General features: G+C 44.5%; 96 protein-coding genes (2 of these 96 running past the window's edge). 54 read left to right on the top strand and 42 right to left on the bottom strand.

Annotated features, from left to right (window positions below; genetic code table 11):
- Window positions 1-69 carry the 5' end (the start) of an ASCH domain-containing protein gene (locus HOP38_RS20380; RefSeq protein ID WP_198558827.1) on the bottom strand. It extends 327 nt beyond the left edge of the window, so 69 of the gene's 396 nt are visible here — the first part of the coding sequence; it begins with the start codon at window positions 67-69; its stop codon lies beyond the left edge, outside the window.
- Between the two features lie 283 nt (window positions 70-352).
- On the opposite strand from HOP38_RS20380, the gene HOP38_RS20375 reads away from it, so the two are divergent.
- Genes HOP38_RS20375 through HOP38_RS20360 form a run of 4 tightly spaced genes read left to right on the top strand, consistent with a single transcriptional unit; the run spans window position 353 to window position 3,621 of the window.
- Complete coding sequence (locus HOP38_RS20375; protein ID WP_198558826.1) at window positions 353-1,186, top strand: phosphate ABC transporter substrate-binding protein; 834 nt, start codon at window positions 353-355, stop codon at window positions 1,184-1,186.
- Between the two features lie 2 nt (window positions 1,187-1,188).
- A complete protein-coding gene (locus HOP38_RS20370) occupies window positions 1,189-2,046 on the top strand; it encodes a PstC family ABC transporter permease (RefSeq protein WP_198558825.1) in 858 nt (285 codons plus the stop codon).
- Complete coding sequence (locus tag HOP38_RS20365; protein ID WP_198558824.1) at window positions 2,043-2,903, top strand: PstA family ABC transporter permease; 861 nt, start codon at window positions 2,043-2,045, stop codon at window positions 2,901-2,903. The genes HOP38_RS20370 and HOP38_RS20365 overlap by 4 nt, the downstream gene beginning before the upstream one ends.
- Before the next feature lies 1 nt (window position 2,904).
- Window positions 2,905-3,621, top strand: a complete 717-nt coding sequence (locus HOP38_RS20360; protein WP_198558823.1) for a phosphate ABC transporter ATP-binding protein — start codon at window positions 2,905-2,907, stop codon at window positions 3,619-3,621.
- A gap of 116 nt (window positions 3,622-3,737) precedes the next feature.
- On the opposite strand, the gene arcC is transcribed toward HOP38_RS20360, so the two are convergent.
- The 8 genes from arcC to HOP38_RS20320 all read right to left on the bottom strand — a co-directional run bounded on the left by arcC (window position 3,738) and on the right by HOP38_RS20320 (window position 15,647).
- The gene (arcC, locus tag HOP38_RS20355) at window positions 3,738-4,679 is read right to left on the bottom strand and encodes a carbamate kinase (protein WP_006073540.1); all 942 of its coding nucleotides are present in this window, start codon (window positions 4,677-4,679) and stop codon (window positions 3,738-3,740) included.
- A gap of 94 nt (window positions 4,680-4,773) precedes the next feature.
- Window positions 4,774-6,210, bottom strand: a complete 1,437-nt coding sequence (gene hydA / locus HOP38_RS20350; RefSeq protein WP_006073542.1) for a dihydropyrimidinase — start codon at window positions 6,208-6,210, stop codon at window positions 4,774-4,776.
- A 187-nt stretch (window positions 6,211-6,397) separates the two neighbouring features.
- Window positions 6,398-7,618 (bottom strand): YgeY family selenium metabolism-linked hydrolase, encoded by a 1,221-nt coding sequence (locus tag HOP38_RS20345; protein WP_198558822.1) that lies wholly within the window; start codon window positions 7,616-7,618, stop codon window positions 6,398-6,400.
- Window positions 7,619-7,718: 100 nt separating this feature from the next.
- The gene (gene dpaL / locus HOP38_RS20340) at window positions 7,719-8,921 is read right to left on the bottom strand and encodes a diaminopropionate ammonia-lyase (RefSeq protein WP_006073546.1); all 1,203 of its coding nucleotides are present in this window, start codon (window positions 8,919-8,921) and stop codon (window positions 7,719-7,721) included.
- Window positions 8,922-8,997: 76 nt separating this feature from the next.
- Window positions 8,998-10,185 (bottom strand): knotted carbamoyltransferase YgeW, encoded by a 1,188-nt coding sequence (gene ygeW / locus HOP38_RS20335; RefSeq protein WP_006073548.1) that lies wholly within the window; start codon window positions 10,183-10,185, stop codon window positions 8,998-9,000.
- 411 nt (window positions 10,186-10,596) lie between these two features.
- On the bottom strand, window positions 10,597-11,892 hold the full coding sequence (locus HOP38_RS20330) for a nucleobase:cation symporter-2 family protein (RefSeq protein ID WP_006073549.1): 1,296 nt from the start codon (window positions 11,890-11,892) through the stop codon (window positions 10,597-10,599).
- An 11-nt stretch (window positions 11,893-11,903) separates the two neighbouring features.
- Window positions 11,904-12,410 (bottom strand): (2Fe-2S)-binding protein, encoded by a 507-nt coding sequence (locus HOP38_RS20325; protein ID WP_006073551.1) that lies wholly within the window; start codon window positions 12,408-12,410, stop codon window positions 11,904-11,906.
- Window positions 12,411-12,422: 12 nt separating this feature from the next.
- Window positions 12,423-15,647, bottom strand: coding sequence for a molybdopterin cofactor-binding domain-containing protein (locus HOP38_RS20320; RefSeq protein ID WP_198558821.1), 3,225 nt, complete (start codon window positions 15,645-15,647; stop codon window positions 12,423-12,425).
- Between the two features lie 525 nt (window positions 15,648-16,172).
- Here HOP38_RS20320 and HOP38_RS20315 point away from each other — a divergent pair.
- A complete protein-coding gene (locus tag HOP38_RS20315; protein WP_006073555.1) occupies window positions 16,173-17,924 on the top strand; it encodes a sigma 54-interacting transcriptional regulator in 1,752 nt (583 codons plus the stop codon).
- 130 nt (window positions 17,925-18,054) lie between these two features.
- Window positions 18,055-19,098 (top strand): selenide, water dikinase SelD, encoded by a 1,044-nt coding sequence (selD, locus tag HOP38_RS20310; protein ID WP_006073557.1) that lies wholly within the window; start codon window positions 18,055-18,057, stop codon window positions 19,096-19,098.
- A 3-nt stretch (window positions 19,099-19,101) separates the two neighbouring features.
- Here selD and HOP38_RS20305 read toward each other — a convergent pair whose 3' ends face one another.
- The 4 genes from HOP38_RS20305 to HOP38_RS20290 form a co-directional block, all read right to left on the bottom strand.
- Complete coding sequence (locus HOP38_RS20305) at window positions 19,102-19,971, bottom strand: hypothetical protein (protein ID WP_198558820.1); 870 nt, start codon at window positions 19,969-19,971, stop codon at window positions 19,102-19,104.
- Complete coding sequence (locus HOP38_RS20300) at window positions 19,964-20,614, bottom strand: DUF1007 family protein (protein ID WP_198558819.1); 651 nt, start codon at window positions 20,612-20,614, stop codon at window positions 19,964-19,966. Before HOP38_RS20300 ends, HOP38_RS20305 begins: the two co-directional genes overlap by 8 nt.
- A complete protein-coding gene (locus HOP38_RS20295) occupies window positions 20,607-21,905 on the bottom strand; it encodes a peptidoglycan DD-metalloendopeptidase family protein (protein ID WP_198558818.1) in 1,299 nt (432 codons plus the stop codon). Before HOP38_RS20295 ends, HOP38_RS20300 begins: the two co-directional genes overlap by 8 nt.
- 184 nt (window positions 21,906-22,089) lie before the next feature.
- Window positions 22,090-23,016, bottom strand: coding sequence for an aldo/keto reductase (locus tag HOP38_RS20290; protein ID WP_124941979.1), 927 nt, complete (start codon window positions 23,014-23,016; stop codon window positions 22,090-22,092).
- Between the two features lie 96 nt (window positions 23,017-23,112).
- On the opposite strand from HOP38_RS20290, the gene HOP38_RS20285 reads away from it, so the two are divergent.
- From HOP38_RS20285 to HOP38_RS20270, 4 genes are all read left to right on the top strand, one after another.
- Window positions 23,113-23,511 (top strand): hypothetical protein, encoded by a 399-nt coding sequence (locus HOP38_RS20285; RefSeq protein ID WP_006073566.1) that lies wholly within the window; start codon window positions 23,113-23,115, stop codon window positions 23,509-23,511.
- A 344-nt stretch (window positions 23,512-23,855) separates the two neighbouring features.
- The gene (locus tag HOP38_RS20280) at window positions 23,856-25,088 is read left to right on the top strand and encodes a porin (RefSeq protein ID WP_006073567.1); all 1,233 of its coding nucleotides are present in this window, start codon (window positions 23,856-23,858) and stop codon (window positions 25,086-25,088) included.
- Window positions 25,089-25,499: 411 nt separating this feature from the next.
- Window positions 25,500-26,699 carry a porin gene (locus HOP38_RS20275; RefSeq protein WP_198558817.1) on the top strand — a complete coding sequence of 400 codons (1,200 nt, stop codon included), beginning with the start codon at window positions 25,500-25,502 and terminating at the stop codon, window positions 26,697-26,699.
- 165 nt (window positions 26,700-26,864) lie between these two features.
- On the top strand, window positions 26,865-27,761 hold the full coding sequence (locus HOP38_RS20270; RefSeq protein ID WP_171389440.1) for a hypothetical protein: 897 nt from the start codon (window positions 26,865-26,867) through the stop codon (window positions 27,759-27,761).
- Window positions 27,762-27,808: 47 nt separating this feature from the next.
- Here HOP38_RS20270 and HOP38_RS20265 read toward each other — a convergent pair whose 3' ends face one another.
- The gene (locus HOP38_RS20265; protein ID WP_006070437.1) at window positions 27,809-28,690 is read right to left on the bottom strand and encodes a LysR substrate-binding domain-containing protein; all 882 of its coding nucleotides are present in this window, start codon (window positions 28,688-28,690) and stop codon (window positions 27,809-27,811) included.
- 93 nt (window positions 28,691-28,783) lie between these two features.
- Between HOP38_RS20265 and HOP38_RS20260 the strand changes: the two genes are divergently transcribed.
- The 4 genes from HOP38_RS20260 (at window position 28,784) to HOP38_RS20245 (ending at window position 33,072) form a co-directional block, all read left to right on the top strand.
- Window positions 28,784-29,665: a DMT family transporter gene (locus HOP38_RS20260; protein WP_006070438.1), complete on the top strand. Its 882-nt coding sequence runs from the start codon at window positions 28,784-28,786 to the stop codon at window positions 29,663-29,665.
- Between the two features lie 91 nt (window positions 29,666-29,756).
- Window positions 29,757-30,767, top strand: a complete 1,011-nt coding sequence (locus HOP38_RS20255; protein WP_006070439.1) for an ABC transporter substrate-binding protein — start codon at window positions 29,757-29,759, stop codon at window positions 30,765-30,767.
- Between the two features lie 167 nt (window positions 30,768-30,934).
- A complete protein-coding gene (locus HOP38_RS20250) occupies window positions 30,935-31,828 on the top strand; it encodes an ABC transporter permease (protein WP_006070440.1) in 894 nt (297 codons plus the stop codon).
- Window positions 31,828-33,072 carry a quaternary amine ABC transporter ATP-binding protein gene (locus HOP38_RS20245; protein ID WP_062459154.1) on the top strand — a complete coding sequence of 415 codons (1,245 nt, stop codon included), beginning with the start codon at window positions 31,828-31,830 and terminating at the stop codon, window positions 33,070-33,072. The genes HOP38_RS20250 and HOP38_RS20245 overlap by 1 nt, the downstream gene beginning before the upstream one ends.
- A 1-nt stretch (window position 33,073) precedes the next feature.
- On the opposite strand, the gene HOP38_RS20240 is transcribed toward HOP38_RS20245, so the two are convergent.
- Window positions 33,074-33,454, bottom strand: a complete 381-nt coding sequence (locus HOP38_RS20240) for a nuclear transport factor 2 family protein (protein ID WP_031495514.1) — start codon at window positions 33,452-33,454, stop codon at window positions 33,074-33,076.
- A 117-nt stretch (window positions 33,455-33,571) separates the two neighbouring features.
- On the bottom strand, window positions 33,572-34,240 hold the full coding sequence (locus HOP38_RS20235; RefSeq protein ID WP_198558816.1) for a hypothetical protein: 669 nt from the start codon (window positions 34,238-34,240) through the stop codon (window positions 33,572-33,574).
- Between the two features lie 445 nt (window positions 34,241-34,685).
- On the opposite strand from HOP38_RS20235, the gene HOP38_RS20230 reads away from it, so the two are divergent.
- The 4 genes from HOP38_RS20230 (at window position 34,686) to HOP38_RS20215 (ending at window position 38,565) form a co-directional block, all read left to right on the top strand.
- On the top strand, window positions 34,686-35,303 hold the full coding sequence (locus HOP38_RS20230; protein ID WP_081411538.1) for a TfoX/Sxy family DNA transformation protein: 618 nt from the start codon (window positions 34,686-34,688) through the stop codon (window positions 35,301-35,303).
- A 376-nt stretch (window positions 35,304-35,679) separates the two neighbouring features.
- Window positions 35,680-37,305: a peptide ABC transporter substrate-binding protein gene (locus tag HOP38_RS20225; RefSeq protein WP_198558815.1), complete on the top strand. Its 1,626-nt coding sequence runs from the start codon at window positions 35,680-35,682 to the stop codon at window positions 37,303-37,305.
- Between the two features lie 231 nt (window positions 37,306-37,536).
- Complete coding sequence (locus HOP38_RS20220) at window positions 37,537-38,046, top strand: hypothetical protein (protein ID WP_198558814.1); 510 nt, start codon at window positions 37,537-37,539, stop codon at window positions 38,044-38,046.
- Window positions 38,047-38,211: 165 nt separating this feature from the next.
- Entirely contained in the window at window positions 38,212-38,565 is a 354-nt protein-coding gene (locus HOP38_RS20215; protein ID WP_006070447.1) for an SMR family transporter, read from the top strand.
- Between the two features lie 63 nt (window positions 38,566-38,628).
- Here the strand turns inward: HOP38_RS20215 and HOP38_RS20210 are convergent, their stop codons facing one another.
- Together HOP38_RS20210 and HOP38_RS20205 are read right to left on the bottom strand one after the other, a co-directional pair.
- Window positions 38,629-40,395, bottom strand: coding sequence for a DUF1501 domain-containing protein (locus HOP38_RS20210; RefSeq protein ID WP_198558813.1), 1,767 nt, complete (start codon window positions 40,393-40,395; stop codon window positions 38,629-38,631).
- A gap of 6 nt (window positions 40,396-40,401) precedes the next feature.
- Entirely contained in the window at window positions 40,402-41,901 is a 1,500-nt protein-coding gene (locus HOP38_RS20205) for a DUF1800 domain-containing protein (protein ID WP_198558812.1), read from the bottom strand.
- Window positions 41,902-42,315: 414 nt separating this feature from the next.
- On the opposite strand from HOP38_RS20205, the gene HOP38_RS20200 reads away from it, so the two are divergent.
- The gene (locus HOP38_RS20200) at window positions 42,316-43,485 is read left to right on the top strand and encodes an MFS transporter (RefSeq protein WP_006070450.1); all 1,170 of its coding nucleotides are present in this window, start codon (window positions 42,316-42,318) and stop codon (window positions 43,483-43,485) included.
- Between the two features lie 64 nt (window positions 43,486-43,549).
- Here HOP38_RS20200 and HOP38_RS20195 read toward each other — a convergent pair whose 3' ends face one another.
- Window positions 43,550-44,047 carry a hypothetical protein gene (locus HOP38_RS20195; RefSeq protein WP_124941960.1) on the bottom strand — a complete coding sequence of 166 codons (498 nt, stop codon included), beginning with the start codon at window positions 44,045-44,047 and terminating at the stop codon, window positions 43,550-43,552.
- A complete protein-coding gene (locus tag HOP38_RS20190; RefSeq protein WP_006070452.1) occupies window positions 44,048-44,197 on the bottom strand; it encodes a hypothetical protein in 150 nt (49 codons plus the stop codon). It abuts the gene before it with no gap.
- A 292-nt stretch (window positions 44,198-44,489) separates the two neighbouring features.
- Between HOP38_RS20190 and HOP38_RS20185 the strand changes: the two genes are divergently transcribed.
- The 6 genes from HOP38_RS20185 (at window position 44,490) to HOP38_RS20160 (ending at window position 52,845) form a co-directional block, all read left to right on the top strand.
- A complete protein-coding gene (locus tag HOP38_RS20185) occupies window positions 44,490-44,939 on the top strand; it encodes a hypothetical protein (RefSeq protein ID WP_124941959.1) in 450 nt (149 codons plus the stop codon).
- Window positions 44,940-44,954: 15 nt separating this feature from the next.
- On the top strand, window positions 44,955-45,260 hold the full coding sequence (locus HOP38_RS20180) for a PTS fructose transporter subunit IIB (RefSeq protein WP_031494346.1): 306 nt from the start codon (window positions 44,955-44,957) through the stop codon (window positions 45,258-45,260).
- Between the two features lie 2 nt (window positions 45,261-45,262).
- Window positions 45,263-46,375 (top strand): PTS fructose transporter subunit IIC, encoded by a 1,113-nt coding sequence (locus tag HOP38_RS20175; protein ID WP_006070455.1) that lies wholly within the window; start codon window positions 45,263-45,265, stop codon window positions 46,373-46,375.
- A gap of 96 nt (window positions 46,376-46,471) precedes the next feature.
- The gene (locus HOP38_RS20170; protein ID WP_198558811.1) at window positions 46,472-49,093 is read left to right on the top strand and encodes a glycoside hydrolase family 38 N-terminal domain-containing protein; all 2,622 of its coding nucleotides are present in this window, start codon (window positions 46,472-46,474) and stop codon (window positions 49,091-49,093) included.
- A complete protein-coding gene (gene ptsP, locus HOP38_RS20165; RefSeq protein WP_198558810.1) occupies window positions 49,086-51,581 on the top strand; it encodes a phosphoenolpyruvate--protein phosphotransferase in 2,496 nt (831 codons plus the stop codon). Before HOP38_RS20170 ends, ptsP begins: the two co-directional genes overlap by 8 nt.
- 67 nt (window positions 51,582-51,648) lie before the next feature.
- Window positions 51,649-52,845 (top strand): MFS transporter, encoded by a 1,197-nt coding sequence (locus tag HOP38_RS20160; protein WP_198558809.1) that lies wholly within the window; start codon window positions 51,649-51,651, stop codon window positions 52,843-52,845.
- 9 nt (window positions 52,846-52,854) lie between these two features.
- Here the strand turns inward: HOP38_RS20160 and amrS are convergent, their stop codons facing one another.
- Window positions 52,855-53,934 (bottom strand): AmmeMemoRadiSam system radical SAM enzyme, encoded by a 1,080-nt coding sequence (amrS, locus tag HOP38_RS20155; protein ID WP_198558808.1) that lies wholly within the window; start codon window positions 53,932-53,934, stop codon window positions 52,855-52,857.
- 69 nt (window positions 53,935-54,003) lie between these two features.
- On the opposite strand from amrS, the gene amrB reads away from it, so the two are divergent.
- Together amrB and amrA are read left to right on the top strand one after the other, a co-directional pair.
- Complete coding sequence (gene amrB, locus HOP38_RS20150) at window positions 54,004-54,807, top strand: AmmeMemoRadiSam system protein B (protein WP_198558807.1); 804 nt, start codon at window positions 54,004-54,006, stop codon at window positions 54,805-54,807.
- Window positions 54,782-55,393: an AmmeMemoRadiSam system protein A gene (gene amrA, locus HOP38_RS20145; protein WP_038226637.1), complete on the top strand. Its 612-nt coding sequence runs from the start codon at window positions 54,782-54,784 to the stop codon at window positions 55,391-55,393. Before amrB ends, amrA begins: the two co-directional genes overlap by 26 nt.
- Window positions 55,394-55,410: 17 nt before the next feature.
- Here the strand turns inward: amrA and HOP38_RS20140 are convergent, their stop codons facing one another.
- The 3 genes from HOP38_RS20140 to HOP38_RS20130 are packed head-to-tail and all read right to left on the bottom strand — an operon-like array spanning window position 55,411 to window position 59,661.
- Window positions 55,411-56,487 carry a lipocalin-like domain-containing protein gene (locus tag HOP38_RS20140; protein WP_198558806.1) on the bottom strand — a complete coding sequence of 359 codons (1,077 nt, stop codon included), beginning with the start codon at window positions 56,485-56,487 and terminating at the stop codon, window positions 55,411-55,413.
- The gene (locus HOP38_RS20135; RefSeq protein ID WP_198558805.1) at window positions 56,487-58,967 is read right to left on the bottom strand and encodes an ABC transporter permease; all 2,481 of its coding nucleotides are present in this window, start codon (window positions 58,965-58,967) and stop codon (window positions 56,487-56,489) included. The genes HOP38_RS20140 and HOP38_RS20135 overlap by 1 nt, the downstream gene beginning before the upstream one ends.
- Complete coding sequence (locus HOP38_RS20130) at window positions 58,954-59,661, bottom strand: ABC transporter ATP-binding protein (protein WP_006070464.1); 708 nt, start codon at window positions 59,659-59,661, stop codon at window positions 58,954-58,956. Before HOP38_RS20130 ends, HOP38_RS20135 begins: the two co-directional genes overlap by 14 nt.
- 246 nt (window positions 59,662-59,907) lie before the next feature.
- On the opposite strand from HOP38_RS20130, the gene HOP38_RS20125 reads away from it, so the two are divergent.
- From HOP38_RS20125 to HOP38_RS20040, 18 genes are all read left to right on the top strand, one after another.
- Window positions 59,908-60,834, top strand: a complete 927-nt coding sequence (locus HOP38_RS20125; RefSeq protein ID WP_124941950.1) for an SMP-30/gluconolactonase/LRE family protein — start codon at window positions 59,908-59,910, stop codon at window positions 60,832-60,834.
- Between the two features lie 103 nt (window positions 60,835-60,937).
- Window positions 60,938-61,726 carry an IclR family transcriptional regulator gene (locus tag HOP38_RS20120; RefSeq protein ID WP_065311644.1) on the top strand — a complete coding sequence of 263 codons (789 nt, stop codon included), beginning with the start codon at window positions 60,938-60,940 and terminating at the stop codon, window positions 61,724-61,726.
- Window positions 61,727-61,879: 153 nt separating this feature from the next.
- Window positions 61,880-62,914, top strand: coding sequence for a hypothetical protein (locus HOP38_RS20115; protein ID WP_198558804.1), 1,035 nt, complete (start codon window positions 61,880-61,882; stop codon window positions 62,912-62,914).
- Between the two features lie 198 nt (window positions 62,915-63,112).
- A complete protein-coding gene (locus tag HOP38_RS20110; protein WP_198558803.1) occupies window positions 63,113-64,432 on the top strand; it encodes an MATE family efflux transporter in 1,320 nt (439 codons plus the stop codon).
- Between the two features lie 173 nt (window positions 64,433-64,605).
- On the top strand, window positions 64,606-65,364 hold the full coding sequence (locus tag HOP38_RS20105; protein WP_198558802.1) for an ATP-binding cassette domain-containing protein: 759 nt from the start codon (window positions 64,606-64,608) through the stop codon (window positions 65,362-65,364).
- Window positions 65,361-66,188, top strand: a complete 828-nt coding sequence (locus HOP38_RS20100; protein WP_198558801.1) for an ABC transporter ATP-binding protein — start codon at window positions 65,361-65,363, stop codon at window positions 66,186-66,188. The genes HOP38_RS20105 and HOP38_RS20100 overlap by 4 nt, the downstream gene beginning before the upstream one ends.
- A gap of 23 nt (window positions 66,189-66,211) precedes the next feature.
- Window positions 66,212-67,705, top strand: coding sequence for an ABC transporter substrate-binding protein (locus HOP38_RS20095; RefSeq protein WP_006070471.1), 1,494 nt, complete (start codon window positions 66,212-66,214; stop codon window positions 67,703-67,705).
- A 4-nt stretch (window positions 67,706-67,709) separates the two neighbouring features.
- On the top strand, window positions 67,710-69,446 hold the full coding sequence (locus tag HOP38_RS20090) for an ABC transporter permease subunit (protein ID WP_198558800.1): 1,737 nt from the start codon (window positions 67,710-67,712) through the stop codon (window positions 69,444-69,446).
- Between the two features lie 302 nt (window positions 69,447-69,748).
- On the top strand, window positions 69,749-71,356 hold the full coding sequence (locus HOP38_RS20085) for a BCCT family transporter (protein WP_006070473.1): 1,608 nt from the start codon (window positions 69,749-69,751) through the stop codon (window positions 71,354-71,356).
- 313 nt (window positions 71,357-71,669) lie between these two features.
- Window positions 71,670-72,362 carry a response regulator transcription factor gene (locus tag HOP38_RS20080; RefSeq protein ID WP_198558799.1) on the top strand — a complete coding sequence of 231 codons (693 nt, stop codon included), beginning with the start codon at window positions 71,670-71,672 and terminating at the stop codon, window positions 72,360-72,362.
- Complete coding sequence (locus tag HOP38_RS20075; RefSeq protein ID WP_198558798.1) at window positions 72,355-73,635, top strand: sensor histidine kinase; 1,281 nt, start codon at window positions 72,355-72,357, stop codon at window positions 73,633-73,635. Before HOP38_RS20080 ends, HOP38_RS20075 begins: the two co-directional genes overlap by 8 nt.
- Before the next feature lie 215 nt (window positions 73,636-73,850).
- The gene (locus tag HOP38_RS20070) at window positions 73,851-75,095 is read left to right on the top strand and encodes a hypothetical protein (RefSeq protein ID WP_198558797.1); all 1,245 of its coding nucleotides are present in this window, start codon (window positions 73,851-73,853) and stop codon (window positions 75,093-75,095) included.
- A gap of 549 nt (window positions 75,096-75,644) precedes the next feature.
- Window positions 75,645-75,947 carry a helix-turn-helix transcriptional regulator gene (locus HOP38_RS20065; RefSeq protein ID WP_198558796.1) on the top strand — a complete coding sequence of 101 codons (303 nt, stop codon included), beginning with the start codon at window positions 75,645-75,647 and terminating at the stop codon, window positions 75,945-75,947.
- A gap of 407 nt (window positions 75,948-76,354) precedes the next feature.
- Window positions 76,355-77,416 carry a carbohydrate porin gene (locus HOP38_RS20060; protein ID WP_198558795.1) on the top strand — a complete coding sequence of 354 codons (1,062 nt, stop codon included), beginning with the start codon at window positions 76,355-76,357 and terminating at the stop codon, window positions 77,414-77,416.
- A 277-nt stretch (window positions 77,417-77,693) separates the two neighbouring features.
- Window positions 77,694-78,233 (top strand): TetR/AcrR family transcriptional regulator, encoded by a 540-nt coding sequence (locus HOP38_RS20055; protein WP_031495133.1) that lies wholly within the window; start codon window positions 77,694-77,696, stop codon window positions 78,231-78,233.
- Between the two features lie 129 nt (window positions 78,234-78,362).
- Window positions 78,363-78,773, top strand: a complete 411-nt coding sequence (locus HOP38_RS20050; RefSeq protein WP_031495135.1) for an RNHCP domain-containing protein — start codon at window positions 78,363-78,365, stop codon at window positions 78,771-78,773.
- Window positions 78,760-79,794, top strand: a complete 1,035-nt coding sequence (gene rsgA / locus HOP38_RS20045) for a ribosome small subunit-dependent GTPase A (RefSeq protein ID WP_198558794.1) — start codon at window positions 78,760-78,762, stop codon at window positions 79,792-79,794. Before HOP38_RS20050 ends, rsgA begins: the two co-directional genes overlap by 14 nt.
- A gap of 56 nt (window positions 79,795-79,850) precedes the next feature.
- The gene (locus tag HOP38_RS20040) at window positions 79,851-80,357 is read left to right on the top strand and encodes a GNAT family N-acetyltransferase (protein WP_198558793.1); all 507 of its coding nucleotides are present in this window, start codon (window positions 79,851-79,853) and stop codon (window positions 80,355-80,357) included.
- Between the two features lie 61 nt (window positions 80,358-80,418).
- Here the strand turns inward: HOP38_RS20040 and HOP38_RS20035 are convergent, their stop codons facing one another.
- The 10 genes from HOP38_RS20035 to HOP38_RS19990 form a co-directional block, all read right to left on the bottom strand.
- Window positions 80,419-80,640, bottom strand: coding sequence for a hypothetical protein (locus HOP38_RS20035; protein ID WP_006070483.1), 222 nt, complete (start codon window positions 80,638-80,640; stop codon window positions 80,419-80,421).
- Between the two features lie 124 nt (window positions 80,641-80,764).
- Window positions 80,765-81,550: an IclR family transcriptional regulator gene (locus HOP38_RS20030; RefSeq protein WP_124941936.1), complete on the bottom strand. Its 786-nt coding sequence runs from the start codon at window positions 81,548-81,550 to the stop codon at window positions 80,765-80,767.
- 134 nt (window positions 81,551-81,684) lie between these two features.
- Window positions 81,685-86,697, bottom strand: a complete 5,013-nt coding sequence (locus HOP38_RS20025; RefSeq protein ID WP_198558792.1) for an NPCBM/NEW2 domain-containing protein — start codon at window positions 86,695-86,697, stop codon at window positions 81,685-81,687.
- Between the two features lie 183 nt (window positions 86,698-86,880).
- Window positions 86,881-88,404 carry a CoA-acylating methylmalonate-semialdehyde dehydrogenase gene (locus HOP38_RS20020; protein WP_198558791.1) on the bottom strand — a complete coding sequence of 508 codons (1,524 nt, stop codon included), beginning with the start codon at window positions 88,402-88,404 and terminating at the stop codon, window positions 86,881-86,883.
- A gap of 50 nt (window positions 88,405-88,454) precedes the next feature.
- Window positions 88,455-89,612, bottom strand: coding sequence for an iron-containing alcohol dehydrogenase (locus HOP38_RS20015; protein ID WP_006070487.1), 1,158 nt, complete (start codon window positions 89,610-89,612; stop codon window positions 88,455-88,457).
- A gap of 149 nt (window positions 89,613-89,761) precedes the next feature.
- Window positions 89,762-91,249 (bottom strand): FGGY-family carbohydrate kinase, encoded by a 1,488-nt coding sequence (locus HOP38_RS20010; protein WP_006070488.1) that lies wholly within the window; start codon window positions 91,247-91,249, stop codon window positions 89,762-89,764.
- A 29-nt stretch (window positions 91,250-91,278) separates the two neighbouring features.
- On the bottom strand, window positions 91,279-92,124 hold the full coding sequence (locus HOP38_RS20005; protein ID WP_006070489.1) for a class I fructose-bisphosphate aldolase: 846 nt from the start codon (window positions 92,122-92,124) through the stop codon (window positions 91,279-91,281).
- Window positions 92,108-93,880, bottom strand: a complete 1,773-nt coding sequence (locus HOP38_RS20000) for a glycerol-3-phosphate dehydrogenase/oxidase (protein WP_198558790.1) — start codon at window positions 93,878-93,880, stop codon at window positions 92,108-92,110. The genes HOP38_RS20005 and HOP38_RS20000 overlap by 17 nt, the downstream gene beginning before the upstream one ends.
- Before the next feature lie 44 nt (window positions 93,881-93,924).
- Window positions 93,925-94,911: an aldo/keto reductase gene (locus HOP38_RS19995; RefSeq protein ID WP_198558789.1), complete on the bottom strand. Its 987-nt coding sequence runs from the start codon at window positions 94,909-94,911 to the stop codon at window positions 93,925-93,927.
- A gap of 9 nt (window positions 94,912-94,920) precedes the next feature.
- Window positions 94,921-95,880, bottom strand: coding sequence for a sugar-binding transcriptional regulator (locus HOP38_RS19990; protein ID WP_038226593.1), 960 nt, complete (start codon window positions 95,878-95,880; stop codon window positions 94,921-94,923).
- Window positions 95,881-96,314: 434 nt separating this feature from the next.
- Between HOP38_RS19990 and HOP38_RS19985 the strand changes: the two genes are divergently transcribed.
- From HOP38_RS19985 to idi, 6 genes are all read left to right on the top strand, one after another.
- Window positions 96,315-97,340 (top strand): sugar ABC transporter substrate-binding protein, encoded by a 1,026-nt coding sequence (locus HOP38_RS19985; protein ID WP_198558788.1) that lies wholly within the window; start codon window positions 96,315-96,317, stop codon window positions 97,338-97,340.
- A gap of 148 nt (window positions 97,341-97,488) precedes the next feature.
- Complete coding sequence (locus tag HOP38_RS19980) at window positions 97,489-98,997, top strand: sugar ABC transporter ATP-binding protein (RefSeq protein WP_062459278.1); 1,509 nt, start codon at window positions 97,489-97,491, stop codon at window positions 98,995-98,997.
- Complete coding sequence (locus HOP38_RS19975; RefSeq protein WP_088878264.1) at window positions 98,997-100,022, top strand: ABC transporter permease; 1,026 nt, start codon at window positions 98,997-98,999, stop codon at window positions 100,020-100,022. The genes HOP38_RS19980 and HOP38_RS19975 overlap by 1 nt, the downstream gene beginning before the upstream one ends.
- Before the next feature lie 14 nt (window positions 100,023-100,036).
- Window positions 100,037-101,083 carry an ABC transporter permease gene (locus HOP38_RS19970; protein WP_198558787.1) on the top strand — a complete coding sequence of 349 codons (1,047 nt, stop codon included), beginning with the start codon at window positions 100,037-100,039 and terminating at the stop codon, window positions 101,081-101,083.
- 189 nt (window positions 101,084-101,272) lie between these two features.
- On the top strand, window positions 101,273-101,914 hold the full coding sequence (locus tag HOP38_RS19965; protein WP_198558786.1) for an START domain-containing protein: 642 nt from the start codon (window positions 101,273-101,275) through the stop codon (window positions 101,912-101,914).
- Window positions 101,915-102,099: 185 nt separating this feature from the next.
- A complete protein-coding gene (gene idi / locus HOP38_RS19960) occupies window positions 102,100-102,636 on the top strand; it encodes an isopentenyl-diphosphate Delta-isomerase (protein WP_031494129.1) in 537 nt (178 codons plus the stop codon).
- Here the strand turns inward: idi and HOP38_RS19955 are convergent.
- The 5 genes from HOP38_RS19955 to HOP38_RS19935 are packed head-to-tail and all read right to left on the bottom strand — an operon-like array spanning window position 102,633 to window position 107,792.
- Window positions 102,633-103,766 carry a hypothetical protein gene (locus tag HOP38_RS19955; protein WP_242456588.1) on the bottom strand — a complete coding sequence of 378 codons (1,134 nt, stop codon included), beginning with the start codon at window positions 103,764-103,766 and terminating at the stop codon, window positions 102,633-102,635. The two genes, idi and HOP38_RS19955, sit on opposite strands and share 4 nt — an antisense overlap.
- 53 nt (window positions 103,767-103,819) lie before the next feature.
- Window positions 103,820-104,530, bottom strand: a complete 711-nt coding sequence (locus HOP38_RS19950) for an ABC transporter ATP-binding protein (RefSeq protein WP_006070500.1) — start codon at window positions 104,528-104,530, stop codon at window positions 103,820-103,822.
- A gap of 21 nt (window positions 104,531-104,551) precedes the next feature.
- Complete coding sequence (locus HOP38_RS19945) at window positions 104,552-105,787, bottom strand: ABC transporter permease (RefSeq protein ID WP_198558784.1); 1,236 nt, start codon at window positions 105,785-105,787, stop codon at window positions 104,552-104,554.
- Complete coding sequence (locus HOP38_RS19940) at window positions 105,777-107,006, bottom strand: ABC transporter permease (protein WP_006070502.1); 1,230 nt, start codon at window positions 107,004-107,006, stop codon at window positions 105,777-105,779. The genes HOP38_RS19945 and HOP38_RS19940 overlap by 11 nt, the downstream gene beginning before the upstream one ends.
- A 33-nt stretch (window positions 107,007-107,039) precedes the next feature.
- On the bottom strand, window positions 107,040-107,792 hold the full coding sequence (locus HOP38_RS19935; RefSeq protein WP_038222067.1) for an outer membrane lipoprotein-sorting protein: 753 nt from the start codon (window positions 107,790-107,792) through the stop codon (window positions 107,040-107,042).
- Between the two features lie 274 nt (window positions 107,793-108,066).
- On the opposite strand from HOP38_RS19935, the gene glgC reads away from it, so the two are divergent.
- Window positions 108,067-109,311 carry a glucose-1-phosphate adenylyltransferase gene (glgC, locus tag HOP38_RS19930; protein WP_286036758.1) on the top strand — a complete coding sequence of 415 codons (1,245 nt, stop codon included), beginning with the start codon at window positions 108,067-108,069 and terminating at the stop codon, window positions 109,309-109,311.
- Window positions 109,312-109,379: 68 nt separating this feature from the next.
- Here glgC and HOP38_RS19925 read toward each other — a convergent pair whose 3' ends face one another.
- Window positions 109,380-111,812: a chitinase C-terminal domain-containing protein gene (locus HOP38_RS19925; protein ID WP_124941923.1), complete on the bottom strand. Its 2,433-nt coding sequence runs from the start codon at window positions 111,810-111,812 to the stop codon at window positions 109,380-109,382.
- 436 nt (window positions 111,813-112,248) lie between these two features.
- Here HOP38_RS19925 and HOP38_RS19920 point away from each other — a divergent pair, with 436 nt between their 5' ends.
- Together HOP38_RS19920 and HOP38_RS19915 are read left to right on the top strand one after the other, a co-directional pair.
- The gene (locus HOP38_RS19920; protein WP_198558783.1) at window positions 112,249-112,854 is read left to right on the top strand and encodes a hypothetical protein; all 606 of its coding nucleotides are present in this window, start codon (window positions 112,249-112,251) and stop codon (window positions 112,852-112,854) included.
- Window positions 112,855-113,001: 147 nt separating this feature from the next.
- Window positions 113,002-114,144 (top strand): iron-containing alcohol dehydrogenase, encoded by a 1,143-nt coding sequence (locus HOP38_RS19915; protein ID WP_171389489.1) that lies wholly within the window; start codon window positions 113,002-113,004, stop codon window positions 114,142-114,144.
- 95 nt (window positions 114,145-114,239) lie between these two features.
- On the opposite strand, the gene HOP38_RS19910 is transcribed toward HOP38_RS19915, so the two are convergent.
- Window positions 114,240-115,244, bottom strand: coding sequence for a substrate-binding domain-containing protein (locus tag HOP38_RS19910; RefSeq protein WP_198558782.1), 1,005 nt, complete (start codon window positions 115,242-115,244; stop codon window positions 114,240-114,242).
- Between the two features lie 59 nt (window positions 115,245-115,303).
- Window positions 115,304-115,343, bottom strand: partial view of a ribokinase gene (rbsK, locus tag HOP38_RS19905; protein WP_031494699.1) — the final stretch only. 881 nt of this gene lie beyond the right edge of the window; only the last 40 of its 921 coding nucleotides appear in the window; its start codon lies beyond the right edge, outside the window; its stop codon occupies window positions 115,304-115,306.

Genomic DNA, 115,343 nt, shown 5'->3' with positions numbered 1-115,343 from the left:
TACTTTCTTAACACCAGAACGTATAGCGTCTAACGGTGATTGATAAATCTCTAATGGGTATTCAGTCATTGGGCTCTCATACTGTCTTTTGGCCTTTTAACGTTAAGATAGAAGGTGTAATTATTTAAAGCCATCCTTCCTTATCAAGACATTTCTCGAATAAAGTCCAAACCAACCTTAAATCATAAACATTTATGATTTAAATCAAACACTAATCGTCACTTCTGTCTAGCAGTCACATAGTTTTCGAAAATGATTAGGCGTAATCTAGATTGGCTAATTTGACATGATTTACACCGAATACATTCCGTGATTCGTCCCTTATGTTTTCGATTAAGACAAAGGAGTAGTTATGCGTTTTAAAACTGGTTTCATCAGACTGTTAGCCTGCAGTCTGTGCTTTATTCCAGTCATTAGTCAGGCCGCAGATACCGATACATTTGCTGGCCAATCAGGCACCATTAATATTGCGGGCGGCACCGCACATATTCCCGTAATGAAACTCGCATCGCGCGCGATTATGAAATCCAACCCTGATATTCGTATCACCATCGCTGGAGGTGGTTCTGGTGTTGGGGCACAGCAGGTTGCCAAAGGTTTAGTTGATATCGGCAACACCGGTCGCGCATTAAAACCTAGTGAAGCTGAGCAGGGTTTGGTCACATTTCCTTTTGCGATAGATGGTGTGGCTATCATCGTTAATCCAGAGAACCCCGTTAAAGATCTAACCCAACAGCAAGTTATCGACATTTATTCTGGAAAAATCACCAACTGGAAAGCGCTGGGTGGTGAAGACCGTTCTATTAACCTTTTTACCCGCGATGAAGCCAGTGGCACACGCGCGGTATTCTTTAAAAAGATGCTCAACAGTACTGCTATCGTAACGAACGCCAACGTTATCCCATCAAATGGTGCCATGAAAACCGCCATTGCCCGTGACTCTGGCGCCATTGGCTATAGCAGTGTTGGTTACATCGATGACACAGTGAAAGCCCCTGCGCTCGATGGTGTCCACCCAACCAACGAAGCTTGTGCATCTGGCGAATACAAAATCGTCCGCAAATTGTATATGAACACCAAAGGTGAACCTCAAGGTTTAGTCAGCGAGTTTGTTGACTTTATTTATAGTCCTCAAGGCGCAGAGTACATTAGCGCATCTGGTTATATCCCATTAAGCAAGCGTTAACCATGCGCCATTTGGTTGCACCAGAACGAGTAATACTTTCCCTAGTGATGGTAGTGCTCGTTTTGATGTCATTGTTGTTTGGTTTTCTGATTTGGTTTGCATTGCCTGTTGTTACTGACCCAAGCGTCGCCGTCTTTTCTCTTCAATGGCAACCCGATCAAGGACAGTATGGCATTTTCCCCATGGTATTCGGCTCTGGTGTTCTTGCTATTACAGCCAGTTTAGTTGCCTTCCCTTTTGCTCTTGGCATTGCCAGTTTCTGCCAATATAGCCGTTACCAACCTATCGCTATTTGGATTCGCCGCTTAGTCAGGCTAATGGCTGGCATTCCGACTGTGGTCTACGGTTTAGCCGCGGTTTTCTTGTTGGTTCCACTATTAAGAGAGACCTTTCGTAGTGGTTCCGGCTTTTCCTTGCTTGCTGTTATGTTGATGATGGTGCTGCTGATCTTACCCGTCATGATCATGATGTTGGACTCTCGGTTTCAAGCCTTGACGCAGCATTTACGATTAACCTCTTGTTCTCTTGGCATGACCGACAGTCAAATGATTGCCCACGTCATCGTACCAAACTCAATGCACGCCGTAGCAAGCGCCGCCTTGTTAGGGTTTAACCGAGCGATTGGAGACACTCTATTACCACTGATGTTGGCAGGCAATGCGCCACAAATCACAGGAAGTATTTTAGATTCTGTTCGCACCCTCACCGCTCATATTGGCTTGGTTCTCGCCACCGAAAATAGCAGTGCTATGTACAATTCGTTATTTGCTGCGGGCCTACTTCTACTCACTATTAGCGTTTGCGTTACTGTACTGATTCGCAAACTGACTCACTCAACTGATGGAGGAATAAACGGATGAAAGCTCGCTTATTCCATCTCTGGAGTGTGCTGTGCACGTTACTGTTACTCGCGGCTTTGAGTGTTTTTATCGGCTTTATTATTTATCGCGGTGCACCAACGATAAGTACTGAGCTGTTTTTTGGTGATGCATCACCCATTGATGCCATGTTAGGTCGGGAACCTATCTGGGATGGTATATGGCCCGCGTGCGTTGGAACACTGTCGGTCATCTTATTGGCGCTAACACTAGCCCTTTTGCCTGGACTCGCTACCGGAATTTGGCTCGCGATGAGTAAACCTTCGTTCTTAAAACGTTGCCTTGCGATTGGCATCGATATTCTTGCAGGCATTCCGTCTATTTTGATGGGGCTATTTGGTTTTACTCTGATTCTCTCTTTGAGGCATTGGTTTTTACCCTCTGCCAATGCTTGTTTGCTGTTATCCGCACTATGCATCGCCATGTTAATCATCCCTTATTTGGCCGTTGCTACACGAACGGCTTTACAAGCTCTTCCGTCATCACTCAACGTCACAGCTCTTTCTTTGGGGATGTCGCAGTGGCAGGCGTTACGAACCGTTTTGTTACCACAAGCGAAAAGCGGCATTATCGGAGGCATTATGCTCGCCATAGGCAGAGCCGCCGAAGACACAGCAGTCATTATGTTAACTGGGGCAGTTGCCAACGCTGGATTGCCCGGTGGTATTTTTGAACGCTACGAAGCGCTACCTTTCACCATTTTTTACTACAGTGCGCAATATCAAAGTGAGACTGAACTACATATGGCGTTCGGTGCAGCGTTTACCTTACTTTGTCTAACTGCCAGCTTGTTTTCGTTAGCAGGACTCACTCAGCGTAAATCGATAAGGAGAGCCTAACATGAGCTTTCAACCCTCTTCACCGCTTGCTGGTTCAGTCTCAAATTTGACCATCGCCTTTGGCTCCAATCAAGTTGTCAGCAACGCCAATATAGATTTTTATCGACACCAGACCCATGTGCTTACTGGTGCTTCTGGCTCTGGAAAAACCACTTTTTTACGCGCTCTGAATCGCCTCAATGACTGTTTTGCCGAGTGTAAAACTACAGGTGATATCAAACTTACACTAAATGATACTCAACATTGTGTTCAGAAAATGCCTGAACACCAACTTCCCCACCTTAGGCAAAAAGTCGGTATGGTATTTCAACATCCTCAACTGTTGCCGGGTTCAATTCTCGATAATCTGTTGCTTCCATTGAGAGTAGTTAACTCAGTCACTGGACAAAAGGCACATCAAATCGCCCAAACCGCACTCAAACAAGCAGCTCTTTGGGAGGAAGTCAGTGATCGCTTGAGTGATCATGCTGCTTCGCTATCGGGAGGACAGCAGCAACGGCTTTGTTTGGCGAGAACGTTGGCTTTGGAGCCAGAAATTTTATTACTTGATGAGCCTACCGCGTCATTAGATAAACACACGGCGCAGCAAATAGAGGCGTTGATTCTCGAATTAGCCAAGCGTTACACCATTATCATGGTGTCTCACTCAGCCAAACAAACGGAAAAGCTGGCTAATCGAGTTAGCCATTTTGTTTCAGGAAAAGTGTTCACACGTTAATAAGGTCGTCACGAAGTGAACTAATGTATTGAATAAAAAGAAGGTATCGAATAAAAGTAAGGAAAAAAAAACAGGCCGTAAAACAAACACGGCCTGAGTGGGTTAAGTTAAATCGTTTAAGCCGGAACCGCCTCAAAATCTAGCGATACACACGTTCCGCAATTTTCAGCCAGTACATCTAAGCTCTCATCAAGTGCACCGATATAGGCTCTGCCACCAAACTCTGCGAAGTCCACAACCGCATCCACTTTTGGTCCCATGCTACCTGCTGGGAATTGGTATTGTTTCAACTCACTTGGGCCCACACTGCGCAGTGCTTGTTGGTTCTCTTTACCCCAGTTTAGGAACACAGCTGGTGCGTCAGTTAGGATAAGTAGCTTCTCTGCCCCTAGCTGTTTCGCTAACAAGGTTGCGGCTAAGTCTTTATCAATCACGCCTTCAACACCTTTGAAGCCAGATTCGCATTTACATACTGGGATACCACCGCCGCCACAAGCGATGACAACCTGTCCAGCTTCTAGCAAGGTATCAATAGAGTGTTTGTCGATGATGTTTTTCGGAAGTGGTGAAGGCACCACTCGACGCCAGTATTCGCCATCACGCTTCATCGTCCATGCGTTCTTCTCGGCTAACGCGCGGCCTTCTGCTTCATCGTAAACTGGACCCACAAACTTAGTTGGATCGGAAATACTTGGGTCATCACAGTCGACTTCGATACGAGTTAGTAGCGTAGTGACGTCTCTTTCAGGCAATTTGTTTTGTAGCTCTTGAGCTAGCATGTAGCCGATCATGCCTTCACTTTCTGCGCCCAATACATCCAATGGATAAGGTGATACTTTGTCGTACGCTAGGTTTTGCAATGCTAACAGACCGACTTGAGGGCCGTTACCGTGAACAATCACCACGCGGTATTCTTTGGCAATTTCAGCGATCGCTTTGGCGGCAATTTTGATGTTGTCGAGTTGGTTAGCGAAACTTGGCTCATCGCCACGTCTTAATAGTGCGTTACCACCGAGGGCAACCACTACAGTGCTTTTGTTTGTTTTGCTTGCGTTCATAGGGACTCCTTGAAAGACGCCGATCATTCGCTGTGCTCGGCCTCCACATTCTGTATAAGTAATAAATCGTGTGTTATTTGAGTTGTTTCTGTCGTTATTCTGCTGAGAAAGGTTGACGGTGAATAAACTGCCCGTCCCCCGCTTCTCCGGTAAATTCACCATCGTACGCAACTAACTTACCTCGGCTGAACGTCATGAGTGGCCAACCTTGACACGCAATGGACTCGTAAGGCGTGTAGTCTGCATTGTCATGTAAGCTATCGTGTCTGATAGTTTGTTTCTTGTTCGGGTCAAACAACACCAAATCGGCATCCGCGCCACAGCCTAGATGGCCTTTTTGTGGATAGAGACCAAACAATTTGGCAGGCTCATAACTGGTTAGAGACACGAACTGATTGGGGGTAATTCGTCCGGCTATGACACCTTCTGAGAACATCAGAGGCATACGAGTTTCGACGCCAGGAATGCCGTTTGGTGTTTTGGTAAAATCTTTTGCGCCTAGCTGTTTTTGTTCTGCATACGTAAACGAGCAGTGATCAGTCGCGACAGTATCAATCGAACCGTCCGCTAAGCCTTTCCAGAGTTTTTCGCTTTCCGCTTTGTCTCTTAATGGTGGACTTAGCACGTATTTCAGCGCGTCTTCACGTTCGTAACGGTCATTGTTCAACACCAAGTATTGTGGGCAAGTTTCAACCCACACTGGCTGGTTGTTCTCTCTTGCGAGGCGGGTGTAATCCAATCCTAGACCGTTAGAGAGATGGACGATGTAGAGCGGCGCAGAATCAGCAAGCTTGGCAAGGTTGATCACTCTTGCAATCGCTTCCGCTTCGCATTCTAGCGGACGACTTAGCGCATGATATTTCGCTTCTACTTTGCCCTGCTCTATGAACTGTTTGCGTTTCAGTGACAGTGCTGCATCGTTCTCTGGGTGAACCGTTGTTAGTGCGCCAACTTTTTTCAATTGCGTTAACGCTTTAAGGACCGAACAATCATCCAACTTGTAAGAGTACGTGAGGTACAGTTTGAAGCTCGGAATACCGCGCTCATGTACCATGGCATGCATCTGCTCCAAAATCTGGTCATCAATGTGCTGAATAACGCCATGGAAACTGTAGTCAATTACCGCTTTATCAGCCGCGTAACCATGGTAAACATCCAGTTGATGGAACAAATCACAGCCTTTTGGACCAAAGCCCATATGATCGATGATCATCGTCGTGCCGCCACAAGCAGCCGCTCTGGTGCCAGTAAAAAAGTCATCACAGCTTCGAGTGATTCCTGCATCAATGTTGAAGTGGGTATGTACGTCAATACCGCCTGGCATGACGTACAACCCTGTTGCATCCACCACGCGAGTATCTTCACTCACGGGCTTTAGGTTTTCAGCGACTTGCTCAATCTTTCCATCAATGACCAAAACATCGGCTTTACGAATTTCAGCATGGTCAACCACAGTGCCATTTTGAATCAGCAATGGCGACGATGAATTATCGAGAAGGGATTCGATATTGTTGAATTGTTCAAAAGTCATAAGATCACCGGAAAGTTACATGTCGCATCAAGATAAAGGAGTCGCGATAAGCTGTGACGGAAAATCCCATCCTAGAGCGGACTCCGCCAACTTCAGGCAGACACAAGTTGGCACTCTAGGATGGAGAACGACGTGAGTCGTCACGCGCTAACTGTTACAACTCAATGTGTTAGCGCGTGGTACTACCTTATTGATTGCGTTTTTTCTCTAGATACATTTGAGGGATAACCGCGTACATTGCAGCACAAGTCACCAAATGCTCTTTCCAAGTTTTCTCGTTTGGCGCATGAGCTTCTGGCTCTTTACCTGGGCCAAAGCCGATAACTGGAATGCCGTAACGACCCATGATAGATACGCCGTTAGTAGAGAACGTCCATTTGTCGACAAGTGGTTTTTTGTCGAATAGTAGCTCGTAAGATGCTTCTAGAGTCTTAGTTGCAATGTGGTCTTCGTCGATCTTCCATGCTGGGAAGTAACACTCTGTTGGGTAAACCAAACCGGTGTAAGCAGGACGGTCATAGTTGTACATAGACACTTTCGCGCCATACTTCTGAACTGCAGGTAGGTTTTGAATCTCTTCGATTGCGCCTTCCCAAGTTTCACCCCAAGTGATACGTCTATCGATAGATACTGCACAGCTATCTGCTACCGCACAGCGGCTTGGTGAAGTAAAGAACACTTCAGACACAGTTAGCGTACCTTTACCCAAGAATGGGTCGTCGCCAAGGTTGCCAGCCAATTTCTCGATATCGTTAAGAATGTGGCCCATTTTGAAGATAGCGTTATCACCACGCTCAGGTGCAGAGCCGTGGCAGCTAATACCAGATACGTCGACACGGATTTCCATACGGCCACGTTGACCACGGTAAATTTGGCAATCTGTAGGCTCAGTAGACACAACGAATTCAGGGCGAATATCGCTTTCTTCAATGATGTACTGCCAGCATAGGCCGTCACAATCTTCTTCTTGAACCGTACCAGTCACAAGCAATGTGTACTCGTCTTCTAGGCCCAAGTCTTTGATGATCTTACCTGCATAAACCATAGACGCCATGCCGCCTTCTTGGTCTGATGCACCACGACCACCGATAACTTCATCGTCTTCCATACCTTCGTATGGGTCAAAGCTCCAGTTGTCTAGGTTACCCACACCTACTGTATCGATGTGTGCGTCCATTGCGATCAGTGTAGGACCGTTACCAATCCAACCTAATACGTTACCCATTGGGTCGATGTCGACGCGGTCAAAACCTACTTTTTCCATTTCTTCTTTGATGCGAAGAACGACTTTTTCTTCGTCGCAACTTTCGCTTGGAATCGCAATCATATCGCGAAGGAAACGAGACATATCAGCTTTGTATTCTTGCGCTTTTTCCAATACGGTTGCAAAAGGGATACTTACAGTCATTGTTACTACTCCAAATTCTGTTCCCAATGGAGCCTTGCCCCACCGGGAATGTTAATGCTTGAAATTACTAATCTTTCTTTGTCACTTTTTCTGCGTTGTTTTAGATTGTCGCGTGCTTACCTTGCCAAACGACTTCGCGATAGTGCACAGGATCTGTGTCGCCTTCGGTGTTAATAACCAAAACAACAGAATCTTTATTAAGCGCTAAATGCTCTTTTAGGCTCTCTTTTTCACGGCTGTATTCCACCGCTGCCAATAGACCCAAACCAACCGCACCGGACTCACCAGAGATAACCGCAGGGTCACCACTTAGCGGGTTACCCAATACGCGCATACCAAACGCAGCTACACGGTCTTCGCAGGAAACAAACTGAGTGGCACAGTTTTTAAGTACTTCCCATCCCAATGGGTTTGGTTCGCCACAAGCTAGACCAACCATGATGGTGGCCAGATCGCCATCTACGTTGACCATGTCGCCAGTCTCAGCAATACCTGAACGATAAATACAGTCTGCTTGGTTTGGTTCAACAACGACTGAGCGAAGCTGACCTGGGCCACAATATTCAGCCAGATAGCCCAATACACCACCAGCCATTGCGCCTACACCCGCTTGTAAGAACACGTGCGTCGGTTTATCCAGACCTAGCTCAACCATTTGTTCAACGGCTTCCACTGCCAAGGTGCTATAACCTTGCATGATCCACGTTGGGATCTCGGTATAGCCTTCCCACGCCGTGTCTTGAACCACTTTCCAACCATGCTCGTTAGCGGTTTTGATGGCTAGTCTTACGGTATCGTCGTAGTTCATATCAGTAACAATGCACTCTGCGCCAAGGGCACGAATGTTGTTAACGCGCTCATCAGCAGCGCCTTTTGGCATGTAGACAACTGCGTTTTGACCCAGTTGATTCGCCGCCCAAGCGACACCACGACCGTGGTTACCATCAGTAGCCGTTGCGAAGGTCATTTTGGTTTTGATTTGAGTTTTGAAAGTTTCGAAATTGAAACCGTCGATGTCCATCTTGTATTCATCACACAAGAGTCGTGCGATAGCGTAAACGCCGCCTAACATTTTGAATGCGTTTAGGTCAAAGCGATACGCTTCGTCTTTAACAAGAATGTTCTTCACACCAAACTCTTTTGCAAGGTGGGTTAGATTGTGAAGAGGTGTTGGTTGATAGCCATCTAATTGCAAATGAAATCGGCGCGCTTTTTCGGCTTCACTGATGGAAAACTGATCGGAGAGGCGTCCATTAAAATGCTGGTTATCGGCAATATGAATATTAAAATTCAACTTTGACATAGCGATACCTTATTTAATCCATTTACACGCTCGCCTTCGAAGGAATAAAGGCGAGGTGTAATATTACGGGAGTACTTTATTTAACTCTTTTTTCTGATTCGTTTAGTAGCTCATCAAGAACGCCTGCGACATCTTGATATTTTCTGTTCAGAATCATTGCCGCGATAATATACGGCTTCCAACTTGCTTCTTTATAAGTTGCAATGCGGTACTTCTCGAATACAGACTCTTCTACTTCACCTTCTTCACAAGACACGCCTGTGATATCTGCCGGTAGACAGTGCATGTACAACGCTTCACCGCCTTTAGTTAGCTTCATCATCTCTTCAGTACAGTGCCAGTCTTTGTGCTGTGCGTTTTGTGCCAAGCACGCTTTCTCTAGCTCTTTTAGTCCATCATGGTCATTAGCGCGTAGCAGGTCAGTACGCTCGCCCATAACTTTGTAAGGTGCCCAAGATTTTGGATAAACGATGTCTGCATCTTTGAATGCTTCTTCCATAGAAGTTACTTGAGTGAAGCTACCGCCAGACTCTTGTGCGTTTTTCTTCGCTTCTTCAACCACTTCAGGAATTAGGTCATAGCCTTCAGGGTGCGCTAGCACGACATCCATACCGAAACGGCTCATAAGACCGATGATTCCTTGTGGCACAGATAGAGGCTTACCGTAACTCGGCGAGTACGCCCAAGTCATCGCTATCTTCTTGCCTTTAAGTTGGTCTAAGCCACCGAAGTGCTCTTCCAACCATGCTAGGTCAGCCATAGACTGTGTTGGGTGGTCGATATCACACTGTAGGTTAACCAATGCTGGACGATGAGGAAGTACGCCTTCTTTAACACCATCATCTAACGCTTCACCTACTTCACGCATGTAAGCATTACCAGCGCCTAAGTACATGTCATCACGAATACCAATCGCATCAGCACAGAAAGAAATCATGTTCGCAGTTTCACGAACTGTCTCGCCGTGAGCGATTTGAGATTTACCTTCATCAAGATCTTGTTGCGCTAGGCCTAACATGTTGATAGCGGAAGCATAAGAAAAGCGAGTACGAGTCGAGTTGTCTCTAAATAAGGAAATGCCTAGGCCGTTTTTAAATACATTAGTGGCGATATTTTCACCACGCATGGTTTTTAGTACTTGTGCAGTTTTTAATACTCTTTCTAATTCTTCTGGGCTTTGCTCCCACGTTAATAGAAAGTCTTTATCGTGAAGTTTTGATTCTAGTTGAGAAATTTCTTTAATCAGTTCATTCATATTTTTCATTTGCTATCCCATTATCCATCTAGATTAACTATAAAAAATACAACTCAAGATAATATTCGCATGCTATTTATATTTAACAGGCTAACAAAGCGTATTTGCCCTCTTGTTTGTATTTGTATTTACTCCTAACTGGCCGATCGTCTGGCCTTCAGATTTCTGTCACTGGTTCTTATATTCCAAGTTCTGTGCCAATAATTCGTATCAAATAAAAAAGAATGAAATTTCTTTGAAAGCCCCGTCTTATAAGGGTTCGTCGTTTGACAATGGAAGGGATGAAAACGATGACAGTCTCAACTATCAGTCTGATTAGAGCACCGAAACCAAATTGATAGCGATAGTAAAAGGGTGAGTATCATATTGATATTGGGTGATAGACACTCTTCTCAGGGCGAGAAGAGTGTCTTAGAAGGGTTATTCTTTGCTAGCTTTTGACTTAGGAAGGATAAGGTTTAGCGTAACGGCAGCTAGGGTGCCCGTGGTGATGCCAGAGTGGAAAACAAGTTTTAAACTCTCTGGGAAATGACGCAGTAGATTAGGCTCGTAGGTAACCGCCAAACCTGATGCTAACGCCACACAAACCACGATCGCATTGCGTCGGGAATCAGTGGCTTTCATTAGCATTCGAATACCCGCGTAAGCAATCATACCGAACATAACGAAGCCAACCCCACCGAGCACAGGTTTTGGCACCGTCACCGCTAATGCTGCAAATTTAGGGAATAGACCACCAAGTACCAACAAACAGCCTGTCACTGCAACGACAAAGCGGCTAGCGACTCCACTAATGCCGACGATACCAACGTTCTGACTGAAACTTGCTACTGGCATGGCTGAGAAGAACGAACCAAAGGTACTGCCTAAACCATCGGCCAACAGTCCTTTTTTCAAGTCATTCCCTTTCAGCTCAACACGACAGTTGCTCGCCAGTGCCATAAAGTCTCCTGTTGCTTCTGCAACTACCACCAAATAGACCAAACTCATGGTAATAATAGCTGGGATGGAAAAACTCATCCCAAAGTGCAGAGGCATAGGAGCTGCCACCCAATTCGCTTCGCCAATTTGAGTAACATCGACCATACCCAGTGGAATAGCCATCATATAACCTGCAGCTAATCCAATGATGATACTCGATGCGGCGACAACGCCTTTACAGAACACTGATACGCCTATCACCACGGCTAACGATGCGGCAGCCAAGAATATTTTCGGCAACGTCGCGAACTCTGGGTGACCTTGAGGAGCATCACCAATCCAGTTCATTGCTACAGGTAAGATGGTCAAACCAATCAAGGTTACAACCACACCACTAACAATAGTAGGAAATAGCTTGCGAATATGGCTCATATAAAAGCTTGAACCTACCACCAGAAATGACCCTACAAATGCGGCTCCAAGCACTGCATCCAACCCTTCGGTTTTGCCAATGGCGATAATGCTGCCAATAAAGGCAAAACTCGAACCCATAACGACAGGTAGCCGGATTCCGATCTGCTTAAAACCAATACATTGCACAATAGTGACCAAACCCGACACAAGCAATGACGCGCTGATTAGCGTGACAATGTCTTGAGGCGGCAAGCCAATCGCGCTTCCCGCTATAAGCGGCACTGCGACAATACCTCCTATTGATGCCAACATGTGCTGTACTGCGAGAAATAAGGTAACGCCATACGGGGGTTTTTCGTCTAGTTCATAGAGGAGTTCCATACTGCTTCCTTTTATAGGCTGTGCTCTACTTGAGATTGAGGAATGTTGCAAAACTCTGTGGCGCGCCTAATTGCTTCTACAATCGGCTGATAACCAGTGCATCGACACAGGTTGCCTTCCAGAGCATCACGAATTTCTTCTTCAGTCGGGTTTGGATAGCGTTTAAGCAACGCCCAAGCACTTATGATCATGCCTGGCGTGCAGAAACCACACTGTGTTCCTCCGGTGGTCAAAAACTCATCCATAAGAACCACTCCCAGTGGATCCTTTCTTAACCCTTCAATGGTGACGATTTCACTGCCTTCGCACTGAATAGCCAGTGCCAGACAAGAACAAACCGGCTTGCCATCTTTAATCACGGTGCATGCACCGCACTCACCTACCGCACACCCTTCTTTCGTGCCAGTAAGTGACAATTGCTCTCTTAACATGTCGAGTAGCCGTGTATTACCCGTGACTTCGAGGTTATACACACCGCCATTCACCGTTAGCGATATTTGTTTTGTTTCTTTAACCATTGAAATGCACTCCTATGCTAACGACTGGTCATCTGACAGTTTGGTTTGGATTTCCGACATAAGCTCTCGGAACATGTTCAGATAAACAGGCTGTTTGTATGCAGCTGACCAACGTCCACCAATTTCTGTTTCGATAATGTCTGATAGCACGCTGATAGCACGGCCAATAGCCTGCTCGTCTAACGTGGTTTCACACAACACTTCTTCTACTTGATACAAGCGTCGTGGATAGCTAAATAGCGCGCCATCAACAAGACGACACTCTTTGACTATGCCCTGTTCGATATTCATCAAACAGCTCAAGCTCAAACGCGTGATGTTCAGTGCATTACGACGTCCTAGTTGAACGTACTCGGTTAGCTCAAATGGTTTATCTGGAATCGTAAGAATGATCTTAGTCAGTAGCTCATCTGGTTGAATGTCCGTGCGATAACCGCCTTTAAGAAGCTCAGCTATAGGTAAGCGTCTCACTTGTTTTTCAGACGCTAGCTCAATTTCTGCCTTGTAAGCGATCAACGGAGGAATTGAGTCGGCACATGGTGCTGCATTGGCTATGTTGCCGCCTAATGTTGCACGGTTTCTAATTTGTGTTGAACCTATGGTTTTGCATGCGGTTGCTAATAATGGGAAATGGTGACGTACTTCTTCGTGCTCCACGACATCAGTGATGCATGCACCACCACCAATCACTATGCTGTTACCTTCGTGAGTGATAGTTTTTAGCTCTTTGAGGCCCGTGATATCGAGTAGTGGTGCTGCGGTTTCTTGCAAGCGATGCTGAACAAGCACATCGGTACCACCCGCTAAGATAGTCATTGAACCTTGCTGCATTAACGACAACGCCTCACCCAAGGTTTCAGGTCGAGTCACATTGAGATCGCACAAGCGGTTCACTTGATGATGGTTGTCACCGCTGCATAAGAGTTCACTTTGACGCACTGGTTTTTTAAGGTTGTAGCCTAAATACACCTGCTCCAGTGTCAGTGGTAAAGTTCTGTGACGTTTTTTGGTGGCAAACGCAACAGCATTAACGATGGCAGCAGCAGCGAGCTCTGCGGCAGGTTCGCCAATACTTTTCGCGCCGTAAGGGCCTGCTGGGTCAGGATTTTCTATCGCGTGGATATTGAGGTTAGGAATATCTTTAATAGTTGGCATTAAGTAGGTATCGAAGTTATCGGATTTCACTTCGCTCTGTTCGATATTGTAGTCTTCTAAAATACCGAATCCGATACCTTGAGCGATACCACCCGCTACTTGGCCTTCAAAACCGACAGGGTTAATGACTTTACCTACATCGTGTACTGCGGTTACCCCAAGTACATCTACTTTACCTGTCGAGGTATCTACTTTTACTTCTGCAACTTGGCAGCCGTAAACCCAAGTAAAATATGGCGAGCCAGTGCCCTTCTCCTCATCCCAATGAATCGGAGGTGGATCGAACCAACCGTAGGCCGCAAGGTTAATCCCTTGCTGACGACAACGTGAAATCGCCTCTTGCAGTGGCACTTGAATATCAGACTGTAAGTTCGATTTAATCTGACCGTTGCGCCATGTGCTATCTTCAATTCGCGTGACTTTGAGGTCGGATTTTATGGTATCAAACAAACGAGCTCGGATGGTTTCTGCGCCGAGTTTCACCGCATTACCGCCCGTCATTGTGGCGCGAGATGCAACGGTAGGTCCGCCGTCAGCGATTAGGCTGGTTGGCGACTCTGAGAAACGTACCATATCCAAAGGCACACCTAACACTTCGCCCGCTATCATTGCCATGGTAGTTTGCAGGCCTTGTCCGTTTTCGCACACACCGGTTGAGATATTTAGACTGCTGTCTGCATTTAACGATAACAACGCGGTGGAGTTATCTGCACCTTCCGCTCCTAAAGAGCAGCCGCGATAACTAAGTGCTAAACCAATACCATATTTGATGGGCGAATTGACGTTGTTCTTGGCGTTCATTTCCGCCATACGCTCATAGAATTGAGATTTTTCCGCTGCGGTTTTCAATACTTCTGATGCTGAAACCGTATGCTGATCAAAACATTGTCCTGTCATGCTCAAAGAGCCTTGTTTCAGAACATTGCGTTCACGCACCGTAATTGGGTCGATATCGCATGTTAGTGCTATCTCATCCATCAAGGATTCGTGAGCGAAGATAATCTGAGGAGAACCAAAACCACGCATTGCGCCCGATACACTGTTGTTGGTGTAAACCCCTGTCACGTCTACTCGAACATGGTCAATATCGTACGGACCCGCGGCTTGAACTGAAGATCGCCAAGTTACAAACGGCGTACAAGTCGCGTAGGCACCAGCATCCGCGATAATGTTGATTTTAATCCCTTCAATTTTACCCTCACGCGATACGCCTACTTTGTAGCGCATAGTGTATGGATGACGCTTGGTACTTTCGATAAGTGACTGCTCTCTGTTATAGGAGAACTTGACTGCGCGTTTAGTAAGGTAAGTGGATAGCGCCGCACGACAAGCAAGATGATCAATGGTGTCATCTTTACCACCAAACGAACCACCAAGCACAGAACGCTTCACGTTGATTGTTGCTTGCGGAATACCAAGGAAACCGGCGACAAAGCTTCTTACTCTATGAGGGTTTTGAATTGAACCAATGATAGTCAGCTCGTTATTATTGGGGTCTAGATAAGTGGTTATTGATTCTGGCTCAATATAGCCATGTTCTTGATAGTGCGTTTGATAGGTATGTTCGATAACCACATCGGCCTTCGCAATTGCCTTATCTGCATCACCTTTAACGGTGTGGTGAGTGTTAACGACATTAGAATCTTTATCCGGATGAATCAGTCTTGCATCACTTTCTAACGCTGACTCTGGATCAGTAACGGGCTGAAATGGTTCATATTCGACTCGGATCTTTTCACTTGCTTCACAAGCAGTCTCATAACTGTCTGCAATAACGAGTGCAATAACATCACCACTAAAACGTACCCATTCCTGACATATAGGGTAAAAGTCTCGAATGATCACCCCAACTTTGGGGTCTCCTGGAATATCGTCATAAGTAATGATTCGTTCGACTCCAGGGACTTTCATTGCGTCCGAGGTATCTAAAGAAAGAATTCTACCCGCAGGTATATCTGTGTAACGGCAAACTCCGTGAAGAGAACCCGATATGTGAACATCGTCGCCGTAAACTGCCGTACCTTCTACTTTGGCTCGTCCATCTACTCGAGGCATTCTGCTGCCTAAGCCAGCTTCATTCATAATAACTCCCTCTTGGTTGAATGAGGTGTGCATCACGATTCGCGGCACGCCCACGAAATAGAGCAGTAAAGCAGGCGTGCCGGAAAGCTAGATCAAAGCATTTATCAAGCCATTAATTTCATAAAGTCAGTCGTCAGCATAAATATTCTTGTTAAAAATGAACTACCTAAAAAACTGTGATGGAGATTTTATTTATCGGATGATATAAAGGCGATATATATCTTAGCTATAAAATACTCGAATCTAAGTTAATTTATTTATAAACCTGAAAATTGCAGATTATCATTGTGAGACTATCAATTTGATAGCCTCGCAGGCTGATAGACTCATTTCGGAAAATTCTCTTTTTCTGACATCAAATGGGAATAATGCTTATTTATTCAAAAGTGCGTATTGATAAATATGTGACCCAGATACCAAAGCTCTGAAAATTGACAGGCGTGTACATTTGTCTCTGACCTAAATCAAACTCATAAGGAGTAATTAAAAATAGAATGTCATTCTCTTAATAACGATTAAAACATTATGCCTGAAACTAAGAACGCTTCCGAACTCATGGCTATACAGCCAACCATCATCCGATTCACCCAGATGCTATCTACCGTTCTAAAGGTGGATGCGGAAGTGGTTGACGCGGATTTGGTCCGTATCGCGGGAACAGGCCCCTATAGCCAATTTTTTGGAAAAAAACTCAACGCCAGCTCACGACTTTTTAGATACATCATTGAAACAAAAGAAGAAAAAACACTCATCAAGTCTCAAGCCGATCCGCTCTGTGCCGAATGCACAACTAAGGATGCGTGCCGAGAAACTGCCTTCCTAGGTGTTCCTATTCTTCTTGAAGATCGTTGTATTGGCGTAATGAGCCTTGTCGCTTTTACAGAAGAATCTCAACAGACTATTAAAGACAACGCGAAGCTTTTTTCCGACTACATTAAACATACCGCGCAACTTGTTGTGGCAAAAGTCACAGAAAACCAAACACCGAATAAAGGCCTTGAAGATGTCTTTATTAACTTAATAGACAATATGGACCAAGGAGTTTTAGTTCTTGATGAAAATAACTACGTTAAATATGGCAATCAACCAGCCCTAGCTAACCTCAATATTACTATTCAAGAACTACCAGAAAAGAAAATAAATATTAGACCTCTATCACAATGTCGTGGTAGTAATGATCACCAACAGCAACATATTGTTTCTATTGGTCGTCGAGAAGAATTATTAGTGGGGCAATTTTATAATTGTCGAACTCATAAACTATTCTTAATGTCATTCTACCAACCACATAACCCTGTCCTACCTTACGAGACCAACGCCGTATTTGCCGAAGTCATCGGTGAAAGTGCAAAAATGCAAAAGCTGAAAGGACTCATGTCGCGCATTTCTAAGAGCCCATCGAGTGTTCTTATTAATGGTGAAAGTGGTACAGGTAAAGAAGTCATCGCCAACGCTGTTCATAAGCTCAGCGGACGAGCACAAAACCCGTTTATTGCTATCAACTGTGCAGCGATCCCGGATCAGCTACTGGAAAGTGAACTATTTGGTTATACCAAGGGCGCCTTTACCGGTGCGTCCAGTAAAGGCCGAGTCGGTTTAATCCAAGCCGCAAACAATGGCACACTTTTCCTAGACGAAATCGGCGATATGTCGATGCAGTTACAAGCGAAACTGCTTCGTGTACTAGAAGCGCGCGAAGTCATGCCAATTGGCTCTAACAAAGCCACTCCAGTGGACATTCGAATCATTTCTGCGACCAACCGAAACTTCGCCGAGATGATTGCTACTAACAAGTTCCGTGAAGACCTTTACTACCGACTTAACGTTATTCCTTTGCAACTACCTGCATTGCGTGAGCGCGAAGGTGACGTACCTCTGTTGGTTAATCACTTTATGGACATACATACCCAAAAACTGGGTACTAATTACCCAGGTATGTCTGAAGAAGCTATGAGCTGTTTAACCAGTTACCACTGGCCGGGCAACGTTCGTGAATTGAGTAATTTAGTAGAGTATCTGATTAATATCGTACCGGAAGGCGAACAGATTGATGTTGACCTTCTCCCCCCTCACTTTGAAGCACATCAACCCGAGCCCAAACCTAGCCCTATTCAGGATTCAGGAATGAGCTTAGAAGACATGGAACGAGTCAGAATTGAAGAAGCAATTGGCCGATTAGGAAACCGCAAATTAGTCGCGGAAGAACTAGGCATAGGAATTGCTACTCTTTATCGAAAACTCAAAAAATATGGTCTGAACGAGAAGTGCTATAGCTAACTATTTTCGACAATCTCTTGTTGAACGCTCTCAATAGCTAAAACGAGGCGCTGTAATAACCAAGTCTGCACTTGGTTATTGCCTCATTGATGCTTCTCTCCCTAATTCACTTACGTACGGAGTTGTTGCTATGGAAAATATCGCGCTTACCCAATACAGTCATGGTGCCGGTTGTGGCTGTAAACTGTCACCGAAAGTCCTTAACCAAATTCTCGCCTCCTACACACCTACGCCAAGCAGTGATCAATTAATCGTTGGCAACCTTAGCCGTGATGATGCCGCGGTTTATCATATTGGCGATGGACACTGCGTTATCAGTACCACCGACTTTTTCATGCCAATCGTTGACGACCCGTTTGATTTTGGCCGTATTGCTGCCACTAACGCTATTAGCGACATCTATGCGATGGGTGGGAAACCTATTATGGCGCTAGCGATTTTAGGCTGGCCTATCGACAAATTGGCTCCAGAGATTGCAGGAAAAGTTATAGAGGGAGCACGCAGCGTCTGCCAAAAAGCAGGTATTGAGCTTGCGGGCGGCCATTCCATTGACTCCCCAGAGCCGATATTTGGCTTGGCCGTAACCGGAACTGGCAAGTTAGATCAAATCAAACAGAATTCAAAAGCCACCGCAGACTGTGACCTCTTTCTAACCAAACCTCTAGGTATCGGTTTATTAACCAGTGCTGAGAAGAAAAAGCAGCTTAAACCAGAACATAAAGGACTAGCAGTCAAATGGATGTGTGAGTCCAACGTGATTGGTCAGCAGCTTGCTGAGTTTTCACAAGTAAAAGCTATCACAGATGTAACGGGGTTTGGCTTACTTGGCCACCTTACTGAAGTCTGTAATGGTTCCAATCTAGATGCCCATATCGATTTACCTGCGATACCTCTGCTACCTGGCGTTGAGGAATATATTGAGTTAGGCACCATACCTGGAGGCACTCACAGAAACTATGACTCAGTCAAACATATGCTGGGTGAAATAAGCGACTTTGACAAAGCCATCTTATGCGATCCACAAACTTCTGGTGGCCTGCTTCTCGCAGTAGAAAAGAGCGGCGTAAACGATATGCTAAACTTCTGCAGAAGTTGTGGTGTTACGGCAACAAGAATTGGGTCACTGACTCAGCCAGCCAATAGTCAGCAACCACAAATTAAAATAGAACGTTAATAGTCACAAGATGGGAGACATTTGTACTGCACTTGTCTCCCAAAACAACCAGCCGACCATGATATAAAAGCTTGAAATAGCAAAAACCGCGACATAACCCCACATCCATTGTTTCTCTTGGTTTTTATGTCGACGATGAAGTAAAGATTCCAGTTTAAACCAAGCGCTTTGACCGAATACGACCACTAAGCTTAATGATAAAAAGCTGCCGAAAAAGCTCGCCAGCATCAAAGCTAACGACAGCTGCCAGCTAAACCAAAGCATACTGAAAAGCCCTATCAATGCCGTGCTGCTGCAAGGTCGCAATCCATATAATATAACGTTTGAGAAATTCCATGTCGCCACGGTACTGACTTCAGGTTCGTGTGGCCGTTTTTGTTTGATACAACCTTTAATCAAATAAACGACGCCAAGCACCACCATACCAGCGCCAACAAACTGATTGATGGATGCAACCCAGCCTATGGAAGCCCGATACCCAATAGATAAGAACTGGTTGGCAAGCAAAACAATGGAGATCGTCACTGCTGCTTGCAACATATTGATAAGTAGGCTTAACCAAACTAGTTTCCATCGGCTTAAGGTTGAGCTTGTTGCGAGCAACATCACCGCACTTTTGCCATGCCCCGGCCCCAAAGAATGAGTAAAACCATAAGCAAAAGTACACAGTGCAGTAACAATGAGTGCCTGCCAGTCGCCAGAGTCAACCAGATCCAAGTAGTCAGATAGCTGTTCTAGTAGCGTTCGCTGTATCGAAACAAACGCCCATCTAAGGGAGTCAATGTTCTCGATCACACCCATAATCACGGCGACAAAAACGGCCAATATTAGTGCCAGCGTTAAAGCTTGAATCCAACGGTTCAAGCTATTCACAATGTATGCTCACTTTCTGACTAAAATGAGCACCAAGGTCGTCATCCCCTTGTTCATCAATGCCTAATGAGTTCGCGTAATCAAGGATTTCTTGAGACGGATTTGGGGTTTCAAGGGTAGTCTTGCATTTGCCACTTACGTCTGGACTAAGCGTAACGGTCGACGGGTCTTTCCAAGAAATATCGATGAAGTAGGTATTATCGTAAACCTGAACATCCAGCTCCTGAGTCGATACATCGATAGCGCGAGATAACGGCAATGTAAAAGTCAGTACCATACGTCGTCCTCGCTTAGTTAATGCGTAGACCTCTGGCAAACGAAACTTAAGCGGTTCGCCATCAACATATAAATAGGTAAAGTAATGTGTATTCAAAAGATTCGACATCAACCTTACCGCTTCTTTATGCGCTTTTTCTTCGCTATCAAACACTGAAAAATCGCCGTCTAGCGCATAGGCGCTGGTGAAAGGATCAAACACCCATTCCATGCTGATGCTATCCACCAGTGTCCCTTTGCCATTGATCGTTAACTGGTTACCTATCCACGAATGTGGGTGTGCGTTGACGTTGGTCGCCAACGTCAACAAAACCACAAAGAATACTCCCTGCCAGTTGAAAACTCTCAATGCGAACTGATTAAACATGGCGTTTTTCTTGAACCACCGGAATATCGCCTTCGTTACCAACAAGTTGGTCAAATTCCGAAATTCGCGCAATAAACGCAGGCTTATCCTTTGGTGGTATCGACGTTGCCATCGGCAAGTTAGCTGTAATTGGATCAACTGCACGATTTCGTACTAGCACTTCAAAGTGTAAATGGGGCCCCGTTAAGCGCCCAGTTGCTCCAGATAAAGCCACTGTCTGACCACGCTTAACATGATCACCTCGTTTAACAAGAATACGCTGCAAATGTAAGTATCGTGTTTTGTAGACACTGTTATGCTCAATAACTAAATACTTGCCCGCATAAGGGTGGTTGCGCACGGCAATTACCTTACCATCACCAGTCGAATGAACGGGTGTGCCGACAGGCGCTGCAAAGTCAGTACCGTTATGTGGTGAAATACGCCCAGTAACAGGATGGATGCGTCGTGGATTAAATGGTGAGGTAATTCTTCTGAACGGTTTCGCAACGGGGTAGCGGTCAAAGGCTTGCTCTAAACTGTTACCTTCACGATCATAGAAACGACCGTCTTCAGCCAAGAACGCAGCGACTTCTTTTCCTCTAATCGTAATCGAGATACCTTGTACTTCGGTATTACCTGTTAAGTGGTTACGCAGGTATTGCTCATTGACCAGAATGTTAAAGGTATCACCCGCTCTAAAATCTTTGGCGAAGTTTATTTTGTCTCTTAGGACTCGGGTAATGTTGGCGATCTGTGTGATCGTTAACCCTGCTTTATGGGCAGAGCTCGAAAAGCTGCCAATTACTTCTCCAGAGAAGAGATGTGTCTTCCACTCACCTTGTTCTTCAATAAATTCATAGCTGTAGCTGCCATCTTCCAAGCGTTTGTATACAGCCCTTTCCACTAAGCTTTCATGATAGGTTAATTGCTTGAGCTGGTTAGTGTTTCGATCTATCACCATTTCTAGGTGGTCGCCAGGCTTAATAGTATCGAGTTTCAGAGAGTTTAAATCGGCCTCTAGTAGACTTTGCAGAGTGTTATACGACAAGTCCCAGGCATTAAAAATGGTGCTTAACGAGTCACCAACTTTAACGATGTAATGGACTTTAGCAAGGTTAGGCTTTTCTGCTTGCAGCGATGTCGTTGGGGTTGAAGCGCTAATTTCAGGGTTATCAAGCGTAGATTTGTATGGTGTAATTTTAATGGTTACAGGTTCAGGTTGAGGCTGTTCTTGTTCAAGTGAGAGGTACGCTGCGAGGGAAAATGAGACAGCAGCGATAGCAAACAAGACGTATCGTGGAGACTTCATAGGATAACAATAACTAAAACACAATTGTTATGTTATAACATCGCTCCAGCTAATAATAAACACTGTTTATGTCAGAATATGTATCACAGTAAGCACTACTCACCAAGTCAGCGATTGTTAGAAAAAAACCTTGCTATGAATCACAGCAAGGTCCTCGTCATTTAATACGGGCGACTTAATGTGTCTATGGCACACCGTGACCTTTTGCTGCAACCCAAACTCTGAACCACTGTTCACGAGTAAGTTCGATTTCTAGAGAAGCAACGGCTGCTTTAACTCGTTCAATTTTGCCTGAACCAATGATAGGTAAAGGATTCGAAGGAAGACGCTTAACCCACGCATAAATCACCTGATCGATGCTGGCCGCCCCTACTTCGTTGCGAATTGCCTCAAGTTCTGCTCGGACTCGCTTCGCTTGTTCCGATTTGCCGTTGAAGATTTCTCCACCAGCAAGTGTTGACCATGCCATTGGCAACACACGAAGTTGTTGCAATTGATCTAGCGTACCGTCATGAGCCACTTCAAAATTAAGCGGGTTAATTTCTACTTGGTTAGTCACTAGTGGTTTGCTCAAACGCGATTGCAGCAATTCAAACTGGCGTGGCGAGAAGTTTGAAACGCCGAAGTGTTTGACCTTACCAATCTTGTATAGTTCATTAAACGCATCAGCAACTTCATCAGCATCCATTAAAACGTCTGGACGGTGAATTAACAGTACATCTAACTCGTTTACGCCCAAGCGTTGTAACGAGTTATCTACTGACTCATAAATATGTTTTGCACTGGTATCGTAATGGTTGATCTTACGATCCGGGTATTTATCTGAGCACAGTTTGATGTCGCATTTTGAGACGATTTGAATCTGTTCACGGACTGAGCTATCTAGCGCTAACGCCTCACCAAACAAACGTTCGCACTCATAGTTACCGTAGATATCAGCATGATCAACAGTAGTAACACCGAGTTCAATATGCTGTTTAAGGAAGGTCAGACGTTGTTGCGGTGTCATTCCCCAATCGGCTAATCGCCAATACCCCTGAACCAGTTCTGAAAACTCTGGTCCATTTGGCGCCATTGTCACTTTCGAAACAGCTGTAACATTCGAAACCATTGGTTATCTCCTTATTTAAGTCTGCCAACATCCTATGCTTGTTTTACCTAGCTCTCAACGGGTAAACTTCGAAAAAACGAACTAGAGTACGAAGTTGTGAGCTTTGCAGACAGACTACAAGAATTGATTGGACAAGAGAGTGTTAGCGGATTTGCTCGACGTGTCGAGCTATCAGAAGCACTCATTCGCAAATACTTAAAAGGTAGTGAACCAAGCTTAGCAAAAGCAAACCAAATCGCCATGAAAGCCAACTGTTCACTCGAATGGTTAGCGACAGGATGCGGATACCTGTACCGCCAGGCCGAAGTTGTCGATATGGAAGCCTACCAACTGGCTTACGAGGCCGTTAACGGCACTCGCCTAGCTGAAAAGGACATTTTCGAGCATCGTAAGCTCATCACTGCTTATCAATATTTACGTGCGACCAAAAAGCCAGATGGATATTTGGATCAATCAGGCATGAAACGACTACTGACTTCGCTTGCTGAGTTATGAATACACTCAAAAATCCCTCAACTTTATTACCGAAATACCACTAAGAGTAACATTTCATTAACAACCATTCGTTTTATAAAAAGTACAACCCTCCTTCTATATGCCTAGCTCATACATGAGCAATCATCGGTCCTATAAATGTGACCGAGGTTAAACACACGTTTGAAAAAAATATCTTACACTAAATATAAATAATGTATTTATTAATAAAATAGGAAACCATCAACAAAGATTAATTAATCTGCTCCAAACTATGTCCCCTAATAGTGGTATTCAAAAATAGATTTATTTTTGAATGGGGATTCTTTTATCCAAAAAAACGGAAATTATAAAAAGGAATAACTATGAAAAGTCTATTCAAACTTTCTACATTAGCTGTAAGTGTATTTGCTGCCTCTCAAGTTAGCGCTATCGAATTATATAATAACGAAGGCACTGAACTTACTATGTATGGTGCGATTGCTGCACAAGTGAGTAAGTATGATTATGATAAATCAACACCAATGGGGTCAGATGATGCCTATGGCCTTAACGGTGACTCTACATTTATCGAAGATCCAGGGTCATATGTTGGATTTGATATCAGTCATACACAAGGAAAGTTTAAAGGTATAGCCAAAATAGCGTTTGATGTTAATTTCGGGACTCAAACAGACGTTAATGGATATGGAGATAGTTTAGAGGCACTTACCGCAAGACAAATTTACGCTGGCTTCGGCCACGAGGACTTTGGTACCGTGACGATTGGTCGCCAAGAAAGTCCATATATGAAAACGGACAAAGGCTATTACTCTTACTGGGCTGGCGGTCTCAATATGATGCAGTCTGACGAGCTGGGTAGTCGTCGCTCTCCGAATACTGTCGTTTGGCAAAATGATTTCGATAATTTGTACGTAGGATTGCAATATCAAGCGCGACGTGATGTTGAGCAAATTGCATTCGGTAACGGGTTAAACTTTGGTTCCTTTATCGTAGGTGGCTCGATTGACGCAAATGGCTTAACTCGTTCAAAGATAAAAATAAAAGATGGATTCGGTGGTGCTTTAGCGTATACGTTTGACTTCGGTACCTATTTATCAGCTGCATACAACCAAGCAAATGATATCAGCGGGAATTTTATTGACATCTTAGGCAGCGCCACTGGTACAGCCGACAACGCTGAAGTGAAACAATATGCGTTGGCAGCTGAGCATCATTTTATGGATGGGGCGATTTCTGTATCCGGACGATACGAACACTTCGAAGCAAAAGATGGTAGTAACAGCCCAATTTTCGACAGTAAAACTGACAACTTCGGATTAGGTGCTAACTTCTACTTTACAGAATCAATGCGAATCTACGGAAGCTATGAATATGCTAAAGAAAACAATAACCTGACAGGTAAAACGCAATCTGAAGCAAATATATACAATATTGGCTTTGGTTGGGCGCCAGTCGCTTGGGGTGAAGTGTATCTAGAAAGTTACTACGATGACGTACAGCTTAACGACAGTATTAACTATGAGACTGGCGCTGCTCCAGCTGACACTGAATCCAAAGGCGCTCACTTCTTCCTAGGCGCAGCTGTTTTCTTCTAAATAGTGACTAAAATGTGACCTACTTAATGCCTCCTTCTCTGGAGGCATTTTTACATTCCAACCACATTTCACCCCTGATATTTCAACATACCTAAATCAGCGACAGATTTCTTTACTCCCCTCAACCCTAATCCATTCATTAATTCTATAAGTAAGAGTCATTACCATAGTCTAATTAATTACATAAAAACTTATAAAACTATAAGTTGTGATTTACACCATGAATAATTTCACGCCGTTTAATTAAACTCCGATCAGCCAACAAATTAATATAGAGGGACATAACAACGCAAACAAAAACATAACAAATTCAAACATAACAAATTTAGAAAAGATAATTAAATACTATGACATGCTAGCGTTTAAAACGTAGGCAGAGACTTTTGCAACCTAATTATAAGCTTAAGAAACATGACTAAACTGAACCCTATTTTCCTAGCACTTTTGGCAACTTTTTCTTCCAATGCAATAGAGCTTTACAACGATGAAGGTACCGAACTATCAATTTACGGGGCGATAGCCGCGCAGCTTAGCCGTTATGATTACAACTCAGCTACCGCCATGGGTAACGCCAATGGCTACAACTACAATAGCGATGTTATCCACGTAGAAGATCCTGGCTCATATTTTGGCTTCGATATCTCGCACACCCATGGGCACTTTAAAGCCCTCGTAAAACTGGAATGGGACGTTAACTTTGGTACTCAATCAGATACATCGGACATTGCATTACAGCAGCGCCAAACCTATGTTGGCTTCGGCCATGATATTTACGGACAAGTAACTATTGGTCGCCAAGAAAGCCCTTACATGAAAACAGACAAGGGCTATTACGCATATTGGGCTGGTGGCTTAAATATGATGCAGTCTGATGAGCTGGGTAGCAGACGAACCAAGAATACTGTTGTGTGGTCAAAAGAGTCAGAGAATTACTATGTTGGACTGCAATATCAAGCCAGTCGTAATGAGGACCAAATCTCGTTTGGTAATGGCCTTAACTTTGGCTCCGTATATGCGCCTGTTGAGACGCGCCCTACTATCACCATAGATAATGGCTTTGGTGTCGCTGCAACCTATACTTTTGACTTCGGTACTTACCTAGCGGCAGCATATAACCAAGCCAATCATATTAATGGCGAGTTTATCGACTTACTTGGTATCCCGGACCCAAGTGCCAGCCTGACCGCAACGGATGCAACCATTAAGCAGTATGCCATTGCTTTTGAACATTATTTTGCTGAGGGATTACTCTCTGTCTCTGGACGCTACGAACGATTTATGTCTGAAGATGGCGCAACCAATCCGGTGTTCAAAGGCACCACGGATAATGTTGGTCTTGGTGCAAACCTATATGTCACCGAAAATATCCGTCTCTATGGCAGTTATGAATGGGCGTTAGATAAAGATGACTTGGCTAACAAGACCAACACTAAAGTGGCGATGATTAATTTAGGTGCAGCTTGGGCTCCTGTTCCGTGGGGAGAAATCTATGTTGAGGGTTACAGAGACGATGTCACACTCAACGACACGTTAAATTGGAATACGAATCAACCGACCGACTATCGGGGTTCATCCAATCATTTCTTCTTAGGCGCGGCAGTGTTATTTTAAAAACGAGGGATAAACAAAGTGGAGCAGCTTAACCTCTGCTCCACAACGTAACACAATTCGAACCACCATCATTTATTGGTGGTCTTTCGAGTAAGATCACAACAACCTGCTATTATTTTACATAGAGTTATATTGAGCAAATAATAGACAACAAGGAAGGTAGGTATGTACGATCTAAAGAAAGAGTATGACCAGTTTGGCCCCTGGTTGATCGAAATAAAATCGCAAGAAGACATTCCACCCCAGTTCTCAGAACAGCAGCATTTCTTTGAAGACGCGGTATACAGCTTTAAGATTCCTGTGCATCAAGAACGTAGAAATATGAAGCCAGGCATGTTGCTTTATCCCGAAGTTGTCATCATTCAACAAGATTTCATCATGCATTTGAAGATTGATGGTGAGCGGATTCAAGCCGAGAAAATGTGGTACACCGATGTGTTGTTCCTCACTCATGGCGGTGATTTGCTCGACAACTACATTGGCCTTCAATCGATTCAAGGCGAGATGATCATCAAATACAATCTCGTATCTCAAGATGTTGCCAGCCATGTGATTAAGCTATTGCGTGAAATTGTCTCTCCTAGAACCAGTTATCCTATTTCTACAGAACTAAATGACGCGAGTTTGTTGGACAAAGTAACCTACAGTTTCTATTGCGGCACCGAAAAGCTATTAGAACCACTGCACATCCTGGCTTACCAAAGCGAAATGATGCTCACAGAGAGGAAACGCACGAGCATAATGGATCTTTACCATAATTTCGTGCAATACAAACTGTTACGCTCAATGATTATGACCGATGGCGTTGATTTGATTATCGCTAACCAAGGTAAACACATCATCGATGTTAAAGATGCCAACTATAAATTTGGTCACACCTTTATTCGAATAGGCTTGATTGAAAACGTATCGCTAGAACCTCATCCTCACTTCCCTGAGCTAAACTCGCTCATTATTAAAGTAGGATTATGCGAGTTTACTTTAGCTGTCGATAAAGCCTTCTCTATCAATAAAGTCAATGAGCTACTTCTTGCCACCAAGCAAGTGAACGAACCAGCCTAATATGTTAACTACACTAAGCGTTCTTCCTAACCGAATTAGGGAGAACGCTAACCACACTGCTGTTGTAGCCAACTTGCCAGCTTCTTAATTTCTGGCTGTCGGGCACGACTCTTCTTGTAAACGAAATAGAAATTATCGCCCGTTTCTAATCCATGTGATGGGATCACGACCAAATCTTGTAAGTCTCGCTCAGTCATCATGTAACCATTAGCGAACGTAATTCCTTGGTCATACTTCGCCGCTTCTACGGCCAACAACATATGGCTAAAGTGCTGCATATCAAGGTCTTTTGGCATGGTAATACCGCCTGCTTGACACCATTTTAGCCAGTCTTTACCTCTTTCTCTAAATACAGAATCCGTCGACAAAATGGGATAGTTCCACAGCGCCTCAGGAAGGTTTTTTCCATCTATCTCCTTCCAGATTTTATGGCTACAAACTGGGTAGAGAACTTCGTTGTATAAAGACTCGGCAACAAAATTCCTTCTAGGTTTCTCTACAGTAATAAAGCAATCACCTATGTTATCTGATAACTCAGGATCTTCCGCTACCATGTTTAGTGTCAGCTCGATTTCAGGATATAGGCGCTTAAAATCAGACAACCTTGGAATCAACCACTTTACGGCTAACGAACTGTATAGCGCTAAACGGATCGTGCCACGCTCCCCTTCCCGAATTCTCTGGCTGGCCTTCGCAATAGACGCAACGGCAGGGCTAATCTCTTCCAAATAGCTTTCGCCAATTTGAGAAAGTGACAGCTTTCTCCCTTGTCTAATAAACAGCACTTCGCCTAAATACTCTTCCAATAAACGAATCTGATGACTGATGGCACTTTGGGTCACATTGAGCTCTTCAGCGGCAAGTGAAAAGCTGAGGTTTCTTGCTACAGATTCAAAACAATGGACGGCACGTAACGGAGGAAGTTTCATTATCTAAATAACTCATACTAAGTGAATATTTATCATTTCACTTCATCCTAGGTCATCTCGTATGCTCTCGTAAAGAGGAAGAGGAGGATAAACATGAAACCAATGACCGTCGGCGTAGCGATGCTTTTGCTCGTGTTTGGTAATCAAATTGCTATTTTGTCAGACGCACTGATTAAAAGTGTGGGTAATGACGTCGCTGTTTTTCAGTTCGTCTTCTTCCGTCAGTTGTCAGCGGTTCTGATCTTGTTGCCTTTTTTCCTATTTAGTAAACCAAAAAACATCACTGAAGGTTTGAAGTGGCATGCTCTGCGAGCACACGTGTGGTTGTTTGGCGCCATATTCATGGTTTACGCCATTTCATCAATGCCATTGGCAACAGCCAATGCTATTTTCTACGCAGCACCGCTGATGATGTTACCTTTGGCTGGCCTGTTTTTTGGTGAGAAACTCTCGCGCCAAACCATCGCGGCAGCGATTATGGGTTTTGCTGGTGTGTTAGTCATTATCAGACCTGACCAAGTCGATTTTGCCGCCTTATCGGCCTTGGTGGTTGCCCTTACTATTGCGGTAAACAATCTACTAATTCGCAAACTGCCTAAACAGCAATCGGTCGTGCACACGTTACTCATCACTAACCTTGTTGGAATGCCAGTCTCGTTATGTTTGGCATACATGGAAGGTCAATCTTGGGATTGGAGTTCGTTTCCTGTGGCCGCCGCATCAAGCACCTTTATTTTGATTTATGCGGCGACGTGCGTGTTAACCTATCGTTCTGTAGATAGCAACAAAATTGCCAGCGCAGAATACAGCGGTTTGATTGGCGCAGTGGCAGTGGGCTTACTGTGGTTCGGTGAAGTTCCCGATATCTTTATGGCAATTGGTACCTTGATGATCGTCGTTCCTATTGTCTGGTTAACCAAACATGAGAAGAAACGCAAACGAATGCATAAAGAGACCGCGATTGTTGAAAGCTAGGTCACAGCAATGTGAACAGTTTGTGAATGCAATTTGTAATATTTTTTCCATTTCATATACTTAATAGCGAACTCTGAAATGGAAAATCACTATGAAACACTTAACTAGGACGTTATTGTTCTCATCTCTTTTAGCTACATCAAGTCTTCAAACAGCCTCTGCAAACGAGTGTGGTACTGTCACTATCGCTGACATGAACTGGAATTCAGCCACACTCATCGCCAACATCGATAAATTTATTCTGGAACACGGTTTCGACTGTGATGCAGAGCTTGTTCCCGGCGATACCATGCCAACAGGCGCATCGATGATTTCAAAAGGACAACCTGATATCGCACCTGAGTTCTGGAGTAACTCAATGCGTGAAGCCTTAGATCTCGGTGTTAAGGAAGGCCAGATTCAATACGCCGGAACCACGCTTACCGATGGCGGTGAAGAAGGCTTCTGGGTTCCTGAATACATGGTTAAACAAGATCCTACTCTCGCAACGATCGAAGGCGTACTTGCCAACGCGAAGAAATTCACTCATCCAGAAGACCCAAGTAAATCCGCATTTTATACTTGCCCAGCAGGTTGGAACTGCCAAATTTCTGCTGGTAACTTATTTAATGCACTAGGTATGGAACAAGCGGGATTTGAACTAGTCGACCCAGGTTCAGGTGCAGGTCTTTCCGGCTCGATTGCGAAAGCCTATGAACGTGAAGAAGCGTGGTTTGGTTATTACTGGGCACCGACTGCGGTTCTTGGTAAATACAAAATGGTCAAAGTAGACTTTGGCAGCGGTGTCGACGAGACCATGTTTAAAGACTGTATTACCCAAGAAGAATGTCTTGATCCTAAACCTACGATGTACCCACCTTCAGCTGTTGAGACGGTTGTTACCGATAGCTTTGCGAAGAAGTCTCCAGAAGCGATGGCGTATTTCAAGCAGCGTGAATTCACCAATGCTCAAATGAATGGCCTACTTGCTTGGATGGAAGACGAGCAAGCAGATGGTGAATATGCCGTTGAGCACTTTATGAAGGAATACAAAGATACGTGGGCAGCATGGCTGTCACCTGACGTAGCCGCAAAAGTACAAAAAGCGGTTGATTCACTGTAAAAGAGATAAAGCTCTAGAAGGATTGCCTCTTCGGATTTAGAGGCAAATTAGAGTCAGAGATTGATCCAATACTCGCCATGATGGCATTGGTTGGCGTCAATCACACTAAAAGAAGATCCCTAAGTTAGGGATCTTCTTAAATGGCAGAAGTAATCAAGGAGTAACAGATGTCTAATGCCAGTTGGTTGAGTGAAATACCTCAGCTCGATAGAAAACAACTACTCGATATTCGTAAAACCCTCGACGGCGCATATCGCGACTTCTCTCGCGAATATGGCGACGCCATCGAATCCATCTTTGACCCTCTCTTGAGTTTTTTAATCTGGTTTGAAAAGCTGCTTCTTTCTAGCCCTTGGTGGCTCATCCTCGGTATTTTGGTCGGCCTAGCCTACTTAGCCAGCCGCTCATGGAAGCTTAGTGCTTCTGTTGGTATTGCATTCTTTCTAATCGGCTTCTTCGGAATGTGGGACAATACCATGCGAACCATGAGTATTATTCTTGTCTCCACCTTTGTCGCCATCGCGCTCGGAATACCTACCGGTATAATTATGGCTCAGTCTAAGAAAGCACGAGCCGTGATCACTCCGATACTCGATATTATGCAAACCATGCCAGCGTTTGTTTATTTGATACCCGTGGTCATGCTGCTTGGCATTGGTAAAATTCCGGGCGTTATTGCCGTCGTCATTTATGCCATTCCGCCAGTGATTCGACTGACAGATCTCGGTATTCGCTTAGTAGACAAAGAAGTTCTTGAAGCTGCTACTGCGTACGGCGCAAGTCCGATGCAGCGTCTGTTTGGCGTGCAAGTTCCATTGGCAATGCCAAATATTATGGCTGGTATCAACCAAACCATTATGATGGCGCTCGCCATGGTGGTTATCGCCTCTATGATTGGGGTGAAAGGATTGGGTCAACCTGTGCTTAAGTCCATTACCAACCAATACTTCACTTTAGGTCTTTTAAATGGTCTAGCGATCGTGGCACTTGCTATCATCTTCGACCGCGTTTCTCAAAGCTACGCTAAGCGTACCCAAGCTCACTTAGGAGGAAGAGAATAATGACTCAACCTCAGCCAATTATTCAAATTAAAAACCTCTATAAGATCTTTGGTCCTAAAGATAAGTCATACTTGCAAGCCGTCAAGGACGGTGAGACCAAAGATGAGCTACTAGCACGTACTGGCCATACTCTTGGACTTCAAGATATCAACCTTGATGTCTACCCTGGCGAAATTTTCGTCGTCATGGGGCTTTCCGGCTCGGGTAAATCCACATTGATTCGTCACTTTAACCGCCTTATCGACCCTTCTGAAGGTGAGATTATCGTTGATGGTTCTGACGTGATGAAACTATCCGATAAAGACTTGCGAGATTTCCGCCGCCATAAGATGTCGATGGTATTTCAACGTTTTGGATTACTTCCGCATAAGTCAGTCATCGACAACGTAGCGTATGGGTTACAGATTCAAGGCTTAAGCAAAACAGATCGCTTAGCCAAGGCAAAAGAATGGATTAAGACCGTGGGCTTAGAAGGCTATGAAGAACAATACCCTAGCCAACTTTCAGGAGGACAACAACAACGTGTTGGCCTTGCTCGCGCCCTTTGTACCGATGCCGATATCCTTTTAATGGATGAAGCATTCTCAGCACTCGATCCGTTAATCCGCAGCGAAATGCAGGACCAGCTGATCGAACTTCAGGAAAAACTGCACAAAACCATTATCTTTATCACTCACGATTTGGATGAAGCACTGCGCTTAGGTGATCGCATCGCAATCCTTCGCGATGGCGTGGTTGTTCAACAAGACAAACCTGTCGATATACTGCTAAACCCAGCAGACGACTATGTTGAAGCCTTTGTTAAAGACGTTAATCGTGCGCGTGCGTTAACCGTAGAGACAGTGATGCAACCTCCTATTTCGCGCATTACTGCCGAAACTCTTGGTGAAGCACTGACACAAATGCGTCGTTCAAAACACGATTATGGTTACGTTGTCACTGATGAAGGATACCAAGGAGTCATTACCCAAGAAGCGTTGGAGCAAGTTGAGCGCTCTGATTACCATAAGGAAATTCCTGATGAGATGTTGGATGATGTTCCCGCGGTGAAAAGCGATGCTTTGTTGGAGGAAGTGATTCCAGAAACGCTGGATAACGATCACCCTCTTCCGGTTGTCGATGACAACGGTGACCTTCAAGGCCACCTATCTAAGTCAACGCTTGCTGATGTGCTAAGTGATAACACCAGCGAAAACGAAATCTCGGAAGAGGAGACGTCTGAGCCAAAAAAGGGCGCAGCCTAACCTAACTAATGGCGCAAACCCAGCGTTTGCGCCATTCTGCCGCCGGATAGTCGTCTGGCCAATATTCTACTTGCTTGACGATTTCTCCATTTTCCACGGTATGAAAAGTAATAGCTTTTGCTTTGATCTTTCCATCAGTGACATTAACATCGGTAACGACCGTATTACCCTCTGCAACAATAGAAACAATATCAAACTGCCACAACCCATTAGCGGGATACTCAGTGTTTACCGCAGCAAAGTTCTCTCTTCCCACGATTTTTTCATTCGACTGAGGCCAATGAACTTCAATACTTTCTGCTAAACACTCACTCGCATAATAGAAATCATTCCCTTCCATTGCACGCCAATACGCTTCAACTATCTGTTTAACGTTTTCCATAAATCTACCTTCCACGTTGTTACTAGTGATAATTTAACGTAGAAATAACTGTATGCATATACAGCCAAGTGAATTTTGAGAACTAAGACAGAGAAGAAGCGAATGGTATAACGTCAGCTATACCGTCGTCCTAGGTTGAATGACGAAATTGCCCTCCTGCGACTCGGTATAACGATATCGACTCTCTTTTAACAACCAAGACAGCGGATGGCGAACCCATGGCTGTGGGTCAGTTGGAGCAAAAGCATCGACACCCCGCAAGGAAATACAGTGCCAACCACATTCTTCTGCCTGACGAATACAGCGGCTTGCATGCCAAAGTTGAGCAACAATATTCACCTTGCGAACTTGGGTATACTGAATAGCCTTCAAAGCGACTTCTTTTGTTGTCATATAAGTCTCGTTATGCCCGAACTGAATGGAAGTAACGCGCGACTTAAAATTTGGCTGAGAGTCTAAAACAATGTCGCAGATTTCCCATTGCAGGATAGCTTGAATCCTTGGCTGACTGAGCATAATAGTAATGACTTGCTCGGCAATGAGATGATTAACCTCTCTGCCTTCTCCATATGAAAAGGCTAAAATGGGAAATCTAGGGTCAACGACACCACGAGGTTCGGTGAAGTATTGGTATCGTTTAAGATAGATATCTAACTCACAAAGAGCCCTAGTTGTTACGGGTTGTTCGCAACGAGGGTAGTACTGATGATGGGTCAAAACCCACGAAGTATCGGACGTTATCAATTGATTATCAGCCCATGTTAGAACGGTACAAGGCTCTAGCATTTCCATTCCTCACGATATTCAGAAATTGCATTGAAGCATTCGACAACCTAAAACAGTTACCTTTACTACAAACTTAAGCCATCTCGGTAAAGCCTTTACCAACTAACGTTCTGAACACGTACTCTAATGAATGTAGCCGCGATTCATTATTCAAGTAAGTAGCAAATAGACTGAAAACTAATCTGTCTCAATCTTGCATCAAAACTAGAACTTAACTTGTTCGCTGCTCACGGTTTGCCTCTTTACGTTTTAGCAAAGTCACACTTCAGTTTTATGAACAGTGAAGAACCTCTGCGTTAAAATCGTTTCTAACCGCACCATAACTCCAATCTCACTCTCACAAAATTTGCAACGGCTAAGAATTTGGAACAATTAATGCAATTGTAATCACAGTTTCTTATCGAAAGCGCAAATTGCCCTATTCGTAACACATTCAAGGAGAGAGATGATGTTAGATAACTTTGTAGACTCAATACAGGCGTACACTGAGCTTAAAGAGATAAGCATCCGTTCTGTATTTGGCGGGAAAGGCGTTCTGTCTAATGGTGTGATGTTTGCACTAATAAAGGGCAACAAGCTCTACCTTAGAGCACCGAATAGTAAGTTTAAGGACGAATTTTCGCAATTAGGGTGTACGCCATACGAGTTTCATTGGCGCTCATCGTCTCGCAACTACCCTAGCTTATCTAGTTACTATTCCATTCCTGAAGCTGTAAAGCATTGCGATAAACAAATTGCAAAGCTCTGCGAAGAAGTTTGGAGTGTAGGTTTGGAAGAAAAAAGGCGTAAAGAAACGCCCACGCGCATCAAAGACCTTCCTAATATGCAATATAAAACGGAACGAATGTTACGTAAGGCGGGCATCCACTCCATTGATGAATTAAGAGAGCAAGGTCCTGTGAATGCTTATAAAGCAGTGTGTGGTAGCCACGATAAACAGCCGGGAATCAACTTACTGTTTTATATCGCTGGTGCGTTGGAAGGCATACATTGGAGTATCCTTCCTGAAACACTGCGAGAAACACTTTCTCGCCAAGCAGGCTCTGACTATCTTACTCATTAAAAAAACGCCCTGCAGCCAAAGGCTGCAGGGCAAAACATTAATACAATGTCTATGTTGGATGCATGTGTTAATTGAAAGTGGACAGGACAACTAAGCACATACCGTTATTAAACCACGTGCTTCAGTGGTTCGATAGCGAATAACCTTATCAAGTGATTGCAAACCCACTTCAATAGATGACCAATTGTTTCGAAATGTAGATCAAGCCCCGTCATATGTAGGCTACCCGACCCAAATCACACTCCACTGTACTAATTTGTAAATTAAATCATTAAACTTATTGCGGTTAATTGTAGTTAAGTTGTTTAAATAGGAGACAATTTTAGTTATAAATGGGAGTTATTACGGACAAAGTTTTACGTATAGGATGTACTCAATGAACAAAAAAACGCTCCCCCTCACCATTGCCTCTTTACTTATCGCGACGTCTTTTCATGCACTCTCTGCCAATGTTCCGGATGGGACGGTATTAGCAAATGAGCAATATCTTGTTAGAGGAAATGGAGCCGAGCCTAGTACTATCGACCCAACCTTCGTTAATTCGGGCATGCCGGGCGACATTATTGCCAACGATATGTTCGAAGGATTAATTATCGAGGACCAAAATGGGCGAATGATTCCAGGCCAAGCCAAGTCTTGGAGTGTCTCCGACGACGGTTTAACAGTGACTTTCCAACTAAAAGAAGATCTTAAATGGTCTGACGGTTCACCGCTAACAGCAGAAGACTTTGTCTTTGCTTGGCAACGCGCGGTAGATCCTAGTACGGGTAACAACACTGGACACTACTTCAAGACCGCCAACATCGCTAATGCTGGCGCTATCTTATCGGGAGACGTTAAAGCTTCTGAATTGGGTGTAAAAGCGCTTACAGACACTGCTCTTGAAGTAACCTTAACCAAACCAACACCGTATTTCTTAAGCTTGATGAGTGTGAAGACCTTCTTTCCTCTTCCTGAAGCAGTAGTAACAAAGTTCGGTAACCAGTGGACTCGTCCAGAGAACATGGTCACCAATGGTGCTTATAAGTTGGTTAAGTGGGTACCTAATGAGTATGTTGAAGTAGAGCGTAATCCACAATATTGGGACGACCAACACACTGTCATTAATGGCGTGACCTATCTTGGTCTTGCTTCTCAAAATGCTGAACTTGTGCGTTATCAATCAGGTGAGATTGATATGACCAACCGAATTCAGTTGGAGCAATATCAACGTTTGATTAAAGAGGATCCATCTCAAATCCAAGGGTTGCCACTACTTGGTTCGTATATCTACTCTTTCAACACCCAAAAAGCGCCGTTCGATAACGCCAAAGTTCGACAAGCCCTTACCGTTGCTATCGACCGCAACATACTGGTTGAGAAGATCACTGGTCAAGGAGAAGTCGCTGCTTATACGCCCGTTCCATCTATCATTCCAAATTACGATGCTCCACATATGGCATACAGCGATAAGAGCATGCAGCAGCGTTTGGAAATGGCAAAACAGTTGTTAGCAGAAGCTGGATATAACAAAGACAAACCGCTCGAATTTACAGTGACTTATAACACCAGTGAAAACCATAAAAAGATAGCCTTGACCCTCGCCTCCATGTGGAAGCCGCTTGGCGTCAAAGTTCACCTGCAGAACATGGAATGGAAAGCCTATGTCTCAGCTAAATCTTTAGGAGATTTTGAGATAGCGCGTTCATGGTCATTTGGAGATTATGCGGAACCATCCTCAGTGTTAGCTTCCTATACTTGCAATCACGTTGAAAACGAAAGTGGCTTCTGTGATGCGAAGTTTGATGAGCTAATGCAACGTGCTAGCGTGACCGCAGATAAAGCCAAGCGCTACCAACTGTTCAACCAAGCAGAAACCATATTAGCCGAGGCTGCACCGATGATTCCACTCTACTATTACAAGCATACTCGACTGGTTCGAAATACTCTGAAGGGCTTCCCTATTAATAACCCGAAGGGCAATATTTACGCTAAAGATATGTACTTTGTTCAACCAAAGTAAAGTAGCGCCTAAGCCCATTCTTTGATAGCGCACCACTATCACTGTTTTTAAACCATTAATCGCATTGATGCTCATTGTTTATACAATGAGCATCAATTTATAGCTTTGCCAATTGCCATGCGAAACTATCCTAGTTTCAGATAGATACCCTTTTTTCGCTAGTGACCTCAACATTCCTGCTCTATAGAATCCGCGCCAACCTCTTTCACTACACCCTATTTAGAGAATCCAATGATGAATCAAGTATTCAATTCAGCACATATGACAAAAACGCTAATGCTAACAATCTGGATCGTAGCCGGTACGGTTATTCTTCAGAAGTTGGGTATTCACGATAAATGGCCTGCATTCCTTGCGCTTATCTTTTTCTTTGAAGCAAAATTTGACCTAAGCAAACTTAAGAACATTTTCGCAGCAGGTATTGTAGGTATCGCTATGGGAATGCTAATCCCCGCAACCTTGGGAGCACTAGCACCTATAGTTGGCGGTGAGAACGCGTTTTACATTTACGTTGCTGGTGTTGTTCTGATTACTATTGGTATGGGGCCAATCGCGCACTTTGCATTTAGCTATATTACGTTCGCTTATGTGGTGATGTGTATTCTTCACAAAGACCACGTTGTTGAGCATGGCTTCTCTTGGATGGCAGTGGCTCTTCTTGGTGGCGCTATGTACATTGCTGGTGTTACTGCGATTGCTAAATTTCTTGAGAAAAAGGCACTCTTAGCTCAGCAGGCATAAGACTACGTGGGAGCGGTCTGTGACGGCCGCGCTCACTTATTTATTATCTCTTTGGTGTAATAATTATTTACCCAACCAACACTACCAAAGTTTTTGAAATTATTTATACTCTCGCCCATCAGAATACGAGCGGTTTCGTATTCACTTGTTTGGTGGTAATGCAGTATGTTTCAAACTCTTGTTTCTCTGCCTCCAGCTATTGCACTTTCAATAGCCATTGTGACTGAAGTGATCGCAACTTCGTTTATTCCTAAGACAGAACAATTTACCAAGCTGGCTCCTAGCCTAGTGGTTGGTATCGGCTACGCCGTGGCTTTCTTTTTGTTATCTGTCACCGTTAAAAGTATGCCGGTTGGTGTGGTTTATGCGATCTGGAGCGGTGCAGGCATTGTCTTAGTAGCGACGGTAGGATATTTTGCTTACGGACAGAAATTGGACCTAGCGGCAATTGTCGGAATCGGGCTTATTCTATCTGGCGTTCTTGTCGTCAACTTGCTTTCGAAAACCGTAGGTCACTGATCTCAACCTCATCAACGATTTCACTAGGGGCCCTGATTCGGGCCCTCCGTTATTTGTAATAACCTATGCAGGCTTACCCCATACTTCAATTTCTTGGAAGTTGTTCCATTTGACCAGCTTGCTGTTCACAGGGTCATTATTGCCGTTACAAGTAATTCTTAGGGTACGGGCCTGTTGACCACCAAGCTCTACGTCCACATAGCCAGTTGTATCTCCCGGCGTTTGGTAACTCATGAGTTTAGTGAACTGCACGCCATCGCTACTTACCGATATATCCATAAAGTACTGCCTTACATCGCCCTTAGCTTGTGAAAAACGCAGCACATCAAGGCTAGATATCTGTGACAATGTAATATCAAAATGAATCCCTTCGCCTTTCGCCGTCCATTTCGTCGTAGGGTCACCATCAATAGCCATCTCTGGTGTATGATCTACCCGAGTCACAGAAGCCGCGACACCGGCGATTGCTAGATTTTCGCTTTCCGTTAAATCCTGTCCTAAAAAACCTAAGTAACGGCTTGGGAAGTGATTTTCCTTATCTGGCGACAAAGTTGGGAAGATATAGTCAACTCCGGATTCCGATAATCCAAACCATCGACATAATGTCGCAGCATATTGTTCCGACGCTGTGGTAGGTATGAACTTGTTACCTATTGCGTCTGGACCATCCTTAACAAACTCTGGATAGCGACCATAAGCTTTGCCGCCTTTTACACTACCACCTATAACTAATTGGTTACTTCCCCATCCATGATCTGTACCTCGATTACTGTTATTTTGAATGGTTCTACCGAAATCAGACATAGTGAAAGTTACTACGCTATCTTGCAATCCATCAGCCTCAAGGGAGGCATAAAATGCGGAAACAGCATCGTCAATCGTGGTCAGCAAACCATCATGCTTGCCACGCTGGTTGCTGTGATTATCGAACCCACCTAGCGAAACAAAAAATACCTGACGTGCTTGATTAAGGCCGCCACTCGATTGGATAAGTCTTTTAACCATTTTCAACTGAGATCCAAGGTAGCTGGAAGGAATGTTTGGATCTTCTGGGTATTGGTCGAGCAAATCTCCCAATGTATCTTGAAAATCTAAGATGTCTTGGAAGCTCTGCAAGTATGCTTTACCAAATTCCGATGCATTGTTGTCTGCAAGTAGTTTGGTAATGTTATTGTTTACTGAGTTTACCGACAAAGAGGACATTGCACGAATTCCCGATGAACTCACTCTAAGATCTTGCACTCCTGAACCATTCATTAGCTCGTTACCACTAAAAGACAGATTAGGTGAAATAGATTCAGCCCCTGTCGCTAGTAGGTCCATCATCATGCCAGCCCAACCGTAAGGATGATATTGACTTGTCTCCCAACTTCGCTGCCATGCCAGTTGCTGCTTATTATGCGCCCCCAAATTGGGAGAACGTTTGACACTGTTATAGTTTTCCTTGGTTGTTGGTTCAATTAATGAACCAACATTAACGATACTTGTCGCCACTTTGGCCTCGAACAAACTGGATATTTTGGGCATAGCAGCATTGAGGGCTAAGGATTGCTGATTATCGTCCATAATATGACCAATTTTCGACACCTCATGATCCCATAACTGAATATCTGGCCGGGAATCTCTATAATTATTTAAATTTGCTCCATCTTTTGGAACAAGCATATTAAAAGAATCATTGCCACCATAGAGAAATAAACAAACTAGGGCTTTATAATCACCTCCTTCATTTGCTAAAGCGCTCGACGGCAATGATAACGTCAATGGAATAGAAGTTGCTGCAGAACTATAAAGAGTGCTTTTAATAAAATTACGTCTTGTTAATTTCATAGTACTTTACTCCTGAACCATAAAGTTGGGAGAGATAAATGCAAAATAAAGCATGGCTGATACTGAGTAAGGTTTATTATTATTGCTTTTCGCATTCCATAAACCTTCAAATCGAGGCGCTAAATCTGCAGGAACTTCTCCTCCAAAGAATCGATTTGCAATTAAGTTTATAAGCTGTGAGTAGTCTCCAGATGCCGATACAAAATCCGACACATCCGGATAGAGTTCTCCAGAACTATTTGAGCTAGTTTTATAACCATTATCGGTAACCAGTTTCCAAGCAATATTGCTCATTTTTACGGTTTGGTTCCAATCAATGATCTCAAGCTCAGGAGCAGTTAGCCCTTGCTCGCCAAGACCGCCCATTGGTAGGTAATCCGGAGCGTAGAAATTAAAGACCGAAGGTGAACCCAATGGATATTGACCAAAAGTATCTTGATATAGCATGGCGTTTGGTGTGATAGTTGCGCCTGCCCCCGGTTTGCTATCCAGAGCACGATACAGGTAGGTCATGGCCAATATGGGCTCACGAAGTTTCGCGCGAAATAGACTTCCTTCTGCATTTACTTCGTCATCAAGTAATACTGCTTTAATCACTGCTGCTAGGTCTCCATCCGTTTGTTTAAACACGTATGAGACTCGCCCCACATAGGCAGGAGTCGGGTTAGAGGTGACAAATCGCTTAATCAACAAGGTAGAAATATTCGGGGCGGTATTAGGGTGTTTGACTAACACATCCAGCACGTGATCGAGTTCTTGTTCCGCTCCAACGCCAGCCGGAAAGCTCTCTCCCAACACCTTTTTTGATTCCATATCGTGGTAAGAATTGTTTGCTTCCATAGGAGCATTCATGCTGCTATTAGACATAAACCAACCAGTAAATATTCTTGCCATATCTTCTACATCGGCATCGTCATAATTAGCTTCGGGGTTACCTTCCAAATCTAAGTAAAGTGTTCCGTCTGGATTAAGTTTATTTAGACCTATCGTAAACAACTGCATGATTTCTCGTGCATAGTTTTGATCTGGATTCACTCCAGTTTGAGACTTGGGAAGGTTACCCACCATCGTCAAGTAATGACCCATGATGGGTGAGCGTGTGACATGGTAAAGCAGCGTTTTGTAGTCGCTAAAAGCGTAGGTTGTCAGAATGTCATAGTAATTGGCCAACTCTAATGGATACGGTGCCAACTGCGCATCACGGTCGCCCACAACCAGTATTTGACTGAGTGCGAAGGCAACTCGTTGACGTAACTGAGCCTCATCTTGCAAAGCAAGATCAAACCAAGCGCAGACTCTCATTTCCTGAGTGAGAGTTGTTTGACCACGCTGTTGCTGCTGGATTAACGTTTGTGAAACATGATTTGTGTAACTGAGGTTAATCTGTTGGTCGATCCAGCCGTTTCTATCATCACTAACTAATAACGCTTCAACATCGCCTTTCTTAATTCCCATCGTCGCTGCATCAAGAAATTTAGATGCCTGTTTATATGATAAACCATCCATAGTTATTCCTTATATTATTCCCTAGCTCGCATTTATAAAACTAGTACCCACAAAATATATTTCAAACACAAAATGCAGATTTAAAATAACCCTTCCTAAGCAAAGTTGAATATATAAAAATCAATACAAACACTTATAGAGAGATTATATTAACCACAACAATTAGGCTTCAAACAACATAATAAAATAAGAATAATTACTTTAATAACAAATAGTTCAGAATAACTAATGAAAAACAAAAGTATTTTTTAGATGATTATCAATCCTCGATAATTTAGATTGAATATTCCAATTTTCATTGAAGAATTTTATAAGGTGAGCAAATAGCCGATTTTTAAACAAATTACAGATTGCTTTTCTAGCCAGTTCCTGCACCATAGAGACTAAACTAATGTGCTACTAGTAAGAAATATCATGAGAACTCTGCCATGGAATGCTTGGTTACTTGCCACAGTCCAACCTTTTGTCCTCTCTGTAGGCGCTTTAAACGTATTTTTGGGAGGCATTGTCGGTACCAGTCTTCATAGTGACCCGACCCTCGCTACTTTTCCGGTCACTGCTTTGATTTTAGGCGTATCACTTAATATCTTTCCCGCTGCTCGTATCCAAAGAAAAATCGGTCGAAAACGCGCTTTCGTTATCGCTGCGCTAGTAAGTAGCGTCGCGGCTTTCTTTGCAGCTTGGAACATCGATAATGGCAGTTTCTGGGGATTCTCACTGAGCACTTTTATTCTTGGCACTCAATTAGCCTACGTCGGTCAATATCGATTCGCAGCAATAGAGAGTTGTGCAAACCCTTCCCAACATGCCAGTGTTATAAGTTTAGTTTTAGTCGGAGGTATTGCAGCAGCATGGGTTGGTCCTGAACTGCTCAATTTGGGCCAGTTTATCCCAATGTTTGAGTCTGATTACGCTCGGGCATATGCGGCACTAGGGACTCTAGAGATCGTTGGTGCTCTCATTCTGGCTATCGCAATGAAACCTCTAGAGATTCACGATAGCAATAACGAGGTAGGTGAAGCGCGCACCCTTTCACTTCTATTTAAACAACCCCTACTTTGGCTCGCTATCGGTGCTGGGCTTACCGCTTATGCAGTTATGGCTTTCTTAATGACTGCGACACCACTTGCGATGTCAGGTCATGGACATGATATCCAAAGCGCAAAATGGGTCATTCAGAGTCATGTCATGGCAATGTACTTACCCTCATTAATCACTCCGCTGATCATTAAGCGCATCGGTCTCTACAAGTTGATATCCTTAGGTTGCATTATATTCCTTGCTTGTATTGTCATCGCTCTACTAGGACATTCCGTACACCATTATTGGTGGGCATTAGTAGCACTTGGTGTGGGTTGGAACTTCTTATTTATCGGAGGGACAACATTATTACCTCAAACATACAAGCCTAGTGAGCGATTCAAAGTGCAAGCTGTAAACGATTTCTCTATCACTGGATTTCAAGCGGCGGGTTCATTAGGAGCGGGATTCGTCCTCTATACTCAAGGCTGGGCGTGGATGTTGATTGCCTCACTATTTCCTATCGCGCTGTTGTTTGTCCTCAATTTAGTCGTTAAGAAATAGCTCAAGTAACCATGTTTTGACACACAAAACCATATAAGGCCGTCAATGACGGCCTTATTCGTACTTAACAATAGGTACCAAGTTGGCAATGAGAGTAGCTAGCGTGCATGTCATTGACTTTAACAAGACGTTGGTTTACATCGCCCTGCCCCGCCAATTGAATCTGGTACCAACGGTTATATCGCTTTTCGTCGGAAGTAATACTATCGGCAACGTACTTAAGAACCTGATCATACGTAGCGACATTTTTTTCTGAAAAGCGATAACTATCAATAACGTCCTGTCGCTTTTCATCCAGCTGTTTAGCTAACGCAATACGGTCTTTTTTCATTTCAGTATCTTTTTCAGTAACTAAAATGGCTAGATAGTAGTAGGTTAATGCCGCATCTAACTGGCTTTTGTTAGCCGTCAAAGTATCCAAATGATATTTCACGTCATTTTCATCGGGGGATTGCTTATCAAAGGAGGCGACAAAGTCTTCGCTGTCCAACGCATCCCTTGAAAAAGACCAATCATAAGCCACCAGCAACCCCAAAATCACGGGTAGTATCCACTTTTTCATCTAGAGCACTCTTTCTACTTGTCCAGACCGATACTCGAAGCTCTCCTCAGCCTCGACCCAACACTCCACCATCTCACCTTCTAACTCAAGGCTTTCGCAGTCCTCTAACACGCCAAACTGGCCACTGGTAAGCATCACGACAATATCCATATGCATTTCCTTATGCAGTATCTAGATATGTTCAAAATTAGTCGCTATACCCCAACTCTTCAAGGAAACAAGACTAAAGTCTTATCGACTAATGGGCTCAACGCTATCATCCTCCCAAACGAAATACATTACTTAAACTAATCCATAAATCATTGAAAATTTATTTTTTAATTGAGAGTGGAATAATTATTTAAAGCTAAATTGTATTTGAGATCTCAATCACGGATATACTTGGAATTCAAATATAATATAAGCATCAATATGGAATTGGATAGATAAAATGAAACCAACAATGAAATTTAAACTAAAAGTTACGGAGTGCATCAAGCTGTTATTGCTTGCACTTCGTTCTTTTTGTTTGTTTTTCATACCACAATCTATTGATTCCGTAGATAAACTGACGAACGCATCTCAATCAGAACTCGCAACAGACGAGCTCAATCTTGCAGAGCAATACTCTAATTTATGGACTAAGAGCGCCGAACTCATTCCTCCATTTAGAGCGATTTCTCTTCCAATGGCAACGACTCGATTCAACCATGAATACAAGTACGCGGTGCAACACGCTCGCTTACTACGTCTTGTATTGAGCTTTATTGCCATTGTAGGATTTACAGAGATTTTAAAAGCATGTCAGTACTCTGTACTTGAGAAAGCCTACGCTTTTCTTACATTAGTTGATAGAAACATCAAAAAACACACAACTAGCGTTATCGCAGTTGTGTGTTTTTTTTTACAATAAAAAGAGGATTACATTATGTTCATCGTGTGCGTTGCCGCTTGCCCTACTGGCGTAGCTCATACCTATATGGCCGCTGAAGCGCTTGAAGTTAAAGCCAAGGAATTGGGACTCGAAATAAAAGTCGAGACTCAAGGTAGTATGGGAGCTGAAAACGAAATTACTCCTGAAGATATTGCGCGAGCTGACGCTGCTATTATCGCAGCTGATGTGGCAATAAATGGTGTTGAGCGTTTCGCTTCACTTCCTAAAATTGAATGCAAAGTAGCAGATCCAATTAAGCACGGCTCTGCTTTGTTTGAGGCGTTAACAGCGGAGGTGTAATTATGAGCCAGTTCAATGCAGGACAAAAATCAGTAGGTACTGAAATTAAGAATGCCATCATGACCGGTGTGTCATATATGCTCCCTTTCATCATTGCCGGCGCGGTACTGATGGGAATTGCTCGTATCGGTGCCTCGTTTTATGGTGTCGATAACATTTGGGATGGCAGTCACGCCGAGTCGGTACATCAACTAGTCAGACTGTTCCACGATTTTGACGGCTTCGGTGGTATGGCATTATCGCTAATGTTACCTGTTGTTGCGGGATACATCGCGTTTGCTATCGCTAACAAGCCGGCGATAGCCCCAGGCATGATTGGTGGATTGCTTGCCGGTAAAATCGGTACTGGTTTCCTGGGGGCGCTTGCAGCAGGCCTTCTCGCAGGTTATATCGTCAAGTATCTAGCAACCAAAATTAAGCTACCAAAGTCACTAGCCTCCGCCGGACCAATCTTTATTATTCCTGTTGGCGGTACTCTGCTCGTTTGCGCACTAATGTCTTACGTAATCGGCGACCCAATGGCGGCATTGAATAGAGGTCTAGAAACATGGCTACTCTCTATGTCTGACGGCAACAAAATCGTTCTTGCGGCGGTAGTCGGTGGCATGGTTGGCTTTGACCTTGGCGGTCCGATCAATAAAGCGGCAGTAACTACTGCTATGGCTCTATTAGCGTCTGGCATTTATGATCCAAATACAGCAGCCCAAGTCGCTATTATTATTCCGCCAATTGGCATTGGTGTTGCGACGTTAATCTGGAAATCTCGCTTTCCCGCATCACTTCAAGAAGCAGGCAAAGCCTCAACACTGATGGGGCTAATCGGTGTGTCAGAGGGCGCTATTCCCTTTGCACTGGCTAATCCAAAGATCATTGCAGTAAACGTTTTGGGCTCCGCGGTTGGTGCCGCTATGGCTGTAGGGTTAGGTGCTGTAAACAAAGCGCCAATCTCAGGATTCTACGGCTGGCTTGCTGTTGAAAGCTGGTTTGTTTACGTCTTAGCAATTGCAACGGGCTCTGCCATCATTGCTGTAGGTTCCCTGTTAGTTTTCAACGGAGAACAAACGACAAAGCAGGACAAAACGGAAAACGCACCTAAGTTTACCGTTTCCCGTTAAACAAATTCTTCTTAGTTCAGGGCTAGTCACCTAGCCCTGACATATACCTTCATTATAAAACTATTAGAGCCCATGCTCTGGGGTTAATCACGCCTTATGAAAACTATTCACTTAATTCAGCATACCCACTGGGATCGCGAATGGTATTTTACTGAGAACGATTCAAAAGCATTACTTTATTATTTCATGGACGATTTAATGTCTAATTTGGAACAAAATAATAATATCGGACCTTTTGTATTAGATGCTCAAACCGTTGTATTAGACGACTATTTACAAGTTGCACCAGAACACAAGCAACGATTAGAAAATCTTATCAAAAACCAGAGAATATTGATTGGCCCTTGGTATACTCAAACGGACTTTCTCACCGTCAGTGCTGAGTCAATTACTCGTAACCTACTGCTTGGGATGAGCGACTGTGAGAAATATGGTCAAGCGATGAAAATCGGCTATGTTCCTGATTCCTTTGGGCAAACAGAACAACTACCAATGCTGTTAAATCAATTCAATATTGATAGAGCAGTTTTATGGCGTGGTTGGTCTGAACGACTCGTCGCCAATACAGAATTTCAATGGCAGAGCCAAGACGGGAGTAAGATAACAACAGCAGTCTTTCCATGGGGTTATGGGTGTTCAAAATGGTTACCTACTGACCCTATGAGTTTTACCGAAGCTATTACTTCCAATGCACGAAAGCAATGCCAGTTTGCAGCGAGTGAGCACGTCATGCTTCCGAATGGCAATGACCAATCACCTTTTGAGTTTCAGGTAGTTAGCCTTCTTGATCATGCCAACCAAACCCAAGATGAATTTCACTTTGTGAACAGTTCTTTCGATGACTATTTCGATGCACTTGCTACATCGGCTCCCACTCTAAATTGCTTCAAAGGTGAAATGCTCGATCCTAAGTATATGAGAATTCATCGTGGCATTTTCTCGACACGAATGGATATTAAGCTCGCGAACGAAAAGTTAGAAACCCTAGTCAGTCGTTATTTGGAGCCTTTGCTGGCATTAAACTACACAAATGGACTGCCTTACCCACAAAATGCCGTTAATCAGATCTGGCGTGAAGCCATGAAAAGTCATGCACACGATAGTATCGGTGGTTGCAACTCAGACCGTGTAAATGCAATGGTTCTTAATCGTCTTTTGTCAGGCATCGAAACCGCTGAGCAATTGTTAGAACTCAACTTCAGAAAGTTAACGCAAGGTATTCAAGCCTCTGTCGATGGCACGAAAATCGTAGTCTTCAATAGTATTCCGAAAAAACGTGACAGTTTAGTTGAAGTTACCATCTACACCCCGTCTGACCAATTTAACATCGTCGATCAGCAAGGTAACGAACTGCAATATCAAATCATTGACGAATCACAACAAGATATGTCGACGATCATTCAGGAACTCTCGAATAACACAACAACAACTTGGTATAGAAAGATCTCCATGATGGTGAGTGTTAAAGATATCCCTGCATGTGGTTATACAACGATTTACCTTCAAGAAGATAAGCTAAGTGCAACTAACTCTGACACAATCCGCCGCAAAGAATCAGTAATCAGTAACCAATGGTTCACGCTTGAATACCAAACTAACGGTACACTGCATCTTGTCGACCATAGGAATGGCGCTCGATACCCGAACCTGTTCGAAATCTGTGATGGTTCTGACGAAGGTGACAACTACAATTTTTCTCCACTCCTCAATGATTGGATAATTAGCAGTAAGAGCGCCGAACACACCGTGTTTGTAGAAACAGGCGTATTAACGTCAACCATGACATTAAGTTTCTCCATGGTGCTTCCTAAAAACCTTGATGAAAGAAAGCAACACGTCGCTTCAACTCGACTTCCTATTTCTCTCAAAATCACTCTACGTAATGACCGTCCTGCCATTGATGTAGACGTTGACTTAGATAACTGCGTTTTGGACCACCGCTTACAAATCAACTTCCCTACTGGCATAGAGTGCTCACAACATGTGGCAGACCAACCATTTGGCTTGGTCACTCGAGAGAACGTACCGGGTGAGCTTGATATCTGGCAACAAGAATCGTGGACTGAAGCACCTGTTGCTAACTATCCGATGCAATCAATGGTGCTACATCGTAATGCGTCGCGAGGGTTAGGTGTTGTCACGAAAGGCTTACGCGAGTACGAGTTTCATCAAGACACACCTAACTCTATTGCTATTACTCTACTACGTAGCGTTGGTTGGCTTGGACAAGCAAATCTCACTTATCGACCAGGTCGTGCCTCTGGTATGGTCCTTCCTGCTCCTGACTCTCAAATTCAAGGCCGTCATCAGTTCTCTCTTTCTCTGGTTCCTTTCTGTAGTGAAAAGGAAACTGAGTACTGGCAAACCGTTGAGTGTATCAATACACCCGTCATCAGCCATGTCGGCACTGACTGGGCAAGATTCAGACTCAACCCTACAACGCTTGTCGTCCCAGAATCACAAAGCCTAGTCGAATGGAACAATTCTCTGCACTTCAGCACATTAAAGAAATCTGAGCACTCCGAACAGATTATTTTACGTGCTTTCAACCCTACTTTATCTTCGTGCAAATTTGGCGATATTAAAACTCTTTACTCACACCAAAATGTTCAACTAGACGAACATAGCCCAGTAGAACAAACGGCAGACATACCACCATGCCGACCAGTAACAATAAGCCTTGCAACCAAAAGCACTATGAGAAACGACAATGACTAATCTTAATTTTATCTGCCCACTACCAAATGGTTTACATGCGCGACCTGCCAAAGAAATTGAGCTACGAGCAATTCGATTCAACTGTGACATTCTCTTAGTCAACAGCTCAAAAGATAAAACTGCTAATGCGAAAAGTGTCTTGTCTATGATTAGTGCCGATATCTTGGAAGGCGATCATTGCCAGTTTATTTTTACTGGCTCAGACGCCAACGAGGCACTTATCTTTTTTCAAGCATTTGTTGATACTGAACTCAGCCATATCGACAATGCGATAGACACACAGAATGTCCAATTAAGCGAACAACCACTTCCTGTGGGTTTAATGCGTGCAGCACCTCGTTATGTACGAGGTACCGTTGCTTCAGTCGGTTTGGGTGAGGCTAGTGCTACTCTCTGGCAACAAACTGACCTTAGAAAAATGGCCGCTGCATTACCAAGCCAGACGTCATCTTGTATCGAGAGTGAATTACAGAGTGCTTTGAAAGCGTTACAACTAAACCTTTTGAAGAAGCAAGCTAGCTCTGAAGGCGAATATAAAGAGATACTCGAAGCACATTTGAAAATTGCCCAAGATGAAGAGCTAGGTCGTGCTCTAATGATGCAAAATAATGCGTTAAACACTCTTGATGCGATCGCAAATGCATGCGACAAGTTATGTGCGCCACTAGAAAATAGCGCTAGTGACTATTTGAAAGAACGAGCGCTCGATATCAAAGATATCGCTCTTCAACTTGCTAATATCGTTCGCGATGAAGATCTGAGTCAAATGCCGACGATCACAGCACCAACTATTTTGGTCTCAGACACGCTACTCACCCCAAGTCAGCTTCTTGCTCTTCCAAAAGCACTAATTCAAGGTATTGTGATGGGTGAAGGAGGCAGCACTTCTCACACTATAATCTTGGCACGCTCTTTTAATATTCCTGTTTTGGTCGGAATAGAAAACCTCACTCAGCAGATTATCCAAGGCCAACGGCTCGTTGTTGATGCCATTAATGGCGCATTGATTTTAGAGAGTAACGTGGCTTGTGATGCGTTCTATCAACTAGAGCGCAAAAAACTCAACGCACTTTCGGCTCAAACCGCAGAGTTTAAGGATCTTAAAGTAACGACACTCGATAAAGAAAAGGTTAACGTTCTCGCCAATATCGTCTCAAGCGAAGAAGCTGAGGGTATCTATTCGTCTGGTGCAGATGGTATTGGGCTATATCGAACTGAGATGCTGTTCTGCGAGCGTACCACTCCACCTTCAGAGGAGGAGCAATTCCAACATTATTCAAATGTTGTGAAACATAACCAAGGTAACAAGGTGGTTATTCGAACTCTAGATATAGGCGGTGACAAACCTTGTGCTTATATGGGTTTTCCAGCAGAAGACAACCCTTTCTTAGGTTATCGTGCTGTCAGAATGTACCCTCAATATGACGCCATTATACGCTCTCAGCTTCGTGCATTACTTAGAGCCAGTTGTTTTGGTGAAGTGTCTATCATGGTGCCTATGATTTCTAACCTTAACGAAATCATTTGGTGCAGAGAACTCATTGACGAACTGGCTATCGAACTTGCCAATGAAGGGCATGAGTTAGGCAATATCCGTCTTGGTGCAATGGCTGAGGTTCCATCCATTGCTTACATCTTCGACCAAGCATCTGAGTTCATCGATTTCATTTCTATTGGTAGTAACGACCTAGCACAATACTTCTTTGCGTGTGACCGAGGAAACAAAACCATCGCTGACCTATACGACCACTTCAACCCAGCCTTTATCGCATTTCTAAAGCAGCTGATTGGTTCGGCAAAAGTGGCCAAGTTAGAGGTTAGTCTGTGTGGCGAGTTCGCTGCTGACCCTATCGCGCAACCCTTGTTATTGGGTTGTGGGCTCACACAGTTTTCTATGGCAGCCTCGAAAATTGCCACAAGCAAACGTGCCTTAACTCGACTTAACGTAAACGAGTGTGAAGCTTTAGTTAATGAAGTACTTACCTTAACGAATAGCAAGCAAGTGAAAGCGCGTGTCGCAGCGTTTTACAACAGCAGTGACGGTAAAGAAACTCTCGATGAAGCGCTCGTATTTACTCAACAATCTATTAGTTCGAAAGAAGAAGCCATAAAGCTACTTTGCGATAACTTAGAGATTAACGAACGCACAGGTTGTGCAAATGAGGTTGAAAAAGCGATTTGGGACAGAGAAGCCGTGTTTTCAACCGCACTAGGATTTTCAGTAGCGATTCCTCATTGTAAATCTTCCAGTGTCTCTCATAACAGCGTCTCCGTTCTCACCTTAGACAACCCTATCTCTTGGGGCGAGGATGTCGATGTTGATATTATTATCATGCTTACTGTCACTGAAGAGGGTAAGGATTCACATATGAAGATTTTCTCTAAAATCGCACGCAAACTCATGCATGAAGACTTCCGTACCTCTTTGCAGCAAGCTCATGAACGGAAGCAAGTCATCGACATTTTGAATAACGCAATCAACGCCTAAAGCTTGTTCTTATCTGATTGCTGATAAGCAATTAACCATCAGTATTCGTCGGAGGAGGTCCACAGAAATGTGGGCCTATGTTTCAGTGGCTTCCAAATCATCTCAATCTTTAATTTTGTTATCTGCTGTGTTTTTCAGTTGGGGTCTACTAACTTCTGCAAACAGTATATTAGTCCCCTATTTTCAATCGACATTTTCACTAAGCTACGAACAATCGATGCTTGTTCAACTGGCCTTTTATTTTGCTCCGTTTGCCATAAGCATTCCTACTTCTGCTTTAATGGCCCGTAAAGGGTATAAATTAAGCCTGACGGTAGCGCTTATGCTCACATTTTTGGGCTCGCTCTGTTTGTGTATCAGTCTTTATGCTGAAAGTTTTGTCTTCGCGTTAAGTGCCGTTTTTATAACCGCTATGGGAGTAGCTGCTTTGCAGGTTGTTGCTAACCCATACATCATCAGAACCAGTAACGACCAGAACGAAACTAAGAGGTTAACGATCGCTTCAACGTTCAATTCGTTAGGTACAACTATCGGTCCTATTGTTCTTGGAGTCGCTATGATTTCCATCGGACTATCCAACATTTACTTAGTTTTATCCGCATTGCTTGTTTTGCTTGCCTGTACTTTGTACTCCTCATCGATAACCGATTATCGAAGCGCAGAGAGCGTGAAAATTCTAAGTCATCTGGCTACCTTACGTCACCAACCTCAGTTTATTTTTGGTGCTGCAACTATCTTTGTTTACGTAGGGGTCGAGGTGTCGATTGGTACCGTCACGATAAGTTACCTTTCTGATCCCAACATTGGAGGATTCAGTGCTCCAGTTGCCGCTACATTAATGAGCTTATACTGGGCTGGCTCCCTGCTTGGTCGTTTTGGATACAGCATTTTTGCCCAACGTCTTTCTGCGATGAACACGTTGTTCTCTGGTGCGTGTATCGCGATGATATTACTTTCAATTGCTATCTTATCACCGTCGCTTTTTGGCGGGGTCGCTCTAATAATGATTGGTCTGTGCAATTCATTTATGTATCCAATCATATTTTCTCGAGCGGTTTCAGGACTCGGTGACGCAAGTGGTGCGGCATCAGCGATTCTCATCATGTGCGGTATTGGTGGAGGAATTATCCCTATGATGCAAGCAACGCTAATTACAAGGTTTGATGTCCCTACTAGTTACCTCATTCCTGTCCTGTGTTATGCCTTCATTGCTTCGTTCGCCTTCATCGCCAAGAAGCGAGGACTGTCCATCGTGACCGCATAGCAACGTATCTTATCTCACTTGAACTGGTATCCGCTTTCTTCCCCACGGCTTGTCGCATTTCGCGAAACGTCCTGCAATTTGGTGGCCACAGTGGTGGCAAACGCCAGAGCTGGTTAGAGCACAATCGCCGAGTTGGTGCCAGTTACGTGAGAGCACTTTATTATGACAGCTTGGGCAATAGGTACTGCTGCAAGCTTCATCGTGTACATTGCCCACATAGACATAGTGAAGACCGTTGTTAAGCGCTATGTTTCGCGCTCTGACTAAACTGTCCGCTGGTGTTCTCGTTTTATCGAGCATTTTGAAGTCTGGATGAAATGCGGTGAAATGAAGTGGCACTTCAGGTCCCAAATTGTCCATGACCCACTGGGTCATGGCATCGATTTCAGCCGAGCTGTCGTTTTCGTCGGGGATAAGCAGAGTGGTAATTTCAAGCCAAACATCGGTTTCATGTTTAAGATACTTCAACGTATCTAGTACCGGAGCAAGTTGCCCGCTGCACACTTTATGATAGAAACGCTCAGTAAAAGCTTTGAGATCAATGTTGGCGGCGTCCATCACTGAGTAGAAGCTTTCTCGTGGCTTGTCACACATGTAGCCTGCCGAAACTGCAACGGTATTTACTCCTGCCTCCTTACATGCAAGCGCCGTATCGACAGCATATTCAAGAAAAATCACTGGATCGTTGTAGGTAAAAGCGATGCTATCACTTTGATATTTCGTCGCTGTTAAGGCTATTTGTTCAGGACTTGCCTGACTACCTAACGTGTCAATTTGACGAGACTTACTGATATTCCAGTTCTGGCAAAACTTGCACCCTAAATTACACCCAGCAGTCCCAAAAGAGAGCACTGAACTACCCGGATAAAAATGGTTGAGAGGCTTTTTCTCTATAGGGTCAATGCAAAAACCACTCGAACGCCCATAGGTGGTTAACACTATCTCACCATCAATGGCTTGACGAACAAAGCATGCGCCGCGCTTGCCTTCTCTGAGGGTGCAAAAACGAGGGCAAACCGTGCACGTGACTCTTCCATCGTCCTGCAAATGCCAAAATTGTGTACGGTGATTGGCGTTAACTGGTTCCATCTCACACCTTCATTCAGTACAAAAACTATACTAATGAGTATATACATTTGATGTTATATGAGTGGAAAAATGACGATTAGACCTCCTGCTGTCGCGGGCCGTTTTTATAACAAGGATACCGAGCAACTCACTAGACAGGTAAACCAGTTATTGACTGGCCCTAACGTCAGAGACGCAGAGACATGTAACGTTCAGAATGATCTGCGAGGACTTATTGTTCCACACGCAGGCTATGTATTTTCAGGAGAAACAGCAGGATTAGCGTACCATCAGTTGCAATCTGTCGCGCAGCAGTTTTCACGAGTGATTTTAGTTGGTCCTAGTCATCGAGTCGCGTTTCACGGATGTGCATTACCTTCTGTGGGTGCCTTTGAAACACCTCTAGGCCGCGTGAGTATTGACCGAGATTGTGTCGAGTTACTTGCCGACAATTCCATGGTATCGATTAACGATCAAGCACATGCTCAAGAACATAGCTTGGAAGTACAACTTCCCTTTCTTCAAACGGTATTGGATGACTTTCAACTGCTGCCCATCGTAACAGGACAAGTTAGTGCCTTAGAGATTGCCAAACTTATTGAGCCAATATGGGACAGCAAGACCTTATTGGTGATCAGCACTGATCTTAGTCACTTTCATCGCTATTCTGAGTGCCAACGCCTTGACCGGCAGACCTGCAACAAAATTGAGTCAGGCATGACGACGATTACCCCACACGAAGCGTGCGGTTCAACCGGCGTTAATGCCGTAATCCATCTTATTTCAACCAAACAATATCAGTTACAGCGTCTCACTTTGATTAATTCCGGAGACACTGAATATGGTGATAAACAAAGGGTCGTTGGTTATGTCAGTTACACAATCTGCCGCTAATCCATCGAAAAGTACGCTAACCCATAGCGAGCTTTCTATGTTGCTCGACGTGGTTGAACACACCATTCATTGCTATTTGAATGAACTACCGCTACCGAAAGTACTGGTACAAGATTACCCAGAAAGTTTGGCTTTACCCGGGGCTTGCTTTGTCACGCTAACCGTAAACAATCAGCTGCAAGGCTGCATTGGCACAACAGTGGCACAGATTCCCTTAGTACTAGAAGTAGAGAGAAAAGCTTGGGCAGCGGCTTGCCAAGATAGACGATTTACCCCTCTTCAAAAACATCAAGCCGAAGCGCTTAACATTGAGGTTTCCGTACTGACACAACCCGAACTCCTGCACGTTGATTCGGAACAAGACTTACTACAGCACCTTTCCTTGCACCAGTGCGGCGTGACGTTAAAGGACGGAAAAAAAGGCGCGTTATTCTTACCCCAAGTTTGGGAACAACTCCCTAATCCGGCTCAATTCTTAGGACACCTAAAACAAAAAGCCGGGTGGTCTCTAGATTTTTGGAGTGATTCGATACAAGTCGCCACTTTCGAAGTGCAAGCATTAAGCCGCCCATTCCGCAGGCTATAGATATTCTAACGCTTTGATTAATAACCAGTGAGCTCCATATATCCTCTACCCTGATGAGATCCTTCAACGATAATTGGACCTTCCCAATATGGGATGGATAGTGGCATTTTGGCGTTAGAATTAAGTGCTGAAAGCTTTACGTTAATGCCCTGAGACACGACTTTTAGTATCCACTGCGTTGGGTATGATTGGCCTTCAATTATCGTTTGTTGAACGGCTGACAGTTCTAGATCGTTTTGAGTCAAAGTAATGCCTCGACCATCTTTATACATTAATCGCCCATAGGAATAGCTCGCTTGTCCGGTCGCAGCATCACGCAATTGAAAGACCACCAAACTCGTTGCTTCGTCTAACCGTATTGCGAACCAATCCCATCCTTGTTGAGAATCGAGCAAAAATTGAGAGCTCCACTCTCGGTCTATCCAGCCTTGTCCAGATACCTGATGGCTTTCACCATTAATCGATACAGTACCGTGAACGTCGATAAAGGGCTGGCTGTAATAATACGATGCAACCTTTCCGTCAGCGCTTTTCTCGCTATAACCCTCATCACCTTGTTTTTGATAGGGAGCGGTTCGAGTCAATGACAATTGATAGCCGAACTGGTTTGATGCGACATCAAGAGTGGCAGGGAAAAGATCGTTGGTTGTGGAAGTCCATTGCCAATCATCAGTAAAGACTTGAAACGGTTCGCTTGATACGTCCGCTATTTCTGGGTGCTGGCGAGACCACTTCTCATCTGCAAGATGAATATCAGGGGTTGTAATCGCACTGTGCGCCATAAAGATCTGCTGGCTTTGCCATCCATTTTCATTCGCTGGTGCCTCAGAACTCACCGCCAAGCGAAACTGTGTCCATTGAATACCATATTCTCGGCCTTCGGCATCCTGTAAGTTTGCCGTGAGATACCACCACTCTTGACGAAAGTCGTTGTGGGCTTGATGATCTTCTGGAAAAGAAAGGTCACGACCACCTTTGACCTCTTCAAATTGACCATCATCGGAGCCTAACATTTGGCCAAAACTTGGAGCGTCAGGTTCACCGCAGCCAATAAGGATTAGAGCCGATAATGCCGCCATCATCTGTTTGAACATTACAGTACCTCGCTTTGCAAACTTGCGACCACAGGACGAGTCACCAAACGCCACAAAGGAATAACGGTCGCGACGATGGTCACGGCGACGGTTATGGTCGCAAGGCGAACCACATCCATCCAACTCCAAACAAAGTTCAAACTCCAACCAAATGCTCTCAATGTCACAATATCAGTCAGCACATAACCGACTAATGCGCCCAATGGCAAGGCAACCAATAATGTGAACAGCACTAAAGTGACCATTTGTCCTACCACCATAACAAACAATTGCGATTTGTTGACGCCCAGTGCATAAAGCCGAGCGATAGCTGCTTTGCGAGCTTCCAGTAGCATAAAACAGGAAGTAAATAAGCCGATAACAGCGACGAGTAACGTCACTCCATTGAGAGCGCTGGTAATAGCAAAGGTTTGAGCAAATATATTGAGCGCAATCGCCTTAATTTCTGCCTGATCAAACAATTGACTGGAGTGTAAATTCAGTTTGGTTTTTAACGCTTGCTGCATAGCTTCGCGGTTACCGCTCACCTTCACACCTAAACTGCTTGGCACCATCGAGAACCCTTGTGATTGCCATAACTCAGGCGAGATAAGCACTTCGCCATCGGGCGAACCATAATCATAAAAAATGGCACCGACTGTCAGTGTCATGCCAGACATAAAGTCTCCTGGCAGCTCACTTCCCAGTACTAACCCCAGTTTCACTGCCATCGGCTCACTGATAGCCACGACATCCCCAGCATAGAAACGGGACCAAAAATCATTGACTTGTGATTGAAACACCATGGTTTGTTCTAAGGTTATACGATCTTTGGTACCTAATCGTGTGGGCAGTCCACTGACGTTAGATTGCACATAATATTGCTTATAGACCTCTTCCACGCCGTCGAAATGAGCTAACGTCTGCTCGACTTTAGTCATGTCACTTTGTGCAGGACTGACATAAATATCCGCATGCAGGCGCTGCTCTAGCCAATGTTTCAATGTCGACTCGAAACTGCCCACCAAGGTGTTCATTCCTATGTTAGCGGTAATAGCCAACAACAGCGCCATCATAGCCAAAGACAAAGGTGCAATCAGTTCCCGCAACTCCGCAAACAGGTACTGGACCAACCCAGTAGAGGTTTTACGTTCTGCTATTCGAGCCAGCAGGCCAAGAGACTTGGGCAGCAACATTGGAATCGCAACAATAAACACACCCAGCCAAAACATCGTTAAGCGAAAATAACTACTCAACCAAAGGCCAATGAGTGCCACCACCACAAGTATCAGCCCAACGGTCATCAAGCGGTTTTCGTTACTCTGTTCAGGAGATTGATAGAATCCGCCGTGGGAGGATAAGGGTTGTTGTACCCTCTGTTTGAAATGATGCCAACAAGCGAACAATGCCGCTACTAACGTAAGTAGCAATGCCTGAGCCCACCATTGCCATTGCCATGTTCCCGGCAATAACGTTGCGCCGTAAAGCTGCTCTAAGGTGAGTGCTACCGTGGGATGTAACCAATGACTTAATTGGATACCAAAGATAAACCCAAGACTGGAGCCTACAGTGAACAAAAGCACCAGTTCTAAAATCAGCGCCAAGAAAACCGTGTTAGGTGTGAGTCCCGCTTGCTGCATTTGCACTAACAGCCGATTGCGTTTCAGTAAGCTGTATTTCACACCGTTGTAGGCAATGAATAATCCAACCAGAAATGCCAACATACTCATTGCAGTGAGGTTGAGGTGAAAGCTCTCTGTCAGTGAACCAAGGTCTGAGCTTTTTGTATTGGCAACCCATTGTGCTTCGCCTGATATCAACGCTTGCCACTTAGTATCGTCCGCCACCTTGTTATCTAATATTGCAATGTAGCTAAGCTGCCCCTGTTTGTTCAGCAAACGTTGGGCAAGGCTGATATCCACCAGCAAGCGACTTCCCAACTGCCATTCGTCGGGTACTACAACAAACTGGATAGCAACGTCGTCCAAAACAGCAGTCTTAGTGCCGCCCATCCTTTGATACTGAGTTTCGCTTACAATGACAAAAGGTTCGCCATTCATCAAATTCGCCAGAGGCAATGCTGAATTAGATAAAGACACATCATCACTCTCTGACTGTAATCGAGAGCGCGAAGTGATGGCCGCTACAATATCACTTCCTTGGATAGAATAACGTCGCCCAGTATCATCTCTCACTCGACCCTCAAGTATTGGCAACGATTGACTCAACCCAGATTGACGCAATGAAAAGTACACCGATTCCGCAAGATAGCGCTGTCCAGGCATTGGAATGACTAGATAACTCGCCTTGACGCTAAGCGATTCTGCCGATTCCGCGTAACTGCGTTTGGCGTTTAAATTGATCGCTTGCACGGCCACAAATAACGTCACTGCCAAGATAATGCCAATAAGAATAGCGAGTGCCTGTAAAGGCGCTTGACGATAGTGGGCAGCAGAAATGGACAGAGCGACTCGTAGATGGATTCCTTTACGGTGTTTCATAAAGCAGTCCGTTTTCTAGACGACAACGTCGCTGCATAAACGCTGCACATTCTTCGCTGTGAGTGACAAGCAAAACAGACGTATTTCCTTCGCGGGTAATATCTTCTAACAGTCGCATCACTTCCAAGCCCGCTTTCTGGTCAAGGTTTCCGGTGGGTTCATCTGCCAAAAGCAATGCGGGTTGATGCGCCAACGCTCTTGCAATCGCCACTCGTTGTTGCTGACCACCTGATAACGCAGAAACATGGCGTTCAAGCAGTGGTTGAATATCCAATTTAGCGACTAAATAGTCGCACCAAGCGTTCCACTTCCGTTTGTTTAAACTTAAAGGAAACTCAATATTCTGTCGGACATTTAACGGCGTTAGCAGGTTAAATTGCTGAAAGACTACGCCAAGCTTGTGGTGACGAAAATAGCCCCATTGCTTATCGTTCCAAGTTTGCGCCAATTCACCAGCCAACTCTAAGGTCCCACTGGTCATTGGCTCGAAACCACCCAAAATATTCAATAGCGTGCTCTTGCCACTACCACTTGCGCCAGTGAGTGCCATGCTCTCTCCTTCCGCCAGCGACAAGTTCACTCTGTCCAATACGTGATGAGATTCTTTGCCGTCAATAAACGTTTTGACCGCATCTTTAAGTACAACTACCGGCCTTGGTAAAACCATCGCTCTTGGCACTGTCGAGCTTTCCATCCAGATTCCTTATTTGGGTTTGGATACTTTATACGTACTCGTTAAGGTAACGGATGCTTACCTTGTTGAGCGAGCTAATTATCGAAATTATAACGGATATTTCTTGTGCATTGCGCCCACTCATTAGCTAAGTCATTGTGTTTTCGTTAATCCGCTGCGTCATTTCACATATTCCTGAAAGAAATCGTTCTTTGAACCATAAATTAAACTATATTGATACAAAATGTATCAATATGGATAGTTAAAATGCATTCAGTAAAAGGAATTAGAACAACCATTGGCGAGTCGCCTATTTGGAAACCCGACACCAATAGTCTCGTCTGGGTCGAAGCTACAGGTAGTGAGATTTTTGAGTATTCGATTCACAGCCAGAGTACCCAAGTCTTTCACGTACCTTTTGATATCACGGCGATTGCACGATGTGAGGGCAATGGCTGGATATGTGCTAGCAAACAGGGACTGTTTTATTGTACTTCGAGTTTTGACGATTTTACTCCTATCGCTGATCCTTGCTTTGGTTCAACTAAGCTTCATTTAAATGATGCGGTTACGGCGCCGAATGGTCATTTATGGTTTGGTTCGATGAACCACAAGCAACTTGAAGCTCCTGATGGCAAGCTTTACCGACTAACGGCGAACACCGCGCTTGAAATGGATTCTGGATTCAGCGTCGCCAACGGCATAGCGTTTAACCCAGCACTCAAACGCGCCTACTGTTCAAATATGTTCCAAAGAAAAGTATATGAATATCAACTCGATGATTCGATGACCCAAATAATTGAAAAGGCGGTGTTTGTTGAACTCGATGAGTGCAAGGGCTATCCTGATGGGCTGTCCGTTGATCGCCACGGAAACCTGTATATCTGTCACTGGGACTGCGGCATCATTTCCTATTACACTCCATCACAGAACAAAATAGGTCATGCCACACAACTTGGTGAAATCAATCTTGCAGTTAAGCACGCTACGCGCTGTACTTTTGGCGGCGAAGATTTCAATACCTTATTCGTCACAACAGCAGATTATGAGCTCACCACTCAAGAGTCGGTGTTATACCCCAGTTCAGGAGAACTCTTTATTCTCGATGCGCCAACTCAAGGACGAGAAGAGTATCGGGTCAATACCGACGTTTTGCCCCACTCAAATCAAGTCAATGTCTCTTTAACCAGTTGAAACTCGTAAAATACTTTGGGAATATAAAGCCTTGCTGCCCAAATGACTGCGTTAACGCAGTGAGATTGGATGTTATTTTAGGGTGAGCTTTTAAAAGGAATCTATGGTGTCGGAAAAAGTAAATTCAGTCGATCGTCTTATCAACGTTATTGAACGGATTGGCGAAGCAAAGAGTCCTATCTCAGCTTCTGATATTATCTTCGAGTCAGGGATTCCCAAGCCTACTTGCCACCGATTGTTGCAGCAACTCGATGACGCAAACTACATCCAGTCTGATGAACGCGGTCATTTCTATCCAGGCTCACAAATGCTATCTATCGCGTTGGATGTAAGATGGACCAATCAGCATAAACTGCAACGACAAGCTATTCTCCACGGCCTTTCTCGTAAGCTAGAGGAAACCTGCGGTTTGGCCTTGGCGAATGATGACCCTAGCCCGCATATGGTCTACTACGACCGAATTCAAACCAATTGGCCGCTGCAAATTGTCATTCCGGTTGGTTTTCCCACTCCACTTTGGGCATCCGCCAGCGGCAAGCTTTATTTAAGTACTTTGACGCCACCCCAATTACGTCGAGTATTGAGTAAAATTGAACTGAGCCAGTGTGCGAAAAACACCATTATCGACAAGCAGAGCCTAAAAAAGGAGCTAAGCGTTATTCAACGCAGAGGGTACAGCGTGGATGATGAAGAGTTCATTGATGGTATGGTGGCGATCGCACTTCCCCTTTATGACCAATTTGGCAACTTTATGGCAGCCTTATTTTGTCATTGTCCAAAGAGCCGTAAAACCGTTGCCGATCTCGAAAATTACCTCCCTATTCTTCGTGTCGCCCAACAGAGCCTAGAAGCCGTATATCAGGAAATGAAAGAGCTGGCGGAAAGTAAATAGTAAGGTGTGACTCATCTTTACCTAATCATACAGTCACATAGCTAAAGCTTCCTTAAACTGGGGGCATAGTAATTACCAAACTTAGCTCTTTTTCACTAAGTTCGTTAGCTGTTCACGTTCGCTATCTCGCCATTTCAAGGAACTCATCAGATTATGAAAAAGCTCTGCTTTTTAGCTGCATTACTCATCACTGGTCATGCACAGGCACAATGGGACAACCCTGTCGACCGTTATGCCAACGAATATAAAAACCATATCTCTGCTAAATGCCCGATTCCAAAAGATAATATTCAGCATTTTGTGTACTTTGCACGTGATCGAGAAGCCATACACAATCACCCATTGCTAAACAACACTCGCTTTTCGGGTGCGCAAATCATGTACTCTTGGGCAATGTTAGAACCAGAGAAAGATCAGTACGACTTTTCTATGATTCAAGCCGATTATGACTATCTAAAAGCACATGGCAAAAAGCTCTTTATTCAGCTTCAGGACGCGACGTTTGATCCTCGCTACAAAGGTGTACCTAGCTACCTATTGTCTGATGAATACGATGGTGGTGCGGTTTACCAATACACAGACGACGGTGAGCCAGAGGGTTGGGTGGCAAAACGGTGGGACAGCAAAGTAAGAGCGCGTTTCGCGAAACTCCTCAGCGCATTAGGAAAACAGTTTGATGGAAAAGTTGAAGGCATCAACCTTCAAGAAACCGCTATTGGCGTTGAGAAAGATCCAAGCTTCACTGAAGCGAGTTATGTCGAAGGACTCAAGGATAATATGCGAGCCATGAAACACGCGTTCCCAACCTCCACCACGATGCAATACGCCAACTTTATGGTTGGTGAATGGCTACCATGGGAAGATAAAGGTTACTTAAAGAGTGTTTATCAATATGGACAAGAAATAGGCGTTGGCCTTGGTGCCCCTGACCTTATGATGCGAAAACGCGGACAATTAAATCACGCCCTAGCGATGATGCATGAGAATAACTATACCGTGCCACTTGGTATCGCGATACAAGATGGTAACTACATTGGCCAAACCAACAATACTGACGTCGTGGATAAACGACAAAGTCTTGTTCCTGCCCTCCACTCATTCGCTCAGTCGTTTCTTCATGTTAACTATATGTTTTGGGTAAACCAAGAACCCTATTTTGAGCAGGATGTATTACCCTGCTTTAAGTAATCGATAGCCCCGCTGTAAAACCTGCCTGAGTCTGCTTCAGACAGGTTGAAATCTAAAGGTGCTTGTTTCCTGAGCATTTGGTAACTGCACATGAATCAATCCATGACATTCACAATAAATCTCGCTACCATTCACGCAATGTAAATAATTCTCATTGGCGACTAACATTCTTGTTTGCTGGTGCACCGCTATTTTGCTATGACTATTTCTCATTCAGATTACTTCAAAATTGCTCTGCCCTTTATTATCTCCACAGTCACTCAGCCTCTGCTGGGTGCCGTCGATACTGCTGTGATTGGCCACTTAGGTATCACAGAGCTGATTGGTGGCGTTGCTATCGGGACGGTCATTATGAACACCCTATATTGGTTGTTCGGTTTTTTCCGAGTTAGTACAACGGGCCAAAGTGCAATGGCGTTAGGTAAAGGTGATGACGCATTGATGACAAATAGTTTGATGCGCCCATTTGTTCTTGCTGCTGTTGTCGGTGCAAGCTTTATCCTACTACAGTCCGTCATTTGGCAAGGAGCACTCTGGATAATAGAGCCCGAAAATGCCGTAGCTGAACAAGCCCATATCTATTTTGGTATTTTGATCTTCGGTGCTCCATTTGTGCTTCTCAACTACACCATTATTGGTTGGTTGATGGGGCAAGCGAAAGCGAAAGAAATTTTATACACCCAGGTCTTTGGCAATGTCTTGAATATTGTCCTTGATGCCCTGTTTGTACTGTACTTTGACCTTGGTGTAGCGGGTGTGGCTTATGCAAGCTTGATTGCACAGATCACGACATTTGCGATTGGAATGACATTAGTATTCAATACACAAGGAATGTCTCTAACTCGCCTTATTTCCTCCGCCAAAATGAGTAGGCACGACTTCTCAACTATCGTCTCATCGAACACTGATTTGATGTTGAGAACGGTCTGCATTTTAGTTTTCTTCAACATGATGGCAAGAGTTGGCTCTCAACTAGGGACTGACGTACTTGCGGTTAACGCCATTCTTATGCAAATTACTTTTATCGTCAGCTACATGTTTGACGGTATCGCCAATGCCTCTAGTGTTTTCGCAGGTAAAGCCGTCGGACAAAACAATCCAAAGATGCTAGATCGAGTGCTAACACTCAATTTCCAGTGGACATCGGGCTTCATCGTAATTCTCACTCTGTTGGTGCTGATGTTCCAATCGCATTTAGTTTTACTGTTCACGACACAAACAGAACTCGTCAGCTTGTATCACCAAGTGGCAGCTTGGCTAATTGTATTCCCCTTGGTTGCCGGGTACGGCTTAACGGTCTACGGGATCTTTACCGGAACCGGAACAACCCGACCGGTCAGAGACTCCAGTATTGCAACACTGATGGTGTTTTTATTGGCGCAGTTATTGGCTGTTCCACTATGGGGGAACCACGGTTTATGGCTTGCTTTTACTATTTTTTATTGTGGTCGAATCGTCTTTCTCTATCCATTCATCGGTCAAGTTAAGCAAAAGTGTGGTCATCAAACCATTTCTTAGCCCCAACCACAAAACCATACTATTCAAGAAGCACTCTTTTGAGTGCTTTTTTGATTTAATCTGGTGATACACCAGCTAGAAAATCTACACCGTAATCTGTGCATTGCTCTTCTCTTACCTAACTCGTGATGATAACATTGTTATGTTATAACGTATTATTAAAGAGTTTTTTCGTGACACCTCCTCTCCTCGCCATAAATCAACTATCCATAAGCAGTAAAGATCGAATCCTATTTCAAGGCATTCAGTTTGACGTATCTGCGGGGGAAATGCTGGCCGTAATGGGTCCTTCAGGTATTGGTAAGTCCATGCTATCTAAAGCCATTGCGGGCTTTACTCCAGACACCATATCCGTATCGGGTACGATAACAATTGCGGGCAGTGAAGTCTGTAAGATTCCATTGCTTAATCGTTCTGCACAACAACGGCCAGCCTTCATTTTTCAGGATGCCCTTCAAGCGCTTAATCCTTTAGTTTCTGTAGAGAAGCAGCTTTGTCTCGCTCTCACCGGAGACCAAACAAAGCCAAGCGCTAGACATCGGAACACCATAGTTAATCTACTTGCTCGTCTTGGGTTTCCCGATCCGGCCAAAGTATTAACCAATTATCCTAGCCAACTCTCTGGTGGGCAGAGACAACGCATTTGCATTGCTATTGGTTTATTAAGCCAAGCTCAAGTATTAATTGCAGACGAACCGACAAGTGCTCTCGATCCTGTCACTGAACAGGAAATATTGACTCTCATTCGCCAAAGCGTAAAGCAGTCCAATATGGCTGGTATTTTGATTACACACGACCTAAATAGTGCGTTAGCTTGCGACAAATTACTGGTTATTGACGAAGGAAAAGTCGCTGCTTATGGTGAACCGCGAGTCGCTCTTGAATCCAGTTCTCATCATTTTTGTCGTTCACTGAAAGGACTCCTTCAATGACTGCCATTATCGAAGAGACTATCATGAGTTGTAGTAAGGTAAGTTCAACTTTAGTGAGCTTTAGCAATGTCAGTGTGCACCACTACTCTACTCCTAGATGGTTGGGTGGAAAACCATTTAAAGCACTCAGTAATGTTTCCCTCCAGATCGAGAATCAAAACATTGCCATTGTTGGCCCATCGGGTGCCGGAAAGTCTACGCTTATTGAATTGCTCTTTGGTTTACGGACACCTTCACTAGGAAACGTTCAAATCGCGGGAAGGACACTCCCTCTCCACAACGCAAGCGAACGTTTGAGGGTCTGCAGTGAAGTACAAATGGTTCCCCAAGAGCCACACACAAGTTTAAATCCGTATTACACAGTCGAACAAATCCTGATTGAACCACTAGAAAACCTCAAAATTGGGGGGAACCACCCACAGCTCGCACAAATTGCACTGAACGAGGTTGGCTTGACCACGGACTTGTTGTCACTCTACCCACAACAGCTTTCAACAGGTCAGGCACAGCGAATCGCCATCGCTCGTGCGCTCATTGTAAAACCCAAGTTACTTGTTGCAGACGAACCTACCAGTAGCTTAGACCCAGTAAATCGCCAACGAATAATCGAACTGCTCAACTCGCTAAAGCAAAAATATGACCTGCAACTACTTCTTGTTAGTCACGACCTCAAGGCAGCAATCGCGCTATGTGAAGAGATAGTGGTCTTAGATCAAGGAGAGATCGTCGAATACGGCTTTGTTAAACAAATCATGGAACAACCTGTTCACCCAACAACACAGGCACTGATTCGTGCCCAAATTCATTCAAAAACGAATACTTAACACAACATCACCGAGACATAATCATGCGTTTTCACTCAATTAAATTGGCATGCGCGCTTGCGCTCGCTCTACCGTTAACTGGCTGTTTTGATACACAAACTGAAAACAGTGAATCAAGCGTCAAATCCGAGATTCGTGTGGCAATGATGCAGCCACCTCGCACTGGACTATCACCATTATCTGACGACGCTTTCAAATTGTCACGTTGGAGCACCGCGGAAACGTTAATCAATCTTTCCCCGGCTTCTGAGGTTGAACCAATGCTGGCTACCGATTGGAAGCAGATTGACCCACTCACATGGCACTTCACTATTCGCCAGGGTGTGAAATTCCACGATGGTTCCATGCTAACCGCAGAATCAGTGGTTAACTCACTGCAACAGGCTTTGAGTGCTGCACCTAAGCCTCGTATACTTGATGGTGTTGACCTCACTGTGAGAGCCCTTGATTCATCGCACGTAGAAATCAAGACAACATTTAATGACCCTTTACTACCTAGCCGCTTATCAAGTCCTCAACTCGCCATTTTGGCGGCAAGTGCATATAAAGAGAATGGTCGAGTCGTACCCACTGGTGCAGGCACTGGTCCATTTGAATTAATCGAAATTAACGGCACAACCAGTGCCACGCTAAAACGATTCGATGATTACTGGGGTGAGAAAGCACACATAGACACGGTCATCGCTGAGTATGTTCCAAATGGTTTCGCGCGTGCAGCAGCACTACGCACAGGTTCCGCCGATGTTGTCGAAGCTGTGCCTGTATCTCAAATAGCAACGATTGATAGCAACCTTTTACACGAAGTGGCTATGCCGCGAACCAACACGCTCTACTTAAACAATAAGTCAGATGTTTTTAGTCAATTAGAGTTGCGCCAAGTTGCCGCCGCCGCGGTAGATAGAGAGCAAATCATTAAAACTGTGTATGAAAACCATGCCGATATTGCGAAGGGTTTGTTAGGTCCGGCACTTGCTTGGGCTGCACCACTTCGTCCCGAAGCATCACCGATTGAAGCTAAAACAAAAGCAAATGGTGAGAAAATCGTCATAGGTACTTTCACTGACCGTGCTGAACTTCCTGAAGTCGCCGCTTTGCTCAAACAGCAGCTTGAAAGCGCAGGCTTCCAAGTAGAACTTGATATCCGTGAGTACGCTCAAATTGAAAACGATGCATTAGCGGGTAATTTTGATGCCTTTATTCTTTCTCGAGCGACAGTTTTGGATTCAGGCGATCCTATCGCATATATGATGAGTGATTTTGGCTGTAAGGGATCGTTCAACTTAGGTCAATTCTGTTCTGAGGAAGTCGACAACGCTCTGACTTACGCCGATCTACAGCCTTTAGGACCAAAACGTCAACAAGCCATCATTGCTGCAGAACAGATCATTTTGAACGATTTCGCTGCCATTCCACTGCTACACGAACGTGTCATTCAGGGTGAAAGCCTTCGTGTCTCTGATGCTGTTCGCGACCCAAGCGAACGTCGCCTTATCAATGCAAACACTAAGGTGAACTAACTTAATGTTGTCTGTTGATACTTCTCGACGAATATTCGATGTGCTAACACCTTGGTTATCAAGACTTATCTCATTGATCGTCGTCGTCATTTTAGTCGGTTTGATGCCAGATATTGCTGGCATTGACCCTAGCCAATCGATTTTGCGTGCCCGCGCTGGACAACAACACATGTTAACGCCGGAAGCACTTGCCGCGGTAAGAGCCGATTTACAGCTTGACCGTAGTGCAATGGAACGATTAACAGACTGGCTTAGTGACGCTCTGCATGGTGATCTAGGCTACTCATGGATCGATGGTTCACCGGTCATAGATGGTATTCAACAGACAATGTCGACCTCTCTGTTACTGATGTCGATGGCACTAGGTTTAACTTCTGTACTGTGTGGGTTTAGCTTAGTTCATACCTTGTTTAGCTGGAAACAAAGAAAGCTAAAGCAAACCCATAATAGCCTGAGTACGGTGCTCATCTCGTTACCTGAATACGTAGTAGCGTCCGTTCTCATCCTTATTCTATCTATTTGGTTGGGTTGGTTCCCCCCCTACGGGTGGCAAAGCTGGCACCATATTTGGCTGCCTAGTCTGGCACTTGCGATTCCCGCTAGCGGTCTTTTGAGTCGCCTGTTAAGGGACAGTTTGCAGCGCGTCCTCAATGAACCATGGGTGATCACTTGGCTTAGTGCGAACATCAGTTCCTTCCAGATCATGCGCTTCGCATTAAAACGTGCAATTAGCAGTTTGATCCCGCAAGTCGCGATGATAATGATCGGCCTGACCGGTGGAGCGGTTGCTGTCGAGCAGATTTTTTCCATCCCAGGAATAGGACGACTAATTTTAGGTGCAGCGAAAGCACAAGATCTACCAGTGCTCCAAGGTGGTTTGTTAGTACTTCTATTTATTTCGATTTTCATCAGTAGCTTGAGCTTGCTTGTTCAACAGTTGTTGTTAGGCCACAGTCTCAGAAACGGTAAGCTTATCAGTAGTCATTCATCTTTTGCGTTTACCTCGAGTAATAACAAACGATTGACGGCAGGTTTAATCTTGTCAGTGTTGCTGGCTGTTGTTATCTGGTCACTGTTTCGCGACCCGTTTAGCAGTCAGTTCATCAGACTTGCTGCTCCGAGCTTGCAGGCACCCTTAGGTGGCGACGGCATTGGACGTGACCTTCTAGCCCGAATTGGGTCTGGTATGTTATCGACGTTTTGGGCAGGGTTTGTCGCGACAATGCTAAGTTTGGTTGTGGGTATGGTTCTTGGGTTCAACACTCGATACAGCCAAGGTTTAATCGAAATAACCAAGGGTATTCCTTATATTATCGCTGGCTTATTGGTTGCTGGAATGACGGGGATGAATCCAAACAGTGCCATGATTGCCATTGTTTTGGTGTCTTGGGCCCCTCTTGCGGCTCACTGCTCAAGTCTTATCGTTGAGGCTAAAGCGCAGCCCTACACGCATCTTGCGCCGATATGGGGAACGAGCAAATTCAAGATACTTAGGTATTATCTCCTTCCTTATGTGCTTCCGCCATTATTGAGACATGCTCTACTAAGAATGCCAGTGATTACGCTAAGCTTAACGTCGCTGAGTTTTATCGGTCTTGGCGCTAAGCCACCCTCACCCGAATGGGGGCTGATGATTGCAGAAAACCTACCGTATATTGAACGAGCACCGCTTGGCGTACTTGGTCCAATTTTCGGATTAGTGCTGTTAGGCGTTGCTATTAACCTTTTGTTTGACGATTAATTGTCAACCGAAACGCTAAAGCAGATAGTGCTGTGAAATCCGTATCGACCATTTGGCACTAAACAGAGAAGTATCTATAAGAGAAATACCCTTTGTTATGACTTCTTTCAATATAGCGCCCAAAAGGTGTCCTATTTGTGTTAAAATCCGTCCTTCAGGATTAGATGTAAAACGGACACTTTCATCATAAACTACTGATTAACATAATGTTAATTGGAAGAATTTCGAATTCTAATCAGTTATTAATTAAACATGGAGTTGGTCTTTATATTCGTTCACACGAATATGTAAACCTCATAATTATGGGTTTTAAATCTCAAAAATACAGTATAGATTCTACAGATTATCAAGTCGGTCAAGACAACATCACTAAATGGGGCATGGATGTCCACAATACAGTGTTTACCGCTTCCGCGGGCTTATCCATCCTCTTCATCGTCACTCTCTTAGTACTTTCCCCAGAAGACGCAAAAGCAGCCATCGATGCCGTTAAATCCGCTGCACTATCAAAGTTTGATTTTGTCTTTATGTGGGGCGCAAACATTCTTCTGATTTTTGCCTTGCTGATTGCTTTATCTCCGCTCGGTAAAATTCGTTTAGGTGGCGACAATGCCACAACAGATTATTCAACCATTTCCTGGATCGCCATGTTATTTGCAGCAGGTATGGGTATTGGTTTGATTTTTTGGGGCGTAGCAGAGCCGACCGCCTTTTATACCAATTGGTTTGGCACACCACTAGGTGTTGAACCGTTTACACCAGAAGGGCGAGAACTAGCCTTAGGTGCCGCCGTATTCCACTGGGGACTTCACGCTTGGGCTATCTATGGGATGGCCGCATTATCGCTAGCATACTTTGTCTATAACAAAGGTCTTCCGCTCTCAATGCGTTCGGTATTCTACCCCCTACTTGGTGACAGAGTTTGGGGAAGAGTCGGTGACGTTATCGATGTAATGGCTGTTCTGGTAATCCTATTTGGCCTTGCAACATCACTTGGTCTGGGCGGCTCACAAGCTGCAAGTGGAATCAGTCACGTATTCGGACTAGAAAACAGTCTTCTGCTTCAGATTGCCATTATCCTGACCATTATGGGTTTGGCTATTGTTTCTGTTGTTCGTGGAATGGACGGCGGCGTTAAGGTATTGAGTAATCTCAATATGATTATCGCATTCGTTTTCCTTGGTTTTATCGGTATTTTGAACTTCACAACGGTATTGGATTCAGTTTCGACCGCAGTAGTTGGTTATGTGAAAAATATTCTTCCACTAAGCCAAAGCGCTGGCCGTGAAGACACCACATGGCTTCATGGCTGGACTGTGTTCTATTGGGCCTGGTGGGTTGCATATGCGCCATTCTTCGGCATGTTCGTTGCACGAATTTCAAAAGGCAGAACAATTCGCGAATTCCTATTTTGCGTACTCGTTATCCCTACTCTTGTCACCACTGCATGGATGTCTTTCTTTGGCGGTGTCGCGATTCAACAGATCGTTGATCATGTGGGTATACTTGGTGCCGCTCAGGGTATCGGAGACGTTTCACTTAGCTTGTTCTATATGCTTGATGCGTACCCTATTGGTAACATCTTATCTCTGATTGCCGTTGCGCTGATCATTGTTTTCTTTGTGACCACTTTGGACTCAGGTTCAATCGTAGTAGACAGTATGACTGCAGGTGGCAAACTCGAGCTTCCTATCAAACAGAAAGTGGTCTGGGCTGTGATTTCAGCCGTCATCGCCGTGGTCATGTTGTGGATCGGTGGTACTCAATCGATTCAAGCACTTCAATCGATTACCATCATTGCAGCGCTGCCATTTACACTGATTCTAATTTTAGGTTGTGTGAGTTTGATTAAAGGCTTACTGACTGAGGTTGAACAACCTCAAGTAGCTAGCGACAAGTCTGCACAATAGATAACTATAGGCTTATCGTAACCGGGTTACGGTAAGCCTTTTTTAGCTCTTTACTCACATTCCCCTTTGCCCTCACCGTTCAAGATCCTCCTTAATAAAACGACTGTTCGACGTGGCCCTGCTCTCCAAATGGGACATCAACAGAATAGATACCACACACCAAAGCCATAGCCTTAACTAATGTTTTATCAAGTATATCTGGGTATAATCTCTATCAATTTAAGGATATTTCCTCAAAACGGTGTACCTAACACCCAGTAGCTGCTTTTCGATTCAAATCATCAATGCGGCAAGATAAAGGACTATTGAACACATGAATTCCGATTTATCTATCCATGTATTGCTCATTGAAGATGACCGAGACTTAGCAGCCTCGGTTGCAGATTACTTGGAATACGAAAACATAAAATGCGATCACGCCTATGATGGACAGAGTGGTTACAATTTAGCCAGCGAGAATTACTACGACGTCATCCTTCTTGATTTAATGCTACCCAAGGTAAACGGCTTTACGGTTTGCCAAAACCTTCGAAAAGCAGGTATTGACACACCTATTCTCATGTTGACGGCCAAAGATACCATTGAAGACAAAGAGGCTGGGTTCAACTCAGGTACCGACGATTACCTTGTAAAGCCATTTACGATGAAAGAACTGGCTTTACGGATAAAATCTCTATCGAGAAGACGAAGTGGTCAAATAACTAAACTCGTTGCTGGAGATCTGACCTATGATCTTAAACAAAAACGAGTAACGCGTTCAAATCAACCTATTGAACTCACTCGACTTAATCTTAGGTTGTTGGAGCTACTAATGCGTAAATCTCCTCAGTTGGTCTCGAGAGAAGAAATCGAACAGACGCTATGGCCTAATGAAATACCTGAAACCAACAACCTAAAGGTTCAGCTTTATCAACTTCGACAGAAAGTTGATAAGAATCATAATATTAAACTCATCGAAACCGTTGTGGGCCAAGGTGTAAGAATTCAGGTTACCAGCAATGCTTAATAAGAGCTTTCCATTAAAAAACCATCTCACCTCGTTTTTTCTTGGAATCGCGATTATCACTGCCTTCATGCTTTTCGAGCTGCTAGTTCGCTACTTTGAGTACGGCATTGAAGATTCCGTGAAGATGAGAATGTTAACGGAGTGGCGGGCCTACTCAGAAGCTTACCAGTTAGACCCTAATATCGAGTTGCCAAGTTCTTATGTGATTCGATTCTACCTAGACGACCTCCCCGTTATTCGTGTGGAAGGAACGAATATTTTGGAAAATGTTCAACTTTCCAACAATCAATTCACTGTGGTTTCAGTGGATGAAACTTTTTCCGATGACCCAGAGAAGGAAATCACTTTAGGGATATTTAGGTTTCTTCGCGACGACGAAAAAACGGTATACGTCATCGCGAAATATGACTATCACCTAATCAATGACACAATCGATATATGGTTTGATAGCCGATTCAATTTTATCTTGCTAATCGTCGGTGGTTATATCTCTATAGTGCTGTTGGCACTCTGGTTTTATAGCTATCGAATAGGAAAAAGAACAGAGCAACTGGTTCATTGGTCTGAACTGGTATCAGAGAACTTAGAATCAAACCCCACTCCCGATTTTACTTTTCAGGAATACAATCGCGTCGCTTCATATTTACAACGAGCACTATCGAAAAATGCCCGCCTGCTCGCTCGGGAAAAGGACTTTTTATCCCATACCAGTCACGAACTTCGCACCCCTCTGGCCATCATCAGAGCTAATATGGAGATATTGGAAAGAATAGCGCTACCAGAAGCATCAAAAAACGCGATTGTGCGCATAGACCGAGCAAGTCAAAATATGCAACAAGTCGTTGAGACGATGCTTTGGCTTTCTCGTAAACACAACACCCCTCCACCACAAAAGGAAGTTTCAGTAGCCGCTTTATTGAATGAACTGGTCGACGAGTACTATCACTTCATTAACGGTTCTGATGTGTCGTTAGAGACTGATTATAGTAACGCTCCAGTACTAGACTTACCGGAAACCCCGATACGAATCGTTATAAGTAATCTATTGGTTAACGCATTCAAATACACCCACGCAGGGCTTATACGTATTTACTGCAAAGACAACACCGTCATCATTGAAAATACCACTACGGCGGACCACGAGCTGCAGGTAACAGACGGATTTGGTTTGGGACAAGATCTAATATTCAGAATTTGCGATAAGCTTGGTTGGTTTATGGAAACTAAAAAGACCGAGACAGGCTTCATTGCTATTCTTCACTTGCCAACATAATGTCATGTACTCGCAACAAACCGAGCCGAATTTTCCAAAAACGAGAGTGCCACCATTTCACCTCTGTTTCACCTCCCTTCCGATAGAATGGACGGTATGTCAGATTTATAGGCTAAAGATAGTTCCTTCAGAATAGTTTTGGTTTCTTAGCCTAGAACTCTGCTCGTATTTACCGCCTCTCGCTGCATCAAGCGACTTCTTATGGAGCCATTTTTATGACTTTGCAATATCCCAAAGCCCTTCCGATAGCAATGACCGTAGCTTGTCTCAATATCAACGCAGTCAACGCGGGTTCATCCAGTGTTGGTTTTTCTATTTCAACACAACAAGAAGCACTCGGTATTACTGAAGTTCCATTACAACTGAAAAAACAGTTTTCGTCAGAGTTACGCTTTAATCGTTACACTTCGGTTGTTGCACCGAATGGAAAGTCGATTCACATTGTTGCTCAAGACCAGCTATCTGACGGACAGATAATTCGAGCCAAATCGGTGCTTGTTCATTATCTTACCGACTTTTCCGGATCCAAGTATGGAAGCAATAAGGGTGCTGTTGCGAATAGAATGGCTGAGAATGGTGCTACTTTACTCCTTTTAAACGGACGAGATGATGGCACTAATAACGCTGCCGAACTTGAGGGGCAGCCTTTATATGAAGAGGAAATTCAAGTTGAGGGCGGACCTTGGTACATGGCGCAAAACTACCAGCACCGAGACGCGACTTTTGAAGAAATATTGCACCTCGTTCATGATTATGGAATCGGCGTAGATGGGTATGACAAATTCATAGGGGTTCTCCCTGAGTACCAGACTGAAATACGCAACGCTCAAATCAATGCTTATGCCAAACAAATTTGGGCTATGACTCCAGAAGTACAAGATTGGATCGACGAGCTAACGGAAGAGAACAGTCTAACTCAAGAGTATCTAGCATCTGTTCTAGACTCATATTACGGCTTGTGGGGTGCTTATCCGAAGCAATCTTTTAGGATGATGGACAAGTTTACCGGCGGATGGGGTATGTGGGGATTTTACATTGCTGGAACTAGACACGAAGTTCAACTTCGTGATCCAAAGGGCTATCAGTTAATGACAGAATTCTTCCATCCCTACTTAACCTATAACGCCCATCTAGACCCTAATTTTAAAGGAACGTTTAGTCTCCAGTACCGTGAAGACTTGCTTTATACCAACCACTCTCGCTACCTCAAAGACATAACTTTGACAGGAAGCCATCCCGTCGAAGTAATCGTCAATAAACTTGATAATAACATTACGGGCAATAATTCCAATACCACCGTTACGTTCTCAGGAGAAAAGAATGATTACAACATCAACTATCAGGATGATGCTGTGATTGTTAGAGACTCTCTTTTAGGACGAGATGGTAATAATACGCTACGGTCAGTCAGTACAATACGTTTTGCAGACCAATCCGTTGACACTCGTAGAATATATTAGCTCTCCGACTCGTCATTAATTCTCAACTGACGAGTAGACGATGCTCTCAGACACTGTGAATTAGATAATAATACCAAAGCAATTACAATCACATACATTAGGTGAACAAGAAATTACATACAAGTTACTTAGATAGACTTAACCCACAATTATCTTACCAACCTTATCACAATGAATATCAAAAGTGGCGTTCAAGTCTAAATAATATATTTATCATCTTGATATGCTATATATCACAAAAAATAAATGCACTCTTTCATCAGAGAACATTGACAATTGAGGCAATCAATAGAAACTTGAAGACAACCCAATTAATATGCAACAAAAGTCGATGCTGCACACAAAAAGATTGGGCTCTTCACTATGCAATAACTGTTACCCTAGGTTTGTACTTGCATATAAAAATGTCAATTGAAATACAACACCTGCGGTAAACAGCTAAGTAAACCAATATTGATTTACATTAAAACCTATCAGAAAGAATGAACCAATGTTGGTTTATTTAATGCTAAACCAACAAGTAAATATAGATAAATCCAAGGTTACTTTATGAGCTTTCCACCAAAATCTGCTGTCGATGTTTTTGCTTTATTAAAGGAAAAACATAACCTCAGTACAAGAGAGTTGGCTCGGTCCATCGGTGTAAGTCATGGTGGACTTGCAATGGTCTTATGCGGAAATACGAGACTCTCTCCTAAACTAGCTATGAGGCTGTGCTGCTTCTTCGCACTGGACATAGACAGCATACTTGAGGCACAAGCAAAATATGAAGCATGGCAAGTTAAACAGGACGGCTTGTCGATTGAAGCCACATTGACCGAAGTATTGGAAAATCGGCAACAAAACAAATAACCTGTGTTTTGCTTTAACGCTTAAGGTGATCACCTTTTAGATGATCGCCTTACTATCGTTTCCTATCACGTTTAGTATTGTCGTCAATTCATTATTAAATCTCTACTAATAAGATTCTCAACCTCTTTTCACTAAATACCTCAACTCTCACCATCTCGCGATATAGCACCCTCGTTAATTATATTATCTATTCTTTATTACATTCCAATACACTATCAACATAGAAAATGACATTGTAAATAACCCATCTGACAAAGAAGTTATATTCAAATACAACCTCCCACATTAAAAAGGGTATTTAACTGTTCAAGTCTAAATATTAATATTATCAACTTGTCAATAAACATCTCTCACATAAAAATAATCATCGTTGAATAAAAACACAAGAAAAGACAAAAAGGTAAATTATGAAATTCAATATATTAGCAGTGAGTATTGCATGTGCGACTATGTCATTTGGAACAATGGCAGCAGACATTAAAGCTGGCCCTGGTACATTAACTCTTGGCGGCAATATGCGTATTGATATGAACGCTACGAAACAATCTGTTGACTTAAAGACTTCGACAACAAAACTAAAATCGGACAAAACAACGCTTAATACAAATGGGCGTCTATCATTTACTGCCGATTATATTGTTGAGCAAAACGGGTATAAAATGAAAGCTCGTGTTAATCCGTTACTGAAAACTGACGGCACCGTTACTATGGATGACGCTTACTTAGACCTTAAGAAAACTGGCAACACTTATCTGGGCGCTCAGTTAGGTCGTTTCGAAGCTCTGGATCTCTCCCCTCTTCAAATTGATATTTTCGTAGATGATGCTGATACAGCCAGTCTAGTCGATGGTGAACTATTCGCAGGTCACTATCGTGGTAACAAATACCGCGGACGTTTTGATGGCGCAGCGTTACTTTACGCTGGTAATGATTTAATTAAATTTGAAACCAACGTTGTTTTCGTTGACCAAAAAGATAAAAACAGCAATGTTGCGTTACGTCCAGTATTAACAGTGACTCCAAGCAAATCGTTCTCAATCTCAGCAGGTCTTGAGAAAGGTTTTGACGACGCGTCTAAAGACAGAGATGAACTTGGTTTAGCAACAACTGCTAATGTTAAATTTGGCCTAGCAAGCTTAAACCTGAGTTACGCATACAAGACATCTAAACCTCTCTTGAAAGGTACCAGTACCCGTGTAGACACAAAACTACACACGTTCGGTACTAACATTGCAGCGTATGGTTTCGGCTTAGGAGCTTTCTATACAACAGCCAACAACGAAGTAAAAAATGGCAGCGTTGGCGATGTGAATCTATTCACTACCTACGCTGGTTATGAGCACAAAGACTTTTTAGTTGACTCATTGACGGCGTCTACAGGTGCTTATTACACCTCCGCAAAGGCTGACAAAGTAAGCGGCGATGTCTCTGAATACGGCGCTCGTGTACGTCTTCAGTACAACTTCTAAACAAAAAGAATCAAGACTTATAAGGAAACTGCCTTTTCGATAAGTCCTGATGCTCCCTTGCAAACTTAATCTCACTTGCAAGGGAGCCCCTCCTTCCATAACTCCTAACGTATCTCATTGTTTTAAGTAGGCTTACGTAGAGTTGCTAAGATATTTCTATACCAATTTACCATCTACTACCTAAAAATTATCCAAAATAATATTTGACACATACTCAAAGTGAAATTAACATTCGCACCCACTGACTGACTGGTCAGTTAACAAAGTGAGTAATGTGATGGACAAGAAAGACAAGATCATTGAAGTTGCCATGCAGCTATTTGCGGAGCATGGGTTTGAAAAAACGCCTATTTCAACTATCTGTGAGCATGCAGAAATCTCAAAAGGCTTAGTTTTCCATCACTTTAAAAATAAGAACGAACTACTAAGAGCAGTGTTCACCCATATGACTGACATCATCAACGGAGTTGACCAACAAGATGAGCACTTAGCTTCATCAGAAGGGAGACTTGAGGCGATGATTGATTCGATATTTGAAGGAATGATGATCGAACAGCACCGAAAGATGTATCAATTAAACTTCAGTGTTATGGTACATCCGACCACGCGTAAGATCGTCTTAGATCTAATTGAAGAAAGATATCAAGGTCTGCAGGCATCAACCGAAGAGGTGTTTCGTTCTCTGTCGCACCCAAATCCATCGGTTGTGACAAGAATGTTTATCGCTGAAATCGACGGCATCGCAATGAACTATTTGTTGAATGTTGACTTCCCTATAGAAGAAATCAAACAAGAATTCATCAACAAATATTGTTAATAGATTCACTCAATATCACGCACAGTTAATGGCGTGATTTTTTTAAACACAAAAACCGACTGCACGGTCAGTCAGTTCCTTTTTAAGGAGCAGTATCACCAATAAACTAACTAGTGTGAGGTATTCATTATGACTAGAACGAAAACTTTAAGAGCTAACCCTAACGAATCATTCCTTTGTGCATCATGTGGTTTAGGCGTGACACCTATTCAATACGGTGGACAACATCGTAACCACTGCCCTCACTGCCTAAGCAGCGTGCACATGGATATTAAAGCGGGAGATAGACGTTCGAGTTGTCGTGGCATTATGGAACCGATCAGTATTTATGTTCAAAAGAATCGAGAATGGTCTCTGGTCCACAAATGTAGTAAGTGCAGCACGATTAGAACAAACCGAATCGCAGCAGACGACAATGAATTTTTGTTAGTAACAATGGCAGCAGAACCGATGATGTCTCTACCATTCCCATCAAAAACTATTTTGTCTGAACTGAAACAAATGAGCATAAACAAAGGTAGTGAATATGTACTCGAATAACCTACAGACATACCGAATAATTGAAAGAAACGCCAATAGATACAAAGTACAAACCCCTGACGGCATTAGAACTGCCCAATTGAAGGGTAGCTTTATCCATTTAATACAAGACAAGCAAGGCTATCCTTGTGTTGGCGATTGGATAGAAGCCAGAGATGACAACAATATTATATTGATCGAAAGCATCAAGAAACGGAAAAGTTTGGTAAGCAGAAAAGCCTCAGGTGAAGCAACAGTCCAACAAACTATCGCTGCAAACGTAGATTACACATTCATCGTGATGGGCTTAGATGGTGGTCGAAACTACTCAGACCGTCTATTAGAAAGACTTCTGACCGTTGCTTGGAACAGTGGTGCAACGCCTGTAGTCATACTTAATAAGTCGGATTTAAATGAAGACGCTGAATTAGTGCAAATGCAAGCCGAAACGATCGCGCTAGGTATCGACATAATTACCTGCAGTGCTCTAGACGGCACAGGTATTAACGACGTTATGACATACCTAGCTAACGGTAAAGTCGGTGTCTTCATTGGACCATCTGGTGTGGGTAAATCGACCTTAACCAATACGTTATTGCAATATCAAGCGCAGAAGACTAATGGACTTCGCTTGCAAGACATGCGAGGCAGGCATACCACGTCAAGCTCTTACCTATTTGAGTTAGAAAATGGCGGTTTCATTGTCGATACATCTGGTATCAAGGAAGTACAGGCTTGGGCAAACGGTAACGATATTGACTCAGTTTTCGAGGAAATATCTCTTGTTGCCCAAGATTGCAAATATAGAAACTGCCAGCATGAGGGGGAACCTGGTTGTGCAGTTCAGAAAGAGCTTGAAGCAGGTAACATAACCCCTGAACGTTATGACAGTTACCTAAATTTAAAACAGGAACATGCTTTCTTAGAAAGACGAAAAAATGACAAAAACTCGAATGTAGAACGTCGATATGACAAAGATATGAGCAAATTGATCAAAACGTCTTTAAGTAGAAAAGAACTCGTCAGACAAGCAATGAGGTGAACCGTGGACGCTTGGGTTTGTGCTCTGACAACCATGAAATTTATAAGGTAAATCGAATGAAAACGCCGTACCAAATTCAATATGAAGCCTTCGCTGCTGCAGGAGGACTATATGATGAAAGACATGCCAAGCTCTATGCTGAGTTTGCCGATAACTTAATTCTCGATGGAAGCTACTCTATCGTTTATCAGGGTGTCGCTCACGCATGTTATACGCCAATTATCATTGATGCTGCACCACATCTCAAATGTTATGTGCTCGCACCATTAGCTGTACTGCCGGAATATCAAGGGAAAGGCTATGCGACACGATTGATGGACCAAGCCGAAAGTGAATTGGATGCAGGCGTTATCTTTGTTATGGGAGAACCCTTCCATTATGGTAATCGCTACAATACACCGCATAATGTTCTACCGCCGGTGAGAACACAGGCGCCATTGGAATGTTGGTTTGCACGTGAACTGACACCGAACGCTTTGCAAGGTATTGGGGAGTCCACATCATCGATAACAGGCCCTTACGCTGAGCCGCGCATGTGGGGACACCCAAACGAACAGGTATAAAGTAGGCCTTCGAACTTCAAGAGCACTCAAATAGGTCTAGCTTTCAAGCTAGACCTATTCCTTATACGTAGGTATCAACGCCCGCTTTTTTCTCCGCAATTTTCTCACCGTCATAGGTTTTGACGACCGCTCCCTCAGAGTTACGAATCTTGATTTGGTTCTGACTATCCAAGGATGCTGTCAAGTCTCCTTTGCCTGATTTTAGATACCCATTAATGAACTTTGTGGTGTCTTTTAAATGCTGCTGAATATGAGGTTGGTACATTGCGTTGCTGGTTTTCAATGCCTAATGCTCCCTTGGATTGGAAGTATTAACATACTCGAGACGGATGAAAATTAATATCTCAACCAATCACAAATTCTCACTAACGATTAATGCCGTACGGTAATTTTTGGCAAAGATCAAACTATTCGGTCTTTAGCTCGCCAAGTGTAAACTCTAAAATTTCTTGCGCAGCTGAGCGTAATTCTGGGAGATGTGTTTTCAGCTTATCCAACGAGGTACGAAAGCTCGGTGCATGGCAAAATAGATAGCCAAAACTTAATGCATCGGAGCCAATAGGCACCGATATCGCCACCATACCGTCGACAAATTCTTCATTGTCTTCACCAAATCCTTGTTCAGCAATCCGATTCAGTTCTTCAAGAAACAGACCATCATTAGTTATGGTCTTTGGAGTGTATTCAGTTAACCCCATGTGTTGTACGACGTTTTCACGAATTGATGTGTCCAATGAAGCGAGATAAAGCTTACCCGAGGCGGAAGCTGCGATAGGGACCGGACTCCCCTCTGCCAAATTGATTTGCAGTGGCCAGTTGCAGTTCACACGCTCAAAGTAGATCATTTCAATACCATTAGGCACTGAAATTCCGCACGTTTCACCAATCGTGTCAGCAAGGCGTTGCAACACCGATGTTCTTTGTTCAGAAAAGCGTTGGTTCTTCAAAATATCATGAGATAAAGACTGCAGGTTCGGCCCCGCAATAACGCGACCAATGATATTTTCTTGGAGATGGCCTAAAACGATAAGCTGGTTGATCAGTTTGTTCGCAGACGCAATTGGCATAGACAGTTGTTCGGCAATAGATTCTCTATTGAGTTGACCACGGCTGTGAGCCACGATGGCGAGCACTTGTAGTACTCGGTCTAGAGTTGAACCTTTAGTAGTATTTGCCGAACTAGAGCTTGTCATAGAGCTACATTCATCCTTGATACGGTATTCGATATGCTTTGAATAGCCTATTGCTTTTACTGATTAAGTGCAACTGTGTACAAAGCCTAAGTGACAGATATTAAAAGGGCTTGCCGGAGCAAGCCCTTTTCAGGTTAGTTTTGCAATAGTTTCGCATTCCCCCAACTCGCGTGGTCATAACCGTTGCCATTTCCGGCATCATTCACCTTAAGTGTGATGGTCGTAGCGTCTACTGGAATATCAACAGAAACGGATTCTGCGTTATCTGAACCGGTCAACGTCGCACTTTGATAGTACAACACGCCATCTAGTTCTACTTGGAATACTACCGAGCCAGAGCTACCCACTTCGTCATCAACACCAACACTCGCAGTAAAGCGACTGTATTGACCAGCAGAGATGGTATAAGTGATGGTTGAGTTCGCATGTACCCCCAATCCTTTGGCGAAGGTTTGCCCGCCTATTGAAATGGTGGTGCCATCTTGAGCTTCTCGCTCACCATTACTCATATCTTTTTCGATAGGGCCCCAGCCGTTGGTCGAGCTATCTTCCTGTAAGTCGCTAAGATAAACGCTCGCTGGCGGTGTGGGCGAGCTTCCTGGATCCTCAGTCATAAATAGATTACCCGAACCGTTATCGGCTGGATGAATCCAATTGCTGCCACCGTCTGGGTCATAGGCAAAAGCCAATCCAGTATGAGGTCCGCTGCCACCATTGCCATTACTTAGCCTCAACTCAAACTGATGCCAACCAGGAGATAAGTTTAAGTTGCCAGTCGAGACCCGATCACTCCAGAGGTCACTACTTAGCACCAACTGACCATCAATCCATAGACGCGTTTTGTCATCATTGTTTTCACTGAAAGAAATCTGACCGTCGGCATCGTAGATATAACCGGTAAACACCTCGGTCGTATTACCAGCAATCGCATCTTCCGTTTCGCTTAATGAGGTTGTTATGGATGTTTTCGGGTTAGCATCGGTTTCATTAATATTGCCCGAAACGGTGCCATAAAACAGCCCAGGAACAGCGGCACCGCCACCTTCACTTGGTGTGCGAAGCTTAGCGTCTCCCCAAGAACCATGGTCACTACCGACTCCGTCACCCGCATCACTCACCACTAGCTTGAGCTCCTGCGCGCTACTTGGAATGTTCACTTGCACGTACTCGGCAACATCACTTCCTCGTAATACGCTACTTTGATAAGCCATCACGCCATCCAACCAAACCTCGAACACGACGGAACCTGAACTGCCCGTCTCATCATCAACACCGATGAAAGCTGTAAACTGATCGTAAGTGCCACCCGTCAGGCTGTACGTCACCTCTGAATAAGCATGAACACCGAGTCCTTTGGTAAATTCACTACCACCAATGGATATCGTTTGACCATCACCCGCAGCGTTTTCACCAACACTGGTGTCTTTTTCAATCGGTCCCCACCCATTGGTTGCGCTGGTTTCCGAAAGATCACTTAGGTAGGTATAGGTTGTTGCTTGCGGTGGTTCGGGTACCACTATATCGGGGCCTTCGTATTCAATCTGTTCTAGATAAGCCACCAATGCGGCGCGTTCTGAGTTATCCGCCACGCGATGTTGCGAGCCAATTTGTAACACATCATCCAGCGTTGCCGCTTGACCGTTATGGAAATATGGCGCGCTACCCCAAAGACCAATCAAACTCGGTGTATCAAAACCCGTACCTACTAATGGAGCTCCGATGCCTTGCCCTGAAGAGGCATCAATGGTACCGACATCGTGCCTTTGCATGTCGGTGTAATACACTCCCGCATGACAAGTGTCACACCCTTTCGAGGTGAACAGCGCCTGCCCCGTTAAGGCTTCAGCTGTTAACGCGCCAGAAGAATCTCGGTGTGGACTTTTTGGGAATTGATTTAAGCTACTGACGTAAAACGCGAGGTTATCTAAGTCTTCACTTTTACCTGATTTCGATGTTCCTAATGGGTTTTCTGACAGGCTAAATAAGGCGTCTACCATAAACCCACGACCACCGAACGCGTAGCGAATATCGTTTTCGAAATCCTGTATCTCGTCAAAATTCGCGGTCCAATGCACTCGACCATTGCCTGTGCCTGTCTTACCCAATAACGAGATAGTGTTTCTTAACCCTTCACCACGGTCGGTAAAGTCCCACACCCTATGGTCGCTATCGCCATCTGCGTGGCAGCTGGCACAAGATATGTAGCCATCTTGGGTCATTCTCGCATCGGCTGCGTTGTAGAAGATCTGTTTGCCGCGTAGCACTCGTGGATGCAGTGTTTCATTCGCCACCACAGAGACTTGTGCCAAGGTTGGAATGTCACCTCGATCGGTCAAAAACGCATTGACGTCATGCACAGACACCGTTCTTGACATAAAGTTGTGAACAAATAATGTCGACCCTGATAGTACGAGCCCTCTTGGTGCTAAGCCAGTATCAAAAATCTCCCCAGCTCTGTTTAAGTTGTAGGTATTGCGAATCTCAATGCTATTTTGACCTTCTACCGCAATAAAAATTAGGTCGCCTATATCGCTGAATACGGCCGCTTTGGGCTGTGCACGATCATCAATATCTAAGGCATTATCCATCACTGTTTTCGAATTGAGATCGAGTCGGTTAACCACAGCTCGAATCGTCGTTTCAAACGTCAGCGTTTTGGTTTCATCGCCTTCTAAATAGGGACCACGATCAACGTTTGCTTTATTAGAAGGCAGCCAAGCACTATATCCATCCGGCGAAATTGCGACGGAACCAAGGTAGTTAGCAATGCCTCGGCTTCTATCTGGGCCATCTATTGTTGTCGTATCTTTAGCGATAAGATAACTCTGGTCGATGGTCATACTGGATGCATCAACTGCGACAACTTCCGCGTTAGTTTGAGGCGAAACAAAGCGTGTCACCAGAACCTGTGATGATGAACTGTCAACCGCAATGCCTCTTGCGCTATGACCAACATCCACTGTTGCCACGATAGCTTTGGTGCTTGGGTCGATCTTGAGCAACTTACCACTTGCCTGCAGCGACACAAAAGCGTTAGTGCTATCTGGGGAGAAAGCGATGCCGTATGGCTGAGACGCTCTTGGCAGCACAATCGTATCCACAAACTGGCCAGTATTTGTCAGCACAGTGATACTAGCATCTGCCTGATTAACTACCCATAAATTGCCATTAGGCGCTACCGCTAGAGTTCTCGGCTGATCACCCACTGCAGCTTCCCATAATTTGCCGTACGGAGCTGTGTTTTCGATAGCACTGACGGTATCGTTGTCTTCGTTAACCACAACAACCTGGCCATTGGCTTCCACTATGGTTGATGACGCCGTTGGCGAGACCGTTGTTGGTTGACGATATACTGTGATGGGTACCGACTTGCTACTCTCAAACACGCCATCAGCCGTGGTTTCTTTAATCGTCACCACCGCAGACCAATGGTTAGGCTTATTGTAGGTATAACTCGCGTTTCCGCTGGTCGAAAACGGTGTCGAACCACTACCATCGCCAAAGTTCCAAGAATACTCCAGACTGCCCCCTAACAAAGGTGTCGTAGAAGCAGACACATTAACACTACTACCTAGTGTCACTTTATCATTGGCTGACAAGCTCACATCGTGGCCGACTTGTGATCCCGTCGCAAAGCGATATTCAGTACGAGCCATTGGGTTGCCAGCAAAGTCTTCAATACCTTCAAGTACGACTTCGTAAATACTTTCCGCTTCCAGTGCTTGGGATGGAGTAAAGTGGATGAATCCGAGGTTGGTGCTGTACTCCCCTTGAAGCGGGGTTGAACTACCGATTTTGGTGACAGTAAACGAGCTACTATTGACCGATTCCATCAACACGCTATCTGATAACGCCACACCAATACGGGTCGATAAAGGTTGCAGTGTCGCGTCGATCGCAGGGTTAGCGGCGGATATATAAGGAGGAACATTGTCCGGCATACTTTGATGTGCAATCAAACCACTGCCAGAACCATGGTCGTTTCCAACCCAAACTAGGTTACCAAATGGGAACACCTGACCATGGTCAGTGTTGCTGCTTGTGGCATTCAATGAGCTGCGGCCAAGTTCACGTATATTGTTGATATCACTGACATCTAATACCGCAATATCGTCTTGGTTACCCAGAAACAACTTGTTGTCTTGAACGTTACAATAAAGATTTTCGAATCCAGTCAGTTTTTCATTAACTAACGTCATCGGGTTAGTAGTCGTGTCATAGACACGCAAATAGTCATTGGTGCTTCGCGCTCCGAAATACGCATATTTGCCATCCCAACATGAAGCATAGTACTTCTCTGGTAGGCGATTAACCGTCTTAACTAAGGTTGGGTTAACCGGATCATCTATGTTGAGCATGGAAAAACCTGCCGTCCCTTCCATGCTGGAAATGAACATTCGGTTACCCAGCGCAAAGAGTGGTCCTATGTTGAATCCGCCCAGTTCCGAGTTCGGCACCGTTTTCACTAGTGTTGGGTTACTCATGTCGCTGGTATCAACAATGGTTAACCCTGCATTGCCACGAGCAATATAAAGATAAGGAGCTTGCCAAAAAAGCTGCCAAGAGACGTTGTTGTAATCACCGAAGTTCACGCCAGAGATCGCCAATTTCGACAAGCGCACAGGATTAGTCACATCCGACCAATCCCAGATTTCTATCCCCTTTCCCGTTTGGATGGCAATGGTGTTATTCTCCCCCAAGCCAAACGAGTGCGGCTCTCTGAACTCCGCTGTTCTTAACCCATCACCAGTACGGTTTAGATTGGCAAGATCCGGTTCATATACTGTTTTAACGAGTTGCATGGCTTTGGGGTTAGAGACATCCAGTGCGATCCAACCTCCCGGCCCACCGCCACTATCAGGGGCAAAGACTCCAACCATATAGCCGTTGAGCATGGTCATGACGTTTACGCCATAGTGTTTTCTGCCAGGATAGTCGGGGGGAAGAAAATTAGTGGTATCGTCAACGAGTGGACTCGATACATGAGTAAACGCCTCTGATGATCCGTAGGTAAGGTTACCCAATCCAGGGCCTTGTGCAGCATTTGCTGCGGCAATAAACGAGGTACTGCATAGTCCCGCTAATACACTGCTCACAACAGGGCGACGCCAAGTCTCAAGAGACTTTATCAAGCGATTGGCTTTCATCGCCTTCTCCTTGTTTTTTATGGTCACTAAACAAAGCTCACTTCTCATAGAAAAGTGAGCACTTAAAAAACATGAAGAGGACAGGCTCGCCTACCCAATCAATCCAAAAAATAGACAGTTTATCTTGTTGACTCGCTGCCCAAATTTAAGCAAACCTACCGCACACCTCCTCACGTCAATGCGTTATTTCATAGTTGGCATGACGAATTCGGCTTGAGTCTGTGTGCTGTCCTTTGAACCGACTTTCACATCCGATTCGGGCCAACGTGTAGTGATGGTTTTCATTCGAGTAAAGAATCGAACGCCGTCAGGACCATGCATATGCAAAGGGCCAAACAGTGAACGCTTCCAACCGCCAAAACTGTGGAATGCCATTGGCACTGGAATAGGCACATTTACTCCGACCATACCGATCTGAACATTTGCGGAGAAATCTCTTGCGGTATCACCGTCTGCAGTAAAGATAGCCGTGCCGTTGCCATATTCATGATCGTTTATGATTTGCAGGGCTTCTTGATAGGTATTGACTCGAACAATGCAAAGCACTGGACCGAATATTTCTTCTTGATACACAGTCATATCGGTGGTCACATGATCGAACAAGGTACCACCAACGAAAAAGCCATCGCTGGACTTAGCCAGTTCTAGATCTCGACCATCAACAAGTAAAGCCGCGCCCTCTTCCTGACCCTTTTGAATGTATCCGCAAACTTTTTGCTTATGCTCTTTGGTAATCAAAGGTCCCATATCGTTTTCAATCTCTTGACCGTAACCGGGTCCTACTTTTAACGTGGCTAACTTATCTTGAAGGTGACGAGCCAATGCATCGCCCGTCTCATCACCCACAGCGACGGCAACCGAAATCGCCATGCAGCGCTCTCCAGCTGCACCATAAGCTGCACCCATCAGTGCATTCACTGCACCGTCAATATCGGCATCCGGCATGACCACCATATGGTTTTTCGCACCACCAAGGGCTTGAACGCGCTTGCCGTATTTTGCGCCCTCAGAATAGATGTATTCCGCAATCGGCGTTGAACCGACAAAGCTAACAGCCTGAACTCTTGAGTCTTGCAGTAACGTATCTACCGCTTCTTTATCCCCTTGAACCACATTAAACACACCATCAGGTAATCCCGCTTGTTTCAGAAGGTCAGCAATAAACAGAGGCGCAGAGGGATTTTTCTCTGACGGTTTTAAGATAAAGGTGTTGCCCGTTGCGATGGCAATGGGAAACATCCACATAGGAACCATCACTGGGAAGTTAAATGGTGAAATCCCGGCCACCACACCAAGTGGCATCATTTGCGAGTGCGAATCGACACCAGTCCCAACATTTAGACTATGCTCTCCTTTTTGCAGGTGTGGGATGCCGCAGGCAAACTCGACCACCTCTAGCCCTCGAGTTATCTCACCTAATGCATCACTAAACACCTTGCCATGTTCACGGCTGATGATATTCGCCAGTTCATCACGATTCTGTTCTAACAGAGTTTTGAACTTGAACATCACTCTGGCGCGATTAAGCGGTGTGGTTTTAGCCCAAGAGTAAAACGCTGCCTGTGCAATGGTAATTGCCTGCTCTACTTCCTGTTTTGAGCACAGTCCAACTTGGTTCTGCACTTCACCTGTAGCAGGGTCATAGACAGGCAAATGTCGTTCCGACTGACTTTCAACATATTGATTATTAATAAAACTACTGATCATGTTTTCATCCTTGTTTAGTATTCTGAGGCTTAATTGAGGAAATTCAGGCGCTACCAAGCGGCTTTATACAGCTCGATCACTTCTTCTTTGTTCGGAATTCGAGGATTGTTGTTAGGCGATCCAGAAGCCAGAGCTTGCTCAGACATGATGTCGAGATTTGACCAAAACGCCTGTTTATCAATGCCAAAATCGCTCATGGAAGGCACGCTTAAATCCTGATTGATCTGCTTAAGTTCCAGCAGTAGTGCGGCGACTGCATCGTCGTCATTAGTACTCACATCAACCACTCCCATTGCTCTTGCACACTCGGCATAACGAGTTTTAGCCGCTGGAATCGAATATTCCGTTACCGTCGGCAATAACATGGCGTTGCTCATACCGTGAGGCACATGAAAGTGCGCGCCAATTGGGCGGCTCATGCCATGGACCAAGGCAACAGATGCGTTAGAAAACGCAATGCCTGCGAGCGTCGCGCCGAGCATCATTTGCTCTTTGGCATCTTTATTGTCGGGATTATTGACGGCTTCACGCAGATTTGGCGCGATAAGTTTCATCGCCAATAGCGCTTGCTGATCAGTAAACAGACCCGACTTTCCACTGACATAGGCTTCAATGGCGTGAGTTAACGCATCAATTCCGGTATCCGCTGTGATGCGCTCCGGAGCCGTCATTGTTAAAGTAAAATCAATGATGGCGGCTGATGGAATAAGACCTGGTCCCATACAAAGCAGCTTTTCGTCGTTGGTTTCGTCGGTAATAATGGTCACTTTGGTGACCTCCGAGCCCGTTCCCGCCGTCGTTGGAATCGCAATCAACGGCATAATTGGCGATGTCACGATATTAGGTACACTGTAATCTCGAATTCGACCTTGGTGCTCCGCAAGCAAAGCAATCGCTTTAGCACTATCAATCACACTGCCACCGCCTAGCGCGATGACGCCATCATAATGCCCATCAATCACCTTATTTACCGCTGGAAGTATCGACGCCTCTGTTGGTTCTGGAACGGTATCCGTGAAAACATCCGCCTCAACACCAGCTTGATTCACGAAGGACTTTAGCTGGTCGACCTGGCCTAAGGTTTTCATCACTGGGTCAGATACAATCATGACTCGGCGACAACCCAGTTGGATAGCTATCTCTCCCGCTCGCGCTGTTGCGCCTTCGCCTACCTCTAAAAGCTTTGGCAAAACAATAGATTGACTCATAATTCACCTCACAATTTATATCGATACATTTCGTATCATTATTTAAATTAATTTATTCAGGACGTAACAAGTCCCCACAACTTTGCTGTGGTAAAGCCTTGTTAGTCGCTAACTAGCTAGACCTGTCGCTTGAGATAATCAAGGTTCAATCAACCCAATGAACGTAATGCATCTCTCAGAAGACAGTACTTACTATATCGAGTCGCAAAGAACTCCGAGCGCTTAGTATTAGGCACATAACGCTTGTCGGGCTGCGGCTGAGGGCTTAGTCGCTCAGTCTGACTTTCAGTAACGGTACTCATCGCCAGTTGCGCCACACCTTTTGCCCCGACCTCGTTACAATTTGTCGACGTCACCGTGACGCCCAATATGTCTGCAAACAACTGACACCAATATTCACTTCGAGAAGCGCCACCGCTAATGGCAATTCGATCCACGTCATACCCTGCCGATCGCAGTCTTTGGATATGCTCAAGGTGAGCAAATACGATACCCTCATAAAAGGCGTAGACCACGTGAATGTCCTGATGCCAACCCTTCAAACCAAACAGATTGGCCGATTGGCTATCTTGCCCGGTCGATCCGTAGAGGTACGGATGGAACATGGGTAACGTTGGCATTAATTCGACATCTTCCAATTGACGATTAAACTGTTCGAAAATATTATTGCCAACGCTTGCTTCACGTTCTCTTCGCTCAGAGAAGAATCGCTCCACCAGCCACTCTAGATTGGATGCTGAGCAGGTGCTGGACTCTATGGCTAAGTATCGATTCTCAGCAAATTTGCACGCCATAAATACCTCTTCAGGCGGCAGCTCATCAGTCACTACCTGATTGATATTCCATGTGCCAGCGACGACCGAGGTATCAGCTAACGCACTGGCTTGTGAACCATAGGCGCATGCCACTACATCGAACAGACCCGCAATGACAGGCGTCCCCGCTTTAAGCTTTGTTATACGTGCAGCGTCTTCAGTGACTGTTCCTATCACTTGATTACTTTCATAAATCGGCGGCAACTTGGTGCTAATCTCTGCCAACTGGTAGTGATTTAGAAGCTCAAGAGACACTGAGTCGGTTTCAAAATCGAACAAACCCGATGCAGTGATATCTCCCCATTCTGTCGCGCACTGCCCTGTAAGGCAGTAGTTCACATAGTCTTTGCAAAACAGCACCTGACCGGTTTTTTGAAACGTTTCTGGCTGGTGCTTCTGTAGCCACGTAAGTAACACTGCTGTTTGAGATGACCACACGCCTTGTCGATTACGCTTTTTGAGGTCTGTGAATCCCTTAGATGCCTGTAGCAAGGTGACTTCGCTGGCAGCACGATTATCCAGAGACTTAATACCAAGTAATGGCTTTAGTTCAGTATCAAGCAGATATAGTCCATTCCCATGACCGCTGGTTCCTAGCGCGATAATTTGACTGCTGTCCACACCGGTTTGCTCAATCAACTTAGCGATCACCTCTGCGCATAGCGACCAACATTGGTTTAAGTCCGCTTCGGTGTGGTCTGGTTGAGGGATATGAGTCGGATAATTATTGGCTACAGCACCTATCTCGCAGCCATGCTCATCGAACAATGCCGCTTTGATCGCCGTGTTACCACAATCAATTCCTATCGCATATGACTTCATATCCCCTCCTTGCTTTAGTTCTGTATCTGCTATTTATCGCCAATGTAGATGTTCATTGCTTCTGAGGTAGACGCACCGTTGTGAATCATCGCCATCAAAGCATCGACAACGCGGCTTGGATTTGGGTGTTGATAAATGTTGCGTCCATACACCATGCCAAGCGCACCCTGATCGAGCAGTGCTCGCGCTTTGCTAAACACAGATTCAATGTCTTCACGTCCACCGCCACGAACCAATACCGGGCACCTTGCCGCCTCAACCACTTTATGGAAGTCTTCTGCTTGGCTGGTTGGATCGGCCTTAATAATGTCAGCACCTAGTTCACGTGCCATACGCACCAAGGTGACAATCTTTTCGCTGTCACCATCGACCATATAAGCCTGTCCTTGGCTGTTAGGCTGCATCACCAAGGGTTCGATCATCAGTGGCATACCGTATTTCTCACACTCAGCTTTGACCTTACTTATGTTGGCAACACATTGCTTAAACAAGTCAGGTTCATCAGGCAGCATGAATAGGTTCACTACAACGCATGCCGCATCCATTTGAAGGGCTTGAATAAGAGGCTGCTCCGCATTTTGTAGTAATGCCCACATGTGGCGGTGACGCTCTGCGTTATATGGGTTACCCAAATCGATTCGCATGACCAGTGCAGGTTTGTCTTTACCATCGACAGTTTGCAATAAGTCAGCTTGACCCGCATTCATCTGAATCGCATCTGGCTTGGCATCCACTAGTTGTTTTACCACTGAAGACATGTTTTCTAGCCCATCTAAAAATGAAGGCTCGTTGCACACGCCGTGGTCGATAGCCACATCCAAACAACGCCCTTGCTTAAATAGGCGATTCATCCTGACTTTACTGGTTAAATACATACTCTTCTCCATCTAATAGTTGTTCATTTTCCGTAACGGTAGGTTGTAATGTGGGTTTTGAAACTTTTGGTAAGGCGTCCAATTCAACGCCATGGAAATCCAGCAACACTTGCTTTGATTGAGCTCTATCTTTATCGCGCTCGCTTTGACTCCAAGAAAAGTGGTCAGCGACCAAATTGGAAATCTCCTCGAAGCTTTCCTCAGTTAACTTGCCTTCAATCGCTATCGAGGTACGGCGAAGCAGCACATCCAACGTTGTCGATACATACTCACGTTCCAGAATGAACTTGAGCTCGCCTTGGGTGTAGTCATCGAGTGACGACAGCGCTTTATCTTGTGTTCCTTGAAGTGCACCAAGCAGTGATTCACAGGCCGTGCCGTAGCGCTGAAACCAAGTTTCCATTTGGCGTTGTGAATATTGCGGATGACGCTCACTTAATGAGGCTAAGTAAGTCGCTTTTGATGAATCAGTGACAGGGTAACCCTTACCACCACCTATTGCTCTTTGTTTGGTATCGCAAACTCGCGTTTTACCAAACGATGCTAAAAGTTCATCTGCCACTTCCTCACCAAAGGCACGGAACGTTGTCCACTTGCCTCCGATAAGCGAATAGATAAGAGTGTCGCCAATCTTGTCTTGTTTCAATGAATGACTGCGGGGGATTTGCCCTGTGGTCGAGGTATTGACTGACGGAAGTGGTCTCACACCACAGAACTGATAGACGATCTGCTCACGACTGATATCCAAGTTTGGTAGCACGCCTCTAAGTGATTCGATAATGTAATCAATTTCTTCGTCAGTACAACGCACCGATTCAGGGTCGCTCACGGGAATATCCGTCGAGCCGATCAATACTTTTCCGAAATACGGGAACAATATACAAACTCGTCCTTCGCTGTTTTCATAAAACAGCATATTGCCATCCAGCTCAGCCAGCAGATCTGCGTTATCGACGATGATATGTGACCCTTTTGTCCCCTGCATATACTGGCTAGGTGCAGTCAGTAATCCATTGGTCGTGTCGACCCAAGCACCTGTCGCGTTGACCACGTGATGCGTTTTAACTTGGATGGACTCCGCAACCTCGTGGTTAGAAATAGTCAGCTGCCTCTGCTCTAACCCAGAGACCATGGTGTAATTGAGTGCAACGCCACCCGCTTCTACCCCTTCTTGAATCAATTCCAAGGCGAGGCGTTCAGGTGAGCTAATCCAAGCGTCAAAGTATGTGGCACTGCTCTTCACTTTCCCCCCCATCATAGGCCAACGTTTTTGGGTTGAGCGAGATGAGTGCATCTGGTGATTTGGCATCAATTGATCACGCTTGGTGAACCAATCGTAAAGACTCAGCCCTATTTTGATGACCACAGAGCCACGCTGTGAAGGCTTGTCTTTCAATCCTAAGAACTTAAACAGGCCGTCAAACATACCCGACCAAGTAGAGAAAATAGGAATGGTGGTTTCTAAAGGAGCAACAAAATGAGGCGCGTTATCAAGTAGGCGATTTCGCTCATAGAGTGCTTCTTTCACCAATTGAAACTCACCATTTTCTAGATAGCGAAGTCCGCCATGTATCATGCGAGATGGTGCAGCACTGGCCTTAGAACAAAAGTCATCTTTCTCGACTAGCAAGACCTTCACACCTTGTAATGCCAGTTCTCGAAAAACGCTAATACCATTGATTCCTCCGCCAATGACCACGACGTCAAAGTTACTATTCTCTTTTAATCGCCTAAAGGCGGTTGAGTTGTTATTCATTGTTGCTCCCTGCCACTGTTTTCCGCTTTCCTTACGATGCGTCGTTACGCCAATTCCAACTCGCCAAAAAACTCATGGGATTTTGCATCAATAAACTTCACCTCTTCCTGAGATAGCACCACACTTCCTGCTGCGGCATTTTCTATTGCTTGAGCTGCATTTCGTGCACCACAAAGGGCATAAGTGATGCCTGGCTGTTGCAGTGTTGCGGCAATCACTAGCTGTGCAACACTTATATTTTTCTGGCGAGCAATCGGCTCAATGGACTGACAGAACTTTTGTACCCAACGGCGGTTTTCGATAGTAAACATAGGATCAGTGATGCGCTGGTCATCGCCAGTGAAAACACGTTCAGGGGTGATTTTTCCGCTCAGCAACCCCATGGCAAGTGAAGAGTAGCTAAGACACGCGACATTAGTTTTGATGGTTGACGGCAACAAGGTTTGCTCTAACTGACGCTCGATGAGGTTATATTTCTCTTGCACCGCGTCCACAACGCCTGTTTGTTGATACTGTTCCAACTCCGCTTGATTAGCGTTGCTGATCCCGATTGCGCGGATCTTACCGGCTTTCTTTAGCGCCAATAATGCTTCCATGGTTTCAGCAATCGGCGTAGTTGGGTCTTGCCAGTGGGTAATGTAGAGATCGAGATAATCCGTTTGCAGACGTTTCAAGCTTTGCTCCACCTCATGTTGGATAGCATCTGCGCCAAGATAACGATGCACGGGCTTACCATTCTCATCAAAAAAGTGATTACCTTTGTTGGTATGCCAAACCAAACCACATTTGGTTGCCAGTACTACCTTGTCGCGGCGTCCTTTGATTGCCTTGCCCACTATTTCTTCAGACACACCAAGTCCATACGCTGGAGCGGTATCAATTAAAGACACGCCGTGATCTAAAGAAGCATGAATGGCATCAATGGAGGCTTTCTCATCTGTTCCACCCCACATCCAACCACCCATTGCCCACGTGCCAAGACCGATGACTGATGCTTGAATACCTGAATTTCCGATTTCTCTAGTTTGCATGTTGATTCCCTATTCTGCTTGTTCTAATACACTGGCGACCGTGTCTTCGTCCGAGACTAACCCGTTGATCAATCCGCCTCTCAATGCCGCTAACATGGCGGACACTTTAGAGCGAGTTGCTGCTACACCGAAACTGTGTTCGATGCTATCGAGTTCTTGAAGATTGAGGCCGACAAGTTTTTGGTTGATGTGTTCCGCACATTTATCGCCTTGTGCATCATAAAGATGGGCCAGTACTTCCCCTTTACATTGGGCGCTGATCAGCGTTTCAGTTTCATGGCCACTTAACGAGCGCAGGTCATAGTAGCTGTCACTTTCACTGGCGACGGAACCAATACCCACCAAGGCAATATCTGCGTTTCGAGCCAAGTCGAGAACATCTTTAATGCTACGCATCTCCATCAAGATGTTGCGCTGTTCGTCGGTATCTACAAAAAGCGGCGCGTGGAGTTGGGTACTTGTTCCACCCAGCTTTTCTGCCAATTTGCTTGCTAGGTAGTTCACATCTGTGAAGTGGTGCCCCTGAATACCCCCTGTAGCCGGAACCACTCTCACATTCGGAAAGTGCATGGGTTTTAGCTGCTCAACAATCTGCGCCATGGTTTTACCCGCACTGATGCAAATAATGCTGTCTGGCTTGATGGTTTCTATAAGTAGTTCACCTGCTGCCTGTGCTACTTGGCGAGTAACGACTTCGTCATCCTGGCTGAGACTTGGCTGAATCACCGCAGTTTTCAAGCCAAATTTTTCCAACAAGCGTTGTTCTAATGTATGCGTTCTTTCTTGTGGAAGCTTTAAGGTAATCTCAACTAGACCATCATCATGCGCTTGCTTAATGACACGATTCACTTTCGCTGTGGACAACCCAAGCTGCTTAGCAATATCCGACTGGCTGCGATTTTCCATGTATCGCAACGTTAAGATCTTTGCTGTCTGTCTCAATATGTCGTCACGTTCGTTCATCGTCATATCTCTACCTTTATTACTGCTTTCTGCCTTTATATAGGCCTCACATTTCGTTAACACTCAATAGCTTTTTATCTTGGCAATCTTGGTTAACAAGGTGTGAAATTTATTTCACCTGAGTAAAAAGTAATCATAGAAAAAGACTTTTACAAGTTAAAATGATACCAATCGTATCGTTTTGACCATTTAAGTGCGTTAGATCACAAATAATGACCAAAGTGATACGTATTGTATCGATATAGCATTGACCGGCTACATTTTGTTCACTACCTTTTAACACGTGAAATATATTTCACCTGTCTGAAAGATAATTCACATCATCGAGAACAACGTGTTGTGCTGCTTTTGGCTTAATAAGAACCAAGCTGTTTTATAGAGGCGAAGCAGATGTTGCTCCAAAGACGACGAGTGAATAGCAAATAAAAATGGAGAAAATTATGAAGTCAGTGACTTTGAAAAAGATATTTAATAAAGGACTTATCGCTACGAGTATTATTGTCGCTTCAAGCCTAGCTGCCACAACACATGCAAACGAACGAATCGCGTTTTTCGTTTCTGATTTGTCTAATGTATTCCACCAATCTCAAGCGACGGAAGCAAAGCGCTACGCAAAAGAGAAGTACGGTGCTGAAGTGGTTATCTTCGATGGTAAAGCCGATTCAGCGGTAATGACGCAAAACGTTGACCAAGTAGCAGCAGGTGCATTTGATGGTGCCTCACTTCATATATGGGATGGCGAAGCAGCGACACCAGGTGTTGAAGAAGCATTAGAAGAGAACATCGCTATGACGTCTTTCTTTAGCCCAATCACTGATACCGGCATTCCAACGGCTCGAAGTGATGAAGCGACCGTTTCTTTCGATATGGGCGCACAAATGGCAAAAGCATGGAGAGAAGCGAATCCTGACAAGCCAATCGTCATGGTTCAACTCGGTTGGCCAAACCATACCGAGGTAAGTTCTGGTCGAACTAACCCATTTGCAGAAGGTGTGCTTTCGGTTGATCCAACAGCGAAAAACTTAGGCGCTCTTGATGCTAGCGGCGGCCAAGAAGCTGCGAAACAGATCATCGTTGACCTTCTTACTCAACAGCCAGAAGTTAACTTAATTTATTCCGAAGCCTCTAACCTAACCGTTGGCACAATGGCAGGTCTTAACCAGCTAGGTCGCGGCAAGTTCAAAGATGGCAAACCGGTGACAGAGATCGTCGCCAGTGTTGACTTTGACTCGGTCGAATTTGGTCAAATCTATGACCCTGAATCAAGCCTAAAAGTCTCTATGGGTCTTCCACCGATTGAGACAGCACGTGGTCGTATCGACTTGGTTATGGACGTAATCAACAAAAAAGTCGCTCCGACAAAAGATCAAGCAGAAGAGTTCTTCTACAAGGCTTACACCATCTCTTACTGGTCAATGCCAAAACCTGATGCAGAGCAATGGCTAGACGCTCAGTTCAGCAACTAACCTAGGCTTAAGGTCGGCGGCTAGACCGCCGACCTTATATGTTACTCATTTATTCAAAATCTCAGTGTTAAGGAAAAACTCGCTTCATCTGTCATGTCATCTGTGGCCTAGCAGTATCGAAGGTGCAACCACTGAAGGAGAGATCATCTTGAATAGTCACAATTCAACACCTGTATTATCAATTGAAGGGCTGATTAAAGACTACCCCGGTGTTCGGGCAGTTAACGATGTGAGCTTTGCAATTGAACGAAGTACCGTTCACTGCTTGATTGGCGAGAACGGCGCAGGAAAATCCACATTGGTAAAAATGATCACCGGTGCTATTCAGCCTACTCAAGGCGCAATGAAAGTGAACGGTAAGGATTACCGACCTACTGGCACTCAGTCAGCACGTGAATCGGGAATCGCCACTTTATTCCAAGAGCTACACGTCGTTGATGAATTGACTGTACTTGAAAACTTAACTCTGGGTATGGAACAGAGCCGATTCGGCTTTTTAATTAAATCAGATCTAGAGGATCGCGTAATCGAGACCTTAGCGACCATCGAGCCGTCTATCGACCCATATGCTCGCGTCTCGACCCTAGGTGTCGCTCAAAAGCAGATTATTGAAATTGCCCGTGCCGCTTCATCTGGCGCGAACGTCATCATTATGGATGAGCCAACAGCTGCGTTGTCGGAAAGAGAAGTCGAAAGACTTTTTACCGTTATTCGTAGGCTGCAAGAACAAAGCGTGACGGTTATTTATATCTCTCACAAACTGGATGAGATTTTGACCCTAGGCGACCGCGTCACCGTCATGCGCGATGGCAAACACATCGCAACCAAACCCATGTCTGAAGTCGATGGCCGCGCAGAGCTTATCGATATGATGATTGGTCGAAGCATCATGCACGATTATTCCCCGCGCGACGCCATTACCGATGAAGTGTTCCTGGCGGCGCAGCGCCTTAATAACCACCGCCTCAAAGATGTCTCGTTTGATATCAAAAAAGGCGAGATTGTTGGGTTTTATGGTTTGGTTGGCGCTGGAAAAACCGAGATTGCACGTGCGATCTTCGGTGCCGACAAAGTCTCTGGCACAATTCGCCTTAATGGCAAAGATGTGGGTAATTCGCCACGTGAAGCCATTGCAGCAGGTATTGCCCTCGTTCCTGAAGAGCGTCGTACTCAAGGCTTATTTACCAATTTAACCATTCGAGAAAATATCCCAGTGATGAATCTACCAAGAATGTCTGACTTCGGGGTATTCAGAGAAAATGATGAGCTGAATGCGGCGATCGATTACGTCGATAAGCTCTCTATTGCCACCAGCTCAATAGAAAAGCACACAGAGAAACTCTCCGGTGGTAATCAGCAAAAAGTGGTTATCGCTAAATGTCTGTTCTCACAGGCAAAACTTCTTCTACTCGATGAACCCACTCGCGGCGTCGATGTAGGAGCAAAAAAAGAGATCTATGACTTGGTGAAAAGCCTCGCCAACGAAGGCAACTCAGTCGCGGTGTTTTCTACAGAACTCGAAGAGATCTTGGGTGTTTGTGACCGAATCTTCTTACTTTATGACGGTTCACTAGTGTCTGAAATCAAGAATGGACCGAACGTCGACACTAACTTTATTTTAAATGCCGCTACGGGTGGCCTTGAGGAGGCAGTATAATGAACACGTCAGTAAAGCCTAATCACTCGCCAGTCGAGTATCGAAGGGTGAGCGACCAAATGTACATCACCTTGTTGGTGGCATTTGTCGCTATCGGACTCTTTCTTGTTGCGTCAGCGTTTGTCCCGAACTTTTTCCAAGTTCAAAACATGCTTAACCTGATTACCAATAACTGGGCAGTAATTTCTCTTGGCGTGGGCGTATCTTTCTTGTTGATTTCAGGCAACTTTGACCTATCCGTTGGCGGTATTGTTGCGCTTTCAGGCGTGCTGTCGGTTTGGTTTGCTCAAGCCATAGGTGGCGGTTCTGCTCTGTCCACAGGTTTAGGCTTACCTTATTGGTTAGCCGTGGTCGGCGCTTTAATGGGTGCACTGGCTATCGGTGGTCTAAACGCTCTGTTCGTCGTGAAGTTTCGCATCCCATCAATCATCGTCACGCTGGGTACTATGATGGTGGCGAGAGGTATCGCTCAGGTGATTACTCAAGGCTCGCAACGTAACACCAATTTGCCCGAGGAGTTTGGCTTGCTCGGCAATTTGAAAGTGTTTGGCACCTCAATGCAGTTCCCAGTGCTGTTTATGCTCATTCTATTTTTCGTCGCCATTTTTATTGAGCGTAAAACCGTGTTTGGCCGCATCACCTATTGGATTGGCGCCAACCCTGAAGCTGCGAAGCTGTCAGGTATCGATAATTCCAAACACATTACTTACTTGTATCTATTTAGTGCGCTAGTGGCCGGCATTGTTGGCATCCTGCTCTCCTCTGAATTTAAGTCTGGTTTTTCTAATCGAGGTTTACTGATGGAGTTTGACGCTTTGGTTATTGCGCTACTTGGCGGTATTGCCATTGCTGGCGGCTTCGGTTCTGTCATTGGCATGTTCTTTGGTGCCATTATCTTGGCGGTGGTAACCTCGGCGGCAACTGGGTTAACCCTCTCACCGGATTGGCAATTCATACTCAAAGCGGTCGCCGTTTTCTTAGCGATTACTGCTCAAACTTGGGCACTGTCCCTTAGAAACAAATAAAGAGGGGAAACGTTATGTCCGATTCAACCAAATCACTCAATTCATCACCTGCCCCGTCACCTGCACTGGGCGGACAAGTGGCCGAGTTTTTCCGTAACTACTACATCTACTTTGTTTTGGCAGCGATTGTAGTTTTTCTAAGTAGCGTCAACTTAGATCAATACGCACTGTTTGAACGCGGAAACTTTCTTTATAAGAAAAACGTCATCAACATTTTACGTGTCTCCGCCCCACTGTTGGTGCTAGCTGGCGCATTTACCTTGCTAATGGTGTCGGGCTACATCGACTTATCCGTTGGTAGCACCATGGGACTTACTGCGGTCATATATGCCCTCCTCGCCATCAATGGTGTTCCAATGTGGGCGGCTTTCTCCATAACCGTGTTTTGTGGTGTATTGCTGGGCGCTTTCAACGGCTTGTTAGTGGTGAAGTTTAATATCACCCCTGTAATAGCCACCTTGATTACCTTGAGTTTGTATAAAGGTATCGCACTGCTTCTCGTTGAAGATGGCGTGTCAGCCATCAAGTCCATGGGCGATCTAAAAATGCCAGCATGGTTTAACGACTATGGTCGCGATGCGGTTTTACTTGGTTTGCCAATGGCGTTTTGGGTAGCGGTGGGGGTTACGGCTCTGCTCATCATCCTACAGAACCGCTCTTTACTAGGTAAGTACGCAGCAGCGACGGGTGGTAACCCAACGGCGGCTAAATTATCGGGGATTAAGACTGGGCTAGTCGTCTTCACGCTCTACGCTATTGTCGGTGCAACAGCTGCGCTTGCGGGTATTGCTCGCTCGAGCTTTATGTCGCTTGGTGACCCGCTGTCGGGTGACGGTATGGAGTTAACCGCGATTCTTGTGGTGTTAATTGGTGGTACAGCATTTAGTGGTGGTGAAGGTAAAGTATTGCGTTCGTTTGTTGGTGCGTTGATTATCATGACCTTAACGGTTGGGATGCTCACTCTCGTACCTGCATACTACCAAACTTTGGTAATTGGAGGTGCGCTATTAGCAGCGGCGGCGTCAAATCACTTGGTAAGCCGAAAACGTAACGAAGGTTAATATTCATTACAACCTAAAGAGCCAACACGTGCACCTAGCCCTGTTGGCTCTTACTATTTGGAAAGCCTTTCCCTACTTCTATCTATCTACTTCTACTTCCATTCTTTTACTTAAAATGTCTACTACCCTGATTTTTCGAATAAAATTGTATATGCTTAATGCAAGAAATCGACATTCAACAGGTGAAACATGGACGTTTTACGCATCACTTTACTGTTCTCGACGATACTGCTGACAGGCTCATTAAGCGCTGAAGAAAATAGCTATTGGCAATTTGACAGTGATAATGACGGAATCACTATCTACACTCGAGAACATACCGATGGCTTAGTCGAAATCCGAGCGCAAATGTTTACACCAACAACTTATAGCGCCTTCTTAACCTTATTAGAAGATAGTGAAAACGTCCCCAACTGGATAGATAACGCCAGCCATAGCCGAGTGTTAAGGCAAATATCAATCAACGAAAACATCGTTTATACCCAGTTTAAAGCGCCTTGGCCAGCGAGAGACCGCGATATGGTTACCTACTCGAGGTATTGGGTCGACGATTATGGTTTCACTATCGAAATTAACGATGCGCCTGAATCCTCATTACCGAAACAAGAGGGTTATATTCGAATTACTTCTGTCGATGCGAGTTGGAATCTACAAAAGCTGACCAACGGTACGACACTTATCGAATACAAAGCCTATGCAGACCCTGGTGGAATACTACCCGACTGGTTGATGAATAAGCTCTCTACCCAAAGTGCTAGAGCGACGTTCAATAATCTAAGAAATCAGTTACCGAGGTACCAACGCTACTCTCATCCACATCTGAAAGAATGAGCCCAATCAATATATTAATGATCCATCTCTCTTCATCTTTAGTATCAATGTTGTGAATTAATCTCCCCTCCACTCTCCATCACAGGGTCTTTTGTGCTATGATGCGCGCCCTCGCTGGTTGGCGCAGTGAAATAAGAGAAAACCGCAGTGTTCAAAGCGGTCATTAAGCAAGCGTGAGATAGAATATGAGTTGTGAACTGGTTGTTGTCGTCGATAAGTTTGGGAAACCAATCGGTACCGAAGAGAAGCTGGAAGCCCACCGTTTAGGCCTTAAACACCTGGCTTTTTCAGTGCTTATTTATCGTTATAACGCTGGCCAACTTGAGTTCTTACTTCAGAAACGCGCGATCAATAAATATCACAGTGGTGGATTGTGGAGTAATACCTGCTGTTCACATCCACGTCCAGATGAAGAGATTATCTCGGCTTCACAACGTCGTCTTGTCGAAGAGCTTGGCATAACGACCCCACTCGAACTCATCGATATTGGTACCGTTAGTTATTGTGCTAAATTCAGCAATGGTTTAACTGAGAATGAACTTGATCACGTGGTTATTGCTGAATCGAACAAGGTCGAGTTCAACCTTAATGCAGACGAAGCAGAACTGTGTGAATGGTGGCAGCAGTCTGATATCGAGCAAACGATGAAGGCGGAGCCAGCAACCTTCAGTGCATGGTTTCGGTTAGTTCTAGAGAAAACGACTCATCATCTAAGTAATTAGAACGACCATTTGATGTTGGCAAACAGCAGTGTTGAAGGGGTTGCTCCAAACAAGCTTCCAGAACTGCCATCAAAACGCTGTAATACGGTAAGCAATTGCCAGTCGTCAGACAATGAATAGCTGTTCGATAAACCAACGAAAAAAGAGCCATCTTGATAGTAACTACCAGACATGGTAATTCGCGACAATGGTGTAATGTCGAAACCTAAATCGGCGTAGCTCGTGAATTTAGTGAAGCTCAGAGTTCTCGCGGTGAGAGGTAAAGTTAAATATACCGCCGCATCAATCGCTTGTTGTGGTTCACTAATATAAAGTACCGATGCTCGCCCTATCCAATTGCGTCTTCCACCAAAACTATAGTCAGTCTCAATACTTGATACGATGGTCTTTTCGTAAGATTGACCTTGATACTCAGACTTCCATGGGTCAAACCATGTCAGCTCCCCTCTAAAGCCAGCGCCATTAATATCACCGGCAAAACCACCACCTACAACGTAATCCAAACCTGAGCGTCCAGCAAGAACCTGCATGTCCCAACCGTTGTGATTAAACAGATAGCGAGCAGAATATCTCTGTAAATTGCTGTCTTTGTTGGGACTGTAGACAAGGTCTATACTACTCGCGAATCCAAGTTTGCGGCTGAGCGATATCGCATCGGTTCCTGGTCTTTCTTCATAGTCAAAGTCGTATATCGAGTACGAGTTATACAAATCGTTAGGATTCCAAATGGTGTTCATCGCCCAATTGACTCGATAACGTCCTATTCTTGAGCTCCAGTCATCCCCTTTCCAATCAAAATACAAACGGTCAAACTGACTGTTGATGATCATGTTGTCGTTATCGACCAGGTTTCTTGATAGGTCAAAATATCCATTATCTGCCGCAATAATCTCTGAATAGTAAGGCGCACTTAAGCTATCGCCAGCGAGTACTCTATTGCGCATGCCTGCATTAAAACGAAATGAGGAAGAGAAGCGATACTCGTAGTTAAATCGCTGATGTATAAGGTGATCTAAAGTATTCTCTCCGTGATCTGGAATACCCCCTGTCGCCATGTATTTCACATAACCAGTTAGGTCCCAGTTCTTCTCTGGCTGTAACCCCGGTATCTCCGCTTTCACTTCTACCATATAGACAGCTGCGCCAACGATAAAAATGGTGGTGACTAACTTTTTCCACATAACTAGTGTTCGAGCTCCGTGGTAAGCTCAGTTTGCAGTTTGTCGGACGCCAGTTTGCCATCTTCAAACACAATGACGCGCTTTGCCCTTTTTATCACTCGAGGATCATGGGTGGAAAATATAAATGTCGTTCCCTCCACTTCGTTCAGATGTTGCATAATATCTAGCAGTTCTGCGGTACTTTTGGCGTCTAGGTTGGCTGTCGGTTCGTCCGCCATCACAAATCGTGGTCTTGGCGCTAGAGCACGTGCGACGGCTACACGTTGCTGTTGTCCCCCAGACATTTTTGGTGGCCGTTTATCTTTCTGATTTTCAAGCCCCACTTGGGCCAATAACTCACTCGCACGCTGCTGACACTGCTTCTCTGCTACGCCTTGTAGTTGCATGACAAACTCGACATTCTCTTGAGCAGTCAGGACAGGTAATAAACTATAGTCCTGGAAGATAAACCCGATGTTGTCACGGCGAAATGCAATGAGTTGTTTCTCAGATAGCTGACAAATGTTGCTTTCCTCAATCCATACTTCTCCAGATGTAGGGGTATCAATGCCCCCTAACATATTGAGGATAGTAGTTTTTCCTGATCCCGAAGGTCCCATAATGGCGACAAACTCTCCCTGCTCAATCGTCAAAGATAAGTCTTGAACCGCATGCACCGGAAATTCACTTTTTGGGTTATAGATTTTATTAAGCTGCTTAATCTCTATGGTCATCTCAATTCACTTACCTTTTGATTATTTCTTATCAGACATGGCTTCAACGGGCTTCTGTTTAAGGATTAGTCGTGCAGGATAGAGCGCAGCCACTATAGAGGCGATAAACACGGTAACAAATACCATCATGTATTGTTCATTGGAGACCGTAGGGAACAGTAACGTATCTACACCATAAGCACCTAACCCTTGCGCCATAGAGCCAAGTGACAACCCCGTGTGACCTAAAATAGCAATAAGTGCTTTGCTAAATACAATACCTAGAATGGCACCTAAGCTACCTAGTAACACAGTTTCTAGCATCACCAACATAAAAATTTTGTGCTTTTGCATTCCCACGGCCATTAAAACGCCAAATTCTTGAGTACGTTCAAAAACCGACATCAACATGATATTGACGATACCAAACGCCATCGCCACAACAAAAACCGTCAACATCACTTGATTACTGATTTTCATCGTATTAATCATGGTTGCCAATAGCGGTTGCAATTGATACCAACCTTGTACCACGTTACCACTTGGAATGAGCGACTGCAGGTCTGAGACAACATGTCGTACTTGCTCCTCACTGTTAGCGTTGGCCTTTGCGGTTACTTGGACGGCATACTCATGAACTCCATTAAGTTTTGCCAGAGATTGGATGTCAGACTTTCGGACTAAGACGTGACCATCATCGTAAGCAGATGATGGCGTTTTAAAGATACCGCGAACTCGGAATGCGGCTCCCGTTACCTCTCCTTCAGGGTCGGTAAACGTAATCACCACCTTAGAGCCCACTCGAAGCTTTAGACGCTGCGCATTTTTGGCCGACACTAATATCGGATTGCGACCTTTTTCATCAAGCCACTCCCCATCAACGAGACGTTCCGCAATTGGTGTAAAGTCAAGTTCATTGGCCGAGTCTATGCCCAATACCGTTACACCACGGGTGCTGCGAGCTGATGCCATCATGCCATCCACAACGAACCTAGATACCCACTGATTGATATTCGAGTTTGCCTCAAGTACAGCTTCAATTTGCTTATCACCAATTACGGTGTCTTTAATATCAGGATTCTCATCGAACCTTTGATTATGGATCTGTAAATGACTGGTTTGCCAAGCAATAGCATTATGGACCATGTTGTCAGTCATACCATTCATGAATCCCATCATGGCAACCACCCCCACCAGTCCGAATACCATAGCGCCCGCCATGATCCCGGTGCGAATTTTGTTGCGCCATAGATTACGCCACGCCAATTTAATGAGCATGTGCTCCCCCTTTTAGCGCAGAAACCAGATTGAGACGATAGAGACGCCAACTTGGGTAGACTAGACACAATAATAAGATGAACGTGACAGCCACGGCTTGGGTCATAAATAACGAAAGATCGAGGTGAACCGGAAGAATCGGCTCGAAGCCGGCTTCAAGCATCATTTGAGCAGCATCACCTGTTATCTCGATAGGATTTAAGAAGAAATAACCTAGAACTGGCATGGTCAATAGCGTACCGATAACAATACCTAAAAGACAAATGAACGCCGATTCAATGAATAACAACCCCAGTAGTTGACGTCGTACCATGCCCGTTGCAAGCATAACGCCAAACTCTCGCTGCCGTTCCAGTGTCATCATCATGACAGTCGCAAACAAACCAAAACCAACAATGCCATATAAGATGTAAATTAAGAAAATTCCACCTGCACGATCCAAGGCAATTTGTTGCGCCATTTCAGGGGATAGGTCTTGCCAATCCCTAACTTTCAATTGATCCTGATAATGATCTTTAAGCTTTGTTTCGACAGTTGCAACGTCATCAAGGGAGTCGGTGTGCAATACCCAAGAAGTGACTTGATCACCAGTACTGTATAGCTCTTGTGTAAGCTTGATCGGCATATAAACCATTTGGTTATCCAGTGCTTTCACTGGGAAATGAAGCAATCCATTTACAGTGTAAAGCCCCGCAGCAGTGTGTCCTCTGTAACCTTGCCCGTAGAGTATTATTTCATCACCTACGTTCAGTTTTAAGTACGAGGCTAGTCCTTCACCCAATAAAACACCGTTACTGTCAGAATCGATAAAATTCCCAGAACTGACTTTACTACTAATATGTGAATAGCGATCTTCTGCCTCCGGATCCACGCCCAAAACCAACACACCCTTAGAGCGGTCATCGGCCGCAGCCAATGCTACAGACTCAAGTCTCGGCAAAATATAGCTAACACTGTTCATGTTCTTTAGATAAGGAAACTGCTCCAGGTCACCCGATATCACATCATCGATACTATTGCTTTCGGCATATTCTGGGTGCTGTAATTGAATGAGACCGGTATAAAAGCGTGCCGCGTTATCTATGTTGGCGTTGTAGCTTCCTTCTTGAAAGCTACGAGTTAACAGAGACAAAAAAAGGGCTAATGCCAACGCCGATGCGGTTAGCAAGGTTCGGCGTTTTTGTCGCCACAGATTTCGCCAAGCCAGTTTTAATAACATGATGAACGCTCACTCCTTGTTTTCATGTAGGCGCTAGTCGCGTAACGCTTTCATTTGGCTTTGAGAGAAGAAGCTGTCTTCAATAGCAAAATTAAACTGTGCTTGATGAGTGATCATTTCTGTCTTCTGTCCGGGTTTGTCAGCTGGAATCATCTCCATACGTGTTGCCACTTTACGTCCACCTAATTCCTTGATATCAAAGGTTTGCATTGTATTTACCTTCTCATCAAACTCGTCATAGAACTCCGCTTTACGTTGTAAGAAAGTCTCTTTTGAAATCCACAGTCTTACCTTACTCCAAACTACTGGCGCATCCGGCTTAGCATAAGCGTCAATGACCCAAGTTTGCTCACCATCGAAACTCTCTTCTTTTACTAACTCATGTGTGTAATCAACCACAATAGAAGACTGGTTTATGAGGTCATCATTGGTAAAGTCCGATCCCATCCATGACTGTCCCAACATAGATGGCGCAATCTTTACCACCCTCTCAATATTCGGTAACCAGTTCCACATTTCCCGTTGACGTTTTAGCGAGGCAGAGCCTTTATCTTTTGCAGGTGCTGTAACCAAAACAAGGGAAAGATCTTGCCCTTTGGTCCAACTCTTCATACTCATTGTTCTCGTCCAATCAGGCCTGATAATACGCATGGTCAGTTCGGTATAGCTTGAGTCGCCTCTCATAGATTGGTCAGATTTGATGACGATATCCGATGGGCTTAATGCCAGGCTCGGTAGGGAAAACAGTAGTAGTAAGGCAGCAATAGCGCGCAATATAAATCTCATTGAGAACACCTGTTCTTATCGGTTTGGAAGACTATATCAATTCTTTAAATATATATTTGTGACACATGACATTTCCATAACTATCGAAGTTAATATTCTGCAATTTGCACCATATTGAGTCAATGCGATATCACTGCTGCTATTCGGGTGCAATTTTCGAATAGACATCACTAAAATGGTGCAAAACTCTATTTAAGGAACTCCATAGCTTTGAATAATCAGTAAGTTACGGTATGGCGTAGATCTTGTAAGGATTAATAGACCCCCATAAAAATTGCACACATTCAGGGAGAAGACGATGCAAGATGTCCTTACGATTGTTCTCGCAGGAGGCATGGGTTCACGGTTAAGCCCTCTAACCGATGACCGCGCTAAACCTGCCGTACCCTTCGGTGGCAAATACCGAATTATCGACTTTACGCTAACCAACTGTTTGCATTCTGGACTACGGCAAATTCTGGTTCTCACCCAATACAAGTCTCACTCCTTACATAAACATATCCGAGACGGTTGGTCGATCTTCAATCCTGAACTAAAAGAATTTATTACCGTCGTACCACCGCAAATGAGAAAAGGCGGCAAATGGTATGAAGGCACTGCCGATGCTATTTATCACAACATGTGGCTCCTCTCACGAAGTGACGCTAAGCACGTAGTTGTGTTGTCAGGCGACCATATCTATCGTATGGATTACGCTGCTATGGTTGAAGAGCACAAACAAACTGGCGCTAAACTTACGGTTGCTTGTATGGACGTACCTCGAGATGAAGCCAGTGCGTTTGGAGTAATGGCGACCAATGCTGAGTTGCAAGTAACGGCATTTGCTGAAAAGCCAGCAGATCCAGCGGCCATGCCGACAGACCCTCGTCGTTCCCTTGTCTCTATGGGCATCTATGTATTTGATATGGAAACACTTCAGCAAGCTCTAGAAGATGACGCTGAACTCGATAGTTCAAGTCACGATTTCGGAAAGGATATCATTCCTAAGTTGATAGACTCACAAGGTGTTTATGCTTACAACTTCGGCCAAGATAAAGGCCGCGTGGCACGAGATTGCTACTGGCGAGATGTCGGCACTATTGATTCGTTCTATGAGGCGAATATGGACTTACTAGAGCCTGTTCCACCAATGAATTTATATCAAGAAAACTGGGGAATACGAACATATGAACCTCAGTTGCCTCCAGCACGCACTGTCCCTTCTGCGACTGGGAACGAAGGCATATTTATTAACTCGATTATCGCCAACGGTGTGGTCAATTCTGGTGGTTCAGTCCACCACTCCATTCTGTCATCCAACGTAAGAATCAATGATGGTGCGACAATTGCTGACAGTATTTTGTTTGGAGAGGTTACCGTCGGTGAAAACTGTCAATTAGCAAACTGTATTGTCGACAAGCACGTTGTCATTCCTGCCGGTACAGTGATTGGCCTAAACCCATCACAAGACGCGGAGCGTTTTCATATCTCAGAGAAAGGTATTGTTGTTGTACCGGAAGGCTATGTATTTGTAGACTAAAACTCTATGACATAAATTACAAAAGCCGCCAATATAACTTGGCGGCTTTGTTGTTTAGTTGCTATCTATTAGATAACGCAGACTTGTTCCCAACTACCGTCACTTCCTGGCACCGAGTTCGTCCACCATTTCGCTTTGTAAACCACTCCGTTGTGACTCATTTTATCACCACCACTCGCGTGGCTAGGGTCACCTTTCCAGTCCGTTTGAGGGAAATTTGGATAAGCATTTACTCCGGTGGTATTACACGTTCCAGAGTTACCACCTCCATCGCCACCGCCATTATTCCCACCACCAGCGTTCAAGTCAGCAAGAGGAAGATCAGGCTGTTCGAACTTAAATGCATAGTCGACACCATTAACATTGACTGCATAATTAGCAGGACCTGAGATAGGTAGGTAGTACACCATATCCAGTTCATAGCTCGCCCCAGCAGCTAAACTCTTCCAGCTTGGTAGCGTAAAGGCGACGCGATGCATTGGTCCGTCTAGACCACCGATATTATTCGCTCTAGTATGACCAGAAGCGATAACTTTTAGTCCACCGCCAGACTGGTCTTTAGCGTTGTCCGGTGCCGATACTGGAATATCAAATTGAAACTCAGTGCCACCTGGAATGTCGGTGCCTGTATTGTTGGTGAAAGTGATTTTAGGATTGATTGGGTAATTTTGGTCACCTACTTTGAAACCATCGATAGAAACAGCAATATCAACAGCCTCAGTTGGTATCGCCCCCGTAGCAACTTTATTGCCATACGGGCTAGCACTCAAGAATTTGTCGTACATGGCTTTGGTCATGCTATTACCCATATGATATTCACCATTACCAGTTGCACATGCTTGTTCCGTAAGATCAACCGCTCCACGATTACCATTAGCGTCTAGTACATAACAGTTGTAGTCACCCGCAAGTTCCCAAAACATGATGCCACCAATTTCTTTATCAATAACGTATTGCGCTTTTACATCAATAGATTCTACATCTTCAGTAGAAAGGAAAACGTTCTTTTCTGCATTCCACAACCAAGGTGCGACGGCAACGCTGTCATAGTTACGAGTGTAGGTTCCTACAAACTTATCGCTTGGGTCGTTTACAGGATCTAAACCATAGGCTTGTGCATAGGAGCCCCAGATACCCTTTTCTAAGTTCTTCGCATGCCACATAGGGTTAGAACCTGCGCCCATTTCATTGCCGTTAACGTCCTTATCATGCCACATATTGTCGATACCTAAAGCACCGTATCCACAGTTGTTTTTCTCTCCTTCTCCCGTTCCCGCTGGGCATTCAGATTGATTCGGAAGTGGTGCACGTCCCCATAGGCCGTTGTTGCCACCAGAAACGTTTTGCCATCCTCGGGTATAGTACGGAACACCAATGTTGATTCGACCAGCAGGCATGGAACCACGGAAATAATGATAAGCCCAATCAGTGTTTAAGTACCCGATGCCACCATAAGCTGCTGTTCCATAGACATTCCATTGTGCCAGTTCAGAGTCTTCACCTGTGTCATAAAGGGCTGCGTTATGACCTACATGGTCATTCCAGGCTCCGTGGAGGTCGTAGGACATAATATTCACATAATCAAGATATTGGGTCACTGACATGGTTTCCATACCACGCAGTAAGTAGCCTGAGGAAGGTGCCGCAATCGTCAACATATAATGCACACCATCTTGAGCACTGACCGCGTCCAGTTTCTCACGCAGTACTTTCATCAACACTTCATAAGACTTCCAAAGATGCGCTCTTCGGCTTTCTGCAAACGCTTTGTCATCTGGGTTACCCGCGCCTGCCATTGAGGTAGGATATTCATAGTCAATATCCAAACCATCAAACTGATACGTTCTCATCATTTCAACGGCTGAAGTAGCAAAGGTTTCAATTCCTTGATGATTAATCGAGCCATCAGCATTAGTAGTCATAGTATAGAAACCACCGTCAGCAACTCGTGTACCGTCGGTAGCGAAATGACCACCGGTCTCAGCCCAACCTCCTATAGAGATCAGGGTTTTTACACCATGTTTCTTTTTCGCTGTCGCTAACGCCCCAAAATGGCCTTTAAAGCCAAGCGCAGGGTCAACTTCCACACCAGGCCATTCCTGACCTACAGCTACATTATTCGGATCATTAACGTCACCAATATTAACTTTGCCATCTGAGCCTATACTGACGAACGCGTAGTTGATATGAGTTAATTGGTCCCAAGGAATATCTTTAACTAAGTAGGCAGCCTGAGGATCACTCCCTGAACGCCAACTCGTAAAGTAACCAATTACTCGACGTGGGTGGTCTGCCCCCATCAACTCTCTCCCCTCTGCATCATAAATAGTGCAATAAGGTACCGTTATGCCTGGTGTCTGATATAAGCCATCTGGACGACAGTCAGTTTGTGATGTGTTCGCTTGGGCATTATTACCATATAGTGAAGCAGCACAAACCAGTGCTAATAAGCTTAGAGAACCTACCTTCAATGTAGGTGTGAGCTTTCTAGTATGTTCCATTACGAATCCTTTCTTAACTAGTAGAAAATTTCACAATGATGCAATGAATCATAAGGACTACGACTTTTTTGTGAATTTACAATTCAATTACATCTCAGAAACACACTTTAGATACGACAAAAATAAAGTGTAACTTTTGAGCCGTTATTGAGAATTCTATTGATGGTTTTTAAGAAATGTCTCGCAATTAATTGCTGTTACACTGAAATGACGGGACGCTTATTTTGCGTCAAGAATACAGATTAATAATGATTCGATAGGTTAAATAACAGAGCTTTATATTTCTTCCCAATACCACCGAAGTTAATTAAATAATGAATAGATCTTGCGTCAGTTTAATATGTTAAATACTTCGCTAACATACTAATTAAATGGAGAAAAATTTGCAGATCCATCCTATACTGGCTCAATAACTATCAATGACAAGGAATTGATCATGAAAGTACGTTCGTTATTAGCTGTCGCCATTTCTTCTGTCTTACTATTGGGCTGTGGCGCCAATACTACACAAGGGGCTGCAGAAGGCGCGGCAGTTGGTGCGGTCTCTGCTGGTATGTTGGGGGCACTTACCGATCTAATCGTTGATGGCGAAGTAGACACCTACCGATTGAGTCGAAATGTTACGGCAGGGGCTCTAGCTGGCGGTACTGCCGGAGCCGTAGATGGATATGCCAAAGACCAACAACAAGAAGCACAACAGCAGAAAGCACCTGCACCCGCTAAGCCCTCGTTAGATTTTGGTCCCGATATCGATGCTTCGGTGAACGCATTAATTTCCTGTCAACACGATAATGCATACCGCTCAGCACTTGCTGCCGAGAATGCATCTCAAGAATCTTATAAGGAAGCAGGAGTCGCTATGCAGGCTCTGATCGACTTTGACCGTGATAATACTGAAGGCGTTGATCGAGCGGTGAGCAAATTCGTTAAGATGAGTTCATCCATCAACGATCCAGCCGTCGCACAAACCCAATTAGAAGCATTCCATAAAGAACTACAGCAAGAACGAGAGATAGCTGGCCTATCCCCTGATTGCTCTTAACTGCGCATTAATTCGCCCATCATTACAGATAGATCAGGTTTAACACTTGAAGCCTGATCTATTTGCCCCAAACATAAGTAGCATAAATGCAATGCGCCCTCTTCATAATTAAGGTGCATTTACTACATTGGAATGTGAGGCAATACTATGAAATTTAGCTACGTAAACCCTACAGTGATTCATTTCGGCCAAGGCCAAATTGCACAGATCTCTTCTAGCATACCAACGACCTCCAAAGTACTCGTTATCTATGGCGGCGGCTCCATTAAAAGCAACGGAGTCTACGATCAAGTCGTTGAAGCTTTGCAAAATCACACATGGTTAGAGTTCTCAGGCGTAGAAGCCAACCCTACTAAAGAGACCTTAGACAAGGCTATTGAGCTGGTTAAATCTGAAGGCGTAGATTATTTGCTCGCAGTGGGTGGTGGTTCTGTTATTGATGGAACTAAATACATCGCTGCAGCGTCATTACACGATGGTGACAGCTGGGACTTAATTACTGGTCAATATAAACCTGAAACAGCTGTGCCTATCGGGGTAATACTGACGTTACCAGCAACAGGTTCCGAGTCAAACATGGGCGCGGTTGTCACCAAGAAGTCGACTCATGAAAAGCTGGGCTTCATGACACCACTAGTTCGACCTCAGTTCGCAGTACTCGACCCGGATGCAATGAAGACATTGCCAGAGCGTCAACTGATTAATGGGCTTGTTGATGCATGGGTTCACGTTTGCGAGCAATACATCACTACTCAGACAGGCAACATGGTTCAGGAAGGGTATGCTGAAGTGCTGCTACGTAACCTGCTCCAGCTCGGAGCTAAGTTTGAGCAACGCGATGATGCGTGGCGTGAAAACTTAATGTGGACAGCTAACCAAGCACTTAACGGCTTAATTGGTACAGGGATGCCTCAAGACTGGGCTACTCATATGATCGGCCACGAACTGACCGCTCTTTGGAATGTTGATCACGCTCGCTCACTGGCGATTATTCAACCGTCACTGCTACGCAGTCAGATGACTTTCAAGCGTGGGAAAATTGAGCAGATGGGACGCAACGTCTTCCAATTAGAAGATAGCGATGATCTAGCGGAACGCACCATCAGTGCTATTGAAGCTTTCTATTCGAGCCTAAATGTTGATGCTCAATTATCCGAAGTAAGCGGTGACAAGTCTGATGCAGTAGAAGCAGTCTTAGCGAAGCTTGAGCAAAATGGCTATGTTAAGTTAGGTGAAAATCAAGCAATTACCCTAGACGTCAGCCGAGAAATTCTCACTAACGCGCTGTAAATTCTCAGTAGAATGCCGTAATTAAAACACATACCAATAACATCAAAAAAGCACCTGCCAAATGCGAGGTGCTTTTTTATTTTGCCGTGAACAGCCTACAATAATGACTTTACACTGTTTCTCACCACTAGGGTTGGCTCTAACTGTACTACGTCAGGAACCTCTGTCGTTTTATCTATTTTGGCTAACAAGGTTTCAACTGCAGCTTTACCCAACCGATATTTAGGCTGGTGAATCGTTGTTAAAGCAGGCGTCATGTATTTTGCTATGTGAATATCATCATAGCCGATTATAGACAGCTCTTCGGGCACCTTTACGCCTTTGTCATGAGCGATATTTATGGCGCCCATCGCCATCATGTCATTGCACACAAATATCGAACTCGGTAATGCACCACGAGACATTAATATCTCTAGAGACTTAGCTCCACCATCACATTCAAAATCTGACTCAATAATCCAGTCGGGATTTAGTAGCAACGAATGTTCTTTTAGGGCTTTTTTGTAGCCCTCGTAACGCATCAAAGCCTGATGGCGATTCAATGGTCCAGTGATACAACCAATTTCCCTATGCCCACATTCGATCAAGTGCTTAGTCGCTAGATAACCTCCTAGATAAGAGTTATCTTGAATTTTGTCACTTTCAAAATGGATAGGCCCCCAGTCCATTACTACCACCGGTATAGTTGGGTACTGGTCGAAAATATCCAGTTTCTCACCTTCTAGTGTCGAACACATAAGAATCAGCCCATCAACACGCTTTTGCAGAAGCGTATCGATGGATGCTCTCATGCGCTCAGTATCCCCTTCTGTATTGCACAGAATAAGGTTGTAGTTTTGATGATAACAGCTACGTTCTACCCCTTTCACCACCTCGCCAAAAAACGGGTTGGTTGAGGTTGTCACTAACATTCCAATTGTTCGTGTACGGTTCATTTTTAAGCTACGAGCTAGTGCTGAGGGGGCATAGTTCAGCTCTTTCGCTGCGCTATTCACACGCTCCGAAATCTCTTCACTCACAAACCGTGTTTTATTGATGACATGACTCACTGTCGATGTGGATACGCCAGCTAGTCTTGCTATGTCCTTCATCGTTGCCATTGGGCAATGCTCTCCGCTACTGCTTATGCATTGTAGTCGCCTAATATCAGCGCCTTATTTTAAGCTTTTTGCTCTAAAAACTCTTTTACTTCATCTAGC

The sequence above is a fragment of the Vibrio mediterranei genome, assembly GCF_013364395.1.
In the GTDB taxonomy this organism is placed as follows: Bacteria; Pseudomonadota; Gammaproteobacteria; order Enterobacterales; family Vibrionaceae; genus Vibrio; species Vibrio mediterranei.
Note: the sequence above shows the minus strand (reverse complement) of the source record. Positions and strands in the feature narration are given on the sequence as shown.

Excerpts from the sequence above, each read along its gene's own strand:
- HOP38_RS20375 (WP_198558826.1), top strand. The coding sequence starts at position 353 with ATGCGTTTTAAAACTGGTTTCATCAGACTGTTAGCCTGCAGTCTGTGC.
- HOP38_RS20370 (WP_198558825.1), top strand. The coding sequence starts at position 1,189 with ATGCGCCATTTGGTTGCACCAGAACGAGTAATACTTTCCCTAGTGATG.
- HOP38_RS20365 (WP_198558824.1), top strand. The coding sequence starts at position 2,043 with ATGAAAGCTCGCTTATTCCATCTCTGGAGTGTGCTGTGCACGTTACTG.
- HOP38_RS20360 (WP_198558823.1), top strand. The coding sequence starts at position 2,905 with ATGAGCTTTCAACCCTCTTCACCGCTTGCTGGTTCAGTCTCAAATTTG.
- arcC (WP_006073540.1), bottom strand. The coding sequence starts at position 4,679 with ATGAACGCAAGCAAAACAAACAAAAGCACTGTAGTGGTTGCCCTCGGT.
- hydA (WP_006073542.1), bottom strand. The coding sequence starts at position 6,210 with ATGACTTTTGAACAATTCAACAATATCGAATCCCTTCTCGATAATTCA.
- HOP38_RS20345 (WP_198558822.1), bottom strand. The coding sequence starts at position 7,618 with ATGACTGTAAGTATCCCTTTTGCAACCGTATTGGAAAAAGCGCAAGAA.
- dpaL (WP_006073546.1), bottom strand. The coding sequence starts at position 8,921 with ATGTCAAAGTTGAATTTTAATATTCATATTGCCGATAACCAGCATTTT.
- ygeW (WP_006073548.1), bottom strand. The coding sequence starts at position 10,185 with ATGAAAAATATGAATGAACTGATTAAAGAAATTTCTCAACTAGAATCA.
- HOP38_RS20330 (WP_006073549.1), bottom strand. The coding sequence starts at position 11,892 with ATGGAACTCCTCTATGAACTAGACGAAAAACCCCCGTATGGCGTTACC.
- HOP38_RS20325 (WP_006073551.1), bottom strand. The coding sequence starts at position 12,410 with ATGGTTAAAGAAACAAAACAAATATCGCTAACGGTGAATGGCGGTGTG.
- HOP38_RS20320 (WP_198558821.1), bottom strand. The coding sequence starts at position 15,647 with ATGAATGAAGCTGGCTTAGGCAGCAGAATGCCTCGAGTAGATGGACGA.
- HOP38_RS20315 (WP_006073555.1), top strand. The coding sequence starts at position 16,173 with ATGCCTGAAACTAAGAACGCTTCCGAACTCATGGCTATACAGCCAACC.
- selD (WP_006073557.1), top strand. The coding sequence starts at position 18,055 with ATGGAAAATATCGCGCTTACCCAATACAGTCATGGTGCCGGTTGTGGC.
- HOP38_RS20300 (WP_198558819.1), bottom strand. The coding sequence starts at position 20,614 with ATGTTTAATCAGTTCGCATTGAGAGTTTTCAACTGGCAGGGAGTATTC.
- HOP38_RS20295 (WP_198558818.1), bottom strand. The coding sequence starts at position 21,905 with ATGAAGTCTCCACGATACGTCTTGTTTGCTATCGCTGCTGTCTCATTT.
- HOP38_RS20290 (WP_124941979.1), bottom strand. The coding sequence starts at position 23,016 with ATGGTTTCGAATGTTACAGCTGTTTCGAAAGTGACAATGGCGCCAAAT.
- HOP38_RS20280 (WP_006073567.1), top strand. The coding sequence starts at position 23,856 with ATGAAAAGTCTATTCAAACTTTCTACATTAGCTGTAAGTGTATTTGCT.
- HOP38_RS20275 (WP_198558817.1), top strand. The coding sequence starts at position 25,500 with ATGACTAAACTGAACCCTATTTTCCTAGCACTTTTGGCAACTTTTTCT.
- HOP38_RS20270 (WP_171389440.1), top strand. The coding sequence starts at position 26,865 with ATGTACGATCTAAAGAAAGAGTATGACCAGTTTGGCCCCTGGTTGATC.
- HOP38_RS20265 (WP_006070437.1), bottom strand. The coding sequence starts at position 28,690 with ATGAAACTTCCTCCGTTACGTGCCGTCCATTGTTTTGAATCTGTAGCA.
- HOP38_RS20260 (WP_006070438.1), top strand. The coding sequence starts at position 28,784 with ATGAAACCAATGACCGTCGGCGTAGCGATGCTTTTGCTCGTGTTTGGT.
- HOP38_RS20255 (WP_006070439.1), top strand. The coding sequence starts at position 29,757 with ATGAAACACTTAACTAGGACGTTATTGTTCTCATCTCTTTTAGCTACA.
- HOP38_RS20250 (WP_006070440.1), top strand. The coding sequence starts at position 30,935 with ATGTCTAATGCCAGTTGGTTGAGTGAAATACCTCAGCTCGATAGAAAA.
- HOP38_RS20245 (WP_062459154.1), top strand. The coding sequence starts at position 31,828 with ATGACTCAACCTCAGCCAATTATTCAAATTAAAAACCTCTATAAGATC.
- HOP38_RS20240 (WP_031495514.1), bottom strand. The coding sequence starts at position 33,454 with ATGGAAAACGTTAAACAGATAGTTGAAGCGTATTGGCGTGCAATGGAA.
- HOP38_RS20235 (WP_198558816.1), bottom strand. The coding sequence starts at position 34,240 with ATGCTAGAGCCTTGTACCGTTCTAACATGGGCTGATAATCAATTGATA.
- HOP38_RS20230 (WP_081411538.1), top strand. The coding sequence starts at position 34,686 with ATGATGTTAGATAACTTTGTAGACTCAATACAGGCGTACACTGAGCTT.
- HOP38_RS20225 (WP_198558815.1), top strand. The coding sequence starts at position 35,680 with ATGAACAAAAAAACGCTCCCCCTCACCATTGCCTCTTTACTTATCGCG.
- HOP38_RS20220 (WP_198558814.1), top strand. The coding sequence starts at position 37,537 with ATGATGAATCAAGTATTCAATTCAGCACATATGACAAAAACGCTAATG.
- HOP38_RS20215 (WP_006070447.1), top strand. The coding sequence starts at position 38,212 with ATGTTTCAAACTCTTGTTTCTCTGCCTCCAGCTATTGCACTTTCAATA.
- HOP38_RS20210 (WP_198558813.1), bottom strand. The coding sequence starts at position 40,395 with ATGAAATTAACAAGACGTAATTTTATTAAAAGCACTCTTTATAGTTCT.
- HOP38_RS20205 (WP_198558812.1), bottom strand. The coding sequence starts at position 41,901 with ATGGATGGTTTATCATATAAACAGGCATCTAAATTTCTTGATGCAGCG.
- HOP38_RS20200 (WP_006070450.1), top strand. The coding sequence starts at position 42,316 with ATGAGAACTCTGCCATGGAATGCTTGGTTACTTGCCACAGTCCAACCT.
- HOP38_RS20195 (WP_124941960.1), bottom strand. The coding sequence starts at position 44,047 with ATGAAAAAGTGGATACTACCCGTGATTTTGGGGTTGCTGGTGGCTTAT.
- HOP38_RS20190 (WP_006070452.1), bottom strand. The coding sequence starts at position 44,197 with ATGGATATTGTCGTGATGCTTACCAGTGGCCAGTTTGGCGTGTTAGAG.
- HOP38_RS20185 (WP_124941959.1), top strand. The coding sequence starts at position 44,490 with ATGAAATTTAAACTAAAAGTTACGGAGTGCATCAAGCTGTTATTGCTT.
- HOP38_RS20180 (WP_031494346.1), top strand. The coding sequence starts at position 44,955 with ATGTTCATCGTGTGCGTTGCCGCTTGCCCTACTGGCGTAGCTCATACC.
- HOP38_RS20175 (WP_006070455.1), top strand. The coding sequence starts at position 45,263 with ATGAGCCAGTTCAATGCAGGACAAAAATCAGTAGGTACTGAAATTAAG.
- HOP38_RS20170 (WP_198558811.1), top strand. The coding sequence starts at position 46,472 with ATGAAAACTATTCACTTAATTCAGCATACCCACTGGGATCGCGAATGG.
- ptsP (WP_198558810.1), top strand. The coding sequence starts at position 49,086 with ATGACTAATCTTAATTTTATCTGCCCACTACCAAATGGTTTACATGCG.
- HOP38_RS20160 (WP_198558809.1), top strand. The coding sequence starts at position 51,649 with ATGTGGGCCTATGTTTCAGTGGCTTCCAAATCATCTCAATCTTTAATT.
- amrS (WP_198558808.1), bottom strand. The coding sequence starts at position 53,934 with ATGGAACCAGTTAACGCCAATCACCGTACACAATTTTGGCATTTGCAG.
- amrB (WP_198558807.1), top strand. The coding sequence starts at position 54,004 with ATGACGATTAGACCTCCTGCTGTCGCGGGCCGTTTTTATAACAAGGAT.
- amrA (WP_038226637.1), top strand. The coding sequence starts at position 54,782 with ATGTCAGTTACACAATCTGCCGCTAATCCATCGAAAAGTACGCTAACC.
- HOP38_RS20140 (WP_198558806.1), bottom strand. The coding sequence starts at position 56,487 with ATGTTCAAACAGATGATGGCGGCATTATCGGCTCTAATCCTTATTGGC.
- HOP38_RS20135 (WP_198558805.1), bottom strand. The coding sequence starts at position 58,967 with ATGAAACACCGTAAAGGAATCCATCTACGAGTCGCTCTGTCCATTTCT.
- HOP38_RS20130 (WP_006070464.1), bottom strand. The coding sequence starts at position 59,661 with ATGGAAAGCTCGACAGTGCCAAGAGCGATGGTTTTACCAAGGCCGGTA.
- HOP38_RS20125 (WP_124941950.1), top strand. The coding sequence starts at position 59,908 with ATGCATTCAGTAAAAGGAATTAGAACAACCATTGGCGAGTCGCCTATT.
- HOP38_RS20120 (WP_065311644.1), top strand. The coding sequence starts at position 60,938 with ATGGTGTCGGAAAAAGTAAATTCAGTCGATCGTCTTATCAACGTTATT.
- HOP38_RS20115 (WP_198558804.1), top strand. The coding sequence starts at position 61,880 with ATGAAAAAGCTCTGCTTTTTAGCTGCATTACTCATCACTGGTCATGCA.
- HOP38_RS20110 (WP_198558803.1), top strand. The coding sequence starts at position 63,113 with ATGACTATTTCTCATTCAGATTACTTCAAAATTGCTCTGCCCTTTATT.
- HOP38_RS20100 (WP_198558801.1), top strand. The coding sequence starts at position 65,361 with ATGACTGCCATTATCGAAGAGACTATCATGAGTTGTAGTAAGGTAAGT.
- HOP38_RS20095 (WP_006070471.1), top strand. The coding sequence starts at position 66,212 with ATGCGTTTTCACTCAATTAAATTGGCATGCGCGCTTGCGCTCGCTCTA.
- HOP38_RS20090 (WP_198558800.1), top strand. The coding sequence starts at position 67,710 with ATGTTGTCTGTTGATACTTCTCGACGAATATTCGATGTGCTAACACCT.
- HOP38_RS20085 (WP_006070473.1), top strand. The coding sequence starts at position 69,749 with ATGGGTTTTAAATCTCAAAAATACAGTATAGATTCTACAGATTATCAA.
- HOP38_RS20080 (WP_198558799.1), top strand. The coding sequence starts at position 71,670 with ATGAATTCCGATTTATCTATCCATGTATTGCTCATTGAAGATGACCGA.
- HOP38_RS20075 (WP_198558798.1), top strand. The coding sequence starts at position 72,355 with ATGCTTAATAAGAGCTTTCCATTAAAAAACCATCTCACCTCGTTTTTT.
- HOP38_RS20070 (WP_198558797.1), top strand. The coding sequence starts at position 73,851 with ATGACTTTGCAATATCCCAAAGCCCTTCCGATAGCAATGACCGTAGCT.
- HOP38_RS20065 (WP_198558796.1), top strand. The coding sequence starts at position 75,645 with ATGAGCTTTCCACCAAAATCTGCTGTCGATGTTTTTGCTTTATTAAAG.
- HOP38_RS20060 (WP_198558795.1), top strand. The coding sequence starts at position 76,355 with ATGAAATTCAATATATTAGCAGTGAGTATTGCATGTGCGACTATGTCA.
- HOP38_RS20055 (WP_031495133.1), top strand. The coding sequence starts at position 77,694 with ATGGACAAGAAAGACAAGATCATTGAAGTTGCCATGCAGCTATTTGCG.
- HOP38_RS20050 (WP_031495135.1), top strand. The coding sequence starts at position 78,363 with ATGACTAGAACGAAAACTTTAAGAGCTAACCCTAACGAATCATTCCTT.
- rsgA (WP_198558794.1), top strand. The coding sequence starts at position 78,760 with ATGTACTCGAATAACCTACAGACATACCGAATAATTGAAAGAAACGCC.
- HOP38_RS20040 (WP_198558793.1), top strand. The coding sequence starts at position 79,851 with ATGAAAACGCCGTACCAAATTCAATATGAAGCCTTCGCTGCTGCAGGA.
- HOP38_RS20030 (WP_124941936.1), bottom strand. The coding sequence starts at position 81,550 with ATGACAAGCTCTAGTTCGGCAAATACTACTAAAGGTTCAACTCTAGAC.
- HOP38_RS20025 (WP_198558792.1), bottom strand. The coding sequence starts at position 86,697 with ATGAAAGCCAATCGCTTGATAAAGTCTCTTGAGACTTGGCGTCGCCCT.
- HOP38_RS20020 (WP_198558791.1), bottom strand. The coding sequence starts at position 88,404 with ATGATCAGTAGTTTTATTAATAATCAATATGTTGAAAGTCAGTCGGAA.
- HOP38_RS20015 (WP_006070487.1), bottom strand. The coding sequence starts at position 89,612 with ATGAGTCAATCTATTGTTTTGCCAAAGCTTTTAGAGGTAGGCGAAGGC.
- HOP38_RS20010 (WP_006070488.1), bottom strand. The coding sequence starts at position 91,249 with ATGAAGTCATATGCGATAGGAATTGATTGTGGTAACACGGCGATCAAA.
- HOP38_RS20005 (WP_006070489.1), bottom strand. The coding sequence starts at position 92,124 with ATGTATTTAACCAGTAAAGTCAGGATGAATCGCCTATTTAAGCAAGGG.
- HOP38_RS20000 (WP_198558790.1), bottom strand. The coding sequence starts at position 93,880 with ATGAATAACAACTCAACCGCCTTTAGGCGATTAAAAGAGAATAGTAAC.
- HOP38_RS19995 (WP_198558789.1), bottom strand. The coding sequence starts at position 94,911 with ATGCAAACTAGAGAAATCGGAAATTCAGGTATTCAAGCATCAGTCATC.
- HOP38_RS19990 (WP_038226593.1), bottom strand. The coding sequence starts at position 95,880 with ATGACGATGAACGAACGTGACGACATATTGAGACAGACAGCAAAGATC.
- HOP38_RS19985 (WP_198558788.1), top strand. The coding sequence starts at position 96,315 with ATGAAGTCAGTGACTTTGAAAAAGATATTTAATAAAGGACTTATCGCT.
- HOP38_RS19975 (WP_088878264.1), top strand. The coding sequence starts at position 98,997 with ATGAACACGTCAGTAAAGCCTAATCACTCGCCAGTCGAGTATCGAAGG.
- HOP38_RS19970 (WP_198558787.1), top strand. The coding sequence starts at position 100,037 with ATGTCCGATTCAACCAAATCACTCAATTCATCACCTGCCCCGTCACCT.
- HOP38_RS19965 (WP_198558786.1), top strand. The coding sequence starts at position 101,273 with ATGGACGTTTTACGCATCACTTTACTGTTCTCGACGATACTGCTGACA.
- idi (WP_031494129.1), top strand. The coding sequence starts at position 102,100 with ATGAGTTGTGAACTGGTTGTTGTCGTCGATAAGTTTGGGAAACCAATC.
- HOP38_RS19955 (WP_242456588.1), bottom strand. The coding sequence starts at position 103,766 with ATGGTAGAAGTGAAAGCGGAGATACCGGGGTTACAGCCAGAGAAGAAC.
- HOP38_RS19950 (WP_006070500.1), bottom strand. The coding sequence starts at position 104,530 with ATGACCATAGAGATTAAGCAGCTTAATAAAATCTATAACCCAAAAAGT.
- HOP38_RS19945 (WP_198558784.1), bottom strand. The coding sequence starts at position 105,787 with ATGCTCATTAAATTGGCGTGGCGTAATCTATGGCGCAACAAAATTCGC.
- HOP38_RS19940 (WP_006070502.1), bottom strand. The coding sequence starts at position 107,006 with ATGTTATTAAAACTGGCTTGGCGAAATCTGTGGCGACAAAAACGCCGA.
- HOP38_RS19935 (WP_038222067.1), bottom strand. The coding sequence starts at position 107,792 with ATGAGATTTATATTGCGCGCTATTGCTGCCTTACTACTACTGTTTTCC.
- HOP38_RS19925 (WP_124941923.1), bottom strand. The coding sequence starts at position 111,812 with ATGGAACATACTAGAAAGCTCACACCTACATTGAAGGTAGGTTCTCTA.
- HOP38_RS19920 (WP_198558783.1), top strand. The coding sequence starts at position 112,249 with ATGAAAGTACGTTCGTTATTAGCTGTCGCCATTTCTTCTGTCTTACTA.
- HOP38_RS19915 (WP_171389489.1), top strand. The coding sequence starts at position 113,002 with ATGAAATTTAGCTACGTAAACCCTACAGTGATTCATTTCGGCCAAGGC.
- HOP38_RS19910 (WP_198558782.1), bottom strand. The coding sequence starts at position 115,244 with ATGGCAACGATGAAGGACATAGCAAGACTAGCTGGCGTATCCACATCG.